This window comes from Pseudomonas orientalis (genome assembly GCF_022807995.1).
In the GTDB taxonomy this organism is placed as follows: Bacteria; Pseudomonadota; Gammaproteobacteria; order Pseudomonadales; family Pseudomonadaceae; genus Aquipseudomonas; species Aquipseudomonas orientalis_B.
This window is the reverse complement of sequence record NZ_CP094351.1, coordinates 3,922,776-4,038,118: the sequence shown is the minus strand read 5'-3', so window position 1 is coordinate 4,038,118 and position 115,343 is coordinate 3,922,776. Positions and strand designations below refer to the sequence as shown.

General features: G+C 61.8%; 103 protein-coding genes (2 of these 103 cut by a window edge). 68 read left to right on the top strand and 35 right to left on the bottom strand.

The window, feature by feature from the left end; all coding sequences use genetic code 11:
• From fliD to yegS, 39 genes are all read left to right on the top strand, one after another.
• Nucleotides 1–1,156: the 3' portion of a flagellar filament capping protein FliD gene (gene fliD, locus MRY17_RS17895; RefSeq protein ID WP_181282787.1), read on the top strand. 254 nt of this gene lie to the left of the window's left edge; the window shows 1,156 of its 1,410 coding nt (coding positions 255–1,410); the start codon falls outside the window, past its left edge; the stop codon is at nt 1,154–1,156.
• Nucleotides 1,157–1,296: 140 nt separating this feature from the next.
• On the top strand, nt 1,297–1,701 hold the full coding sequence (fliS, locus tag MRY17_RS17890; RefSeq protein WP_057721338.1) for a flagellar export chaperone FliS: 405 nt from the start codon (nt 1,297–1,299) through the stop codon (nt 1,699–1,701).
• A gap of 25 nt (nt 1,702–1,726) precedes the next feature.
• A complete protein-coding gene (locus MRY17_RS17885; RefSeq protein WP_057721890.1) occupies nt 1,727–2,023 on the top strand; it encodes a hypothetical protein in 297 nt (98 codons plus the stop codon).
• Nucleotides 2,024–2,193: 170 nt separating this feature from the next.
• Nucleotides 2,194–3,669 carry a sigma-54 dependent transcriptional regulator gene (locus tag MRY17_RS17880; RefSeq protein ID WP_124433535.1) on the top strand — a complete coding sequence of 492 codons (1,476 nt, stop codon included), beginning with the start codon at nt 2,194–2,196 and terminating at the stop codon, nt 3,667–3,669.
• Between the two features lie 110 nt (nt 3,670–3,779).
• Nucleotides 3,780–4,991 (top strand): sensor histidine kinase, encoded by a 1,212-nt coding sequence (locus MRY17_RS17875; protein WP_243352610.1) that lies wholly within the window; start codon nt 3,780–3,782, stop codon nt 4,989–4,991.
• A gap of 6 nt (nt 4,992–4,997) precedes the next feature.
• On the top strand, nt 4,998–6,374 hold the full coding sequence (locus MRY17_RS17870; protein WP_191952130.1) for a sigma-54-dependent transcriptional regulator: 1,377 nt from the start codon (nt 4,998–5,000) through the stop codon (nt 6,372–6,374).
• 257 nt (nt 6,375–6,631) lie between these two features.
• Nucleotides 6,632–6,961, top strand: a complete 330-nt coding sequence (gene fliE, locus MRY17_RS17865; protein WP_017134937.1) for a flagellar hook-basal body complex protein FliE — start codon at nt 6,632–6,634, stop codon at nt 6,959–6,961.
• Between the two features lie 16 nt (nt 6,962–6,977).
• On the top strand, nt 6,978–8,750 hold the full coding sequence (gene fliF / locus MRY17_RS17860; protein ID WP_181282789.1) for a flagellar basal-body MS-ring/collar protein FliF: 1,773 nt from the start codon (nt 6,978–6,980) through the stop codon (nt 8,748–8,750).
• Nucleotides 8,743–9,759, top strand: a complete 1,017-nt coding sequence (fliG, locus tag MRY17_RS17855; protein WP_057721344.1) for a flagellar motor switch protein FliG — start codon at nt 8,743–8,745, stop codon at nt 9,757–9,759. The genes fliF and fliG overlap by 8 nt, the downstream gene beginning before the upstream one ends.
• 10 nt (nt 9,760–9,769) lie before the next feature.
• Nucleotides 9,770–10,534, top strand: a complete 765-nt coding sequence (gene fliH / locus MRY17_RS17850) for a flagellar assembly protein FliH (protein ID WP_191952129.1) — start codon at nt 9,770–9,772, stop codon at nt 10,532–10,534.
• A complete protein-coding gene (gene fliI / locus MRY17_RS17845; protein WP_057721346.1) occupies nt 10,524–11,882 on the top strand; it encodes a flagellar protein export ATPase FliI in 1,359 nt (452 codons plus the stop codon). Before fliH ends, fliI begins: the two co-directional genes overlap by 11 nt.
• A gap of 3 nt (nt 11,883–11,885) precedes the next feature.
• The gene (gene fliJ, locus MRY17_RS17840; protein WP_181282790.1) at nt 11,886–12,335 is read left to right on the top strand and encodes a flagellar export protein FliJ; all 450 of its coding nucleotides are present in this window, start codon (nt 11,886–11,888) and stop codon (nt 12,333–12,335) included.
• A gap of 186 nt (nt 12,336–12,521) precedes the next feature.
• Nucleotides 12,522–12,827, top strand: a complete 306-nt coding sequence (locus tag MRY17_RS17835; protein ID WP_181282791.1) for an STAS domain-containing protein — start codon at nt 12,522–12,524, stop codon at nt 12,825–12,827.
• Complete coding sequence (locus MRY17_RS17830; RefSeq protein ID WP_191952128.1) at nt 12,824–14,542, top strand: ATP-binding SpoIIE family protein phosphatase; 1,719 nt, start codon at nt 12,824–12,826, stop codon at nt 14,540–14,542. The genes MRY17_RS17835 and MRY17_RS17830 overlap by 4 nt, the downstream gene beginning before the upstream one ends.
• Nucleotides 14,543–14,572: 30 nt before the next feature.
• The gene (locus MRY17_RS17825; RefSeq protein WP_181282793.1) at nt 14,573–14,917 is read left to right on the top strand and encodes an Hpt domain-containing protein; all 345 of its coding nucleotides are present in this window, start codon (nt 14,573–14,575) and stop codon (nt 14,915–14,917) included.
• 82 nt (nt 14,918–14,999) lie between these two features.
• Nucleotides 15,000–16,289, top strand: a complete 1,290-nt coding sequence (locus MRY17_RS17820) for a flagellar hook-length control protein FliK (RefSeq protein WP_181282794.1) — start codon at nt 15,000–15,002, stop codon at nt 16,287–16,289.
• A gap of 210 nt (nt 16,290–16,499) precedes the next feature.
• Nucleotides 16,500–17,000, top strand: coding sequence for a flagellar basal body-associated protein FliL (gene fliL, locus MRY17_RS17815; protein WP_124387578.1), 501 nt, complete (start codon nt 16,500–16,502; stop codon nt 16,998–17,000).
• Nucleotides 17,001–17,009: 9 nt separating this feature from the next.
• The gene (fliM, locus tag MRY17_RS17810) at nt 17,010–17,978 is read left to right on the top strand and encodes a flagellar motor switch protein FliM (protein WP_010166091.1); all 969 of its coding nucleotides are present in this window, start codon (nt 17,010–17,012) and stop codon (nt 17,976–17,978) included.
• Between the two features lie 34 nt (nt 17,979–18,012).
• Nucleotides 18,013–18,480 (top strand): flagellar motor switch protein FliN, encoded by a 468-nt coding sequence (fliN, locus tag MRY17_RS17805; protein ID WP_104504130.1) that lies wholly within the window; start codon nt 18,013–18,015, stop codon nt 18,478–18,480.
• A 1-nt stretch (nt 18,481) separates the two neighbouring features.
• Entirely contained in the window at nt 18,482–18,916 is a 435-nt protein-coding gene (gene fliO / locus MRY17_RS17800) for a flagellar biosynthetic protein FliO (RefSeq protein WP_181282795.1), read from the top strand.
• Nucleotides 18,916–19,659 carry a flagellar type III secretion system pore protein FliP gene (gene fliP / locus MRY17_RS17795; RefSeq protein ID WP_003192937.1) on the top strand — a complete coding sequence of 248 codons (744 nt, stop codon included), beginning with the start codon at nt 18,916–18,918 and terminating at the stop codon, nt 19,657–19,659. The genes fliO and fliP overlap by 1 nt, the downstream gene beginning before the upstream one ends.
• 4 nt (nt 19,660–19,663) lie before the next feature.
• Nucleotides 19,664–19,933 (top strand): flagellar biosynthesis protein FliQ, encoded by a 270-nt coding sequence (fliQ, locus tag MRY17_RS17790; RefSeq protein ID WP_003192936.1) that lies wholly within the window; start codon nt 19,664–19,666, stop codon nt 19,931–19,933.
• 4 nt (nt 19,934–19,937) lie between these two features.
• Entirely contained in the window at nt 19,938–20,723 is a 786-nt protein-coding gene (gene fliR, locus MRY17_RS17785; protein ID WP_181282797.1) for a flagellar biosynthetic protein FliR, read from the top strand.
• A 3-nt stretch (nt 20,724–20,726) separates the two neighbouring features.
• The gene (flhB, locus tag MRY17_RS17780; protein ID WP_243352609.1) at nt 20,727–21,863 is read left to right on the top strand and encodes a flagellar biosynthesis protein FlhB; all 1,137 of its coding nucleotides are present in this window, start codon (nt 20,727–20,729) and stop codon (nt 21,861–21,863) included.
• 1,336 nt (nt 21,864–23,199) lie between these two features.
• Nucleotides 23,200–25,314, top strand: a complete 2,115-nt coding sequence (gene flhA, locus MRY17_RS17775) for a flagellar biosynthesis protein FlhA (protein WP_191952262.1) — start codon at nt 23,200–23,202, stop codon at nt 25,312–25,314.
• A 12-nt stretch (nt 25,315–25,326) separates the two neighbouring features.
• Nucleotides 25,327–26,643: a flagellar biosynthesis protein FlhF gene (gene flhF / locus MRY17_RS17770; protein WP_243352608.1), complete on the top strand. Its 1,317-nt coding sequence runs from the start codon at nt 25,327–25,329 to the stop codon at nt 26,641–26,643.
• 105 nt (nt 26,644–26,748) lie between these two features.
• The gene (gene fleN / locus MRY17_RS17765; RefSeq protein ID WP_003192912.1) at nt 26,749–27,582 is read left to right on the top strand and encodes a flagellar synthesis regulator FleN; all 834 of its coding nucleotides are present in this window, start codon (nt 26,749–26,751) and stop codon (nt 27,580–27,582) included.
• Nucleotides 27,579–28,319, top strand: coding sequence for an RNA polymerase sigma factor FliA (fliA, locus tag MRY17_RS17760; RefSeq protein ID WP_124359259.1), 741 nt, complete (start codon nt 27,579–27,581; stop codon nt 28,317–28,319). The genes fleN and fliA overlap by 4 nt, the downstream gene beginning before the upstream one ends.
• Before the next feature lie 167 nt (nt 28,320–28,486).
• On the top strand, nt 28,487–28,861 hold the full coding sequence (locus MRY17_RS17755) for a chemotaxis response regulator CheY (protein WP_015885173.1): 375 nt from the start codon (nt 28,487–28,489) through the stop codon (nt 28,859–28,861).
• A gap of 18 nt (nt 28,862–28,879) precedes the next feature.
• Nucleotides 28,880–29,668, top strand: a complete 789-nt coding sequence (locus MRY17_RS17750; protein WP_124424470.1) for a protein phosphatase CheZ — start codon at nt 28,880–28,882, stop codon at nt 29,666–29,668.
• A gap of 11 nt (nt 29,669–29,679) precedes the next feature.
• Nucleotides 29,680–31,902 carry a chemotaxis protein CheA gene (locus MRY17_RS17745; RefSeq protein WP_243352607.1) on the top strand — a complete coding sequence of 741 codons (2,223 nt, stop codon included), beginning with the start codon at nt 29,680–29,682 and terminating at the stop codon, nt 31,900–31,902.
• 48 nt (nt 31,903–31,950) lie between these two features.
• Nucleotides 31,951–33,090 (top strand): protein-glutamate methylesterase/protein-glutamine glutaminase, encoded by a 1,140-nt coding sequence (locus MRY17_RS17740; RefSeq protein WP_191952123.1) that lies wholly within the window; start codon nt 31,951–31,953, stop codon nt 33,088–33,090.
• Entirely contained in the window at nt 33,090–33,830 is a 741-nt protein-coding gene (locus tag MRY17_RS17735; RefSeq protein ID WP_057721364.1) for a flagellar motor protein, read from the top strand. Before MRY17_RS17740 ends, MRY17_RS17735 begins: the two co-directional genes overlap by 1 nt.
• Nucleotides 33,831–33,981: 151 nt before the next feature.
• Nucleotides 33,982–34,869 (top strand): flagellar motor protein MotD, encoded by an 888-nt coding sequence (motD, locus tag MRY17_RS17730; RefSeq protein ID WP_243352606.1) that lies wholly within the window; start codon nt 33,982–33,984, stop codon nt 34,867–34,869.
• Nucleotides 34,870–34,919: 50 nt separating this feature from the next.
• Nucleotides 34,920–35,708: a ParA family protein gene (locus tag MRY17_RS17725; RefSeq protein WP_057721366.1), complete on the top strand. Its 789-nt coding sequence runs from the start codon at nt 34,920–34,922 to the stop codon at nt 35,706–35,708.
• Nucleotides 35,708–36,499: a CheW domain-containing protein gene (locus MRY17_RS17720; RefSeq protein ID WP_181282804.1), complete on the top strand. Its 792-nt coding sequence runs from the start codon at nt 35,708–35,710 to the stop codon at nt 36,497–36,499. Before MRY17_RS17725 ends, MRY17_RS17720 begins: the two co-directional genes overlap by 1 nt.
• Before the next feature lie 78 nt (nt 36,500–36,577).
• Nucleotides 36,578–37,060: a chemotaxis protein CheW gene (locus tag MRY17_RS17715; RefSeq protein ID WP_057721368.1), complete on the top strand. Its 483-nt coding sequence runs from the start codon at nt 36,578–36,580 to the stop codon at nt 37,058–37,060.
• Nucleotides 37,061–37,453, top strand: a complete 393-nt coding sequence (locus MRY17_RS17710) for a DUF2802 domain-containing protein (protein WP_057721369.1) — start codon at nt 37,061–37,063, stop codon at nt 37,451–37,453. It begins immediately after the preceding gene.
• A gap of 309 nt (nt 37,454–37,762) precedes the next feature.
• Entirely contained in the window at nt 37,763–38,683 is a 921-nt protein-coding gene (yegS, locus tag MRY17_RS17705) for a lipid kinase YegS (protein ID WP_191952121.1), read from the top strand.
• Here yegS and MRY17_RS17700 read toward each other — a convergent pair.
• The 3 genes from MRY17_RS17700 to MRY17_RS17690 all read right to left on the bottom strand — a co-directional run bounded on the left by MRY17_RS17700 (nt 38,642) and on the right by MRY17_RS17690 (nt 40,966).
• Complete coding sequence (locus MRY17_RS17700; RefSeq protein WP_243352605.1) at nt 38,642–39,301, bottom strand: response regulator transcription factor; 660 nt, start codon at nt 39,299–39,301, stop codon at nt 38,642–38,644. The two genes, yegS and MRY17_RS17700, sit on opposite strands and share 42 nt — an antisense overlap.
• Nucleotides 39,298–40,191: a sensor histidine kinase gene (locus tag MRY17_RS17695; protein ID WP_181282750.1), complete on the bottom strand. Its 894-nt coding sequence runs from the start codon at nt 40,189–40,191 to the stop codon at nt 39,298–39,300. Before MRY17_RS17695 ends, MRY17_RS17700 begins: the two co-directional genes overlap by 4 nt.
• Nucleotides 40,192–40,516: 325 nt before the next feature.
• Nucleotides 40,517–40,966: a hypothetical protein gene (locus MRY17_RS17690; RefSeq protein WP_181282744.1), complete on the bottom strand. Its 450-nt coding sequence runs from the start codon at nt 40,964–40,966 to the stop codon at nt 40,517–40,519.
• 575 nt (nt 40,967–41,541) lie between these two features.
• On the opposite strand from MRY17_RS17690, the gene MRY17_RS17685 reads away from it, so the two are divergent.
• Both MRY17_RS17685 and MRY17_RS17680 read left to right on the top strand, forming a co-directional pair.
• Complete coding sequence (locus MRY17_RS17685) at nt 41,542–42,477, top strand: chemotaxis protein CheV (RefSeq protein WP_065888359.1); 936 nt, start codon at nt 41,542–41,544, stop codon at nt 42,475–42,477.
• A 39-nt stretch (nt 42,478–42,516) separates the two neighbouring features.
• A complete protein-coding gene (locus MRY17_RS17680) occupies nt 42,517–43,320 on the top strand; it encodes an MOSC domain-containing protein (RefSeq protein WP_243352604.1) in 804 nt (267 codons plus the stop codon).
• Nucleotides 43,321–43,368: 48 nt separating this feature from the next.
• On the opposite strand, the gene MRY17_RS17675 is transcribed toward MRY17_RS17680, so the two are convergent.
• Together MRY17_RS17675 and MRY17_RS17670 are read right to left on the bottom strand one after the other, a co-directional pair.
• Nucleotides 43,369–43,650 carry a pyrimidine/purine nucleoside phosphorylase gene (locus MRY17_RS17675; RefSeq protein WP_181282746.1) on the bottom strand — a complete coding sequence of 94 codons (282 nt, stop codon included), beginning with the start codon at nt 43,648–43,650 and terminating at the stop codon, nt 43,369–43,371.
• 198 nt (nt 43,651–43,848) lie between these two features.
• Nucleotides 43,849–44,391, bottom strand: a complete 543-nt coding sequence (locus MRY17_RS17670; protein WP_243352603.1) for an exonuclease domain-containing protein — start codon at nt 44,389–44,391, stop codon at nt 43,849–43,851.
• Nucleotides 44,392–44,613: 222 nt separating this feature from the next.
• Here MRY17_RS17670 and MRY17_RS17665 point away from each other — a divergent pair, with 222 nt between their 5' ends.
• Both MRY17_RS17665 and MRY17_RS17660 read left to right on the top strand, forming a co-directional pair.
• Entirely contained in the window at nt 44,614–45,237 is a 624-nt protein-coding gene (locus MRY17_RS17665; protein ID WP_243352602.1) for a TetR/AcrR family transcriptional regulator, read from the top strand.
• A 92-nt stretch (nt 45,238–45,329) separates the two neighbouring features.
• Nucleotides 45,330–46,118, top strand: coding sequence for a substrate-binding periplasmic protein (locus MRY17_RS17660; RefSeq protein ID WP_181282749.1), 789 nt, complete (start codon nt 45,330–45,332; stop codon nt 46,116–46,118).
• A gap of 560 nt (nt 46,119–46,678) precedes the next feature.
• On the opposite strand, the gene MRY17_RS17655 is transcribed toward MRY17_RS17660, so the two are convergent.
• The gene (locus MRY17_RS17655) at nt 46,679–47,230 is read right to left on the bottom strand and encodes an RNA polymerase factor sigma-70 (RefSeq protein WP_005789991.1); all 552 of its coding nucleotides are present in this window, start codon (nt 47,228–47,230) and stop codon (nt 46,679–46,681) included.
• A gap of 300 nt (nt 47,231–47,530) precedes the next feature.
• On the opposite strand from MRY17_RS17655, the gene MRY17_RS17650 reads away from it, so the two are divergent.
• The 3 genes from MRY17_RS17650 to MRY17_RS17640 all read left to right on the top strand — a co-directional run bounded on the left by MRY17_RS17650 (nt 47,531) and on the right by MRY17_RS17640 (nt 64,123).
• Complete coding sequence (locus MRY17_RS17650; RefSeq protein ID WP_243352601.1) at nt 47,531–48,283, top strand: thioesterase II family protein; 753 nt, start codon at nt 47,531–47,533, stop codon at nt 48,281–48,283.
• Nucleotides 48,284–48,342: 59 nt separating this feature from the next.
• On the top strand, nt 48,343–61,254 hold the full coding sequence (locus tag MRY17_RS17645; RefSeq protein ID WP_243352600.1) for a non-ribosomal peptide synthetase: 12,912 nt from the start codon (nt 48,343–48,345) through the stop codon (nt 61,252–61,254).
• A gap of 148 nt (nt 61,255–61,402) precedes the next feature.
• Complete coding sequence (locus MRY17_RS17640) at nt 61,403–64,123, top strand: hypothetical protein (RefSeq protein WP_243352599.1); 2,721 nt, start codon at nt 61,403–61,405, stop codon at nt 64,121–64,123.
• 69 nt (nt 64,124–64,192) lie between these two features.
• Here the strand turns inward: MRY17_RS17640 and dsbG are convergent, their stop codons facing one another.
• From dsbG to dsbD, 3 genes are read right to left on the bottom strand one after another with little or no spacing between them, the layout of a single operon-like run.
• A complete protein-coding gene (gene dsbG, locus MRY17_RS17635; RefSeq protein WP_243352598.1) occupies nt 64,193–64,954 on the bottom strand; it encodes a thiol:disulfide interchange protein DsbG in 762 nt (253 codons plus the stop codon).
• Nucleotides 64,930–65,775 (bottom strand): TlpA disulfide reductase family protein, encoded by an 846-nt coding sequence (locus MRY17_RS17630; protein ID WP_181284419.1) that lies wholly within the window; start codon nt 65,773–65,775, stop codon nt 64,930–64,932. The genes dsbG and MRY17_RS17630 overlap by 25 nt, the downstream gene beginning before the upstream one ends.
• A complete protein-coding gene (dsbD, locus tag MRY17_RS17625; RefSeq protein ID WP_243352597.1) occupies nt 65,775–67,502 on the bottom strand; it encodes a protein-disulfide reductase DsbD in 1,728 nt (575 codons plus the stop codon). The genes MRY17_RS17630 and dsbD overlap by 1 nt, the downstream gene beginning before the upstream one ends.
• 176 nt (nt 67,503–67,678) lie before the next feature.
• Between dsbD and MRY17_RS17620 the strand changes: the two genes are divergently transcribed.
• From MRY17_RS17620 to MRY17_RS17600, 5 genes are all read left to right on the top strand, one after another.
• Nucleotides 67,679–68,359 (top strand): response regulator, encoded by a 681-nt coding sequence (locus MRY17_RS17620; RefSeq protein ID WP_181284421.1) that lies wholly within the window; start codon nt 67,679–67,681, stop codon nt 68,357–68,359.
• On the top strand, nt 68,359–69,678 hold the full coding sequence (locus MRY17_RS17615) for an ATP-binding protein (protein ID WP_181284422.1): 1,320 nt from the start codon (nt 68,359–68,361) through the stop codon (nt 69,676–69,678). The genes MRY17_RS17620 and MRY17_RS17615 overlap by 1 nt, the downstream gene beginning before the upstream one ends.
• Before the next feature lie 123 nt (nt 69,679–69,801).
• Complete coding sequence (locus MRY17_RS17610; RefSeq protein ID WP_243352596.1) at nt 69,802–70,569, top strand: N-acetylmuramoyl-L-alanine amidase; 768 nt, start codon at nt 69,802–69,804, stop codon at nt 70,567–70,569.
• Between the two features lie 233 nt (nt 70,570–70,802).
• Nucleotides 70,803–72,203, top strand: coding sequence for an aspartate aminotransferase family protein (locus MRY17_RS17605; RefSeq protein WP_243352595.1), 1,401 nt, complete (start codon nt 70,803–70,805; stop codon nt 72,201–72,203).
• 82 nt (nt 72,204–72,285) lie between these two features.
• Nucleotides 72,286–72,507 carry an MbtH family protein gene (locus MRY17_RS17600; RefSeq protein ID WP_057721389.1) on the top strand — a complete coding sequence of 74 codons (222 nt, stop codon included), beginning with the start codon at nt 72,286–72,288 and terminating at the stop codon, nt 72,505–72,507.
• Between the two features lie 107 nt (nt 72,508–72,614).
• Here the strand turns inward: MRY17_RS17600 and MRY17_RS17595 are convergent, their stop codons facing one another.
• The 7 genes from MRY17_RS17595 to minC form a co-directional block, all read right to left on the bottom strand.
• The gene (locus MRY17_RS17595) at nt 72,615–74,786 is read right to left on the bottom strand and encodes a mechanosensitive ion channel family protein (protein ID WP_191952107.1); all 2,172 of its coding nucleotides are present in this window, start codon (nt 74,784–74,786) and stop codon (nt 72,615–72,617) included.
• 66 nt (nt 74,787–74,852) lie between these two features.
• Nucleotides 74,853–75,029, bottom strand: coding sequence for a hypothetical protein (locus MRY17_RS17590; protein WP_243352594.1), 177 nt, complete (start codon nt 75,027–75,029; stop codon nt 74,853–74,855).
• A gap of 597 nt (nt 75,030–75,626) precedes the next feature.
• A complete protein-coding gene (locus MRY17_RS17585; protein WP_243352593.1) occupies nt 75,627–76,916 on the bottom strand; it encodes a M18 family aminopeptidase in 1,290 nt (429 codons plus the stop codon).
• Between the two features lie 169 nt (nt 76,917–77,085).
• Nucleotides 77,086–77,721, bottom strand: coding sequence for an RluA family pseudouridine synthase (locus tag MRY17_RS17580; RefSeq protein ID WP_057721392.1), 636 nt, complete (start codon nt 77,719–77,721; stop codon nt 77,086–77,088).
• Between the two features lie 201 nt (nt 77,722–77,922).
• Nucleotides 77,923–78,177, bottom strand: coding sequence for a cell division topological specificity factor MinE (gene minE / locus MRY17_RS17575; RefSeq protein ID WP_003175252.1), 255 nt, complete (start codon nt 78,175–78,177; stop codon nt 77,923–77,925).
• Between the two features lie 3 nt (nt 78,178–78,180).
• The gene (gene minD, locus MRY17_RS17570; RefSeq protein WP_017737535.1) at nt 78,181–78,993 is read right to left on the bottom strand and encodes a septum site-determining protein MinD; all 813 of its coding nucleotides are present in this window, start codon (nt 78,991–78,993) and stop codon (nt 78,181–78,183) included.
• Nucleotides 78,994–79,193: 200 nt separating this feature from the next.
• On the bottom strand, nt 79,194–79,931 hold the full coding sequence (minC, locus tag MRY17_RS17565) for a septum site-determining protein MinC (RefSeq protein ID WP_181282311.1): 738 nt from the start codon (nt 79,929–79,931) through the stop codon (nt 79,194–79,196).
• Between the two features lie 119 nt (nt 79,932–80,050).
• Here minC and MRY17_RS17560 point away from each other — a divergent pair, with 119 nt between their 5' ends.
• Both MRY17_RS17560 and MRY17_RS17550 read left to right on the top strand, forming a co-directional pair.
• Nucleotides 80,051–80,986 carry a lipid A biosynthesis lauroyl acyltransferase gene (locus tag MRY17_RS17560; RefSeq protein WP_181282310.1) on the top strand — a complete coding sequence of 312 codons (936 nt, stop codon included), beginning with the start codon at nt 80,051–80,053 and terminating at the stop codon, nt 80,984–80,986.
• A 160-nt stretch (nt 80,987–81,146) separates the two neighbouring features.
• Nucleotides 81,147–82,277, top strand: coding sequence for a patatin-like phospholipase family protein (locus MRY17_RS17550; RefSeq protein ID WP_243352592.1), 1,131 nt, complete (start codon nt 81,147–81,149; stop codon nt 82,275–82,277).
• A 124-nt stretch (nt 82,278–82,401) separates the two neighbouring features.
• Here the strand turns inward: MRY17_RS17550 and MRY17_RS17545 are convergent, their stop codons facing one another.
• The 8 genes from MRY17_RS17545 to MRY17_RS17510 all read right to left on the bottom strand — a co-directional run bounded on the left by MRY17_RS17545 (nt 82,402) and on the right by MRY17_RS17510 (nt 89,689).
• Nucleotides 82,402–83,187, bottom strand: a complete 786-nt coding sequence (locus MRY17_RS17545) for an outer membrane protein OmpK (RefSeq protein ID WP_243352591.1) — start codon at nt 83,185–83,187, stop codon at nt 82,402–82,404.
• 227 nt (nt 83,188–83,414) lie between these two features.
• Complete coding sequence (locus tag MRY17_RS17540) at nt 83,415–84,761, bottom strand: nucleobase:cation symporter-2 family protein (RefSeq protein ID WP_243352590.1); 1,347 nt, start codon at nt 84,759–84,761, stop codon at nt 83,415–83,417.
• Between the two features lie 186 nt (nt 84,762–84,947).
• On the bottom strand, nt 84,948–86,231 hold the full coding sequence (locus tag MRY17_RS17535) for a urate hydroxylase PuuD (RefSeq protein ID WP_243352589.1): 1,284 nt from the start codon (nt 86,229–86,231) through the stop codon (nt 84,948–84,950).
• A 51-nt stretch (nt 86,232–86,282) separates the two neighbouring features.
• Nucleotides 86,283–86,786 (bottom strand): ureidoglycolate lyase, encoded by a 504-nt coding sequence (locus MRY17_RS17530; protein ID WP_065950263.1) that lies wholly within the window; start codon nt 86,784–86,786, stop codon nt 86,283–86,285.
• 145 nt (nt 86,787–86,931) lie between these two features.
• On the bottom strand, nt 86,932–87,927 hold the full coding sequence (alc, locus tag MRY17_RS17525) for an allantoicase (protein ID WP_181282306.1): 996 nt from the start codon (nt 87,925–87,927) through the stop codon (nt 86,932–86,934).
• Between the two features lie 41 nt (nt 87,928–87,968).
• Nucleotides 87,969–88,484, bottom strand: a complete 516-nt coding sequence (gene uraD / locus MRY17_RS17520) for a 2-oxo-4-hydroxy-4-carboxy-5-ureidoimidazoline decarboxylase (RefSeq protein ID WP_191952102.1) — start codon at nt 88,482–88,484, stop codon at nt 87,969–87,971.
• Entirely contained in the window at nt 88,481–89,407 is a 927-nt protein-coding gene (puuE, locus tag MRY17_RS17515; RefSeq protein WP_181282304.1) for an allantoinase PuuE, read from the bottom strand. The genes uraD and puuE overlap by 4 nt, the downstream gene beginning before the upstream one ends.
• A 120-nt stretch (nt 89,408–89,527) precedes the next feature.
• Entirely contained in the window at nt 89,528–89,689 is a 162-nt protein-coding gene (locus MRY17_RS17510; protein WP_243352588.1) for a hypothetical protein, read from the bottom strand.
• Between the two features lie 147 nt (nt 89,690–89,836).
• Between MRY17_RS17510 and uraH the strand changes: the two genes are divergently transcribed.
• Nucleotides 89,837–90,190 (top strand): hydroxyisourate hydrolase, encoded by a 354-nt coding sequence (gene uraH / locus MRY17_RS17505; RefSeq protein WP_181282303.1) that lies wholly within the window; start codon nt 89,837–89,839, stop codon nt 90,188–90,190.
• 143 nt (nt 90,191–90,333) lie between these two features.
• Complete coding sequence (locus tag MRY17_RS17500) at nt 90,334–95,478, top strand: dermonecrotic toxin domain-containing protein (RefSeq protein ID WP_243352587.1); 5,145 nt, start codon at nt 90,334–90,336, stop codon at nt 95,476–95,478.
• Here MRY17_RS17500 and MRY17_RS17495 read toward each other — a convergent pair.
• Together MRY17_RS17495 and MRY17_RS17490 are read right to left on the bottom strand one after the other, a co-directional pair.
• Entirely contained in the window at nt 95,459–96,094 is a 636-nt protein-coding gene (locus tag MRY17_RS17495) for a LysE family translocator (protein ID WP_181282302.1), read from the bottom strand. The genes MRY17_RS17500 and MRY17_RS17495 overlap by 20 nt on opposite strands.
• 89 nt (nt 96,095–96,183) lie before the next feature.
• Nucleotides 96,184–97,530 (bottom strand): NCS2 family permease, encoded by a 1,347-nt coding sequence (locus tag MRY17_RS17490; protein ID WP_181282301.1) that lies wholly within the window; start codon nt 97,528–97,530, stop codon nt 96,184–96,186.
• A 310-nt stretch (nt 97,531–97,840) separates the two neighbouring features.
• On the opposite strand from MRY17_RS17490, the gene MRY17_RS17485 reads away from it, so the two are divergent.
• Nucleotides 97,841–98,443, top strand: a complete 603-nt coding sequence (locus tag MRY17_RS17485) for a glutathione S-transferase family protein (RefSeq protein WP_243352586.1) — start codon at nt 97,841–97,843, stop codon at nt 98,441–98,443.
• Nucleotides 98,444–98,607: 164 nt separating this feature from the next.
• Here the strand turns inward: MRY17_RS17485 and MRY17_RS17480 are convergent, their stop codons facing one another.
• Nucleotides 98,608–99,504, bottom strand: a complete 897-nt coding sequence (locus MRY17_RS17480; RefSeq protein ID WP_243352585.1) for a LysR family transcriptional regulator — start codon at nt 99,502–99,504, stop codon at nt 98,608–98,610.
• Nucleotides 99,505–99,629: 125 nt separating this feature from the next.
• Here MRY17_RS17480 and MRY17_RS17475 point away from each other — a divergent pair, with 125 nt between their 5' ends.
• From MRY17_RS17475 to MRY17_RS17465, 3 genes are read left to right on the top strand one after another with little or no spacing between them, the layout of a single operon-like run.
• Nucleotides 99,630–100,922 (top strand): CitMHS family transporter, encoded by a 1,293-nt coding sequence (locus MRY17_RS17475; protein ID WP_243352584.1) that lies wholly within the window; start codon nt 99,630–99,632, stop codon nt 100,920–100,922.
• Nucleotides 100,923–100,937: 15 nt separating this feature from the next.
• Nucleotides 100,938–102,263 carry an acyclic terpene utilization AtuA family protein gene (locus MRY17_RS17470; RefSeq protein ID WP_191952100.1) on the top strand — a complete coding sequence of 442 codons (1,326 nt, stop codon included), beginning with the start codon at nt 100,938–100,940 and terminating at the stop codon, nt 102,261–102,263.
• A complete protein-coding gene (locus MRY17_RS17465) occupies nt 102,260–102,580 on the top strand; it encodes an AtuA-related protein (protein ID WP_191952099.1) in 321 nt (106 codons plus the stop codon). The genes MRY17_RS17470 and MRY17_RS17465 overlap by 4 nt, the downstream gene beginning before the upstream one ends.
• A 542-nt stretch (nt 102,581–103,122) precedes the next feature.
• On the opposite strand, the gene MRY17_RS17460 is transcribed toward MRY17_RS17465, so the two are convergent.
• From MRY17_RS17460 to MRY17_RS17440, 5 genes are all read right to left on the bottom strand, one after another.
• Complete coding sequence (locus MRY17_RS17460; RefSeq protein ID WP_181285127.1) at nt 103,123–103,494, bottom strand: glutathione S-transferase N-terminal domain-containing protein; 372 nt, start codon at nt 103,492–103,494, stop codon at nt 103,123–103,125.
• 101 nt (nt 103,495–103,595) lie between these two features.
• Nucleotides 103,596–104,141, bottom strand: coding sequence for a GTP cyclohydrolase I FolE (gene folE / locus MRY17_RS17455; protein ID WP_057700852.1), 546 nt, complete (start codon nt 104,139–104,141; stop codon nt 103,596–103,598).
• A 76-nt stretch (nt 104,142–104,217) separates the two neighbouring features.
• Nucleotides 104,218–104,775 (bottom strand): Smr/MutS family protein, encoded by a 558-nt coding sequence (locus tag MRY17_RS17450; protein WP_191952098.1) that lies wholly within the window; start codon nt 104,773–104,775, stop codon nt 104,218–104,220.
• Between the two features lie 75 nt (nt 104,776–104,850).
• On the bottom strand, nt 104,851–105,171 hold the full coding sequence (locus tag MRY17_RS17445; protein ID WP_065887960.1) for a hypothetical protein: 321 nt from the start codon (nt 105,169–105,171) through the stop codon (nt 104,851–104,853).
• Between the two features lie 142 nt (nt 105,172–105,313).
• The gene (locus tag MRY17_RS17440; protein ID WP_191952097.1) at nt 105,314–105,904 is read right to left on the bottom strand and encodes a cysteine hydrolase family protein; all 591 of its coding nucleotides are present in this window, start codon (nt 105,902–105,904) and stop codon (nt 105,314–105,316) included.
• Nucleotides 105,905–106,143: 239 nt separating this feature from the next.
• On the opposite strand from MRY17_RS17440, the gene prmB reads away from it, so the two are divergent.
• Nucleotides 106,144–107,052, top strand: coding sequence for a 50S ribosomal protein L3 N(5)-glutamine methyltransferase (gene prmB, locus MRY17_RS17435; RefSeq protein WP_181285131.1), 909 nt, complete (start codon nt 106,144–106,146; stop codon nt 107,050–107,052).
• Between the two features lie 117 nt (nt 107,053–107,169).
• On the opposite strand, the gene MRY17_RS17430 is transcribed toward prmB, so the two are convergent.
• Complete coding sequence (locus tag MRY17_RS17430; protein ID WP_191952095.1) at nt 107,170–107,973, bottom strand: hypothetical protein; 804 nt, start codon at nt 107,971–107,973, stop codon at nt 107,170–107,172.
• A gap of 99 nt (nt 107,974–108,072) precedes the next feature.
• Complete coding sequence (locus MRY17_RS17425; RefSeq protein ID WP_243352583.1) at nt 108,073–109,035, bottom strand: alpha/beta hydrolase; 963 nt, start codon at nt 109,033–109,035, stop codon at nt 108,073–108,075.
• A 143-nt stretch (nt 109,036–109,178) separates the two neighbouring features.
• On the opposite strand from MRY17_RS17425, the gene aroC reads away from it, so the two are divergent.
• The 4 genes from aroC (at nt 109,179) to MRY17_RS17405 (ending at nt 112,443) form a co-directional block, all read left to right on the top strand.
• On the top strand, nt 109,179–110,270 hold the full coding sequence (gene aroC, locus MRY17_RS17420; RefSeq protein WP_243352582.1) for a chorismate synthase: 1,092 nt from the start codon (nt 109,179–109,181) through the stop codon (nt 110,268–110,270).
• Nucleotides 110,271–110,280: 10 nt separating this feature from the next.
• The gene (locus MRY17_RS17415) at nt 110,281–111,441 is read left to right on the top strand and encodes an MFS transporter (protein WP_243352581.1); all 1,161 of its coding nucleotides are present in this window, start codon (nt 110,281–110,283) and stop codon (nt 111,439–111,441) included.
• Nucleotides 111,438–111,965, top strand: a complete 528-nt coding sequence (locus tag MRY17_RS17410) for an acireductone dioxygenase (RefSeq protein WP_243352580.1) — start codon at nt 111,438–111,440, stop codon at nt 111,963–111,965. The genes MRY17_RS17415 and MRY17_RS17410 overlap by 4 nt, the downstream gene beginning before the upstream one ends.
• A 208-nt stretch (nt 111,966–112,173) precedes the next feature.
• Nucleotides 112,174–112,443: a response regulator transcription factor gene (locus MRY17_RS17405; RefSeq protein ID WP_181285066.1), complete on the top strand. Its 270-nt coding sequence runs from the start codon at nt 112,174–112,176 to the stop codon at nt 112,441–112,443.
• A 60-nt stretch (nt 112,444–112,503) separates the two neighbouring features.
• Here MRY17_RS17405 and MRY17_RS17400 read toward each other — a convergent pair whose 3' ends face one another.
• A complete protein-coding gene (locus MRY17_RS17400) occupies nt 112,504–112,782 on the bottom strand; it encodes a DUF3509 domain-containing protein (RefSeq protein ID WP_003172952.1) in 279 nt (92 codons plus the stop codon).
• 381 nt (nt 112,783–113,163) lie between these two features.
• Between MRY17_RS17400 and MRY17_RS17395 the strand changes: the two genes are divergently transcribed.
• From MRY17_RS17395 to MRY17_RS17380, 4 genes are all read left to right on the top strand, one after another.
• Complete coding sequence (locus MRY17_RS17395; RefSeq protein ID WP_191955713.1) at nt 113,164–113,679, top strand: ankyrin repeat domain-containing protein; 516 nt, start codon at nt 113,164–113,166, stop codon at nt 113,677–113,679.
• Nucleotides 113,680–113,720: 41 nt separating this feature from the next.
• Nucleotides 113,721–114,251, top strand: coding sequence for a hypothetical protein (locus tag MRY17_RS17390; RefSeq protein WP_181285067.1), 531 nt, complete (start codon nt 113,721–113,723; stop codon nt 114,249–114,251).
• 66 nt (nt 114,252–114,317) lie between these two features.
• A complete protein-coding gene (locus tag MRY17_RS17385) occupies nt 114,318–114,509 on the top strand; it encodes a PLDc N-terminal domain-containing protein (protein ID WP_003172956.1) in 192 nt (63 codons plus the stop codon).
• Nucleotides 114,510–114,917: 408 nt separating this feature from the next.
• A protein-coding gene (locus MRY17_RS17380; protein ID WP_191952088.1) for an LTA synthase family protein crosses the window boundary here: on the top strand, nt 114,918–115,343 show its 5' end (the start). The gene runs 1,662 nt beyond the window's last position; only the first 426 of its 2,088 coding nucleotides appear in the window; it begins with the start codon at nt 114,918–114,920; its stop codon lies beyond the right edge, outside the window.

The following is a 115,343-nucleotide window of genomic DNA, read 5'->3' as shown; positions in this document are numbered from 1 at the left end:
CATGACGGCCAACCCGGGCGCCGCCAACGGCAGCTTCTCGCTGGTGGTCAATCAGTTGGCAACGCCTTCGAAGCTGTCGACCAAAAGTTTTGCCGGTGGCGCCTCGACCGTGGTGAATAACACCACCAGCGCAACGAAGCTGACGATCAGCCAGTCGGGCAAGAACTTCGATTTGAGCGTGCCGGCAGGTGCGACCCTGCAACAGGTGCGTGACTCGATCAACTCGCAGTTCGGCACCGCCGGCCTTAGCGCGAACATCCTGACGGACTCCAACGGCTCGCGCCTGATCCTGACGTCCACCAACGGCGGCGTCGGTTCGGACTTGACCATGTCGGGTAACTCGGGGGTGGATACCGGCTATACCGTGGTGACTCCTCCGCAGAATGCCAAGTACACCATTGATGGTATTGCTGCCGAATCCAAGACCAACAGCATTACTGATGCGGTGAGTGGTGTGAGCATCAAGCTGCTCACCGTCTCGCCGACCGTTCTTGCCAACGATCCGAATAAAGACAATCCGCTTCGTTCGGCGGTGACGATTTCCGTGTCCACCAGCGCCACCTCCCTGAAGTCCGGGGTCAAGGGTTTCGTCGACACCTATAACGCTTTGCTCAAGGCCATGAACGCCGAGACCAAGGTAACCAAGGATGCCGCCGGTAACTCCATCGCGGCGACCCTGACCGGCGACTCGACCATGCGCACCTTGCAGGGGGCGATTCGCAACGAGTTCAACGCGCTGTCCGGTAACGGCACCTTGAAGTCCCTGGCGCAGTTTGGCGTCACGACCGACCAGGACACCGGTGCACTGAGCATCGACAGCAAGCAGTGGGACAAGGCGGTACTGAGCAATCCTGCGGATATCAACAGTATCTTCAGCGGCAAGACTGGTCTGCTGGCGCGTCTGACGGCAGCGACCGACGCCTATGCCAAGCCCAGCACCGGCATCCTGGCAACGCGCACCACGTCACTGGCCGACAGCCTGAAGGACCTGACCAAGCAACAGACCTCGCTGGATGAGCGCCTGACCACCTTGCAGGATTCGCTGACGCGCAAATACACCGCCATGGACACCCTGGTCGCGCAGCTGCGCCAACAGAGCAACAGCATCCTCGGTACGCTCAATGCGATCAGTAAATCGCAAAGCAGCGACAGCTGATTGAATGCGCATGAAAAAGCCCGGGTCGGTTGACCTGGGCTTTGTTTTTTCCAAGGCCGGCGGGTTAAAGTTTTTTGCGATTACGTCGACATAATGGTTACTGCAACCCTTCTCGCTGTTGCCTGTCACGAGGTAGAAACATGAATCCCATGAGAGCCCTTCGCCAATACCAGAAGGTCAATTCCCACGCGCAAATCTCTGAAGCCAGCCCGCATCGCCTGGTGCAGATGCTGATGGAGGGCGGGCTTGACCGTATGGCCCAGGCCAAAGGCGCGCTGGCGCGCGGCGACATCGCCCAGAAGGGGCTGATGCTGGGCAAGGCCACCGACATCCTGATTGGCCTGCGTGATGGCCTGGATGCCGAAAAGGGCGGCAATAAGGAATATGTGCAGCAGTTGGAAGGGCTGTACGTCTACATGACCAACCGCCTGATGGAAGCCAATCTGCACAATGACGCCGACATGATCGACGAAGTCGCCAAGCTGCTGATTACCGTCAAGGAAGGCTGGGATGCCATCGCTGCACCCCAAGGCGCCGCACAATAAGGCCATCGGCCTTGAGGAACACGTCATGAGCCACGCACTGCAACGCATTGATCAAACCCGCGAAGCCCTGGTCGACGCACTCGCTGCGCGCAACTGGGATGCCATCGGCGAACTGGACCTGGGCTGTCGCAACGTGATCGATGACGTGCTCAGCCAGGCGCCGGTGGACGAGGATGCGCTGCGGGAAAAGCTGGAGAGTCTGTTGGCGGTTTACCAGCAGTTACTTGAGGTGACGACCGGCGAGCGCCAGGCGATTTTCGAAGAGATGGCGCAGATCAACCAAGCTAAAAATGCGTCAAAGGTCTACCATCTGTTCGGCTGATAGAAGCTCAGTTGGTCCGAACGGTGCGTCATATATTTGACTGTGCCAGCATTTTTGACTTAACTAGTGTTGTTTTCAGATTTCAGACGTCTAGTAGGTAATAAGTCTTACAGACGTCTTGATTGCCCTCATTCCAGGGCAGGAAGTTTTACTAGGGAAGTTGCTATTGCATGTGGCGTGAAACCAAAATTCTGCTGATCGATGACGATAGCGTCCGCCGCCGCGATTTAGCGGTGATTTTGAATTTTCTCGGTGAAGAAAATTTGCCCTGCGCCAGCCACGATTGGCAGCAGGTTGTCAGCTCGCTGGCGTCGAGCCGTGAAGTCATTTGTGTGCTGATCGGGACGGTAAACGCTCCTGGCGCTGTTTTGGGCTTGTTAAAGACACTGTCAACCTGGGATGAGTTCCTTCCCGTGTTGCTGATGGGCGAAATTTCTTCCGTCGACCTGCCGGAAGACCAGCGTCGCCGCGTGCTGTCCACCCTGGAAATGCCGCCCAGCTACAGCAAACTGCTCGATTCCCTGCACCGCGCCCAGGTCTATCGCGAGATGTACGACCAGGCCCGCGAGCGCGGCCGTCACCGTGAACCCAACCTGTTCCGCAGCCTTGTGGGCACCAGCCGGGCCATCCAGCATGTGCGCCAGATGATGCAGCAAGTGGCCGATACCGACGCCAGTGTGCTGATCCTCGGCGAGTCGGGCACCGGCAAGGAAGTGGTCGCGCGCAATCTGCACTATCACTCCAAGCGACGCGACGGACCGTTCGTGCCGGTCAACTGCGGGGCCATCCCGGCAGAGCTGCTGGAAAGCGAATTGTTCGGCCACGAAAAGGGCGCCTTTACCGGGGCGATCACCAGCCGTGCCGGACGTTTCGAGCTGGCCAATGGCGGCACGCTGTTTCTCGACGAAATCGGCGACATGCCGCTGCCGATGCAGGTCAAGTTGCTGCGTGTGTTGCAGGAACGCACCTTCGAGCGCGTGGGCAGCAACAAGACCCAGAGCGTGGACGTGCGCATCATCGCTGCCACCCACAAGAATCTTGAAAGCATGATCGAGGTCGGCAGCTTCCGCGAAGACCTGTACTACCGCCTTAACGTATTCCCCATCGAAATGGCGCCGCTGCGTGAGCGTGTGGAAGACATTCCGCTGTTGATGAACGAACTGATTTCGCGCATGGAGCACGAAAAACGCGGTTCCATCCGTTTCAATTCCGCTGCCATCATGTCGCTGTGCCGCCACGGCTGGCCGGGCAACGTGCGCGAGCTGGCCAATCTGGTGGAGCGCATGGCGATCATGCACCCCTACGGTGTGATCGGCGTGGTGGAGTTGCCGAAGAAATTTCGCTACGTCGACGATGAAGACGAGCAGATGGTCGACAGCCTGCGCAGTGACATGGAAGAGCGCGTGGCGATCAACGGCCATACGCCGGACTTCGGCGCCACGGCCATGCTGCCGCCCGAAGGTCTTGACTTGAAGGACTACCTCGGCAACCTGGAACAAGGCCTGATCCAACAGGCTTTGGACGACGCCAACGGCATCGTCGCCCGCGCCGCCGAGCGCCTGCGTATTCGTCGCACCACACTGGTGGAGAAGATGCGCAAGTACGGTATGAGCCGCAAAGAAGGTGATGAACAGGCGGATGATTGACGCCTGTTTTTCAGCGTCTTGATTTATAAGTAGATTTTTTTCGGCACGGGTATTGCTACAGCCCTCGCAACGTTCCGTTTAACTGACGGTCAGCCAAGCGAGAGAGCACCATGCCCCACGCCGCCCAACTATCTGCAGCCCCTGCCATCCAGGGGCTGATTTCGCCTGTAGAGCCGCCGACCCGCCAGGGTCTTGAGCAGGCGTTCTCGCAATTCAACCAGATGTCGAGCCAGCTGACCGATTCCTACAGTCTGCTTGAGGCCCGGGTGTCCGAGCTCAAGGGCGAACTGGCGGTGGTCAGCGCCCAGCGCATGCAGGAATTGGCCGAGAAAGAACGCCTGGCCAACCGCCTGCAGAATCTGCTGTCGCTGTTGCCCGGTGGTGTGATCGTCATCGACGATCAGGGTCGCGTGCGCGAAGCCAACCCGGCGGCCTGCGACCTGCTCGGCCTGCCGCTTGAAGGCGAGCTGTGGCGCCACGTGATCACCCGCTGCTTCGCGCCGCGCGAGGATGACGGCCACGAAGTCTCCCTCAAGGACGGGCGTCGCCTGTCCATCGCCACCCGGTCCCTGGACGCCGAACCGGGCCAGTTGGTGCTGCTCAATGACCTGACGGAAACCCGTCACCTGCAGGATCAGCTCGCGCGTCATGAACGTTTGTCGTCGTTGGGACGAATGGTCGCTTCCCTGGCGCATCAGATCCGTACGCCGCTGTCGGCGGCGCTGATCTACGCCAGTCATTTGACTGATGAGCAATTGCCTGCAGCCACCCACCAGCGCTTTGCCGGGCGTCTCAAGGAGCGCCTGCATGAGCTGGAACATCAGGTGCGCGACATGCTGGTGTTTGCTCGGGGCGAATTGCCGTTGACCGACCGTGTGACCCCGGCCGGGTTGATGCAAGCCCTGCAAGCTGCGGCGGCCACCCATACCGAGGGCGCCAGCCTGCGTTGGCAATGCGACAGCCATCAGGGCGAATTGCTGTGCAATCGCGACACTCTGGTCGGCGCGCTGCTCAACCTGATCGAAAACGCCACCCAGGCCAGCGGCCCGGGTGCGCGTCTCAAGGTGCACCTGTACCGTCGCGAGCAAACCCTGCGCCTGTGCATCAGCGACAGTGGCAGCGGTATAGCCCCGGCCGTGCTGCAACGCCTGGGCGAGCCCTTTTTCACCACCAAGACCAACGGCACCGGCCTGGGCCTGACCGTGGTCAAGGCAGTGGCACGTGCCCATCAGGGACAATTGCAGCTGCGTTCCCGCCTGGGGCGCGGCACCTGTGCATTGATGACCTTGCCGCTGTTTTCCAGCGTGGCAAGCGCGGAGTAAAGGATCATGACTATCAAGGTTTTACTGGTTGAAGACGATCGCGCCCTGCGTGAAGCATTGGCTGACACGCTGCTGTTGGCGGGCCATGACTACCGCGCGGTCGGCTCTGCCGAGGAAGCCTTGGAAGCGGTGGAGCGGGAAACCTTCAGCCTGGTGGTCAGCGATGTGAACATGCCCGGCATGGATGGCCATCAGTTGCTCGGCCTGCTGCGCGCACGCCAGCCGCAATTGCCGGTGCTGCTGATGACCGCCCATGGCGCCGTGGAGCGGGCCGTGGACGCCATGCGCCAGGGCGCGGCGGATTATCTGGTCAAGCCGTTCGAACCCAAGGCGTTGATCGAGCTGGTGGCGCGGCATGCGCTTGGGGTCATTTCGACGGTGGAGGGCGACGGTCCGATAGCCTTCGAGCCGGCCAGCGCGCAATTGCTCGAGCTGGCGGCCCGTGTGGCGCGCAGCGATTCCACCGTGTTGATCTCGGGTGAGTCCGGCACCGGCAAGGAAGTGTTGGCGCGCTATATCCATCAGCAATCCAGTCGGGCCCTGCAACCCTTTATCGCGATCAACTGCGCGGCGATCCCGGACAACATGCTCGAAGCCACCCTGTTCGGCCATGAAAAGGGTTCGTTCACCGGCGCCATCGCGGCCCAGGCCGGCAAGTTCGAACAGGCCGACGGCGGCACCATTCTGCTCGACGAAATCTCGGAAATGCCTCTGGGCCTGCAAGCCAAGTTGCTGCGGGTGTTGCAGGAGCGCGAAGTGGAGCGGGTGGGCGCGCGCAAGCCGATCCAGCTGGATATCCGCGTGGTCGCCACCACCAACCGCGACCTGGCCGCAGAAGTGGCGGCGGGGCGCTTTCGCGAAGACTTGTTCTACCGCCTGTCGGTGTTCCCGCTGGCCTGGCGCCCGTTGCGCGAACGCCCGGCGGATATCATTCCCCTGGCCGAGCGCCTGCTGAACAACCACGTCAAAAAAATGAAGCACGCCCAGGCGCGGCTCTCGGCTGAGGCCCAGGCCTGCCTGGTCGCTTATCCATGGCCCGGCAATGTGCGCGAGCTGGACAATGCCATCCAGCGTGCGCTGATCCTGCAACAGGGCGGCTTGATCCAGCCCCAGGATTTCTGCCTGGCCATGGGCAATGGCGTGGTGCCGTTGCCAAGTCTTGCGCCGGCACCGGTGGTCGCCGAAGCGGAATCGGCCGGTGCCCTGGGCGATGACCTGCGCCGCCGCGAATTCCAGATGATCATCGACACCCTGCGCGCCGAGCGCGGCCGCCGCAAGGAAGCGGCCGAACGTCTCGGCATCAGCCCGCGCACCCTGCGCTACAAGCTGGCGCAGATGCGCGATGCCGGGATGGACGTGGAAGCGTATCTGTTCGCCACCTGACTTCGCGCGAATGCCTTTGTAGGAGCGAGCTTGCTCGCGAAGCACTCATGGACGCCGCGAACATCCAGGGAGCACGCGTTATCGTTGAGGTTTTTCGCGAGCAAGCTCGCTCCTACAAAAAAATGTGCGGTAACAAGGTCGACAAGCTTTGTCGCCTTTTCTTACGAGTTGCTACAGAGCTGGCACCCTTGTTGCACCTTCCCCTGGTAACCGCTGCGTAGTGTCAAAAAATTGCGGGTCGTCGGAGAGAGAAGTTCATGAGCCAGGGTATTGAGTTCAATCGGTTGATGTTGGATATGCGCTCCATGCAAATGGATGCCATGGCTCAACCGAAATCCGTCGCGCCAGCGCCGGAATTGGGCCAAAGCAGTTTTGCCGACATGCTCGGTCAGGCAATCAATAAAGTCAGTGATACCCAGCAGGCTTCCAGCCAGTTGGCGACGGCGTTCGAGATCGGTAAAAGCGGCGTGGACCTCACCGATGTGATGGTCGCCTCGCAAAAAGCCAGTGTGTCCTTTCAGGCCTTGACCCAAGTGCGTAACAAGCTGGTCCAGGCTTATCAAGACATCATGCAGATGCCGGTTTAAGGGCGAGAGTTAACTCATGGCAGAAGCAATCGACAACGTACCCGCCAAGGTAGACGGCAAACCGCCGCTGTTTGGCCTGTCGTTCCTGGAAAATCTATCCGAAATGACCATGTTGCGTCAGGTGGGCCTGATGGTCGGCCTGGCTGCCAGCGTGGCGATTGGTTTCGCCGTGGTGTTGTGGTCGCAGCAACCTGATTACCGGCCGCTGTACGGCAGCCTGGCGGGCATGGATTCCAAGCAGATCATGGAAACCCTCGCCGCCGCCGACATCGCCTACACCGTGGAGCCCAACTCCGGCGCCTTGTTGGTCAAGGCCGATGATGTGGCGCGTGCGCGCATGAAGCTGGCAGCCGCCGGCGTGACGCCGTCCGACAGCAATATCGGCTTTGAAATCCTCGACAAGGACCAGGGCCTGGGTACCAGCCAATTCATGGAAGCCACCCGCTACCGTCGTGGCCTGGAAGGCGAACTGGCGCGCACCATCTCCAGCTTGAACAACGTCAAGGGTGCCCGTGTGCACCTGGCAATTCCGAAAAGCTCGGTGTTCGTGCGTGACGAACGCAAGCCCAGCGCCTCGGTGCTGGTCGAGCTGTTTTCCGGCCGCTCCCTTGAGCCTGGCCAGGTGATGGCGATCATCAACCTGGTGGCCACCAGCGTTCCCGAGCTGAGCAAGTCGCAGATCACCGTGGTCGACCAGAAGGGCAACCTGCTCTCCGACATGGCCGAAAACTCCGCGCTGACCCAGGCCGGCAAGCAGTTCGATTACAGCCGCCGCATGGAAAGCATGCTCACCCAGCGCGTGCACAACATCCTGCAGCCGGTGCTGGGCAACGACCGCTACAAGGCTGAAGTGTCCGCCGACGTGGATTTCAGCGCCGTCGAATCGACGTCCGAGCAATTCAACCCGGACCAGCCCGCCCTGCGCAGCGAGCAGTCCACCAGCGAACAACGCACCGCCAGCAATGGCCCGCAAGGCGTGCCGGGTGCTCTGAGCAACCAGCCGCCGGCACCGGCTTCGGCACCGCAAACCACCGGCGGCGCCGCTGCCACCGCTGGCGCGATCGCCGCTGGCCAACCGCTGCTGGACGCCAACGGCCAGCAGATCATGGACCCGGCCACCGGCCAGCCGATGCTCGCGCCATACCCGGCGGACAAACGTAACCAGTCCACCAAGAACTTCGAGCTCGACCGTTCCATCAGCCACACCAAGCAGCAGCAGGGCAAGATCAATCGCCTGTCGGTGTCGGTGGTGGTCGATGACCAGGTCAAGCTCAACGCCGCTGACGGCGCCGTTACCCGCGCGCCGTGGAGCGCCGACGAATTGGCGCGCTTCACCCGCCTGGTGCAGGACGCCGTCGGTTTCGACGCCAGCCGTGGCGACAGCGTCAGCGTGATCAACATGCCGTTCTCCGCCGAGCGCGGCGAAGTGATCGCGGACCCGGCGTTCTACACCCAGCCGTGGTTCTGGGACATCGTCAAGCAAGTGCTGGGGGTGTTGTTCATTCTGGTACTGGTGTTCGGCGTGCTGCGCCCGGTGCTCAACAACATCACCGGCGGCAACAAGAAACAACTGGCCCTGGCCGGCGGCGACGTCGAATTGGGCGGCATGGGTGGCCTGGACGGCGAGTTGGCCAACGACCGCGTCAGCCTGGGCGGCCCGCAAAGCATCCTGTTGCCAAGCCCGAGCGAAGGCTATGACGCTCAGCTGAACGCAATCAAGAGTCTGGTGGCAGAAGACCCGGGCCGTGTGGCCCAGGTCGTGAAAGAGTGGATTAACGCTGATGAATGATCGAGTCGCTGTGGCCAAGCTTTCCCGGGTCGACAAAGCCGCCGTGCTGCTGCTGTCGCTGGGCGAAACCGATGCTGCCCAAGTGCTGCGCCACATGGGGCCCAAAGAGGTCCAGCGCGTGGGCGTGGCCATGGCGCAGATGCGCAATGTGCACCGCGAGCAAGTCGAGCAGGTGATGAGCGAGTTCGTCGAGATCGTCGGCGACCAGACCAGCCTGGGCGTCGGCTCCGACAGCTACATTCGCAAAATGCTCACCTCGGCCCTGGGCGAAGACAAGGCCAACGGCCTGATCGACCGCATCCTGCTCGGTGGCAACACCAGCGGCCTCGACAGCCTCAAGTGGATGGAGCCGCGCGCGGTCGCCGACGTGATCCGCTACGAGCACCCGCAGATCCAGGCGATCGTGGTGGCCTACCTGGACCCGGACCAGGCCGGTGAAGTGCTCGGCCACTTCGATCATAAAGTGCGCCTGGACATCATCCTGCGCGTGTCGTCGCTGAACACCGTGCAGCCGGCGGCGCTCAAGGAACTCAACACGATTCTGGAGAAACAGTTCTCCGGCAACTCGAACGCCTCGCGCACCACCCTGGGTGGCATCAAGCGGGCGGCCGACATCATGAACTTCCTCGACAGCTCGGTCGAAGGCCAGTTGATGGACTCGATCCGCGAGATCGACGACACCCTGTCCGGCCAGATCGAAGACCTGATGTTTGTGTTCAACAACCTGGCCGATGTCGACGACCGTGGCATCCAGGCGTTGCTGCGCGAAGTGTCCTCTGACGTACTGGTGCTGGCGCTCAAGGGCTCGGACGAGGGCGTCAAGGAAAAGATCTTCAAGAACATGTCCAAGCGCGCCTCGGAACTGTTGCGCGACGACCTCGAAGCCAAGGGTCCGGTGCGCGTCAGCGACGTGGAAACCGCGCAGAAAGAAATCCTCACCATTGCCCGCCGTATGGCCGAAGCCGGAGAAATCGTTCTCGGCGGGAAGGGCGGCGAAGAAATGATCTAAGGCGCCCTGCATGTCGAACAAAGATGAGACGCCCAGCGATCTGATTCGCGCCCGGGATGTCGGCGGGTTCGACATCTGGTCGTTGCCCAGCTTCGACCCCCACGTGCCGGAACCGGAGCCTGAGCCGGTGGAGGAACCGCCGGCACAGATGGAAGAAGTGCCGCTGGACGAAGTCCAGCCACTGACCCTCGAAGAATTGGAAGCCATCCGTCAGGAGGCTTACAACGAAGGCTTCGCGGCGGGTGAAAAAGATGGCTTTCGCAGCACCACCCTCAAGGTCCGCCAGGAAGCCGAAGAGGCGCTCAGCGTCAAGCTGAGCAGCCTGGAGCGCTTGATGGGTAACCTGTTCGACCCCATCGCCGAGCAGGACTCGCAGCTGGAAAAATCCATGGTCGGCCTGGTGCAGCACATCACGCGCCAGGTGATCCAGCGCGAATTGGTGCTTGATTCGAGCCAGATCGAAAGCGTGATGCGTGAAGCCCTCAAGCTGCTGCCCCTGGGCGTGGGCAACGTGCGGCTGTACATCAATCCGCAGGATTTCGAGCAGGTCAAAGCCTTGCGCGAGCGCCATGAAGAAACCTGGCGCATCGTCGAAGACGCCGCGCTGCAGCCCGGCGGTTGCCGTGTCGAGACCGAGCACAGCCGCATCGATGCCACGGTGGAAACCCGCATCAGCCAGATCATGGCCAAGCTGCTCGACCAGTTGCATGAACAGGCGCTGCACCCGGCCGAGCCTGACCTGAGCGTTGACCTGGACGCCACCGATGCGCCTTGATCGCACCAGCTTCGCCAAGCGTCTGGACAGCTATGCCGAGGCCACGCAGTTGCCCGGCCAGCCGATCCTCGAAGGGCGCCTGTTGCGCATGGTCGGCCTGACCCTCGAAGCCGAGGGCCTGCGCGCCGCCATGGGCAGCCGCTGCATGGTGATCAACGACGACAGCTACCACCCGGTGCAGGTCGAAGCCGAAGTGATGGGCTTTTCCGGCAACAAGATTTTCCTGATGCCGGTGGGCAGCCTCGCCGGCATCGCCCCGGGTGCCCGCGTGGTGCCATTGGCCGATACCGGGCGCTTGCCGATGGGCATCAGCATGCTTGGACGCGTACTCGACGGCGCCGGTCGCCCGCTGGATGGCAAGGGCGGCATGAAGGCCGAGGACTGGGTGCCGATGGACGGCCCCACCATCAACCCGCTCAACCGCAACCCCATCAGCGTGCCGCTGGACGTGGGCATTCGCAGCATCAACGGTTTATTGACGGTCGGTCGCGGCCAGCGCCTGGGCCTGTTCGCAGGTACCGGTGTGGGTAAGTCGGTGTTGCTGGGCATGATGACGCGCTTTACCGAAGCCGACATCATTGTGGTGGGGCTGATCGGCGAGCGGGGCCGTGAGGTGAAGGAGTTCATCGAGCACAGCCTTGGCGAAGAAGGCCTCAAGCGCTCGGTCGTGGTCGCCTCGCCGGCGGACGATGCACCGCTGATGCGCCTGCGCGCCGCCATGTACTGCACGCGCATCGCCGAATATTTTCGCGACAAGGGCAAGAACGTCCTGTTGCTGATGGACTCGCTCACGCGTTTCGCCCAGGCCCAGCGCGAGATCGCCCTGGCCATCGGCGAGCCGCCCGCGACCAAAGGTTATCCGCCGTCGGTGTTCGCCAAGCTGCCCAAGCTGGTGGAGCGTGCCGGTAACGCCGAGGCGGGCGGGGGCTCGATCACCGCGTTCTACACCGTATTGTCCGAAGGCGATGACCAGCAGGACCCGATTGCCGACTCGGCGCGGGGCGTGCTCGATGGGCACATCGTGCTGTCGCGGCGCCTGGCCGAAGAGGGGCACTACCCGGCCATCGATATCGAAGCGTCGATCAGCCGGGTGATGCCGGCGGTGGTCACGCCGGAACACATGGCCCGCGCGCAATACTTCAAGCAGCTGTGGTCGCGCTATCAGCAGAGCCGCGACCTGATCAGCGTCGGCGCCTACGTGGCCGGTGGCGATCGCGAGACCGACCTGGCCATTGCCCTGCAACCGCAATTGGTGACCTACCTGCGCCAGGGCCTCAACGACAAGATCAGCATGGGCGAAAGCGAAGCGCATCTGCAGTCCATCTTCGCCCCCGCGCCAGGCGGCTAAGCCATGGCCAACAGCCGCGCCGCGCGCCTGGCCCCGGTGGTGGAGATGGCCGAAAAGGCCGAAAAAGCCGCCGTGCAACGCCTGGGGTATTTCCAGGGCCAGGTGCGTCTGGCGGAAAGCAAGCTGGGTGACCTGGAACGCTTTCGCCTTGAATATCAGCAGCAGTGGATCGAGCGTGGCAGCAAGGGCGTGTCCGGCCAGTGGCTGATGGGGTACCAGGGCTTTCTCAATCAGCTGGAAACCGCCGTCGGCCAGCAGCGCCAGAGCCTGGTCTGGCACCAGAACAACCTCGACAAGGCCCGTGAAAGCTGGCAGGCGGCATTTGCCCGCGTCGAAGGGTTGCGCAAGCTGGTGCAGCGCTATATCGATGAAGCGCGGGCCATCGAAGACAAGCGCGAGCAGAAACTGCTGGATGAACTGTCCCAGCGCCTTCCGCGCCAGGAACAGTTTTAACCAACGCAGCAGGAAAAAAATGTGGGAGGGGGCTTGCCCCCGATGGCAGTGTGACAGTCAAGAAATTCTTAGCTGACACACCGCAATCGGGGGCAAGCCCCCTCCCACATTTGATTTGCTGTGTTGCTCAGATCGGGTTCGCCTGCTAAACCTTGTTGCACAGACCAATGACAAGGAAGCAGTCACATGTCAATCGAGTCAGAAGTATCCCTGGACGGGAAGAAATTGACGATTTCAATCAAGGGCCGGTTCGATTTCGGCAGCCACCAGGCATTTCGCGAGGCTTACGAGCGTTACTACAAGGTGCCCGAGTTGTATGTGGTCGATCTTAAGGAAACCACCTACATGGACAGTTCGGCCCTGGGCATGCTCCTGCTTCTCCGGGACCATGCCGGTGGCGATGAGTCGCAAGTGCGCGTCAGCAACAGCAGCCCCGACGTGCGCAAGATCCTCGCCATTTCCAATTTCGACAAGCTGTTCGATATCTCGTGAGAGTCCTGGCCCCCTTGTCCGAGCCGCTGACGATCCTGATTGCCGAAGACAGTGCCGCCGACTTGCTGTTGTTGTCGACCATCGTACGGCGTCAGGGTCACCATGTGCTCACCGCCACCAATGGCGAGCAGGCCGTTGAAGTGTTTGCGCGCGAGCGCCCGCAACTGGTGTTGATGGACGCGATGATGCCGGTGATGGATGGTTTTCTCGCTGCGCGCTGGATCAAGCAGTTGGCGGGTGAGCAGTTGGTCCCCATCATCTTCCTGACCTCGCTGCGCGAAAACGCCGCACTGGCCGAGTGCCTGGATGCCGGCGGCGACGATTTCCTGCCCAAGCCCTACAACCAGCTGATTCTGGCCGCCAAGATCAACGCCATGGACCGCCTGCGGCGGTTACAGGCCATGGTGCTGCAGCAACGTGACCAGATCGCCCGGCACAACGACTACTTGCTGCATGAGCAGCGCGCCGCCAAGGCCGTGTTCGACAAGGTCGCGCATTCGGGTTGCATCAACGCGGCGCCGAATATCCGCTACTTGCAATCGCCCTATGCGCTGTTCAACGGGGACCTGTTGCTGGCCGCTTATACGCCATCCGGTGACATGCACGTGTTGCTCGGCGATTTCACCGGCCACGGCCTGCCGGCCGCCATCGGGGCCATGCCCCTGGCCGAAGTGTTCTACGGCATGACCGCCAAGGGCTATGGGCTGGCGCAGATCCTGCGCGAGATGAACGCCAAGCTCAAACGCATCCTGCCGGTGGATATGTTCTGCTGCGCCACCCTGTTGTGCCTGAGCACCGAGCGGCGCGTGGTGGAAGTGTGGAACGGCGGCATGCCCGAGGGCTATGTGCATGAGGTCGTCACCGGCAAGCGCACGCCGTTGATGTCGCGGCATCTGCCGTTGGGCGTGCTGTCGGCCCAGGCATTCGATGACAGCACCGAAGTCTGGCCCATGGCCCTGGGCGACCGGGTGTTCCTGCTCTCTGACGGAGTGCTGGACACCGCCGACGCCAATGACCAGTTATTCGGCGCCGAGCGTTTGCAGCAGGTGTTTGCCGCCAACCGCGAGCCCGACCGCTTGTTCGAGGAGATCGAGCAGGCGCTGGCGGCCTTTCGCGGTGAGGCCCGCGACGACGTCAGCATGGTTGAAATCTCCTTGCTCTCCGGCCAGCCGCTGCGCGTGGCGGAACCTATGTATTCCGACAGTGGCCAGTCGTGCCCGCTGAATTGGTCGGTGAGTTTCGAATTTCGCGCGCAGACCCTCAGGCGCTACAACCCGTTGCCGTACCTGCTGCAATTGCTGCTGGAGGTGCACGGCCTGCGTGAACAGAGCGGTGCGCTCTACACGGTGATGGCCGAGTTGTATGCCAATGCCCTCGAGCATGGCGTGCTGGGCCTGGATTCGCAGCTCAAACGGGATGCCGAAGGGTTTGCGCAGTATTACCGCCTGCGCAATGAGCGGCTGGCGCAATTGAACAGCGGTCATATCCGGGTGCATGTGCAGGTGACCCCGACTGCGCAGGGCGGCAAGATGGCCTTGCGTGTCGAGGACAGCGGGCCTGGATTCGATGTTGACGCGGTGCTGGCCCGGCCGCTGGAGGCTGACCGTCTGTCCGGCCGCGGCTTGAACCTGGTGCGTCAACTGAGCGGCGACGTACGCTGGTCCGATGGCGGGCGCTGCGTCTGCGTGGAGTTTTGCTGGAAGGCTCTGGCATAATCCGTCAATTCTTGATCAAGGAGCGAGCAAGTGGTGGATCTACATCTGGACCCGGACGTGCTGTCGGGTTTGCAAGAGGTCATGGAAGGTGAGTACCCCAAGCTGCTCGATACCTTTCTCGATGACTCCCAAAAGCGCATCGATGCGCTGCGCAAGGCGCGCGACGATGCCAAGGCGCTGGGGCGCATAGCGCATAGCTTCAAGGGCAGCAGTGGCAACCTCGGCGCGGTGCGCCTGGCGCAGTTGTGTCAGCGGTTGGAACTTGAGTCCGTCAAGCCCGCCTCCAATCTGGGCGCATTGGTTGATCAGATTGATCATGAGTTCGCGCTGGTCAAGCCCATGTACGAATCCGAGCGCCAGCGTTTCAGCGCATGAGCCTTCGCTGCAAACCTGGCCCGACTCTTGCTCTATCTCCAGGTACTGCATCCCCGACCCCATGCAGTGGAGACCTTTACCTATGCCAGTCGCTCCCAATTCGCTCCTTCAGGCTGCCCCTGCGGCCAAGCCTCAAGCGCCTGTCGCCACCCCTGCGGCAGCGGCTGCGGACCCACGGGACAAGGGCCCTGGCTTCGCTCAAGTGTTCGCCAACCAGGGTGCCAAACCAGCCCTGAAAACCGACAGCGCCCCGGCCAAATCGGCGCCGACAGCGGCCGACGACACCGCTGCCGCCAGTACGCCGGCGCTTGCCGATAGCGGCAATCCCTTGCCTGCCAAGCCGTCCGATGCCGACGATGCGGCCGAGGATACGCCCGCCGACCCGTCCCTGACGCAACAGCCCCCGACCGATGCGCCGGTGGATCCAGCCTTGATGGCCACGGTCACACCCGTCGCCGTCCCGCTGCAAACGCCGGCACCTGCGGTGGCTGTGGAGAATGACACGCCTCAACCGGTGGCTGCCGCGGTCGCCGTCGCCGTGGTCGATGAGGCCAAGCCGCCGGCCTTCGACCCGGCAGCCGATCCTCTGGACGCCATGCCCGCCGTGCGCCTGGCGATGGAGCAGGGCGGTCATGTGTCCGCCAGCAGCCAGGCGTCGCAGAAAGCTGCGCCAACCATTCCCCAGGATCAACCGACCGCCGCGCAGAATTTCGCGGCCGGCCTGGCCACGATGGTCGATCAACAAGCCACCAAGGACAGCACCGAGCAGGGCGGCGACAAAGCCTTCGGCGCGCTGATCGATGACGGCCTCAAGGACCTCAAGGACGCCGGCAGCGACACCCGCGTGGATGACTTCGCCAACCGCCTGGCCGCGCTGACCCAGGCCGCCACGCCGAAAACCGCCAACGCCTTGCCACCCGTAGTCAACGCCCCGCTGGCCATGCACCAGAGCGGCTGGACCGAAGAAGTGGTCAACCGCGTGATGTACCTCTCCAGCGCCAGCCTCAAGTCGGCCGAAATCCAATTGCAGCCGGCCGAACTGGGGCGTCTGGATATCAAGGTCAACATGACGCCCGACCAGCAGGCCCAGGTCACGTTCATGAGCGGCCATGCGGTGGTGCGTGAAGCGCTGGAAAACCAGTCCGGCCGCTTGCGCGAGATGTTCGCCCAGCAGGGCATGGGGCAGGTGGATGTGAACGTGTCCGACCAATCCAGGGGGCAGGAACAGCAGCAACAGCAGGGCCAGGCGCGGGGTGTGAGCGCCAGCGCAGGACGCGGTGGCGACAGCGGCGGCCAAGTGGAGGTGGCTGAGGCCGTCGCGCCGGTGACTCAGACGGTGATCGGCTCCAGCGCCGTCGACTACTACGCCTGACCCAAGTCAAATAGATATCCAGGTGTGGGAGGGGGCTTGCCCCCGATTGCGGTGTATCAGCGGCAGATTTGTTGACTGACACACTGCTATCGGGGGCAAGCCCTCTCCCACATTGGTTTGTGTTGCTGGCTTCTCAGACAACTCTGGCATAACACTTGCTCTTGCCTATCCGTAGATCTATGAATCCCAGAATAGTGACGGATTATTGGCATGGCGAAGAGCGACGACGCAGCAACTCCCCCCGCAGGCAAAGGCAAGCTCAAGCTGATCCTGCTGATTGTGCTGGGCCTGCTCCTGGCCATCGGCGCCTCGGTTGGCGGCACCTGGTACATCATGCACAGCAGTGCAAGCAAACCGGCACCCGCCGCCGAAACCGCCACTAACGTCAAGCAACCGGCAATCTTCGAACCGATGCTGCCGGCCTTTGTCGCCAACTACAACCAGAACGGTCGCCAACGCTACTTGCAGGTGAGCATCACCTTGCTGGCGCGCAACCAGGCGGACCTGGACGCGCTCAAGGTGCACATGCCGGTGATCCGCAACAACCTGGTGATGCTGTTCTCGGGCCAGAGCTTCGACAGTCTGGCCACGCCGGTGGGCCAGGAAATGCTGCGCCAGAAGGTCACTGCCAGCGTGCAGGAAGTGGCCCAGAAAGAGCTCGGCAAAGTCGTGGTCGAGCAGGCGCTCTTCACTAACTTCGTATTGCAGTAGGATCACGACATGGCCGTGCAAGACCTGCTGTCCCAGGATGAAATCGACGCGCTGTTGCATGGCGTCGACGATGGTCTGGTACAGACCGAAATGGCTGCCGAGCCCGGCAGCGTCAAAAGTTATGACCTGACCAGCCAGGATCGCATCGTCCGTGGACGCATGCCGACCCTTGAAATGATCAACGAACGTTTCGCCCGTTACACCCGCATCAGCATGTTCAACATGCTGCGCCGCTCGGCGGACGTGGCGGTGGGCGGTGTGCAGGTGATGAAGTTCGGTGAATACGTACACTCGCTGTACGTACCCACCAGCCTTAATCTGGTCAAGATCAAGCCGTTGCGCGGCACCGCGCTGTTCATTCTGGATGCCAAGCTGGTGTTCAAACTGGTGGACAACTTCTTCGGTGGCGACGGTCGTCACGCCAAGATCGAGGGCCGTGAATTCACCCCCACCGAACTGCGCGTGGTGCGCATGGTGCTGGAGCAGGCCTTTATCGATCTGAAGGAAGCCTGGCAGGCGATCATGGAAGTCAATTTCGAGTACATCAACTCGGAAGTGAACCCGGCCATGGCCAACATCGTCGGGCCCAGCGAAGCCATTGTGGTGTCCACGTTCCACATCGAGCTCGATGGCGGCGGCGGCGACCTGCACGTGACTATGCCGTACTCGATGATCGAGCCGGTGCGCGAAATGCTCGACGCCGGTTTCCAGTCCGATCTCGACGACCAGGACGAACGCTGGGTCAAGGCCCTGCGCGAAGACCTGCTCGACGTCGATGTGCCCCTGAGCGCCACCGTGGCCCGTCGCCAACTGCGCTTGCGTGACATTCTGCACATGCAGCCGGGGGACGTGATCCCCGTGGAATTGCCGGAAGAACTGATCATGCGCGCCAACGGCGTGCCGTCGTTCAAGGTCAAGCTCGGCTCTCACAAAGGCAACCTGGCGTTGCAAGTGATCGAACCGATCAACCGCCGCTGATCAACATTCATTTTTGCTACGCCGAGGACATGTAATGGCTACCGAACACGAAAACACTTCCGCCGAAGACCAGGCCCTGGCTGACGAGTGGGCTGCGGCCCTGGAAGAAACCGGCGATGTCGGCCAGGACGACATCGACGCGCTGCTGGCCGCCGACGCCGCCTCTGCGCCGGCAGGCAAGCGCCTGCAGATGGAAGAATTCGGCGGCGTGCCGAAAAACAACGACCCGGTGAGCCTCGATGGCCCGAACCTGGATGTGATCCTGGATATTCCGGTGTCGATTTCCATGGAGGTCGGCAGCACCGAGATCAACATCCGCAACCTGCTGCAGCTCAACCAGGGTTCGGTGATCGAGCTGGACCGCCTGGCCGGCGAGCCGCTGGACGTGCTGGTCAACGGCACGCTGATCGCCCATGGCGAGGTGGTGGTGGTCAACGAAAAGTTCGGCATCCGCCTGACCGACGTGATCAGCCCGAGCGAACGCATCAAGAAGTTGCGCTGAAATGAAGTACTCGATGGCGGGACTGTGGCTGGCGCTGCCGTTGAGCGCGCTGGCGGCCGAGCCGGTCGCGCAAGCGGCGGCGGCCCCTGCGGTCGGCAGCGTCGGCGGGCAATTGACGCAATTGCTGCTCGGCCTGTTGCTGGTGATCGGCTTGATCTTTGTGCTGGCCTGGCTGATGCGCCGCGTGCAGCGTATCGGCCCGGGCAATGCCCAGGTGATCGAGCTGGTCGGCTCGCGTGCCCTCGGCCCGCGGGACCGGCTGGTGCTGGTGCAGGTGGGCGAGGAGCAGATCCTGCTCGGCATCACCCCCGGCCGCATTACCCCGTTGCATGTACTCAAGACCCCGGTGGACGCGGCCAGGACCGAGGCCGCCCCGCCAGAATTCGCCCAGCGCCTGATGGAATTGCTGGGCAAGGATCAGAAGGATAAGAAGTAATGCGCGTTTTATTGACGCTCATGCTGTTGCTGGCCGCGCCGATGGCACTGGGCGCCGACCCGTTGTCGATCCCGGCGATTACCCTGGGCACCAATGCGGCCGGTGCGCAGGAGTACTCGGTCAGCCTGCAGATCCTGCTGATCATGACCGCGCTGAGTTTTATCCCGGCGTTCGTCATGCTGATGACCAGCTTTACGCGGATCATCATCGTATTCTCGATCCTGCGCCAGGCCCTGGGCCTGCAGCAGACGCCGTCGAACCAGATCCTCACCGGCATGGCGCTGTTTTTGACGCTGTTCATCATGGCGCCGGTATTCGACAAGGTGAACCAGCAAGCCCTGCAACCTTATCTGGCGGAAAAGCTCACGGCCCAGGACGCGATCGACAAGGCCCAGGGCCCGATCAAGGACTTCATGCTGTCGCAGACCCGCTCCAGCGACCTCGAGCTGTTCATGCGCCTGTCCAAGCGCACCGACATCGCCACCCCGGACCAGGCTCCGCTGACGATTCTGGTGCCGGCCTTCGTCACCTCGGAATTGAAGACCGCGTTCCAGATCGGCTTCATGATCTTCATCCCGTTCCTGATCATCGACCTGGTGGTGGCGAGCGTGCTGATGGCGATGGGGATGATGATGCTGTCGCCGCTGATCATCTCGCTGCCGTTCAAGATCATGCTGTTTGTGCTGGTGGACGGCTGGGCGCTGATTATCGGCACCCTGGCCGGCAGTTTCGGGGGGGTATAGCGCTATGACGCCTGAAGTCGCCGTTGACCTGTTCCGTGAAGCGCTGTGGCTGACCACCCTGATGGTCGCCGTGCTGGTGGTGCCGAGCCTGCTCGTCGGGCTGCTGGTGGCGATGTTCCAGGCCGCCACCCAGATCAACGAACAGACCCTGAGCTTCCTGCCGCGCCTGCTGGTGATGTTGGTGACCCTGATTGTCGCCGGCCCTTGGCTGGTGCAAACCTTCATGGAATACATCCTGCAGCTGTACGGCAGTATTCCGCAGTTGATCGGCTGAGCCGATGCAATCCTTGTTGGCCTTGACCGACACCCAGATCAGCACCTGGGTGGCCTCGTTCATCCTGCCGCTGTTTCGCGTCACGGCCATGTTGATGGCCATGCCGGTGTTCGGCACCACCCTGGTACCACGGCGTGTGCGGCTGTATTTCGCGGTGGCCATCACTGTCGTGATCGTACCTGGGCTGCCGCCGATGCCGCCGGTCAACGCCCTTGACCTCAGTGCCTTGCTGCTGATTGCCGAACAGATCCTGATCGGCGCCATGCTGGGCTTTTCCCTGAGCCTGTTCTTCCAGGCGTTTGTGGTGGCCGGGCAAATCATCTCGATCCAGATGGGCATGGGTTTCGCGTCGATGGTCGACCCCACCAACGGTGTGTCGGCGGCGGTGATCGGGCAATTTCTGACCATGTTGGTGACCTTGCTGTTCCTGGCCATGAACGGCCATCTGGTGGCATTCGAGGTGATGACCGAAAGCTTCACCACCTTGCCGGTGGGTTCGGGGCTGGTGGTCAACCATTTCTGGGAACTGGTGGGGCGCCTCGGCTGGGTGCTGGGCGCGTCGTTGCTGCTGGTGCTGCCGGCGATCACCGCGCTGTTGGTGGTCAACATCGCGTTTGGCGTGATGACCCGTGCAGCGCCACAGCTGAACATTTTTTCGATTGGCTTCCCTTTGACGCTGGTGATGGGCATGGGGATTTTCTGGGTCGGCCTGGCTGACATTCTCAATCAGTATCAACCGCTGGCGACCGAAGCCCTGCAGTTCTTACGTGACCTGGCACGGGCGCGCTGAGCCATGGCCGAGAGCGAGAGTGGTCAGGACAAGACAGAAGACCCCACGGAGAAACGTAAAAAGGACTCCAGGGAAAAGGGCGAGATTGCACGCTCCAAAGAACTCAATACCGTTGCGACCATGATGGCCGGCGCCGGCGCCTTGCTGATCTATGGCGGTGGTTTGGCGCTGGACTTGCTGGAGTTGATGAAGCACAACTTCACTCTGCCCCGGGAGGTGTTGCTCAATCCCGACTCCATGGGCCTGTACCTGCTGCATTCAGGCAAGATCGCGCTGCTGGCGGTGCAGCCGATCCTGATTACTTTGCTGCTGGCCGCGCTGATCGGCCCGGTCGCCCTCGGCGGCTGGCTGTTCGCCGCCGGCAGCATGGCGCCCAAGTTCAGCCGCATGAACCCGGGTGCCGGGCTCAAGCGCATGTTTTCCACCAAGGCCCTGGTGGAGCTGCTCAAGGCCCTGGCCAAATTCATTCTGATCCTGTTCGTGGCGTTGGCGGTATTGTCGGCCGACATCGACGACCTGCTGCGCATCGCCCATGAACCGCTGGAGTCGGCGATCATCCATAGCCTGCAAGTGGTGGGGTGGAGCGCGTTGTGGATGTCCGCCGGGTTGATCATCATCGCGGCGGTGGACGCGCCGATCCAGTTGTGGGAAAGCCACAAGAAACTGCTGATGACCAAGCAGGAAGTGCGCGACGAACACAAGGACCAGGAAGGGCGCCCGGAGGTCAAGCAACGCATCCGCCAACTGCAGCGCGAGATGTCCCAACGCAAGATGATGGCCTCGGTACCCGATGCCGATGTGATCATCACCAACCCGACCCACTACGCCGTGGCCCTCAAGTACGACCCGGACAAGGGTGGCGCACCGATGCTGCTGGCCAAGGGCAGCGACTTCACCGCGCTGAAAATTCGCGAAATCGCCGTGGCCAACGACATTCTGCTGCTGGAATCGCCGGCGTTGGCGCGCTCGATTTTCTATTCCACGGATCTGGACCAGGAAATTCCTGCCGGGTTGTACCTGGCGGTGGCTCAGGTGCTGGCCTACGTCTACCAGATCCGCCAATACCGGGCGGGCAAGGGCAAGCGGCCTGATCCGCTCAAGGACCTGCCGATCCCGCCGGATTTGCGTCGCGATTCCTGAAGGCTGCGGCTCACTGTAGGAGCGAGCTTGCTCGCGAAAAACTCACCGTCGCCGCGTTCGCCCTGACTCCCCGCGTTATCGTTACCCACCTTCGCGAGCAAGCTCGCTCCTACAGAGGTGTGCGGTCCGCCTGTCAACTTTGACAGTAGCCATTGCGCGGCCTTCACTGTTTGATACAGCGATGAGCCGCGCAGCCACGCGCGGCTCGGGAGGCGGCGATGGACAGGGGCACGGTCAGGTGGTGTGACGCGGTCAAAGGCATTGGCTTCAAGGCTCCGGACCGCGATGGCAATGAGGTTTCCGTTGAGTCGACAGCCATCAAAAGCGTTGAATCCCCGCAAGCGCCTCCCAACCCGCGAACCTTGCGCAAGCGCAAAAAGCCCCCGAATGCATGATCCGCTACATCGTGTGCGTACCACCCATCGTCGACGTGCGTCTACCTGTCAACTTTGACAGTAGCCAAGCGTGGGTATGCCACGGTTTCATTTACCCACCAGGGGACTGCGCGCATGTAGTAAACGAGATGCAGGGAGGTCGGTATTGAAGGTGGCGACGGGGACTGTCAGATACTACGTCTGGACCAGAGGCGATTGGTTGATCAAACCCGACTGCTGGGAAGAGGACGTGTTTATCAATTGGGAAGACTGGTGCTGCACCGCGCTTTGGTTTGGTAAGCGCATGGAGTTTCAAATGGTCCATCGACCCGAGGGGATCTATGCGTTGCCCGTCGAGCCGTGCAGCCAGGATGAGTCGGATCTCAAAAAGGCCTGAATGCTGAGAATGTGCGGCCTGATTAACGCTCACCCAAGCATTCCCAGACAGAACACAGACCAAATGTGGGAGGGGGCTTGCCCCCGATAGCAGTGGCCCACTCAATGAATTTATTGCCTGATACACCGCCATCGGGAGCAAGCCCCCTCCCACAGGTGGACCGTGTCACCCGCTGCTTGCGGTGCTCGTCAGCCCTGCGCCCGTCCGCTGCGTTTGCAGCGGTGTACGGAGACTAGAGAGCGGGTTTCCCAGGGGCAACCCCAAATCCTTGTCGGAAATTTCCTTGGTATACCTGGCTGCACACAAAAATCAAATGTGGGAGGGGGCTTGCCCCCGATTGCAGTGTGTCAGTCAACAAATCCATAGCTGATACCCCGCTATCGGGGGCAAAGCCCCCCTCCCTCATTTGAATGGATTCAGGCCCGATGGCCTGGGGCGCTTGGCAGGTTGTCAGAGCCCGAAACCAAAGTTGGAAGGCTTCTTGCAATACCGCTTCCAGGACGCCTCCCGGCGTCAAAACTTTGCTTCAAGGACACGAGGAATACCGGTGGTAGATCGCTCTCAAATGCTCAGCACGGCCCGTGGCACCCTGACAGACCTGTCGCGGGGCAATCTGGGTGTGCCGTTGTTGCTGCTGGTGATGCTGGCAATGATGATGTTGCCGATGCCGCCGTTCCTGCTGGACGTGTTCTTTACCTTCAACATTGCTTTGTCCGTCGTGGTCCTGCTGGTGTGCGTGTACGCCCTGCGGCCGTTGGATTTCGCGGTATTCCCCACCATCCTGCTGGTGGCGACCCTGCTGCGCCTGGCGCTGAACGTGGCGTCCACCCGTGTGGTAATGCTCCATGGCCAGGACGGTCACGCCGCCGCCGGTAAGGTGATCCAGGCCTTCGGTGAAGTGGTGATCGGCGGCAACTACGTGGTCGGTATCGTGGTGTTCGCGATTCTGATGATCATCAACTTCGTGGTGGTGACCAAGGGCGCCGGGCGGATTTCCGAGGTGAGCGCGCGGTTTACCCTGGATGCGATGCCCGGCAAGCAGATGGCTATCGACGCCGACCTCAACGCTGGCCTGATCGACCAAGGCCAGGCCAAGGCCCGCCGGGCGGAAGTCGCCCAGGAGGCCGAGTTCTACGGCTCCATGGACGGCGCCAGCAAATTCGTGCGCGGTGACGCCATCGCCGGCCTGTTGATCCTGTTCATCAACCTGATCGGCGGCGTGGCCGTGGGTATGTTCCAGCACGGCATGACCTTTGGCGATGCGGGCAAGGTGTACGCCTTGCTGACCATCGGTGACGGTTTAGTGGCGCAATTGCCATCACTGTTGTTATCCACAGCCGCAGCGATCATGGTGACCCGTGCCTCGGGCTCCGAAGACATGGGCAAGCAGATCAGCCGCCAGATGTTCGCCTCGCCCAAGGCGCTGGCCGTGGCCGCCGGCATCATGGCCGTCATGGGCATCGTGCCGGGCATGCCCCACGTTTCGTTCCTGAGCATGGCGGCCATGGCCGGCGGCGCGGCCTACCTGTTCTGGAAAAAGCAGAATGCGGTCAAGGTCCAGGCCCAGCAGGAAATCGCACGCCAGCAGGAACTGCTGCCATCCCCGGCCCGCGCCCAGGAAACCAAGGAGCTGGGTTGGGACGACGTGACCCCGATCGACATGATCGGCCTGGAAGTCGGCTACCGCCTGATTCCGCTGGTGGACCGCAATCAGGGCGGCCAATTGCTGGCGCGGATCAAGGGCGTGCGCAAAAAGCTGTCCCAGGACCTGGGCTTTTTGATGCCTACCGTGCACATCCGCGACAACCTCGACCTGGCCCCCAGCGCCTACCGCCTGACCTTGATGGGCGTGATCCTGGCCGAAGCCGAGATCTACCCGGACCGCGAACTTGCGATCAACCCAGGGCAGGTGTTCGGCACGCTCAACGGCATTACCGCCAAAGATCCGGCTTTCGGTCTGGAAGCGGTGTGGATCGAAGTCAGCCAGCGCAGCCAGGCGCAGTCGCTGGGTTACACCGTAGTGGATGCCAGCACCGTAGTCGCCACCCACCTCAACCAGATTCTCTACAAGCACTCCCACGAGCTGATCGGCCACGAGGAAGTCCAGCAATTGATGGGCTTGCTGGCCAAGGCCTCGCCAAAGCTGGCCGAAGAGCTGGTGCCGGGCGTGCTGTCACTGTCGCAGTTGCTCAAGGTGCTGCAGGCTTTGCTCGCCGAACAAGTGCCGGTGCGGGACATTCGCAGCATTGCCGAGGCCATCGCCAACAACGCCGCCAAGAGTCAAGATACTGCCGCGCTGGTGGCCGCGGTGCGCGTCGGTTTGTCCCGCGCAATCGTGCAAAGCATTGTAGGCGTTGAGTCTGAGCTGCCTGTTATCACCTTGGAGCCAAGGTTGGAACAGATATTGCTCAATAGTATTCAGAAGGCAGGGCAAGGCCAGGAAGAAGGGGTTTTGCTGGAGCCGAGCATGGCCGAGAAGCTGCAACGTTCGTTGATCGAAGCTGCGCAGCGTCAGGAAATGCAGGGCCAGCCGGTGATTCTGCTGGTGGCCGGTCCGGTTCGCGCAATGTTGTCGCGCTTTGGACGCCTGGCAGTACCGAATTTGCACGTGTTGGCTTACCAGGAAATTCCTGACAATAAGCAAGTGACTATCGTCGCGACAGTAGGGCCCAACGGCTGAGGGTAGTGGGTTATGCAAGTGAAGCGTTTTTTCGCCGCCGATATGCGTCAGGCCATGAAGTTGGTCCGCGATGAGCTGGGCGCCGATGCCGCGATTATCGGTAACCGTCGTATTGCCGGCGGTGTCGAGCTGACGGCTGCCCTGGATTACACGCCCCAGGCCCTGGCCCCGCGCGTGCCGAACATGGAACTCGAAGACGAGCTGCGCAAGACCGCTTCGCGCATTGTCTCGGCCCAGGCCGAACTGAGCATGCGCGGCGACAGCGACGCCACCACCAATCGCCAGTTGTTCGCCGGCCTGCCGCTGACTGCCGCCGAGCCGCTGGTGGAACCCACTTTTGTCGAACCGCCACGTCCTGCCGCGCCAGCCCCGGCCGCTGCGGTCGATCAGCGCGTGTTCGATTCGATGCGCTTTGAACTCAATGGCCTGCGCGAATTGCTCGAAGTGCAGCTCGGTTCTCTGGCCTGGACCCAACTGCAAGGCAGCAAGCCGCAGCAAGCCAATCTGTGGCGTCGCCTGCAACGCATCGGTCTGTCCGGCCCGTTGTCCCGTGACCTGCTGGCGTTGACGGCCGAAGTCGAGGAGCCGCGCCAGGCCTGGCGCATGCTGTTGGCGCACCTGGCGCGCATGATCGCCACGCCGGAAATCGAACCCCTGGAAGAGGGCGGTGTGATCGCCATGGTCGGCCCTGCCGGCATGGGCAAGACCACCACCCTGGCCAAGCTGGCGGCGCGTTATGTGCTCAAGTACGGCGCGCAGAACATCGCGCTGGTGAGCATGGACAGCTACCGCATCGGTGCCCAGGAGCAGCTCAAGACCCTGGGCCGCATCCTCAATGTGCCGGTGACCCATGTCGACCCGGGTCAATCCCTGGCCAACGCCCTCGACCCGCTGCTGCGCAAGCGTGTGGTGCTGATCGATACCGCCGGCCTGCAAGCCAGCGACCCGGCCCTGCGCATGCAGCTCGAAAGCCTGGCCGGGCGTGGCATCAAGTCAAAGAATTACCTGGTGCTTGCAACCACCAGCCAGAAACAGGTTCTTACCGCTGCCCACCACAGCTATAAACGCTGCGGCCTGTCCGGTTGTATCCTGACCAAACTGGATGAAACCGCCAGCCTGGGCGAAGTGTTGAGCCTGGCAATCAGTCATGAACTACCGGTCGCCTACCTGACCGACGGGCCGCGGATCCCGGATGATTTGCATCTGCCGCGCCGTCATCAGTTGGTCAGCCGTGCTGTCAGCGTGCAAATGCAAGACGAGCCTAGCGAGGAAGCGATGGCTGATATGTTCGCCGACCTTTATCACAACCCGGCAAAACGGGTGGGATGAGGCAGGATGAACACCGTGAAATGTACCTACATCGATGGCCTGCAAGCGATACACGCGGCCAAGCCATGTAGCCTGCGTCTAAGCAAGACAAGGTAAAGAAATAAAATGGGCAGCATGCATCCCGTACAGGTGATCGCGGTGACCGGCGGCAAAGGTGGCGTCGGCAAAACTAACGTGTCAGTGAATTTGTCCCTGGCCCTGGCAGAGCTTGGCCGTCGCGTCATGCTGCTGGATGCTGACCTGGGCCTGGCGAACGTGGACGTTCTGCTGGGGCTGACACCCAAACACACGCTGGCCGATGTGATCGAAGGCCGCTGTGAGCTGCGCGATGTGCTGCTGCAGGGCCCTGGGGGGATCCGCATCGTGCCGGCCGCCTCGGGCACCCAGAGCATGGTGCACCTGAGCCCGGCGCAGCATGCCGGCCTGATCCAGGCCTTCAGCGATATCGGCGACAACCTCGACGTGCTTGTGATCGACACCGCCGCCGGGATCGGTGAGTCGGTGGTCAGCTTTGTACGTGCAGCGCAAGAAGTGCTGCTGGTGGTGTGCGATGAACCCACCTCGATCACCGACGCCTACGCGCTGATCAAACTGCTTAACCGTGACTACGGCATGAACCGCTTCCGCGTGCTGGCCAATATGGCCCAGAGCCCGCAGGAAGGGCGCAACCTGTTCGCCAAGTTGACCAAGGTCACGGATCGTTTCCTCGATGTGGCTTTACAATACGTCGGTGCAGTTCCTTACGACGAGTGTGTGCGCAAGGCCGTGCAAAAGCAGCGTGCGGTCTACGAAGCGTTCCCTCGTTCGAAGTGCGCACTGGCGTTCAAGGCCATTGCCCAGAAGGTCGATACCTGGCCGCTGCCCGCCAATCCTCGGGGGCATCTGGAGTTTTTCGTCGAGCGACTGGTGCATCAGACGAGCGCGGGACCTGTGCTATGACATCAAGCGGCTACAACCTTTACAAAAAGTCGGCACGTGACAGCCAGGGCGAGTTGATCGAGCGCTACGCGCCGCTGGTCAAGCGTATCGCCTACCACTTGCTGGCGCGCCTGCCCGCCAGCGTGCAGGTGGAAGACCTGATCCAGGCCGGCATGATCGGCCTGCTCGAAGTGTCGACCAAATATGACGCGAGCAAGGGGGCGAGTTTCGAGACGTATGCGGGTATCCGTATCCGTGGCGCGATGCTCGACGAAGTGCGTAAAGGTGACTGGGCACCGCGTTCGGTACACCGCAATACGCGCATGGTCAGTGACGCAATTCGCGCAATTGAAGCAAAAACCGGTCGTGACGCTAAAGATCACGAAGTTGCGGCCGAACTCCAATTGAGTCTCGACGATTATTACGGGATTTTGAACGATACCTTGGGCAGCCGCCTGTTCAGTTTCGACGACCTGTTGCAGGACGGCGAGCATGAAGGGCTGCACGAGGACGGCGCGAGCGCGCATATGGAGCCGTCGCGCGATCTGGAAGATGAGCGTTTCCAGGGCGCGTTGGCGGAGGCCATTGCCAATTTGCCGGAGCGCGAGCGCCTGGTGTTGGCGCTGTACTACGACGAAGAGCTGAACCTCAAGGAAATCGGTGAGGTCCTGGGGGTCAGCGAATCGCGTGTCAGCCAGTTGCATAGCCAGTGCGCGGCCCGCTTGCGGGGGCGGTTGGGAGAGTGGCGCGCGCGCTGACAGGCAGTGTGGGGACACTGCAGACGCTACCGCGAAGGTTTCGGCCTTTGCGGATTCGCTCCGTGGTGCCCTGGGCAGTCCTTTTTGTGTAACGCCTGTTGATTGAAGTGGCGCGTCCAGGTGCTGGGCGCGTTTAAGACTGCTTGGAGGTCGAATTGGACAAGAACATGAAAATCCTCATCGTTGATGACTTCTCAACGATGCGGCGGATCATAAAAAACCTGTTGCGTGACCTTGGGTTCACTAACACGGTCGAGGCGGATGACGGCATCACGGCGATTCCAATCCTCAACAGCGGCAGCATCGACTTTCTGGTAACCGACTGGAACATGCCTGGCATGACCGGTATCGACTTGCTGCGCCATGTGCGCGCCGATGAAAAACTGCGCAGCCTGCCGGTGTTGATGGTGACCGCCGAAGCCAAGCGTGAGCAGATCATCGAAGCCGCCCAGGCCGGGGTCAACGGTTACGTGGTCAAGCCATTCACAGCATTGGCCTTGAAAGAGAAGATCGAAAAGATCTTCGAACGCATCCACGGCTAATGCCATCGCGGGGGAGCTATGGAGCATAAAGAAACGTCACAGGGCGACTTTGAGTCGACCCTGAAAAAGCATGCTCACCAGTTGGTCGACAGCCTGGAAAAAGGCCAGTTCGCCGACGCGGTGCAGTTGATCCATGAGCTTAACCAGACCCGTGACCGCGGCCTGTATCAGGAAGTGGGCAAGCTCACACGCGAGCTGCACAGTGCGATCGTCAATTTCCAGATTGACCCGCGCATGCCCCAGGCCGAAGAAATTTCGCAGATCACCGATGCCACTGAACGCCTGTCCTATGTGGTCAGGCTGACCGAGGCGGCGGCCAACCGCACCATGGACCTGGTGGAAAACGCCACGCCGCTGGTCAACGGCATGGCCAGCGAAGCCCAGGCCCTGAGCCTGGACTGGGGCCGCTTCATGCGCCGCGAAGTGGGGGCTGAAGAATTCCGTGAGCTGGCCCGTCGCGTCGACGGTTTTCTGTCGCGCAGCGAACAGGAAAACCGCACGGTGGCCAGCAACCTCAACGATATTCTGCTGGCCCAGGATTACCAGGACCTTACAGGCCAGGTGATCAAGCGGGTGACCCAACTGGTCACCGAAGTGGAAAGCAACCTGCTCAAACTGGTGCTCATGGCCGGCCAGGTCGACCGTTTTGCCGGCATCGAACATGACCGCGAAGCGATCCTCTCGGAAAAAGATCCACAAAAACATCTCGCCAAGGGTGAAGGTCCGCAGATTCATGCCGATAAACGTGAAGACGTCGTATCCGGTCAAGATGACGTAGACGATTTGCTGTCCAGTTTAGGCTTCTAAGGAGCACCCACATGAGCTTCGGCGCCGATGAAGAAATCCTTCAGGATTTCCTTGTAGAGGCCGGCGAAATTTTAGAGCAACTGTCCGAACAACTGGTCGAGCTGGAAAGCCGCCCGGATGATGCGAACCTGCTCAATGCAATTTTTCGCGGTTTTCACACTGTAAAAGGGGGCGCCGGCTTCCTCCAGCTCCATGAGCTGGTGGAGTGCTGCCACATCGCCGAGAACGTGTTCGACATCCTGCGCAAGGGTGAGCGTCAGGTTGACTCGGAATTGATGGACGTGATTCTCGAAGCACTGGATGCCGTCAACGGCATGTTCAGCGAAGTGCGCGAACGTGCACCGATCACTGCCGCCACTCCGGAACTGCTGGCCGCCCTGGCGCGCCTGGCTGAACCGGCTGCCGAAGCGCCTGCGGTGCAAGCAGCGCCTGAGCCGGTGGTGGAGGCCGAGGCGGATGTGACCGACAGCGAGTTCGAGCAGCTGCTCGACTCGCTCAATGCGGTCAAGGCCGAGGCCGAAGCACCGGCTGCAACGGCGCCGGCCGCCACGCCGACCAGCGAAGACATTACCGACGCGGAATTCGAATCCCTGCTCGACCAGTTGCATGGCAAAGGCCAGTTTGCGGCCGATGCCGTGGCGCCGGCGGCACCGCCTGCGGCGCCGGCCGCCAGTGCCGGTACCGATATTACCGACGACGAATTCGAGGCATTGCTCGACCAATTGCATGGCAAAGGCACGTTTGTCGCCGAAGCCTTGCCGCAAGTCGCGGCCACCGCCACTGCGCCAGCCGCTCCGGCCGCCAAGGCTGAACCGGCTGAACCGGCCGGCGACGGGCTGATCTCCGACAACGAATTCGAAGCGTTGCTCGACGAGCTGCACGGCAAAGGCAAGTTCACCGAAGTGGCCCCGGCCGCCGCTCCCGCGGCTGCAGCGGTCGCTACGCCCGCACCGGTTGCCGCCAAAGCTGCGGCGCCGGCCGCCAAACCCGCGCCTGCAGCGGCTGCGGCGCCAGCCCCGGCGCGTGCTGCACCAGCGCCGGTCGCCGACAAACCTGCCAGTGAAGCCGAAACCACCGTGCGCGTGGACACCGCGCGCCTGGACGACATCATGAACATGGTCGGCGAACTGGTACTGGTGCGTAACCGCCTGGTACGCCTGGGCCTGAACAGTGGCGACGAAGCCATGCAGAAGGCCGTGTCGAACCTGGACGTGGTCACCGCCGATCTGCAGACCGCCGTGATGAAAACGCGGATGCAGCCGATCAAGAAAGTCTTCGGCCGCTTCCCCCGCCTGGTTCGCGACCTGGCGCGCCAGCTCAAGAAAGAAATCACCCTGGAACTGGTGGGCGAAGAAACCGACCTCGACAAAAACCTCGTCGAGGCCCTGGCCGACCCGCTGGTCCACTTGGTGCGCAACGCCGTCGACCACGGCGTGGAAACCCCGGAAGAACGCGAAGCCTCGGGCAAGCCGCGCAATGGCAAGGTGATCCTGGCGGCGGAGCAGGAGGGCGACCACATCCTGCTGTCGATCACCGATGACGGCAAAGGCATGGACCCGACCATCTTGCGCAATATCGCGGTCAAGCGCGGCGTGATGGACAAGGACGCCGCCGACCGCCTGACCGACACCGAGTGCTACAACCTGATCTTCGCGCCGGGTTTCTCGACCAAGACCGAGATCTCCGACGTGTCCGGCCGTGGCGTCGGCATGGACGTGGTGAAGACCAAGATCAGCCAGCTCAACGGCTCGATCAATATCTACTCGACCAAGGGCCAGGGCTCCAAGATCGTCATCAAGGTGCCGTTGACCCTGGCGATCATGCCGACCCTGATGGTGATGCTGGGCAACCAGGCGTTCGCCTTCCCGCTGGTCAACGTCAACGAAATCTTCCACCTCGACCTGTCGCGCACCAATGTGGTGGACGGCCAGGAAGTGGTGATCGTGCGTGACAAGGCCTTGCCGCTGTTCTACCTCAAGCGCTGGCTGGTGGCGTCGGCCAAGCATGAAGAGCAGCGCGAAGGCCATGTGGTGATTCTCTCGGTGGGCACCCAGCGCATCGGTTTTGTGGTCGATCAACTGGTGGGCCAGGAAGAAGTGGTGATCAAGCCTTTGGGCAAGATGCTGCAGGGCACCCCGGGCATGTCGGGTGCCACCATCACCGGTGACGGCCGCATTGCGCTGATTCTCGATGTTCCGAGCATGCTCAAGCGTTACGCCGCACGGCGTATTTGATTCTGGCGGGGCAGGGCACCAGTGCCCGCCCCGTCTAACGGAGTGTTTATGGCAGTCAAGGTCCTGGTGGTGGACGATTCGGGTTTCTTCCGCCGCCGCGTCTCGGAGATTCTTTCCGCCGATCCAACGATCCAGGTAGTCGGCACGGCCACCAACGGCAAAGAGGCGATCGATCAAGCCATTGCGTTGAAGCCGGACGTGATCACCATGGACTATGAAATGCCGATGATGGATGGCATCACGGCCGTGCGTCATATCATGCAACGTTGCCCGACACCGGTGTTGATGTTCTCCTCGCTGACTCATGAAGGCGCCCGGGTGACCCTGGATGCGCTGGATGCCGGCGCGGTGGACTTCCTGCCGAAGAATTTCGAAGACATCTCGCGCAATCCCGAGAAGGTCAAGCAGATGCTGTGCGAGAAAGTGCACAGCATTTCGCGCAGTAACCGGCGCAGTCTGTTCAGCGCGCCTGCTGCTGCGCCGGCGCCTGCTCCCGTCCCCGCAGCGGCACCGGCGTCGTCGTTCAGCCGCCCTGCGCCTGCGCCCGTACCGCCAGCGCGTCACGCGCCGCCAGCGCCCAGTCGTGCTGCGGCACCGAGCGCCCATTCGCCCGCGCCCAAGCGCAAGGCCTACAAGCTGGTCGCCATCGGCACATCCACTGGCGGCCCGGTGGCCCTGCAGCGCGTTTTGACCCAACTGCCGGCCAACTTCCCGGCGCCGATCGTGTTGATCCAGCACATGCCCGCCGCGTTCACCAAGGCCTTCGCCGAGCGCCTGGACAAGCTGTGCCGCATCAGCGTCAAGGAAGCCGAGGACGGTGACATCCTGCGCCCTGGCCTGGCGCTGCTGGCGCCGGGTGGCAAGCAGATGATGGTGGACGGCCGTGGCGCGATCAAAATCCTGCCGGGCGATGAACGCCTCAACTACAAGCCGTGCGTGGACATCACCTTCGGTTCGGCGGCCAAGTCCTACGGCGACAAAGTTCTGGCGGTGGTGCTCACCGGCATGGGCGCCGATGGTCGTGAAGGCGCGCGCCTGCTCAAGCAAGGCGGCAGCGCCATCTGGGCCCAGGACGAAGCCAGCTGCGTGATCTATGGCATGCCCATGGCCATCGTCAAGGCCGACCTGGCCGATGCGGTCTACAGCCTGGACGACATCGGCAAGCATCTGGTGGAGGCCTGCCTCTGATGGATGTCTTGAGTCTGATCGGCATCACCCTGGCGTTTGTCGCCATCATCGGCGGCAACTACCTGGAAGGCGGCCACCTCGGCGCCCTGGCCAACGGCCCGGCGGCGCTGATCGTGATCGGCGGCACCGTGGGCGCAGCGTTGCTGCAGTCGCCGCTGAGCTCGTTCAAGCGCGCCATGCAGATCCTGGTCTGGATCATTTTTCCGCCGCGGGTCGACATGCCAGGCGGCATCGACCGCGTGGTCAACTGGAGCCTTACCGCCCGCAAGGAAGGCTTGCTGGGCCTGGAAGGCGTGGCCGATGCCGAGCCTGACAGCTACGCGCGCAAAGGCCTGCAGCTGCTGGTGGACGGCGCCGAACCGGAGGCGATCCGCAGCATCCTCGAGGTGGATTTCTACACCCAGGAAAGCCGTGACATCAATGCGGCCAAGGTGTTTGAAAGCATGGGCGGCTACGCGCCGACCATCGGCATCATCGGTGCGGTGATGGGCCTGATCCACGTGATGGGCAACCTGGCCGACCCTTCGCAACTGGGCAGCGGTATTGCCGTGGCATTCGTTGCGACGATTTATGGCGTGGCCAGTGCCAACCTGGTGCTGCTGCCGGTGGCGAGCAAGCTCAAGTCGATTGCCATGCGCCAGTCCCGCTACCGCGAAATGCTGCTCGAAGGCATTCTGTCGATCGCCGAGGGCGAAAACCCGCGCTCCATCGAACTGAAGCTCCAGGGCTTCTCGGATTGATGGGTATGAACCTCTGCTTCCCTGTAGGAGCGAGCTTGCTCGCGAAAATCGTCAACGATAACGCGGGTATCCTGGATAAACGCGTTGCTCTCGGGTTTTTCGCGAGCAAGCTCGCTCCTACAGTTGGGTCGGTTGGTGGGGAGGAGTGCCTGTGAGCCGTCGCCGTCGCGAGCCTGAAGAACACGTCAACCATGAACGCTGGCTGGTGTCCTACGCGGACTTCATCACCCTGCTGTTTGCATTTTTCGTGGTGATGTACTCGATCTCGTCGATCAACGAAGGCAAGTACAAGATCATTTCCCAGGCGCTGGTCGGGGTGTTCAACGATTCCGAGCGCGCGCTCAAGCCGATTCCCATTGGTGAGGAGCGGCCCAGGACGGTGACCCCGGCCAAGCCACTGGTCAACGACAGCGATGAAACCGCCGCCGGTATCGGCGGTACCAGCGACCCGCTCAAAAGCATCGCCGACGATATCAGCGCCGCGTTCGGTGACCTGATCAAGTCCAACCAGATGACCGTGCGCGGCAATGAGCTGTGGGTGGAGATCGAGCTGAATTCCAGCCTGTTGTTTGCCAGCGCCGATGCGCTGCCAAGCGACCAGGCTTTCACCATCATCGACAAGGTGGCGGCGATCCTCAGGCCGTTTGAAAACCCGATCCACGTCGAAGGCTTCACCGACAACCTGCCGATCAGTACCGCGCAGTACCCGACCAACTGGGAACTGTCCTCGGCGCGCGCGGCGAGTATCGTGCGTATGCTCGCCATGCAGGGAGTCAATCCCCAGCGCCTGGCGTCGGTGGGCTACGGTGAATTCCAGCCAGTGGCCAATAACGCCACGGTCGAAGGCCGCGGGCGCAACCGGCGCGTGGTGCTGGTGGTGTCACGTAACCTGGATGTACGCCGCAGCCTGACCGGCACCGGCACGGCGAATGCAACACCGGATGCGGCATTGAGGCGTGCTGGCACACAAACTGCACCGGCCCCTGCAAAGTCGCCGGTGCGGACAAGCTCCGTCAATTCTCCGTCACCGGCTCAATAACCCATGCAATGTCTCGGTCGCGCCTGTGCCCGCCGGGAGGAATCAACCGAATGAGAGTCTGGGCAGTTGCCAATCAAAAGGGTGGAGTCGGCAAGACCACCACTTCCATCGCTTTAGCCGGGTTGCTGGCCGAGGCGGGCAAGCGTGTGGTCGTGGTCGACCTCGACCCCCACGGCTCCATGACCAGCTATTTCGGCTACGATCCCGATGCGCTGGAACACAGTTGCTACGACCTGTTCCTGCACAAGGGCAGCGTGCCAAGCGACTTGCCTGGGCAACTGCTGCTGCCCACCAGCAATGACAGTATTTCGCTGTTGCCGTCCAGCACCGCCCTGGCCACCCTTGAGCGCCAGTCGCCGGGCCAGAGCGGCCTGGGCCTGGTGATCGCCAAGACCCTGGCGCAACTGTGGCAGGACTTCGACTACGCGATCATCGACAGCCCGCCGTTGCTTGGCGTGCTGATGGTCAATGCCCTGGCGGCCAGCCAGCAACTGGTGATCCCGGTACAGACCGAGCACCTGGCCGTCAAAGGCCTGGAGCGCATGGTCAGCACCCTGGCGATGATCAACCGTTCGCGCAAACAGGCGCTGCCGTACAGCATCGTGCCGACCTTGTTCGACCGGCGTACCCAGGCGTCCCTCGGTACCCTGCGCGTGCTGCGCGATGGCTACCCGGACAGCATCTGGAATGGCTACATCCCGGTGGACACGCGCCTGCGCGACGCCAGCCGCGCGGGGCTTACGCCGTCGCAGTTCGACGGCAAGAGCCGTGGCGTACTGGCGTACCGGGCGTTGCTCAAGCACCTGCTGTCCCAGCAGCTTGTAGCGCAGGTGGCGTGATGAACCGTCCCGTTCAATTCAAGACACGGCCGCAACTGGCACTGGAATCCTACCTGGATGCCTTGCTGCAAGACGCGACCGCCGAGGAACTGCCGGAACCGATCCTGGTACCGGAGCCGGTCGTCGAGGCTGAAGCTGCGCTGGATGAGTTCCAGTTGGCGGTACTCGAGGAGCAGGCCCGTGACGCCCTGGTCGAGGCGGTGCCCGTGGTGGTGCCGATCACGCCTGAGGTGCTAGCGCCGGTGGTGGTCGAACCGATCGTGCAAGTGCACCTGCCGCCGAGCATCACGCCACCCCCGGTGACCGGTGATGGTCGACCGTCGTGGGCCGCGGAGCCGTTCGAGTGCCTGCTGTTCGATGTCGCCGGCTTGACCCTGGCGGTGCCGCTGGTGTGCCTGGGCTCGATCTACTCCCTGGAAGGCCAGGAGCTGACGCCACTGTTCGGGCAGCCGGAGTGGTTTCTCGGCATCCTGCCCAGCCAGGCCGGCAACCTCAAGGTGCTGGACACAGCGCGCTGGGTGATGCCCGACCGTTACCGTGACGACTTTCAACAGGGCCTGCAGTACGTGATCTCCGTGCAGGGTTACGAGTGGGGGCTGGCGGTGCATCAAGTCAGCCGCTCGTTGCGCCTGGACCCGAACGAAATCAAATGGCGCAGCCACCGTGGCCAACGGCCGTGGTTGGCGGGCACCGTGATTGAACACATGTGCGCATTGCTCGACGTCGCCGAACTGGCCGAGTTGATCGCCAGTGGCGCGGTCAAGACGATGGCGCAGAACAAACGCAGTTGATGGGACAATAAAGGTCGTGCGGTTGCGCGGCCCATTAGCACACACGCCGTCGATAACGGCATTTGAGGGGTCAGAAAGATGAACAAGTCAGCGTCCGCACAAGGTTTGGATGATCCGATCCTGCAATGGGTGACCTTCAAACTGGACAACGAGTCCTACGGCATTAACGTGATGCGCGTGCAGGAAGTGCTGCGCTACACAGAGATCGCCCCGGTACCGGGTGCGCCGAGCTACGTGCTGGGCATCATCAACCTGCGCGGCAACGTGGTGACGGTGATCGACACCCGTCAGCGCTTCGGCCTGGCGCCGACCGACGTCAACGACAACACGCGCATCGTCATCATCGAAGCCGACAAGCAAGTGGTCGGGATCATGGTCGACAGCGTCGCCGAAGTGGTCTACCTGCGCCAGTCGGAAGTGGAAACCGCGCCGAACGTGGGCAACGAAGAATCCGCCAAGTTCATCCAGGGCGTGTGCAACAAGAACAACGAGCTGTTGATTCTGGTTGAGCTGGACAAAATGATGAGCGAAGAAGAATGGTCGGAACTGGAGAGCATTTGATTGTTCCTTGAGGCGGCGGTGATTGTCCTGGCCCTGTTATGGGCCGGGACCTTGGCATTCCTGCTGCGCTACATGCGCCAGCAACGCGAGTTGGCCCTGCAACAGGCCGAGCGCGATGTGGTGCGTGACCGGCGCATTCTGGAGCTGGTCAAACGCGTCGACCATTTCCAGCAGACAGTGGTGCGGGTCGGCGATGAGGTGCATGAACTGCGCGCGATTCTCGGGCCATTGCCGGACAAGTTGGTGCAGTTGGAACAGCGCGATCCTTCGAACCTGTCGTTCGCCCAGGCCGCCAAGCTGGTAGGCATGGGCGCGACGGTGGACGAGCTGACCCAGTCCTGCGGCCTGACCCAGGCCGAGGCGCAGTTGATGAGCAAGTTGCACAAGAGCTGATTCGGCTTGCTGGATTCAATGTGGGAGGGGGCCAGCCCTGATGCTATTCAGTTAAGCGTACAACGTCCTCTGTAGGAGCGAGCTTGCTCGCGAAAAACGTCAACGATAACGCGTGCTTCCTGAATGAACGCGGCGCCTGTGAGTTTTTCGCGAGCAAGCTCGCTCCTACAAAAAGCCTAACTGACAGGCACCAGGGCCCCTCCCACATGTCGATTGCCGTACATCAATCAATTTTCTTGAGCCACAGACTTTTCCCCGTCCCCAAGGGTCAACATCCTTCAAGCACCTTGACCCCGGAGATACCCTCAAATGACCACCCCCAAAGCCCTGTTGATCCTCCACGGCAAGCAAGCCCTCAACGAGGACGTGCGTGCGGCCGTGCTGGCCCGTCGTGAGCAGGGTTGGGAGTTGGCGGTGCGGGTGACGTGGGAAGGGGGTGATGCTCAGCGCCTGGTCAACGAAGCACTGGCCGACGGCTGCACCCATATCATCGCCGGCGGCGGCGACGGCACCTTGCGCGATGTGGCCGAAGCCATGGCTCAGGCCGGCACCGACGCCAGCCTGGTGTTGATGCCCCTGGGCACCGCCAACGACTTCGCCAAGGCCGCCGGCGTGCCGTTGGAGCCGGCCGGCGCCCTGGCGTTGCTGGATGTCGAGCCAAGGGCAATCGACCTCGGCCAGGTCGGCGGGCAGATCTTCCTGAACATGGCCACCGGCGGTTTCGGCAGCCAGGTCACCGCCAACACCTCCGAAGACCTGAAGAAAGTCCTCGGCGGTGCCGCCTACCTGTTCACCGGATTGTCGCGCTTCAGTGAATTGAAGGCCGCCTACGGTGAGCTGGAGGGCCCGGATTTTCACTGGAAGGGCGAGCTGCTCGCGCTGGGCATCGGCAATGGACGCCAGGCCGGCGGCGGGCACGTACTGTGCCCCGGTGCGCTGGCCGATGACGGGTTGCTGGACATCAGTATCCTGCCGGCGCCCCAGGAAGTGGTGGGCACCCTGCGCGAATTGATGAGCAACGGCTGGGGCCTGGACACCATGTTCGTGCGCGCCCGCCTGCCGTGGGTCAATATCAAGGGCGCGCAAGGCTTGTACATCAACCTCGATGGCGAGCCGCTGGAAGGCGATGACCTGCATTTCGAGGCCTTGCCCAAGGCCCTGCGCGTGCACTTGCCGCTGGGTTCGCCCCTAGTCGTCCAGGCTGATGATCTGCTCGCGCACCGCGAATAACACCAGGCCCGCCACGTCGAAAATCTGCAGGCGCTTCATGATCTGTGAGCGATGCGCCTCCACCGTCTTGATGCTCAACCCCAGCCCGTGGGCGATTTCCCGGGTGGATTTGCCGCGCACGATCAACCGCAGGATTTCCAACTGCCGCGCCGTCAGGTTGTGGCTATGGGGAGGGGGGCAGCTTGCGCCGTGGCTGCGGATCAGCGCCTGGTTGATCACCGTGTGGGCGATGGCCGGGCTCAGGTAGCGCTCGTTGTTGCGCAAGGCCCGCAGGGCGTGTTCCAACTCGTTGCCGGTCATGTCTTTGAGCAGGTAACCGTGAGCGCCCGACTCCAGCGCGCGCATGATCAAATCGGGCTCGGTGTGCATCGACAGGACCAGCACTTTGCTCTTGGGGTAGGCGCCCTTGAGTTGCTGCAAGGCGTCAAGGCCGCCGGTGTGCTTCATCGACAGGTCCAGCAGCACGATATCCGGCTGCAGGGCGCGAAACTGCTCAAGCAATTGCGCGCCATCGCTGGCTTCGCCGATCACGTTGTAGCCGGGAATATCCAGGATCAGCGCACGCACGCCGGCGCGGATCAGCGCGTGGTCATCCACCAGGAGCAGGTTGCAGGTCACCGGGCAACCTCAGGCGCGCAGGCCCTTTCGAGGGAGCGCGGCGCCCAGGGGAACAATGCGTCGATCCGCGTGCCTTTGCCTGGCCGGCTGCTGACGGACAAGGTGCCGCCCAGTTGCTCCAGCCGCTCGTACATGCCGGCCATGCCGCGCTGGCCTTCGAGGCCTGGGTCGCTGGCCGGGGAAAAACCCAGGCCGTCATCGCAGATCATCAGCGACAGGCCTTCGGGCAGGCGTTGCAGGCGCACCAGCAGGTTGTGCGCCTGGGCGTGACGGAGCATGTTGGTCACCGCTTCCTGGGTGATACGAAACGCTGCCACGGCCATTTCTTCAGGGATCCCGGCCAGGCGCTGCTGGCATTCCAGGCTCCAGCAGACCTGGGTGTTTTCCAGGGTCTTGAGCAGGTGCGCGCGCAAGCTCGCTTCCAGGCCCAGGCTGGCCAACTGGCGCGGGTTGAGGATGGCGGACACGTCGCGCACCTTGGCCAGGGTTTCGTTGAGGGTATTGCACAACGCCGTGCATTGATCCTGCAGCTCTGGTGGCAGGCGCCGCTGCAACCATTCGCTTTGCAGCTTGGCGGCGGTCAGCAGTTGGCCGATGTCGTCGTGCAGCTCGCGGCTGAGGCGATGGCGTTCGTTTTCCTGGACCTGCAACAGGCGGTCGGCCAATTCCTGCGGCTGGAACTTGATGGACTTGCGCGAACGCCATTGGTGCAGGCCCACCACCGCCAGCGTGGCCAGGTTGAGCAGCAGGATCAACAGTGACAAGGGTGATGCATGTACGTACGCCCACGCGCTGGCGGACAACGAGCACAGGCACAGTGCGAGGATGATGCGACGTGCAGTGCCGCGCGACACAGACCTTGGGAAAAGTGGCTTGAAATTGGCGTACATAACGGATGAAGCCACTGAGGGTTCGCTGCGGGGAGACCGGTTGGCCGGGCTCTGTTTGGAATACGCTGCCGGTTCGTTCTTACACATGATGAAGTTGAATCGTTGACCGGGGCATAGTACCACCCCTGTTACCGTTGGTCGCCTGCTTGGTTTATGGCCCGCGCAAATACTCCGGGAGTTATGCCCAGAGTTGGAAAGTAGAAGTTGTATTATTGAAGTTGGTTTGTATCGATATTGCGTTGATGGCTCATGGGTATTAACGCCTGTTTCGCCATCGTCGTCGTTTTTGGACAAGTCGGTATATCAAATACGACCTGCATAAGGCTCAGGTGCTGTGATGCAAGTGTTGCTGCGGTTCATGACTGAAATCCTTTTGCGGAATCTGCAAGGTCACGGTCGCGATCAGTGCTGCCTGCTCACTTTCGTCCAGGGGCAGTTCACCGGTGCGCGTGTCGATCAGCTCCAGTTGCCAGGCCAGCAGCGTCAGGCAGTCATGCAACGCATCCAATGCCTGGTCATGCAATTGCATGGGGCTCCGGGCGTTGGCAATGAGCGCTTGAAGGCGCCCCGAGAAATCACTGATCGCCTGCAGCGCCAGCTTGTCGGCCTTTTCAGCCAGCTTGGCCAGGCTGGTTTTCATGCAGTCGATGGCGTCGCTGTCATCGCGGATCAAATGCAGATGGTTCAGGCACTCTTGCGACTTGACCAGCAGCTTTTCGGCCTCCAGCAGAAACTCGGGAAGTGCCGTTTGCCATTCGTTCGCGCTATTCATCATGCATGTCTCCGCAACTCAAGCTCGGGTGATGAGATATCGCACCGGGTGAATGGCTTAAAGCTAGCGCTGAAAAGGGATTTAGGTTTGTAGGCAGCTTCCGATATTCCCGTAGGACGTTTATCGAAATGCCCACGAAAGTCGTGCGTTACCCCAGTTGAGCGGGATGACACGACTTCAGTTGCCGATACGTGAGTGCCGGGAAGGCCCGCTGGCCTATGGCTTGGGATGGCAAACAAAAGCCTGACTCCATTCATGCAATGAGAATGGCGTCACATTAATGGCTATTAGATATTGCGAATATCAGGTCGGGCCTGATTGCACATAGGGGAATCCCCTATGCAGTGGAACCGCATGCGGATTCGGGTGTCGCGCAAGACCGTGACACGGCCTTATTAGGCGTTGTGCAGTAAACCATGATGTCAGTGTGACATCAATGTATTTACGTGGCATTTTAGCGGGGTCAAGGTCTGGCGTTTGGCGCCGATAACTTGCCTATATGAACTGCACTCTCTCAGAACAACACTCTCAGAATTGCACCCACAGCGCGAAACCCACGTGCACACCAGGAGCTCTCAATGGCCGGCATTCTCGACACGGTAGATCAACGCACGCAATTGGTGGGTGAGAATCGCCTGGAAATTCTCATGTTCCGCTTGTTCGGGCGGCAATTGTTCGCGATCAACGTGTTCAAAGTGCAGGAAGTGCTGCAACTGCCCAAATTGACCCTGATGCCCCAGCGTCATCCCTTTGTGTGTGGCGTGGTCAACCTGCGAGGCCAGACCCTGCCGGTGATCGACCTGTCCCAGGCCATCGGCATGCGCCCGTTGGTGCCAGGGCCCAACAGCACCATCATCGTCACTGAGTACAACCGCTCGGTGCAGGCGTTCCTGGTGGGTGGCGTCGATCGCATCGTCAACATGAACTGGGAAGCCATCCTGCCGCCGCCGGCCAGCGCCGGGCGCCAGCACTACCTGACCGCCATCAGCAAGGTCGATGACCAGTTGGTGGAAATCATCGACGTGGAAAAAGTCCTCGCGGAAATCGTGCCCTACAACGCCAAGGTCTCCCGCGAAAAGCTCGAAGATCCGGTGCTGGAACGCGCCCGTGGCCGCGAAGTGCTGCTGGTGGACGACTCCAACGTGGCGCTCTCGCAATTGCGTGACACCCTCGGCCAGTTGGGCGTGAAGATGCACATCGCCAGCGACGGCCTCAAAGCGCTGAATATGCTCAAGGCCTGGGCCGACAGCGGCCAGGTGATGACCGACAAGCTGCTGATGATCTTCACCGACGCTGAAATGCCCGAGATGGATGGCTACCGCCTCACCACCGAAATCCGCAATGACCCGCGCCTGCGTGGCCTGTACGTGGTGCTGCACACTTCGCTGTCGGGCAGCTTCAACGAGTCAATGGTGAAGAAGGTTGGCTGCGACAATTTCCTCTCCAAGTTCCAGCCCGACAAGCTGGTGGATGTGGTGCGTGAACGACTGATGCTGGACGAAGTGCCCGCCTGACTTTAGGGTATGCCCCTTTGTTTCCCAGGAAAGCAGGCCATGCTTCGTCTCAGCGCGTTGTACCGTTACCCCTTGAAATCCGGCAAGGCCGAGGTCTTGCAGCACATCGGCCTGGACAAGCTCGGGCTGCAAGGGGATCGACGCTGGATGCTGGTGGACGAAGCCAGCGGGCGATTCCTCACACAACGCGCCGTGGCGAAGATGAGTCAGTTGACTGCGCTGTGGAACACGGCGGGCGGCCTGACCCTCAGTTCGCCGGGCCATGGGACGTTGGAGGTGGCACTGCCCGGCGCCGACGCGTTGCGTGGTGTGACCATCTGGCACGACACCCTGCGCGTGCCGGACGCAGGCAATGCCGCGGCGGCCTGGGTCAGCGGCTTCATCGGTAAACCCACACGCCTGGTGCATATGCCCGTGGACCGCGCACGCTTCACCCAGCATGGTTTCGGCGAGGATGACGATCAGGTGGGCTTCGCCGACGGTTACCCTTTGCTGCTGATCGGCCAGGCCTCCCTGGACGATTTGTGCACCCATATCGGCCGGCCGATGGAAATGCTGCGCTTTCGTCCCAACCTGGTCATCGAAGGCGCCGCGGCCTTCGCCGAGGATGGCTGGAAACGCTTGCGCATCGGCGAGGTGGAGTTTCGCGTGGTCAAGCCCTGTTCACGTTGCATCCTCACCACCATCGACCCGCAGACCGGCGAGCGCAGCACGGACCGCGAGCCATTTGCGACGCTTCAGGCCTATCGCGGCACCGAGCAGGGTGCGATGTTCGGCCAGAACCTGGTCAATGATGGGGTCGGGCAATTGGAAGTCGGCATGCCGGTGACGGTGCTGGAATGAAAAAAGCCCGTCTCGCAGGAGACGGGGTTTTTTTGCGCCGGTTGGCGTTCAGCCACGGTATTCGCACAGGTAAGCGGTGTCCACCGCGACCTTCAACTGAAACTTGCTGTTGGCCGGTACGTTGAACTGGCTGCCGGCGGCGAAGGTTTCCCACTCCGCATCAGGCAGTTTGACGACCAGGGCGCCGGAAACCACGTGCATGATTTCACGCTGGTCAGTGCCGAATTCGTATTCACCCGGGGCCATGACGCCGATGGTGGCCGGACCTTCCGCGGTGCCGAAAGCGATCGACTTGACGGTGCCGTCGAAGTATTCGTTGACTTTGAACATGGGTGAATCCTCGGAAAAAGGGTCAAAGCTTACGCCAACCACTGTAGGAGCGAGCTTGCTCGCGAAAAACCTGAGAGCACCCCGTTAAACCAGATGCGCTGCGTTATCGTCAGCGATCTTCGCGAGCAAGCTCGCTCCTACAGGTGGGCAGCATTAAGGCAAAAGGTTGATCAGTATGCCCAAGCCTTTCAGAACTGCCTAGACCGGCAAAATCAACGGCAGCAGGCGCGCCGTGTTGCGCGCATCTTCCAGGGCTCGATGCTGCTGGCCATTGAACTGCATCCCCGCCAATTGCAGCGCGCCATTGAGCCCGAGCGGCTTGTCCAGGCGCCGGGCCTTGGCGAAGCGCTGCTTGAGGTTGACATGGGGCGTCTGGCCGAGCGCACTGGCCAGGCCATGGCGTTGCCATTCCAGCTCAAGTTGCACGCGATCGTAATCTCCCCAGCTGGCCCAGCCTTCCAGACGCGGCTGATGCTGGCCCAGCCAGCGTTCGAACAGCGGCCACACCTCGGTGATGGGCGCTGCCGCGTCGATGTTGGCTTGGGTAATATGGGTCAATTTTCGGCAAAAGGGCGTCAGCAGTGGCCGCCGCAGCGGCCGCACGAAGCGCTGGAAGTGATCCAGCTCACGGCCCTGGCGATTGACCAGGCTCGCGCCGATTTCGATGACTTCCATCTCCGTCACGGGCCAGCCGCCATCATCCGTTGTGGCTTCAAGGTCAATAATCAGCCAATGAGGCATGCGCAGGTTCCCGTACTGTTCCTGTCCTGATGGGGATAGAGCGTAGCCGGGCCGTGTAGTTCCGCCCAGGTGCCTATTCACTTGTGCAATGGCTGGTTGCGAGGCTGCCAAGCAAGCGTTTGGTTTGTACCCTGCACTCAAGTTTTGTCCAAGCGCTTGCTTGGTTCGCGACCACGGCCTAAATTGCCCGCCAAGACGATAGTAGACATAAGGGAAAGCAGCATGGACGACCACCAAGCCCAGCGGGTGATGCGCACCATGATTGACGGTGGTCAATTGACCGACCCCGACAGTGCCCGGGGCAAGTTGCTGCAGACTGCGGCTCACCTGTTTCGCAACAAGGGTTTTGAGCGCACCACTGTGCGCGACCTCGCCGGCGCGGTGGGCATCCAGTCGGGCAGCATCTTTCACCACTTCAAGAGCAAGGACGAGATCCTGCGCGCGGTGATGGAAGAAACCATCCTCTACAACACCGCGATGATGCGCGCTGCGCTGGAGCAGGCGGGCACCTTGCGCGAGCGCGTGCGCGCGCTGATCCGCTGCGAATTGCAGTCGATCATGGGCGGCAGCGGTGAGGCGATGGCGGTGCTGGTGTACGAATGGCGTTCGTTGTCTGCCGAAGGTCAGGCCCGGGTATTGGCCTTGCGCGACGTGTATGAGGATATCTGGCTGCAGGTACTGGGCGAAGCCAAGGCTGCCGGCTATATCAAGGGCGACGTGTATATCACCCGGCGTTTCCTGACCGGCGCGTTGTCCTGGACCACCACCTGGGTCCGCACCCAGGGCAGCCTGACACTCGAAGAACTGGCCGAAGAAGCCCTGCTGATGGTACTCAAGGCGGATTGAGGCGCAAGCCATCAATTTACTGGCAACCGTTGTCTCTCTCGGGAAAAACGCCTAGCTTATCGCCATTATCGAATTCAACGGTGTGTGCCTAGATGTTTTCGCCATGGCGACTGGCTGCAGGACTTACATTTTTGGCACTGGGTACCGCAGGGTGGACGCAAGCCGGCGCCGCGCAGTTGGTGAGGGTCGGCGCGGCGCATTTTCCGCCGTATACCGTGCGCCCTGAACAAGGCGCCGATACCGGTTTGCTGCCGCAATTGGTCGAAGCGTTGAACGCTGTGCAGAGCGACTATCAGTTCGTGCTGGTGCCCACCTCGATTCCCAGGCGTTTTCGCGATTTCGAACAGGGCCGGGTCGACATGGCGATCTTTGAAAACCCCTCATGGGGTTGGACAAACGTTGCCCATACCAGCGTCGATATGGGGCTGGAGGACGCCGAGATTTTCGTCGCCGAGCGTGAGCCCGGTCGCGACCAGAGCTTTTTCACGGACCTTGCCGGCAAGCGCCTGGCGGTGTTCAGCGGTTATCACTACGCCTTTGCCCAGTTCAACGCCGACCCCAAGTACCTGGCCGAGCACTTCAACGCCACCTTGACGTATTCCCATGACAGCAACTTGCTGATGGTCGCGCGCGGGCGTGCCGATATCGCGTTGGTCACCCGCTCGTACCTGAGTGATTTCATGGTGCGCAACGCCGACATGGCGGACAAGTTCCTGGTGTCGGAGCGCATTGATCAGGTCTATCACCATTACGCGTTGCTACGGCCCAAGGCGCCGATCACCGGGCCGGTCTTTGCCGAGCTGCTCAAGCGCCTGCGCGACAACGGCCAGATGCTCAGGATTTTCGAACCGTATCGCATCGATATAACGCCATTGCCCTGAAATCGCAGCCGATCAAATGTGGGAGGGGGTTTGCTCCCGATGGCGGCCTCTGGGCCGACCAGGATGCTGGATCAGACCGAGTACATATCCGTTTCTGCGGTAACGGCTGCTATGGGTTCCGCTTTTACAGCGGCTCACTTTTGAAAAGCGCAAAAGTAAGCAAAACGCTCTTGCCCCACCACTCGGCACCTCGCCCAGGCTCGGTGTGCCCGAACGCAGGCTTGAATCCGTGGGCCGCCGCAATGGGCCATCCATGGCCCAGTGCGGCTAACCCGGCGTCCTGCCGGGTTACCCACGGATTCAAGCCTGCGTTCGGCCAGCGTGGTTAACGGGGCGCCTAAGATCAAGATCAAAAGCCAGATCAAGAGCAAGAGCGGCTCGCTTCGCATCGTGGTTACGCGTCCTCATGCCAGTCAGTTAAGCGAACGAAATGCTCGAAGCGGCGAAGATCAAATGTGGGAGGGGGCTTGCCCCCGATGGCGATGGATCAGTAACGGATGGGTTTACTGACACTCCCCTCATCGCGGGCAAGCCCCCTCCCACAGTGGTTTCTGTTTTGTTCAAACCCTGCGCGCAAACGTATCGCTGTGGCTGCCCGAGACTTTGCGGCAGTGCACCAGTGCATCGCGAATCATGAAGTTCACCAGTGTCGGCGAGACCCCGAGTTCCTTGGCGATATCCTTCTGCGGCACGCCGTGCAGTCGGTACATTTCGAAGGCGTAGCGTGTGCGCTGTGGCAGCTCGGTCAGGGCGTCGGCGATGTTTTCCAGGGTGTTGAAGTTGATGTGGGAGGTTTCCGGTGAAGCGCCGTGGATAACCACATTCAAGCCTTCCTCTTCGGTCCCGGAATATTTGAGTTCCAGGGCCTGCTTGCGGTAGTGATCGATCGCCAGGTTGCGCACGATCTGGAACAGATAGCTCAGTTGAGCCTTGAACGAGGAGGTGATGGTCGGCGCCGATTGCAGCCGAAAGTAGGCGTCCTGCACCACATCCTCGGCACGGGAACGACAGCCGGTAATACGCGCCGCGATCTTCACCAAAATCAGTCGATTGTCGACGAATGCCTGGAGAAGGGGTGAGTCGCACCTGCCTGTGGATACTTGTTCCGTCATGGAAATCACCTTGTTGCAAAGAGGTTAGGGGAGGGCTTCCTTGCTGAGGCCTCCTACACATCGGGCAACAAATTATGCTGAATGATAATGATTGTCAAATGAGAAGGCGAACTAATCTTATGCCTTTGAGTAAGGTGTGAACCGCGTCTCGCTCGACCCCTGCGACTAATTATTTGCCGGGGCCGTCCGTTCTTCTGGGTGAAAGGTCCGTTAGCAAACGGCCAGGGATCAGCACCCGCAGGAGGGCGAAATGGGTTTTTATCGTGCACACAGCGTGTTTCAGCTTGGAGTCCTCGGGTGATGAGTACGCCAACGCCGCTGCGCCTGTTCTGCCTGCCCCATTCAGGCGCCAGCGCCTCGGTCTATGCACGTTGGCGCCGCGTGCTGCCGGACTGGTTGCAGGTGTGCCCGCTGGAACTGCCGGGGCGGGGCATGCGCATGGGCGAACCGTTGCAGCGCGATATCAAGGCCCTGGCTGCCCAGCTCGCCGTTGAAATCAGCCGCGATCTGAACGGCCCCTATGCATTGTTCGGCCACAGCCTCGGCGGCCTGCTGGCGTTCGAACTGGCGCATGCCCTGAACGCGCGCAAGGTGCCGGCCCCGCTGGCATTGTTCGTCTCCGGTACTGCCGGCCCGGCGCGGCGCGATGTCAGCGAATACGCCATCGAAAAAACCGACGCCCAGTTGATCGCCCGCTTGCGCGAACTGCAGGGGACCTGCGACGCCGTGTTGGCCAATCCCGAGTTGATGCAACTGATGCTGCCGATCCTGCGCGCCGATTTCCTGCTGTGCGGCAGTTTCACCTATGGCGAACGCGAGCCGCTGGGCCTGCCGATCCATGTGCTGGGCGGCAAGCAGGACAGCGTACGCGCCGACCAATTGCTCGACTGGCAGCTCGAAGCCGCCAGCGGCTTTTCCCTCGACATGTTCGACGGGCATCACTTCTTTCTCGTGCAGCACGAAAGCGCCGTGCTGCGCTGCGTGCGCCGCTATGCCGAGGCGCACCTGGCCCGCTGGCGCAGTGGCGCGGCGCGCCAACGCGTCGCCGGCTGAACCTCACCGACTTTCCGACTTTCCGAATTTCCCGTAAGCCGATTTCAGGCAGGAACCCCATGATGGACGCCTTCGAACTTCCCCGCACTCTGGTCCAGTCCCTCCAACGCCGTGCCGCGCAGACGCCGGACCAAATCGCCCTGCGCTTTCTGGCCGAATCCGCCGAGCACAGCGTGGTGCTCAGCTACCGTGAACTGGACCAGCGCGCGCGCACCATCGCCGCCGCCTTGCAAGCCGATGTCGCGATGGGCGAGCGTGCGGTGCTGTTGTTTCCCAGCGGCCCGGACTATGTCGCGGCGTTCTTTGGTTGCCTGTACGCCGGGGTGATCGCGGTGCCGGCTTACCCGCCGGAATCGAGCAAGCGCCATCACCAGGAGCGCTTGCTGTCGATCATCAGCGATGCCGAGCCGCGCCTGTTGCTGACCATCGCCAGCCTCGCCGACGGCCTGGCGCAGATCGAAAACGCCCCCCCGCTGTTGAGCGTGGACACCCTCGATCCACAGCTGGCCGACCGGTGGGTCGCCCCCGAGTTGCAGCCCGACGACATCGCCTTCCTGCAATACACCTCCGGCTCCACTGCGCTGCCCAAGGGCGTGCAAGTCAGCCACGCCAACCTGGTGGCCAACGAAGTGCTGATCCGCCGCGGCTTTGGCATCGACCTCAACCCGGACGATGTGATCGTCAGCTGGCTGCCGCTGTACCATGACATGGGCCTGATCGGCGGCTTGCTGCAACCGATCTTCAGCGGCGTGCCGTGCGTGTTGATGTCGCCGGCCTACTTCCTGGCGCGGCCGCTGCGCTGGCTCGAAGCGATCAGCGAATACGGCGGCACCATCAGCGGTGGCCCGGACTTCGCCTACCGTCTGTGCAGCGAACGGGTCAGCGAGTCGGCCCTGGAACGCCTGGACCTGAGCACCTGGCGCGTGGCCTATTCCGGCTCCGAGCCGATCCGCCTGGATACCTTGGAACGCTTCGCCGAAAAGTTCGCCGTGTGTGGTTTCAGCTCGAATCATTTCTTCGCCTCCTATGGCCTGGCCGAAGCGACCTTGTTTGTCGCCGGTGGCCGCCGTGGCCATGGCATCCCTGCGCTGCACCTGGATGCGCAGGCGCTGGCCGCCAACCGCGCCGAGCCGGGGCAGGGCAGTGCCGTAATGAGCAGTGCGGTCATGAGTTGCGGCACCCACCAGCCGGACCACGCCGTGCTGATCGCCGACCCTCACACGCTCAGCGAGCTGGCCGACAATTGCGTGGGCGAACTCTGGGCCAGCGGCCCGAGCATTGCCCAGGGTTACTGGCGCAATCCTGAAGCCAGCGCCCGCACTTTCGTCCAGCACGCCGGCCGGACCTGGCTGCGCACCGGCGACCTGGGATTTATCCGTGACGGTGAGGTGTACATCACCGGGCGCTTGAAAGACCTGTTGATCGTGCGCGGGCACAATCTGTACCCGCAGGACATCGAACAAACCATCGAGCGTGAGGTGGAGGTGGTGCGCAAGGGCCGGGTGGCCGCCTTTGCGGTGAACGATCAGGGCGTGGAGGGCATCGGCATTGCTGCAGAAATCAGCCGCAGCGTGCAGAAAATCCTGCCGCCCGAAGCGCTGATCAAAGCGATTCGCCAAGCGGTGGCCGAGGCCTGCCAGGAAGCGCCGTGCGTGGTGGTGCTGCTCAATCCGGGGGCGCTGCCGAAGACCTCCAGCGGCAAGGTGCAACGGGCAGCATGTGCGTTGCGCCATGCCGAGGGCAGCCTCGACAGCTATGCGCAGTTCCCCGACCTGCAAGCGCAGGCCAGTGAAGCCGCGCTGGAATCGGTTCTGCAACGCCAGATCGCCGCGATCTGGTGCGAGCACCTGAAGGTGCCGACGGTCGTCGCCGATGATCACTTTTTCCTGCTCGGCGGCAACTCCATCAGCGCCACCCAAGTGGTCGCGCGCCTGCGCGAAACCCTGGGCCTGGAACTGAACCTGCGGCTGCTGTTCGAAGCGCCCACCCTGCAAGACTTCGCCGCCAGCGTCGCGCAGTTGCAACAGGACGGCGGCGTTGCCCAAGGCGCGATTCATGTGCTGTCGCGTCAGCAAGACCTGCCGCAATCCCTGGCCCAGAACCGCCTGTGGATCACCTGGCAACTGGACCCGAACAGCAGCGCCTACACCATCCCCGGCGCGCTGCGCCTGCGCGGCGAGTTGGACGAAGACGCGGTGCGCTCAAGCTTCCAGCAGTTGATCCTGCGCCACGAAGCCTTGCGTACACGCTTTTACGAGCGCGATGGCCAGGGCTTTCAGCGTGTCGCGGCCGCAGCGGATTTCGCGTTGCACGTCATCGACCTCAGCGACGTGCGCCATGCCGAGCGCGAAGCCTGCGCGCAGCAGATCCGCGAAGACCAGGCACATACCTCGTTCGACCTGGAAAACGGCCCGCTGCTGCAGGTGACCCTGGTGCGCCTGGACGATGAGGACCATCAACTGCTGGTGACGTTGCACCACATCATCGCCGACGGCTGGTCGCTCAATATCCTGATTGACGAGTTCTCGCGCCTGTACGCCGCTGCCGTTCAGGGCCAGCCCCTTGAGTTGCCGCCGCTGCCCCTGCAATACGCCGACTACGGCAGTTGGCAGCGCCAATGGCTGGCCGCCGGCGAAGGCCAGCGGCAGTTGGCGTACTGGAAGGCGACGCTGGGGGACGAGCATCCGCCCCTCGACCTGGCCACCGACCACCCACGCTCGGCGCAGGCGCGCAACAGCGCCGCGCGGCATACCGTACGCCTGGACGCTTCCCTCAGCGCCGAGATTGGCCGGACCGCGCGCGCTCATGAATCCACCCCGTTCATGCTGCTGCTGGCGGCGTTCCAGACCCTGTTGTATCGCTACAGCGGCCAGCGCGATATCCGCATCGGCGTGCCCAATGCCAATCGCCCGCGCCAGGAAACCCAAGGCCTGGTCGGCTTTTTCATCAACACCCTGGTACTGCGTGCCGAGCTCGACGGGCGCCTGCCGTTCAGCCAGCTGTTGGCCGCGACACGCCAGGCTGCACTGGACGCCCAGGCCCATCAGGACCTGCCGTTCGAGCAACTGTTGGAGGCCTTCCCCCAGGCGCGTGAACAGGGCCTGTTCCAGGTGATGTTCAACCACCAGCAACGTGACCTTGGCGCCCTGCGCCGCCTGCCGGGCCTGCTCGCCGATGAGCTGCCATGGCACAGCCGCGAAGCCAAGTTCGAGCTGCAACTGCACAGTGAAGAAGATCGCAGTGGGCGCTTGAGCCTGTCGTTCGACTACGCCGATGAACTGTTCGACAGCACCACCATCGAGCGCTTGGCCGAGCATTACATCCACCTGCTGCAAGCGGTCTGCGCGCAACCGCAGCAAGCCGTGGGCGAGCTGAAACTCACCGCAGAGGACGGGCAACACGCGTGGAGCCAGGCGCCGTGCGCACCGGCTCAACAATGGCTGCCCGAGCTGCTCAACCTGCACACCTCGCACGCCACCGCGCTGGTCTGGCAGGACGCCAGCCTGAGCTTCGCCCAACTGCACACCCAGGCCAACCGCCTGGCCCATTACCTGCGCGACAAGGGGGTGGGCCCGGACGTCTGCGTGGGCATCGCCGCCGAGCGTTCGCCGCAGTTGCTGATCGGTCTGCTGGCGATCATCAAGGCCGGCGGCGCCTATGTGCCGCTGGACCCGGATTATCCCGCCGAGCGCCTGGCCTTCATGCTCGAGGACAGCGGCGTGCACCTGCTGTTGACCCAGACCGCGCTGCTGGAACAGTTGCCGACGGCCCAAGGCGTGTGCGTGATTGCCATGGACAGCCTGCATCTGGACAGCTGGCCAAGCCAGCCGCCGGGCCTGCACCTGCACGGCGACAACCTCGCCTACGTGATCTACACCTCCGGCTCCACCGGCCAGCCCAAGGGCGTGGGCAACACCCACGCGGCGCTGGCCGAGCGCTTGCAGTGGATGCAGGCCACTTACCCGTTGGACGCCAGCGACGTGCTGATGCAAAAGGCGCCGATCAGCTTCGACGTGTCGGTGTGGGAGTGCTTCTGGCCGCTGATCACCGGTTGCCGTCTGGTACTGGCGGGGCCGGGTGAGCATCGCGACCCGCACCGCATCGCGCAGTTGGTGCAGGAGCATGGCGTGACCACGCTGCACTTCGTGCCGCCGTTGCTGCAGTTGTTTATCGACGAACCGCTGGCGGCCGAATGCACCAGTCTGCGACGTCTGTTCTCCGGCGGCGAAGCCTTGCCCGCCGAGCTGCGCAACCGCGTACTGGCACGCCTGCCGGCGGTGCAATTGCACAACCGTTATGGCCCGACCGAGACCGCGATCAACGTCACCCACTGGCATTGTACTGTGGAGGATGGCGAGCGCTCGCCGATTGGCCGGCCGCTGGGCAATGTGATCTGCCGTGTGCTGGATGAAGAGCTCAACCCGCTGCCAGTCGGCGTACCGGGTGAGTTGTGCATCGGCGGCATTGGCCTGGCGCGCGGTTATCTTGGCCGTGCGGGGCTCACCGCCGAACGCTTTGTCGCCGACCCGCTGGGCGAGGCCGGGGCGCGCCTGTATCGCACCGGCGACCGTGCGCGCTGGAGCCTTGAGGGTGTGCTTGAATACCTGGGGCGTCTCGATCAGCAGGTCAAGCTGCGCGGCTTGCGGGTGGAACCGCAGGAAATCGAAGCGCGCATGCTGGCGGTGGAGGGCATCGCCCAGGCCGTGGTGCTGGTGCGTGACGATCAACTGATCGGTTACTACGCCGGCCCTGTCGAACTGGATGCACAGGCGGTAAAAACCGCACTGGCCGCCCAGTTGCCCGAGTACATGGTGCCCGCCCACCTGATGTACCTGGACGCCATGCCCTTGAGCCCCAGTGGCAAGCTCGACCGCCGCGCATTGCCGCAACCCGTGCGGCAAACCCGCGAACATGTCGAACCCGAGACGCCGTTGCAGCAGCAGATCGCGGCAATCTGGCGCGAAGTGCTCGGCCTGCCGCGTATCGGCCTGCGCGACGACTTTTTCGCCCTGGGCGGCCACTCGTTGCTGGCCACGCAAATCATCTCCCGCACTCGCCAGGCCTGTGACGTCGAGCTGCCATTGCGCACTTTGTTCGACGCCAGCGAGCTGGGCGATTTCACCGCACAAGTGGGCCTGATCCAGGCGTCGGGCCAGCGCAACCAACAGACGCCGATCGCCAAGGTCGACCGCAGCGCACCCGTGCCGTTGTCCTATTCCCAGCAGCGCATGTGGTTCCTCTGGCAGATGGAACCGGACAGCCCGGCCTACAACGTCGGTGGCATGGCGCGCTTGCGCGGGGTGCTGGATGTGGGGCGTTTCGAGGCAGCGTTGCAGGCCTTGATCATGCGTCACGAAACCTTGCGCACCACCTTTCCGAGCGTCGATGGCGTGGCCTGTCAGCATGTATCGCCACAGACCGGCGTGCGCATGGACTGGCAGGACTTCTCGGCACTCAACGAGACCGAGCGCCAGCAGCGTTTGCAGCGCCTGGCCGATCAGGAAGCGCATACGCCTTTCAACCTGGAACGCGGGCCTTTGCTGCGCGCCTGTCTGGTCAAGGCCGGCGAGCAGGAACATTACCTGGTGCTGACCCTGCACCATATCGTCACCGAAGGCTGGGCCATGGACATCTTTGCCCGTGAACTCAGTGCGCTGTACGAAGCCTTTATCGACGAGCGCGACTCACCGCTGGCGCCGCTGCCGGTGCAGTACCTGGACTACAGCGTGTGGCAACGCCAATGGCTGGAATCGGGCGAGCGTCAACGCCAGCTGGATTACTGGACCGCGCAACTGGGCAGCGAACATCCGCTGCTCGAACTGCCTGGCGACCGTCCGCGCCCGGCGGTGCAAAGTCATCGCGGTGAGCTGTACCGCTTCGACCTGAGCGATGCGCTGGCCGCTCGCGTTCGCGCCTTCAACGCCGAACAGGGCCTGACCCTGTTCATGACCATGACCGCCACCCTCGCCGTGCTGCTCTACCGCTACAGCGGCCAGACCGACCTGCGCATCGGCGCGCCGGTGGCCAACCGTATCCGCCCGGAAAGCGAAGGGCTGATCGGCGCGTTCCTCAACACCCAGGTGTTGCGTTGCCAACTCAATGGGCAGATGAGTGTGGCGCAGTTGTTAGAGCAGGTGCGTCACACCGTGATCGAAGGCCAGTCCCATCAGGACCTGCCGTTCGATCATCTGGTGGAGGCGCTGCAACCGCCGCGCAGCGCCGCGTACAACCCGCTGTTCCAGGTGATGTGCAACGTGCAGCGCTGGGAGTTCCAGCAGAGCCGCCAACTGGCCGGCATGACCGTCGAGTACCTGGCCAACGATGCCCGCGCCACCAAGTTCGACCTCAACCTGGAAGTCACCGACCTCGACCATCGCCTGGGCTGCTGCCTGACCTACAGCACCGACCTGTTCGACGAACCGCGCATCGCCCGCATGGCCGCGCATTGGCGCAACCTGCTGGAAGCACTGATCGCCAATCCGCACCAACGCCTCAGCGAACTGCCGTTGCTCAGCGCCGCCGAGCAGCACGCCCTGCAGGAGAGCCTCGGGGTTGAAGCCGGCGAGCATCGTCTGGACCAGTGCATCCAAACCCTGTTCAGCCGGCAGGCGCGCAAGCGTGCGGATGCGCCGGCGCTGACCTTTGCCGGTGTGACCCTCACTTACGGCGAACTCGACGCCCGCGCCAATCGCCTGGCGTGGATGCTGCGTGAACGCGGTGTCGGCCCGCAGGTGCGCGTCGGCCTGGCGCTGCCGCGCTCGCTGGAGATGGTCATCGGCCTGCTGGCGATCCTCAAGGCCGGCGGCGCCTACGTGCCGCTGGACCCGGAATACCCGTTGGACCGCCTGCATTACATGATCGAAGACAGCGGCATCGGCCTGCTGCTCAGCGATGCGGCGATGTTCCAGGCCCTTGGCGAGCTGCCGCAGACGCTGGCGTGCTGGTGCCTGGAAGATGACTCACCGGCACTGGAAAATTATCCGGCCGATGAGTTGCCCTTTATCAGCCTGGCGCAGCACCAGGCGTACTTGATCTACACCTCCGGTTCCACCGGCCAGCCCAAAGGCGTGGTGGTGACCCAGGGTGAAATCGCCATGCATTGCCAGGCTGTTATCGAGCGTTTCGGCATGCGCCCGGACGACTGCGAACTGCATTTTTATTCGATCAACTTCGACGCCGCCACCGAGCGTCTGCTGGTGCCGTTGCTCAGCGGTGCCCAGGTGGTAATGCGTGCACAGGGCCAATGGGACGCCGAAGAAATCTGCGCGCTGATTCGCAGCCACCGCGTGACTATTCTCGGGTTCACGCCCAGCTACGGCAGCCAGCTGGCGCAGTGGCTGGCCACGCAAAACCAGACCTTGCCGGTGCGTATGTGCATCACCGGCGGTGAAGCACTCACCGGCGAGCATCTGCAGCGTATTCGCGGGGCGTTCCAGCCTGAGATGTTTTTCAACGCCTACGGGCCGACCGAAACCGTGGTGATGCCGCTGGCCAGCCTGGCGCCGGGATACCTGGAGGAGGGCGTTGCCAGCGTGCCGATCGGCAGCATCGTCGGCGCGCGCGTGGCTTACATTCTCGACGCCGACCTGGCCCTGGTGCCGCAAGGCGCGAGCGGCGAGTTGTACATCGGCGGCGCGGGCCTGGCTCAGGGCTATCACCAGCGTCCGGCGATGACGGCGGAGCGCTTTGTCGCCGATCCGTTCACTGGCAATGGCGGGCGCCTGTACCGCACCGGTGACCTGGTGCGCCAATGCGCCGATGGGCAGGTGGAGTACCTGGGGCGTATCGACCATCAGGTGAAGATTCGCGGTTTCCGCATCGAATTGGGCGAGATCGAAACGCGCCTGCTGGAGCATGCAGCCGTGCGTGAAGCGGTGGTGCTGGCGCTGGATTCGCCGAGCGGCAAACAGCTGGTCGCGTACCTGGTCAGCGACGCCGAGCACGGCGCGTTACGTGACGCGCTGAAGCGGCATCTCAAAGCACATCTGCCGGACTACATGGTGCCCGCACACCTGATCGTACTGGACAGCATGCCGCTGACCGCCAACGGCAAACTTGACCGCCGCGCCTTGCCGCAGCCCGATCCTGAAGCGAACCGCCAAACGTACGTGGCCCCGCGCAATGAGCTGGAAAGCACATTGGCACAAATCTGGTGCGCGGTGCTGAACCTGCAGCAAGTCGGTTTGGACGATAACTTCTTCGAGCTGGGCGGCGATTCAATCCTGTCGATCCAGGTGGTCAGCCGTGCGCGGCAGGCGGGCATTCATTTCAGCCCGCGTGACCTGTTCCAGCACCAGACCGTACAAAGCCTGGCGGCTGTCGCCACGCGCGTCGACACGCTCAGCGCCGAGCAAGGTGTGCTCACCGGCCGCTCGGGCCTTACGCCGATCCAGCATTGGTTCTTCGACACCGAAATCCCGGCGCGTCAGCACTGGAACCAGGCCCTGGTGCTCAAGCCGCTGCAACTGCTCGACCCGCATCGCCTGGAACAGGCCCTGCTGGCGGTGCTGGAACATCACGACGCGTTGCGCCTGGGCTTCACCCGGCGCGATGCCCAGTGGCACGCCGAACACCTGGGCGTGCCGCACGGCGGCGTATTGATGCAGGCGCAGGTGCGCGACATGGACCACTGCACCGCGCTGTTCAGCGATACCCAACGCAGCCTCGACCTCGCACGTGGCCCGCTGCTGCGCGCCTTGCTGGTGGACGGCCCGCAGGGTCAACAGCGCCTGCTGATCGCCATCCATCACCTGGTGGTGGATGGCGTGTCCTGGCGCGTGTTGCTCGAAGACCTGCAAACGGTTTATCGCCAACTGAGCGCAGGCCAGTCCGTCAGCCTGCCGGCCAAGACCAGCGCGTTGCGCGATTGGGCCGCGCGTTTGCAGGCCTATGCCCATAGCGAATCCCTGCGCGAAGAACTGGACCTGTGGCAAGCGCAGTTGGCGGGCCCGGCGCTGGCGTTGCCGGTGGATCGCGCGCACGGCGCACTGCGCCAGCGTGACGCCGAGACCGTCAGCGTGCGCCTGGATGTCGAGCGCACCCGGCAGCTGCTGCAACAGGCGCCGAGCGCCTACCGCACCCAGGTCAACGACTTGCTGCTGACCGCCCTGGCTCGCGTGCTGTGCCGCTGGAGCGGTCACGACGCGGCGTTGATTCAACTGGAAGGTCACGGCCGCGAAAGCCTGTTCGATGACATCGACCTGACCCGCAGCGTCGGCTGGTTCACCAGCGCCTATCCGTTGCGCCTGACCCCGCAGGCGGAGCCGGGTGACTCCATCAAGGCAATCAAGGAGCAACTGCGCGGCGTGCCGCACAAAGGCCTGGGCTACGGCGTACTGCGCTACCTGGCGGACGACCAGTGCCAACGCAGCCTGGCCGCGCTGCCGAGCGCCGACATCACCTTCAACTACCTCGGCCAGTTCGACCAGAGCTTCGGTGCCGACGCGCTGTTTCATCCGCTGGAGGAATCCGCCGGCCTTGCACACGATCCCGATGCACCGCTGCCCAACGCGCTGAGTGTCGACAGCCAGGTGTACGGCGGTGAACTGGTGCTGCGCTGGACCTTCAGCCGCGAGCGCCACGATCAGCAGACCATCCGCGAACTGGCCGAGGCGTACCTGGCCGAACTGCACAGCCTGATCGCCCATTGCCTCAACGACGATGCCGGTGGCCTCACGCCGTCTGATTTTCCGCTGGCACGGTTGACCCAGGCGCAACTGGACAGCTTGCCGGTAGCGGCGGGTGTTATCGAAGATGTCTACCCGCTGACCCCGATGCAAGAGGGCCTGCTGCTGCACACCCTGCTGGAACCGGGCACCGGCCTGTATTACATGCAGGACCGCTACCGCATCGACAGTGCCCTCGATCCCGAGCGTTTCGCCCAGGCGTGGCAGGCGGTGATAGCCCGCCACGAAGCCTTGCGTGCCTCGTTCTGCTGGAACGTCGGCGAAGACATGCTGCAAGTGATCCACAAGCCCGGCAGCACGCCGATTGACTACCTGGACTGGAGCGCCGACCCCGAGCGTGAGCACGAGCCGCGTCTGCAAGCCTTGCTCAAGGCCGAGCGCGAAGCCGGTTTCGATCTGCTCAACCAGGCGCCGTTCCACCTGCGCCTGATCCGCGTGGGCGAGGCGCGCTACTGGTTCATGATGAGCAACCACCATATCCTGATCGATGCCTGGTGCCGTTCGCTGTTGATGAACGACTTTTTCGAGATCTACCGGGCCCTGGGCGAAGGCCGCGACGCGCAACTGGCCACGCCGCCGCGCTACCGCGACTACATCGCCTGGCTGCAACGCCAGGACCTGGACGAAGCGCGCCAGTGGTGGCAGCACAACCTTCAAGGTTTCGAGCGCACCACGCCGATCCCCAGCGACCGGCCGTTCCTGCGCGAACATGCCGGCCACAGCGGCGGCATGGTGGTGGGCGACTGCTATACCCGGCTGGATGCCCGAGACGGCGCGCAACTGCGCGAGCTGGCCCAGGCTCATCAGCTTACCGTCAACACCTTCGCCCAGGCGGCCTGGGCCTTGGTGCTGCGGCGCGTGAGCGGTGATCGCGACGTGCTGTTCGGCGTCACCGTGGCCGGGCGTCCGGTGGACATGCCCGAGATGCAACGCACCGTGGGCCTGTTTATCAACAGCATCGCGCTGCGGGTGAAGCTGCCCGAGGATGACCAGCGCTGCAGCGTGCGCCAGTGGTTGAGCGGTCTGCTCGACAGCAATATGCAACTGCGCGAATACGAATACCTGCCGCTGGTGACTATTCAGGAACACAGCGAACTGCCCAAGGGCCAACCGCTGTTCGACAGCCTGTTCGTGTTTGAAAACGCTCCGGTGGAAACCTCGGTGCTCAGCCATGCGCAAAGCCTGAATGCCACCTCCGATTCCGGGCGTACCCACACCAACTTCCCGCTGACCGCCGTGTGCTATCCGGGCGATGACCTGGGCTTGCACCTGTCCTACGACCAGCGCTACTTCGATGAAACCACCGTGCAAGGCATGCTCGCCGAGTTCAAGCGCCTGTTGCTGGCGCTGGTGCAGGGCTTCCATGGCGACATGGCCGACCTGCCGCTGATCGGCGAGGCGGAGCGCGCGTTCCTGGTGGACGGCTGCAACCAAAGCCAACACGACTACCCGCTGGCGCGCAGCTACGTCGAGTTGTTCGAGGAACAGGTGGTGCGGCATCCGCAGCGTATCGCCGCCCGTTGCCTTGACCGGCAATGGAGCTATGACGAATTGAACCGACGCAGCAACGGCCTGGGGCATGCGCTGATTGCCGCCGGTGTCGGCCCGGACCAACCGGTGGCGTTGCTGGCCGAGCGTGACCTGGAACTGCTCGGCATGATCATCGGCAGCTTCAAGGCCGGCGCCGGCTACCTGCCGCTGGACCCGGGTCTGCCGGGCCCGCGCCTGAGCCGCATCATCGAGCTGAGCCGCACGCCCTTGCTGGTCTGCACCGAAGCGTGCCGGGAACAGGCCATCGAACTGCTCGACGGCGTCGATTGCCAGTTGCTGGTGTGGGAGGAAATCCCCGCCCGTGGCGAGAATCCGGGCGTCTACAGCGGCCCGGACAACCTCGCTTACGTGATCTACACCTCGGGTTCCACCGGCCTGCCCAAGGGCGTGATGGTCGAACAGCGCGGCATGCTCAATAACCAGTTGAGCAAGGTGCCGTACCTGCAACTGAGCGACGCCGATGTCATCGCGCAGACCGCTTCGCAAAGCTTCGATATTTCCGTGTGGCAGTTCCTCGCCGCGCCGCTGTTCGGCGCGCGGGTGGATATTGTGCCGAACGCCCTGGCCCATGATCCGCAGGGGTTGCTCGAGCATGTTCAGGCACACGGCATCACCGTGCTGGAGAGTGTGCCGTCGCTGATTCAGGGCATGCTCGCCCAGGATCATATTCGTCTCGACGGCCTGCGCTGGATGCTGCCCACCGGTGAAGCCATGCCGCCGGAACTGGCGCACCAGTGGTTGCTGCGCTATCCGCAGATCGGCCTGGTCAACGCCTACGGCCCGGCGGAATGCTCGGACGATGTGGCGTTCTACCGCGTCGACCTGGCCTCAACTCGTGGCACCTATCTGCCGATTGGCACGCCCACCGACAACAACCGTTTGTACCTGCTGGACGGCGCGCTGGAGCTGGTGCCTCAAGGCGCCGTCGGTGAACTCTGCGTGGCCGGCACCGGCGTCGGTCGCGGTTACGTCAGCGACCCGCTGCGCACCGCACCGGTGTTTGTGCCCAACCCGTTCGGCGCACCGGGCGAGCGCCTGTACCGCACCGGCGACCTGGCGCGCCGACGCAGCGATGGCGTGCTGGAGTACGTCGGGCGCATTGACCATCAGGTGAAGATTCGCGGCTACCGCATCGAACTGGGCGAAATCGAAGCGCGCCTGCACGAACAACCCGAGGTGCGCGATGCGGCGGTCGGCGTGCAGGAGGGCGTCAACGGCAAGCACCTGGTGGGCTACCTGGTGGCGGCTGATCAAACCCTCAACCCAAGCGAGCGCCTGGACCGCATCAAGCAACGCTTGCGCGCCGAACTGCCGGAATACATGGTGCCGCTGCACTGGCTGTGGCTCGAGCGCCTGCCGCTCAACGCCAATGGCAAACTCGACCGCAAGGCCCTGCCGGCCCTGGAAATCGGCCAGTTGCACAGCCAGGACTACCTGGCACCGCGCAATGAACTGGAAACCACCCTGGCCGCGATCTGGGCCGAAGTGCTGAAAGTCGAGCGGGTAGGGGTGCAGGACAACTTCTTCGAACTGGGCGGGCATTCATTGCTGGCGACACAGATTGCTTCGCGGGTGCAGAAGACGCTGCAGCGGGATGTGCCGCTGCGGGCCATGTTCGAATGCAGCACGGTGGCGGAGCTGGCCGAGTATATCGAGGGGTTGGCGGGCAATGAGATCAGTGCCGAGAAGGTGGATCGGTTGAGTGATTTGATGGCAGAGCTGGAGGGGTTGTGAGGCGGTAGCTGGTCGGGATACCTTTGGTTTTCGTGTAGAACTGTCAGATTTGACAGTAGGCAGGAGATGACAAAAAGGGCTCACTCAAGGGAGACCTCGACCTGAATCAGGTCGAGGATACCAACCCTTGAAACATGGAGTTCTTGGCATGGCCAGAAAAATATCTGCGTCTGAAACCTCCTCGCCACTTGAAGCCGTGGAGGTTGCGGCTCCGGTAATTTCCAGCGAACAAAACAGTACGATTGATCCCTCCCGAATGAAAGATTCATACCTCAGCGTCGATCCACGGATGGACCCCACGGATATCGTATTCAAGTTCCGCGCGAAGCATACGCTCACCAATGAAATCGAGGACAGGCTGGTACTTGAAGACGTTGTGGATTCAAGCGGCAATCTGGAGGTCAGAAAAACTCCTTTGCCCCTGACGTACCTGACAAAGACGATGGGGTACACACTGGTTGTCTGGTATGAGGGCACAGTTAACGGAAAGCCCGCTGTTTCATTGGACACGGAAGTGGGTGTGAATTTTTATTCAGCTGAAGAAGCTATAAAGTTCGCGCCCAAGTTCCACAAAGAAAAATTGTTTAATGGCACGCCAACCTACGACATGAAGGATGACCAAGGCGGCGTCACATTGATTGACATACTGCTGCCTTACCTCGCCCAAGTAGGCGATAAATTGTACTGTACGGTCGTCACCAAGCAGTTCAGTGGGCATCCCGCTTTCTATAACGTTGCTGACGGTTATGCGTTGACGCCTGATGACATCCGCAAGGGTGCACTCAGCCTGCCCGTTGAGCGTGGTTGGCTGTCACGTCAACCGCCGCTTTATGAATCGATGACCAATCAATGTGCCTATATCACCAGTGGGTTGCCCGCTGAACCGCCCGCCCCGGTTGACAGACCTGATGAAGAAACGCGTCTTCCGAGCAATGCGCTTCAAATCCAGTACCGTCGCACTGTTGCTTTTATTGGCGTTCAGGATCTGGGGCTGCAGGCACCGCACTTGCGCCAGTCGGTGGAGTTAGATGACCAGTGGTGGCTTAACCCGACCAACACTGAAGACGGAGGTGATGTTTACGCGTGCATGACCACCTTTAAGGATGACCAGGTGTGTTTCTATGTGAATAGTCCCGGCTCCGGAAAGAAGCCGCTGGGCTGCGTGACGATTGAGGCTGACGGACAATTGGCGTGTGTCAAACTGCCGGCGTGTACGGTGGCATGCTTCTTCGATAAACAAATGACGCTCAGCTACACCGTCGCCTTTGGGGAGGGCGTGCAGCCCTCGCCATCAAAAGTGATCAACGTTCTAAAACCCGAATTTGGAAGCGCGCTGATTGAGGAGGCGAACCAGGATCGAATGCTTTGCCTCGATAACTTCCCAGGGGATGCAAATGTGATAGCGCCGTTGGGCGCCTACAGTGAATGCGCGAGTCGTTGCTGGATGTGGATCGATGCTAAACATGCAGACGGCAGCGATTACCGCTTTGATATTCTGGTTGGCGCGGTTGTAACGGACGCTTGGAAAAAGGACGGCGTCAGGGCCGATATTCCAAGGGCCGCTCTGGAAAAAATCGGCGACTGCTCCAAGTTCGAATTACAGGTTAAAACAAGCTTTTGCAAGGCGAGCGAACTGAAGGACGCCTTCGAATTTCCACCTGCAATATTCACAATTTACCAGCAGCCCCTGACGCCACGGGCACCCACAGTCAGAGAAGCACAAGGTGGCGTTTTGGTGCCCTGGAACGGTCGCGAAGGGGGGCATGTCGAGGCGGTTTACGATGGCTTCCTACCCAGCCATCAGCACACTGCCCAATGGTGCCTGGAAGGAGAGGACAACTGCTGGTCACTGCCCTTGCAGAACAATACGTCCGCTCCGGTCACTTTTTTTGCATCCCGCGAACAGGTGATCACCAGCTTCCGCAAGACGGCATTGATCACTTATACCGTGATCAATGCCTGCAAGCAGATGGTGTCCGAGACACTGGAGTTGCAGGTCGGTGAGCCACTCATGCAGAGGCGTCCTCGTCCAGTGGTGAAACAGGCCACTAACGGCGTCCTGGATCTGCGTACTTTTTCTGGGAAGGATGCAGAGGTTATCGTCAAAAGTACCGATGCCGACGTCGATTTGGCGTGGTGGTTTTTCATGGTAGGGCATTTCGGGATTATGACACTTGAGGGAACTGCAGAAGATGGCTCTTCGATCACACTGCCGATTATGGCGAGGCTCCTCGAAAGCGGTGATAGGGACGGATTGTCGTGTCTGATTCCACGTGCGGATTTAGAGAAGTTAAAACGTAATACGTCGATCACCATTAACTTTTCGCATTTCATAGGCTCAGATCCGGCAGCAAGCGTAGAGATCGACTTTCAGCCGTTGACGTTGAACTTTATTAAAGCACTCTATGATCTCACTGACTTTGACCCATCCGGCAAAGGCTGGAATGGTTGGCAGAGAGGCTTAGGCGCAGCAAATCCCGCCGACCTCGAACCGAGAAACGACTCTTGGGGCGGCCGGACGGGTTACTGGTTGCGTGATTACAGCTACACGAATACGTCCGACCCTGTTACTGAAAGCGAGAAAATGTTTAAGATTTTCACCGATCTGGAACCGGGGCGCTTCTATCGTTTCTCGGCCTTGGTCTGTAATAGTAGTGGTAAAGGCGCCAACCCCCGTATTGCATTAGCGGTTGACCGAAAAAACATAACTGATGTAGTAGAGCCTCCTACAACTTGGCAACCACTTGCAAAGGAATTTCAAGCTACCTCAAACACCGCCAGGCTCAGTGTCAATAATCACAAAATGGGCGCGATTCATGGTAACGATTTCGGCGTCACAATGCTCGAGCTGCACGAAGTCCAACAATAGTTAACCGAGGTTGATCAAGCATAAGGCCTCCGATGTTTGGAGGCCTTATCAATAAAACATGCGCGTTGCTTATTTCGGTCCCAAAATCTTCACCAACTTATCCGGCGACGGCGCTCCCTGTTGTTGCTGCAGTGCGCCCTTGTCATCCAGATAGAAAATCGCCGGCGTCGCCGACAACTCCAGTTCCTCCATCAACTTCATATTCCCATCAAGCTTTGCTTCGATATCCGCCGGGATCTTGGCCAGCGCCTGCAACTTGCTGCCCTTGCCGGCCGCTTCGTGTTCTTCCAGGGCCTTTTGCGGGTCCTTGGCGGCAAACAATGCGGCGGATTTGCCTGGGCTGTCTTCGCGGATGATGCCGACCATGATGTGGCGCAACTGCACCTTGCCGGCCTTCACCCACGGGCGCGCCTGTTCCCAGAACATGTTGCAGTAGGGGCAGTTGGGGTCGCTGAACAGGTAGACGATGCGTGGCGCATTCTTGTCGCCGTCCTGGATCCAGCTGCTGTTTTCCATCTTGGCCCAGACTTCCTTGGACATCGGTGCGTACACCAGTTTTTCCAGGGGGGCGCTGCTCAGGTCGTTGCCTTGGGCGTCGTACAGGTTGCCGGCGATCACGCTGTTGCCGTCGGCAGTCAGGTACAGCGCCATGCCACGGTTCTGGTACTGCGCGGCGTAGCCGGTGAGGCCGCTGGGGGCGTCGAACTTGCCGAGGATCTTGGCGCCCTTGGCTTCGATTTGCTTGATCGGGGCCGGCCAGTCTTCGGCCTGGGCCAGGGTGGCGGCAAGCGTCAGTGGCAGCAAGGTCAGCAGGTGGCGGAGGCGAGGCATGTGGGTTTCCTTTGTGGGACGGTGTCGAAGGGTTCCATGGCGCGGGCCAGGCTGGCTTGGGACAGCTCACCCAGGTGACTGTTGATCAGGCGGCCGTCGGCTGTGTAGAACAGGGTGGTGGGCAAGGCCATGGAGCCGACCGCCTGGCCGAGGCGGCCGCTGGCGTCGAACAGCACGTTGTCCAGGTTCAGGCCCTGGGTGGCCAGGTACGTGCTGACGCTTTGCATGCTCTCGGCCTGGTTGACGAACAGGAAGGTGACATCCGGGCGCTGGTGTTGCGCGCGTTCCAGCACCGGCATTTCCCGGCGGCACGGCGGGCACCAGGTGGCCCAGAGGTTGATCACCAGCGGCCCGCCTTTGTAGTCAGCCAGTTGCACCACATTACCGTTGGCATCGCGCAGGGTGATGTCCGGCAACTGCGAGCCCTTGTCATAGAGATTCAGGGACAGGCTGGCCATGCCCCAGAACACCAGGCCGCTGATCACCCCGGCACCGAGGGGCTTGCGCAGGGCCGGGCGTCGCCAGCCGTAGGCCAGCGCACCGAGTACCAGCGCGATCACGCCGGGCCAGGCGAGGAAACCGCCGTCGCGCAGGTCGACCATTTGCAGCCAGTCGTTGCGGTAATCGCTCCAGTACATCAGCACAAAGCTGACACGGGCGGTCAGCATGCCCAGCAGAAACAGGCTGAACAGCACCGATTCAGGGTTTTCCCCGCCACGCCTGGCCACACGCCAGCCCACCAGCGTGGCCAGAATCAGCGCGCTGATCAGCAGAATGTGATTCAGGGCGATGGCGAAGGTGCCGATGGTGAGGGTCAGCATCAGCGCGCGTCTCGGGTGTGCGTCCAGCGTTGCAGGAAGGCGGCGGCATCCACCTCGCCGGTGATACGCTGGGCCCGGCGTTCTTCACCGTCCGGACCGATCCACACGAAGCTCGGTGGCCCCGGCACCTTGTAGCGGCCGAGCAGTTCGCGGCTGGCGGCAGTGTCAGCGGTGACGTCCAGGCGCAGCAGGCGTACGTCTTTCAAGGCATCCATGACTTCCGGTTTGCCGAACACCTGTTTTTCCATGATCTTGCACGACACGCACCAGTCGGCGTAATAGTCCACCAGCACCCATTGGCCCTGGGCCCTGGCGCTGTCGAGCTGGCTTTGCAGGGCGGCCGGGTCGTTGATGGTTGTGAACGCATCGTGAGCGCCTGTTGTGGCGGCTACCCGCGCGCCGCTGTAGACCTTCAGCGGTTGCCACAGCTCCTCGCTGCCACCGGCCGCGCCCACCACCAGCACCGCGCCCCACAGGCCCAGCACCAGGGAGCCTGCGCCAAGCACTTTGGCGGCCAGGCCGTATTCACGCGCCAGCGGCCAACCGCAATAGGCCATGACCAGCGCCAGTGCGCCCCACAGGCCGATCCACAGGTTTTCGCCGACCACCGGGCGAATCATCAGCACGGCGGTACCGAGGAACAGGAAGCCGAAGATGCCCTTGAGCACGTTCATCCAGGTGCCCGGCTTGGGCAGGAAGCGGTTGCCCACGGTGACCAGCAGCAACAACGGGATGCCGATGCCGATGCCCATGGCGAACAGGATCAGTCCACCGTGCAGCGCATTGCCGCTCTGGGCGATATAGAGCAAGGCGCCGGCCAGGGGCGCGGTCATGCACGGGCCCACCAGCAGGCCGGACAACGCGCCGAGAATGCCGGCACCGACCAGGCTGCCGCCGCTCTGCCTGCGACTGACGGTGTCGAGGCGGTCGCGCAGGAAGGCCGGCAGTTGCAGTTCAAAGAAACCGAACATCGGCAGGGCGAGGATCACGAATAGTGCGGCGAAACTGCCGAGGATCCACGGGGTTTGCAGCAGCGCGGCCAGATTGCCGCCCAGCAACGCGGCCATCACGCCCAGCGCGGCATACACCAGTGCCATGCACACCACGTAGCTGCTGGCCAGGGCAAAGCCGCGACGCGGGCTGGCACCGCTGCCCACCACCAGGCCGGCAAGGATCGGCAGCATCGGCAATGAACACGGGGCAAATGCCAGCAGCAGGCCCAGGCCGAAAAAGATCAGCAGGCTCCAGCCCAGGCTGCGTTGTTGCAGGCCGCTGGCCAGGCTTTGGTCCTGGGCCTGAGCGGTATCGGCGACGGCCGGATTGCCGCCCAGGTCCACAGTGATCGACTGCGGCGGATAGCACAGGCCCGCATCGGCACACCCCTGCCAGCCCAGCTTGACCTGGCCGGTGGCGCCGGCCGGGAGCTTCACCTCCAGACCCTGGCGATACACCTGCTGTTCGCCGAAGAACTCATCGCTATGGGCTTCACCCTGAGGCAGCACGGGCTTTTCGGCCAGTCCGTCGAATTTCATGCGCTGCTGGTACAGGTAATAACCGTCGGCAATCTGCCAATACAACTGGGTCTCGCCACTTTCGAGACGCTCGGAAGTAAAGGTGAAGGCCTTGCCCACCGGCAGAAAATCGGGTTTGGTCTCGAAAGGGTTGCCCGGCGCGGCCTGGGTAAAACCCGCGAACAGCACCAGCAGAAAAATAAATAGATGCCGCATGGTCCAGCCTTTGTTCGATGCAAGTGAGGCACACAATGTGTGGTGTTGATTAACCGATGATTAACCGGGCGCTATTCTAGAGTGTAGGGATTGTCTGGTGTTGCAAAGTCAGCGGCATAATGCGCGCTTAATCCGTGCCTTTTCTAATCTCCCGCATCTTTCATGAAGGGTTCAGCATGCACGTACTGGTCTGTGAAGACGACGAACTGATCGCCAGCGGCATCGTGGCCGGCCTCACCGCCCAGGGCTTCACGGTCGAACGCGTGGGCACGGCTGCGGCGGCCAGGGCGATGCTCAGGGCGGCGACCTTCGACATCATGGTGCTCGACCTCGGCCTGCCCGACGAAGACGGGCTCAAACTGTTGCAGCAGCAGCGCAGCCAGGGCCTGGAAATCCCGGTATTGATCCTCACCGCGCGTGACTCGGTGACCAACCGCGTCGACGGCCTCCAGGCCGGGGCCGATGACTACCTGCTCAAGCCCTTCGACCTGCGCGAACTTGCCGCCCGCCTGCAAACCCTGCTGCGTCGCGTGGCGGGGCGCAGTGTCAACCTGATCGAACATGGCCGCCTGGCGTATGACCCCAGCAGCCGCGAGACCTTCCTGGGTGGCCTGCCGGTCGACCTGTCTCGCCGTGAACAAGCGCTGTTGCAGGCCTTGCTGCACAACAAGGGCCGCGTGTTGTCCAGCGAGCAGCTCAAGGACAGCGTCTACGGGTTCAACGACGAATTGGAAAGCAACGCGCTGAACGTGCACATCCACCACCTGCGGCGCAAGTTGGGCAATGGCATCGTTGAGACTGTACGAGGTCTGGGCTATCGCCTGGGCCCGGTCGATGCGGGAGAAGAGGCCTCGTGATGAGCCTGCGCCTGCGCCTGACGTTCAAGCTCGGCGCCGCGTTTGTAGTGATCTGGGCCCTGGCGGCGGCCTGGATGCTCAATGACCTGCGCAACCAGATGATGTTTTCCCTCGACCAGCGGCTGGTCGCCTCGGCGCGCATGGTGGCCGGGCTGACCGAACAGATGCCGGGCCTGGCCAGTGTCGGCGCCGGCACCCATTTGCGCACCGAACAACTCAACGTCCCGGGGGGCATGGCCTGCCAGGTCAGTTCCCTGCACGGTGAAATCCTGGCGCGCAGCCACACCACGCCGGATGAAGGGCTGGAGTCGCGCAAGAGTGGTTTTCGCGACCAGATCATCGATGGGGTGGGCTGGCGCAGTTTCACCCTGTCCCGCGGCGACTTGCTGATTACTACGGCCGACCGTCAAGTGGAGCGTGAGGCGCTGAACCTGTCGATCCTGCTCGCGGCCTCGGTGCCGGTCGGCGTGGCCTTGCTGGGGTGCCTGTGCCTGCTGTGGCTGGGCATCGGCCAGAGTCTGGTGCCGCTCAATCGCATGCGCGACGCCTTGATGCGCCGCAGCGCCGACTCCCTTGAACCGTTGCAGATCCACCCGCTGCCCAGCGAACTCAAGCCATTGCTCGACACCCAGAATCAGCTGTTGCAACGCATCGCCAAAACCATCGAGCGCGAGCGCCGCCTGACCGGCGACGCCGCCCATGAGCTGCGCAGCCCCTTGACGGCGATCAAGACGCACCTGCAGGTGGCCCGCATGACCGAGGGCGCGGCCCGTGACCAGTCCCTGGCCCACGCCGAGGAAGGTGCGGACCGCTTGCACCGCACCCTGGAGCAACTGTTGCTGCTGGCAAGGGTGGAGGGCAGCCTGTCGTTTGACGATGGCTTGCAGTCCAGCGCCGAGGAAGTCGCCCGGCTGGCGATCCAGGATGCCAATGCCGGGGACAATTCGCGCATCGACCTGGTCCTGGCGCACGGCCTTGCCGACACGCCGGTGGACATGCCCGTGGGCCTGGCCGTCGCGGCCTTGCGCAACCTGCTGGACAACGCCTTGCGTCATACTCCGGCCGATACCCGGGTGGAGCTGAGGGTTTTCTCCAGCGCTGACAACGTGGTGTTCCGCGTGCGCGACCATGGCCCGCAGATTTCCAGCGAGGACCTGCAATACCTCACCCAACGCTTCTGGCGCAATGGCAGCAGCGAAGGCTGCGGCCTGGGCCTGGCGATCGTTCAGGCGATCGTCCAGCGCTGCGCGTGCTCGCTGGCATTCGACAGCCAGGCCGATGGCCTGCGCGTTGACCTGGGCATGCCGTTGCGACACTGATCGCTTTTCTGCAAGTGCCAAATAATTACCGCCCGCCTGATCTTCAAGTCTTCAGGATGGCGGTAATTTTTTTGCGCTTGAAAGGGCCGAATGATTCGGCCCGTATTGAAAAGGACGGATCTTATGTTGGTCATCGATACCAGTTTCTCCGCCAGGGATTTCAACGAACGTAACGGCGAGCCCGTGGGACAGGTGCTCCTGCACTACACGGCGGCGCCCTTTGAATCATCCTTGCGCACCCTGACCCGAAACGGGGTCAGCGCGCACTATCTGCTGCCCGATCCCGATGAGCCCGGCTACCGCGCCGCCGGCTATGACGAACTGCGCGTGTTCCGCCTGGTGGGTGAGGACAAGCGGGCCTGGCATGCCGGGGCCAGCCATTGGGGCGGGCGGGATAACCTCAACAGCCGTGCGATCGGCATTGAAATCGTCAACCTGGCGCGTGACGACAAAGGCGTGTTCACCTTTCCGGCGTATCGCGAGGAACAGGTGCAGGTGTTGACTGCGTTGGTGCGCGACATTCTCGAGCGTTATCCGCACATCGGCCCGATCGATGTTCTCGGGCATTCGGATGTGGCGTACTGGCGCAAAAGCGACCCAGGCCCTCGGCTACCCTGGCGGTGCCTGTACGAAGCCGGAATAGGCGCCTGGTTTGACGAGGCGACCCGAGCGATGTACCAGCGCCGGTTTTGCATGGGGCTGCCGCCGGAAGTGGAAGTGGAGCGGGCGTTCCAGCGCTATGGATACAAACCGGCGTGGAATCGCCAGGCTTTTGAACAGCGCACTCGGGCGTTTCAGATGCACTTTCGGCCGCGTGATTATGCCGGGCATCTGGATGCCGAGACTTGCGCGATCCTGTATGCGCTCAACGACAAATACCGCGGGCTCTGAAGCCAAACACCATTCAAATGTGGGAGGGGGCTTTCCCCCGATGGCAGTGTGTCAGCCAGCCAGTGTTCAACTGACACACCGCCATCGGGGGCAAGCCCCCTCCCACATTTGGATCTTCATTCATCAGTTAGCCACCACCGGTCTCTAAATCCTTGCGCACCTGATGCGTCTTCAGAACATGAAGTCCGTGCGTATTCCCCACCCCCACGGATCACCACCTGAGGGATCGAGAGATGTCAGTCGCCACCAGCGCCATCGAAGCCGCGCCTGTGCACGCCAGCGAAACGCTTTACCAGTTCGACGAAACCCCGCTGCTGGCCCGTCAGCGCCAGCAGGAGTCCAACGCTCGCAGCTACCCGCGGCGCATTCCGCTGGCGCTCAAGCGTGCCAAGGGTATCTATGTGGAAGACGTGGAAGGCCGCAGTTTCATTGACTGCCTGGCCGGTGCCGGCACGCTGGCGCTCGGGCATAACCACCCGGTGGTGATCCAGGCCATTCAACAGGTATTGAGCGACGAGTTGCCGTTGCACACCCTGGACCTGACCACGCCGGTCAAGGATCAGTTCGTGCAGGACCTGTTCGGTCTGTTGCCGCCGGAGTTGGCGCGGGAGGCGAAGATCCAGTTCTGCGGACCTACCGGCACCGATGCGGTGGAAGCGGCCTTGAAGCTGGTACGCACCGCCACCGGGCGCAGTACGGTGTTGTCGTTCCAGGGCGGTTATCACGGCATGAGCCAGGGCGCGTTGAGCCTGATGGGCAGCCTCGGGCCGAAGAAACCCCTGGGCGCGTTGCTCGGCAATGGCGTGCAATTCTTGCCATTTCCCTATGACTACCGCTGTCCGTTCGGCTTGGGGGGCGCGGAAGGGGTGCGGGTCAACCTGCATTATCTGGAAAACCTGCTCAACGATCCCGAAGCCGGCGTGTTGCCGCCGGCGGCGGTGATCGTCGAAGTGGTGCAGGGCGAGGGCGGCGTGGTGCCGGCGGATCTCGATTGGTTGCGCGGCTTGCGACGCATCACCGAACAGGCGGGTGTCGCGCTGATCGTCGATGAGATCCAGAGTGGGTTTGGCCGCACCGGCAAAATGTTTGCCTTTGAACACGCGGGGATCATCCCCGACGTGGTGGTAATGTCCAAGGCCATTGGTGGCAGTTTGCCGCTGGCGGTGGTGGTCTACCGCGACTGGCTCGACACCTGGCTGCCGGGTGCGCATGCCGGCACTTTCCGTGGCAATCAGATGGCGATGGCGGCGGGGTCTGCGGTGATGCGCTATCTCAAGGAGCATGACCTGCCTGCGCATGCGGCGGCGATGGGCAAGCGCCTGGGCGAACATCTGCGCATTCTGCAGCGCGACTTCCCGCACCTGGGGGATATTCGCGGACGTGGGCTGATGCTCGGCGTGGAGCTGGTAGACCCCGATGGCACGCGTGACATCCAGGGCCATCCGCCAGTGCATCGCCAGCTCGCGCCGCAATTGCAACGTGAATGCCTCAAGCGCGGCCTGATTCTCGAGTTGGGTGGGCGCCATGGCAGTGTGGTGCGCTTCCTGCCACCGCTGGTGATTACCGCTGCCGAGATCGATCACGTCGCCGAGATCTTCGGGCGCGCCCTGGCGGCGGCGGTCGCCGGCGTCTAATTTTCCCGGGCCTTGATACGTTTCTACAGATATCAGTGCTGCGCATGGTGCGCAGCCGGCCTTTGAGCGACGGAGAACCGCAATGACCTCAGTATTTGACCGCGACGACATCCTGTTTCAGGTAGTGGTCAACCACGAAGAGCAATATTCGATCTGGCCCGACTACAAGGCCGTGCCGGAGGGCTGGCGCACCGTGGGCAAGAGCGGCATGAAGAAAGAGTGCCTGGCCTATATCGAAGAAAACTGGACGGATATGCGTCCGCTGAGCCTGCGTCAGAAGATGGATGGCGCTGCACTCGCGTAACCACCGCCGATCAAAAATATGGAAGGGGGCTTGCCCCCGATGGCAGTGGATCAGTTACAGATGCATCAACTGACACACCGCCATCGGGGGCAAGCCCCCTCCCACAATTAATTCGCGTTGACTTCAGGCCTTTCTTTTTCCTGTCCCCCCGTCACCACCTGCACACTCAAGCGCGGCGTCGCCAGGTCAAGCCCGGCTTCATCCAGGTGTCGCTTGAGCGACAGGTTGAACGCCCGCGACACTTCCCACTGCTTGATCGGCGCGGTCTTGAACCGCGCGCGCAGGATGGCGCTGCCTGATTCAAAACTCTCCACACCCTGGATCTCCAGCGGCGACCAGATATTGCGGCGTTGCAGCGGGTCATTGCGCATGGCCTGGCCGACATCGCGCATCAGCTTGATCGCGTCGTCGATCTCCATGTTGTAGGGGATCGCGACGCGGAAGATCGCGTAGCCGAATTCGCGGGAATAGTTCTTGATGCTCTTGATTTCGCTGAACGGAATGGTGTGCACGATGCCATCGATATCGCGCAGGCGCACGGTACGAATGGTCAGGCCTTCGACGGTGCCCAGGTGACCGCCGACGTCCACGTAGTCATCGATGGCCAGTGAGTCTTCGATAATGATGAACAGGCCGGTGATCAGGTCCGCCACCAGCGACTGCGCGCCAAAACCGATGGCGATACCGATGACACCCGCACCGGCCAGCAGCGGCGTGACATTCATGCCCATGTTCGCCAGGGCGACGATGGCGGCGATGATAAAGATGGTCACGAACAGCACGTTGCGGATCAGCGGCATCATGGTCTGCGCCCGTGCATTGGCCAGGCCTTTGCGCGAGCGGGTCAGGGCGTGGTGGATCGCGGTGTCGCTGAGGATCCAGATCAGCCAGGCGAACAGCAAGGTCCCGCCCAGACCGAACAGCTTGACGCTGACTTCATGGCCGTCGCCTTCGGTAAAGCGAATCATCGACAGGCCCCAGACCCGCAGCCCCAACTCGATAAACACCAGCCACACCACCAGATGCACCAGGGTGTAGACGAAGCTTTTCAAACGGTCGGAATACAGCGCATGGCGCTTGTGCCCGCGTTGCGGTTTGAGCGCGTGGCGTCGCACCAGCCCGTTGATCACCATGCACAACACCAGCAGCACCGTGCACAGCAGCGACTGGCGCAGGGCGGTGCTGGTGTCGCCGGCGGAGAGGAAAGTGGCGAAGAGCGAAATGCCCACCAGCAACAACGCCGGCAAGTACCAGAAGGTGCCGATGATCGAGAGAGTGTCGGTAAGGGCGCGGCGGGTCAGACGGCGCGACAGCGGCTGGTTGCGGATCAGGTGGGCGATCGGCCGACGGAAGCGCAGGATGAAGACACCGGTGGACAGCGCGGCCATGACATTGGCAACCGTCGCGGCCGTATGCGCCAGGTGCTGGCCGAGCGCTGCGACCAGGCGCGGGTCGCTCAGGGCCTCGCCAAAGGCGGCAAAACTGCCGATCCACCACAATGGGCGGAAGGCCTGGTGGCGCAGGATATACAGGGCGCGGTGGCGGTGCGGGCCGTCGAGCACGGAGAAGGCAATCACGCAGATCGCCGAGAAACAGGTGCCGACCACCAGCGCGTAAGCCAGCACCATCGCCAGGGATTTGCCCAGGGACGAAGGTAGGGCGTAGCTCAGGTAAACCGTGATCACCAAGGCGATCAACCACGGCCCCAGCTTGCGCAGGGCGAAGCGCAGCATGTCCCAGGTGCGCGGGTGTTGCGGCAGTTCCTCGGGCAGGCCGAAGCGCTCGCGCACGCGGTGGCTGAGCCAGATCAGCGCGGCGGCCAACAGGCTCCACACCGCCAGGATCACCGCGAAGCCAAAAATGATCGGCAGCCATTCGTTGGCCGGCAGCATCAGTGCGCTGAGTTCATCCTTGGCCAGGTCGACTTCATTGGACCAGCGCCCCAGCGGGCTGTCGGCACCGGAGAACTGCTGTTCAAAGCCCGACAACGTGCTGCCGATCAGGCCGAGCACACCGAGTTCGGCGGCCGGTTGGGCTTTTTGCGTGGCGGCGCGCAGCTTCTTCAGGTCGCTGAGCAGTTGGGTGCGCTGCTGGTCGTTCTCTAGGGTCTTGATCACCTCGTCCAGCGACTGCCCCAGGGGCACCTCGGCCTGGGGTTGGGCCTTGGTGGAGCCGCCCAGCATTCCGGGCAGGCCCACGGCCTGGGCGGACGTCAGCGGCAGCAACATGAGCAGGGTGATCAGCAGGTAGCGGGGCAGGGCAAACAGACGGGAAAGCACGAGGCGGTCAACCTTGAAAACGACGAATTGACCGAGTGTACGAGGCCGCTATGCCAGATGCGAGTGTCATTGCGCCAATTTGGCGAGGATCTTGTACACCACGGTTCCCAAAATCAGCAGCATGCCGACCCACATGCCGAATACGCCAAGGGGTTTGTCACGGAAGTTGAAGCCGACGGCGAGCATGATCATGCCGATCAGGATGGGGATCAGCAGGGTGTGGAACGAGGACATGGAGATCATGGGGGTGACGGCCTTGTCGCAGTGGAAGTTCTGACAAGTCTAGGCCCGATTGCGGAAAGTGCAGGTGATGCAGATCATTGTGGGAGGGGGCTTGCCCCCGATGGCGGCCTCTGGGCCGACCAGGGTGTTGGATCAGACCGAGTACATATCCGTTTCTGCGGTAACGGCTGCTTAGGGTTCCGCCCTGACGGCGGCTCACTTTTGAAAAGCGCAAAAGTAAGCAAAACGCTCTTGCCCCACCACTCGGCACCTCGCTTAGGCTCGGTGTGCCCGAACGAAGGCTTGAATCCGTGGGCCGCCGCAATGGGCCATCCCTGGCCCAGTGCGGCTAACCCGGCGTCCTGCCGGGTTACCCACGGATTCAAGCCTGCGTTCGGCCAGCGTGGTTTAACGGGGCGCCTAAGATCAAGATCAAAAGCGCGGCGGCCTTAGAGCCGACCGGTATTTTGTGTCGAGCCCGGTGCAAATGTGGGAGGGGGCTTGCCCCCGATGGCGGAGTGTCAGTCACTGCATCTGGTGACTTATCCACTGCCATCGGGGGCTAGTCGAATCGTCGCACCGCCCTTCCCACATTTTTGACCGAGTCAGCCTGGCAGGTCAGGGCAGGTCGCGACTCGCATAGAACGCACCCAACACCTTCACCAGATGCGCCAGGTCATGGCTGCCGCACAGCTCCCGAATGGAATGCATGGCAAACGTCGGCAGGCCGATGTCCACGGTGCGCACTCCCAGGTGGCTGGCGGTGATCGGTCCGATCGTCGAGCCGCAGCCCATATCGCTGCGCACTACGAAGCTCTGCACGGGTACTTCCTGGGCCATGCACAGGTGGCGGAAGAACCCGGCGGTTTCGCTGTTGGTGGCGTAGCGCTGATTGCTGTTGACCTTGATCACCGGGCCGGCGTTGAGTTTCGGGCCGTGGTTGGCATCGTGTTTCTCGGCGTAGTTCGGGTGCACGCCGTGGGCGTTGTCCGCCGACACCAACAGGGATTTCTGAATGGTGCGTACGAATTCTTCACCCTCGGGCAGCAGGCGGCGCAGGGTCTGTTCCAGCATCGGGCCATCGGCACCGCACGCCGAACAGGAGCCGACTTCTTCGTGATCGTTGCATACCAGCACGCAGGTTTCTTCGGTGTCGCTGGTGAGCAGGGCCTGCAGCCCGGCATAGCACGACAGCAGGTTGTCCAGGCGCGCGCCGGCGATGAAGTCGCCGTTCAGGCCGATCACCGCTGCGCTTTGGGTGTCGTAGAAGCTCAGCTCGTAGTCGAGCACCACGTCGGCATTGAGCCCATGCTCGCGCGCCAGTTGCTCGGTGAGCACGGCACGAAAGTCCACGCGCTCGTCACCGGCAAATTGCGCGAGGATCGGCGGCAGTTCGGTCTGGGCATAGATCGCCCACCCCTGGTTGGCCTCACGGTTCAGGTGAATGGCCAGGTTGGGAATGATCGCGATCGGCAGCTTGAAGTCGATCAATTGGCTTTCGACCTTGCCATCGCGACGGAACGTCACGCGGCCGGCCAGGGACAGGTCGCGGTCGAACCACGGGGCCAGCAGGGCGCCGCCATAGACTTCCACGCCCAACTGCCAGAAACCCTGGCGTTGCAGCTCGGGCTGCGGCTTGACCCGCAGGCATGGACTGTCGGTGTGGGCGCCGACCATGCGAATACCGTCCTGCAGCGGCGAGTGGCGGCCCAGTTTGAAGGCGATGATCGAGGAGTCGTTACGGGTCACGTAATAGCGACCGTTGGCTTCGGTGGTCCAGGTGTCGCGCTCGTCGAGACGCTGGTAACCGGCCGCTTCCAGGCGCTGGGCGAGGGCGGCAGTGGCATGAAAAGGAGTAGGGGAGGCCTTGAGGAAGTCGATCAGGCCTTGATTCAACGCTTCGCGCATAAATAGCTCCAGACAGCAATGCGCGGAGTTTACCGTTCGATGGCCAGAAGTGCACAGAACAAATGTGGGAGGGGGCTTGCCCCCGATAGCGGAGTGTCAGGCGAATATTTATAACTGACACACCGCCATCGGGGGCAAGCCCCCTCCCACATTTGACCGTGTTCACACCTTAGAAAGGGGCAGGGCACTCGAAGCGCAGCCGTTCGCCGCTTTGCGGGTGGGTGAAGCTGAGCATGCTCGCGTGCAGGCACAGGCGCGGCCAGGCCGCCAGCGCCTGCTCGTGGGCGTACAGGCCGTCACCCAGCAGCGGGTGGCCGATGGACAGCATGTGCACGCGCAACTGGTGCGAGCGCCCGGTGATCGGCGTCAGTTCCACGCGGCACCAGTCGCCGCAACGCTCCAGCACTTTCCAGAAGGTCAGTGCGTGCTTGCCGAATTCGTGATCGACCACATGGCGTGGCTTGGTCGGTGGGTCATAGCGCAAGGGCAGGTCGATGCTGCCGCTGTCCAGTTCCGGCTGGCCCCACGCCAAGGCGGTGTAGGCCTTTTCTGTTTCGCGATCGTGAAACTGGCGGGACAGTTCGCGGTGGCTGTCGGCGTCTCGCGCCAGCAGGATAATGCCGGACGTTTCCCAGTCCAGTCGATGGACGATACGGGCTTCGGGGTAGCCGTTTTCCTGCAGGCGGGTGATCAGACAGTCCTTGTTGTCGTCGGCGCGACCGGGCACCGAGAGCAGCAGGGTCGGCTTGTTCACCACCAGGACAGCGTCGTCCTGATGCAGGATATGGATGTTGGACAGCGGCATTAAACAGCCTCGTAACAAACGCCAACGGCGGCTCCACTGACTGTCCCCTCACGCTGTAGGAGCGAGCTTGCTCGCGAAGAACCTGAGGCCACCGCGTTTCGCCTGAATGAACGCGGTGTCGTCGAGTTTTTCGCGAGCAAGCTCGCTCCTACAGCAGTGCAGGGCCAGGTCGCAGAGCCGCCGTGGCGGCCGCCTGTTCGATCAACGATCAGGCAGGGTGATATTGAGTTCCAGAATCGAGCAGCTGCCGTCATTTTCCAGGGCGACATGCACGTCATCGTTACCGATATTGACGTACTTGCGGATCACCTCGACCAGTTCCTTCTGCAAGGCTGGCAGGTAGTCCGGGGTACTGCGTTGGCCGCGTTCGTGCGCCACGATGATCTGTAGACGCTCTTTCGCGACCGATGCGGTACTGGGTTTTTTGTTGGCGCGAAAGAAGTCGAGAAATTTCATTGTTTAGTTGCCTCCAAAGATACGCTCGAAGAATCCCTTCTTCTTTACATCGAGGAAGCGGTGTTCCACGGTCTTGCCCAGCAGACGGTCGACGGCATCGCTGTATGCCTGGCCGGCGTCGCTCTGGTCGTCGAGAATCACTGGCACGCCCTGGTTGGAAGCCTTCAGCACGGCCTGGGATTCCGGAATCACACCCAGCAGGGTCACGGCGAGGATGTCCTTGACGTCTTCAACGCCGAGCATTTCGCCATTGCTGACGCGCTCAGGGTTATAACGGGTGAGCAGCAGGTGTTCCTTGATCGGGTCTTCGCCTTTCTCGGCGCGCTGGGACTTGCTGGCCAGCAGGCCAAGCATACGGTCCGAGTCACGGACCGAGGACACTTCCGGGTTGGTCACGACGATCGCTTCATCGGCGAAGTACATCGCCAGGTGAGCACCGGTTTCGATACCGGCCGGTGAATCGCATACCACGTATTCGAAGGTTTCTTTCAGCTCGGCGAGGACTTTGCCTACGCCTTCCTTGGTCAGCGCATCCTTGTCACGGGTCTGGCTGGCGGCCAGCACGTACAGGTTCTCAAGGCGCTTGTCCTTGATCAGGGCCTGTTGCAGGTTGGCTTCGCCGTTCACCACGTTGACGAAGTCGTACACCACGCGGCGTTCGCAGCCCATGATCAGGTCGAGGTTACGCAAACCGACGTCGAAGTCGACGATGACTGTCTTGTGGCCGCGCAGAGCGAGGCCGGTACCGATAGCGGCGCTGGTGGTGGTCTTACCCACACCACCCTTGCCGGATGTAACCACGAGAATCTTGGCCAAGGTGTTTCACCCCTAAGGAAAAAGGACGTTCAGTCCCTGAAAAACATCTCTTGAAACTCGCTGCAGGCGGACAGCCTTTGTAGGGAAAAGCCAGGGTTTGCCCAAGGGAAACGCCAACTTCCAAATAGTCCTACGCAAGTATTGCCAGTTTCGCTTTGCTATCAGAGTCTAGAGATGCTTGGAAAATGCGGCAGTATCCGTTAAAGACGAATGATGTTCAACACATCGCCCGACAGGTTTACCTGTACCGAAGCGCCCCATAGTGGATCACGGCGCAGATCTTCGGAAACCTTGTACTGACCCGCGATGGAAACCAGCTCAGCGGTCAACTGCTGGCAGAAAATACGCGCTTTGGTATCGCCCTTGATGCCGGCCAGGGCGCGGCCGCGCATCGGGCCGTATACATGGATGTTGCCGTCGGCGAGAAGTTCCGCGCCGGGGCTGACCGAGGACACCACCACAAGGTCGCCGCCCTGGGCGTAAATCTGCTGCCCGCCGCGTACGGGCGAGGTGATGATCTTGGTCGGCCTGATCACTGGCTCAGGTGGTTTTTCCGGTTTTTTCTTCTCTTCACCGACCGATGGTTCGAGCGGACGCTCGCGGGCACCGGACGGCGGCAATACTGGCAGTTCAATGGCGATGGCTGCGGCAATGTCTTCGATACGGCTGGCGCGAATGGCCAGGGTCCGCAGGCCGTGGGAGCGGCATACGCGCATCAGCCCGGGCAAGTCGATGACGCCCTGGCCTGCTGGCAGTTTGTCCAGGGCCAGCACCAGCGGCGCATTGTTGAAAAAGTTCGGCGCCAGGGCGACCTTGGCGGCCAGTTGGCGGTCGAGGGCGTCGAGGTCATTGCGGGCCAGTTCCAGCACGGTAATGGCGAGCATGCTGCCTTTCAGCTGGAACACGGGATCTTGGTCTAGCGGTTCGGTTTGGCTCATGGTCGGCGAAAGCGGCTTGTCACGAAAAGTGTCGAGACTTATAACGAGAACACTCACCCGCCGCAAGCCGAGTCGAACCGTTGTAGAATGCGCGGCCCTTGTCTTTACCGGAATCTGTAATGGATCGCCCGCGTTTTCGAGCTGTATTTCTTCACCCGCGTTTTTGGCCATTATGGCTGGGGCTGGGCCTGTTGTGGCTGGTCACCCAACTGCCGTACCGCGTGCTGCTGACCATTGGTCGCCTGCTGGGCGCCGGCATGTATCGGGTGGCCGGTGAACGCCGCCGCATCGCCGCACGCAACCTGCAATTGTGTTTCCCGGAAAAATCCGCCAAAGAGCGCAAGCGCCTGCTCAAGGAAAATTTCGCCTCCACCGGTATCGCCTTTTTCGAGATGGCGATGAGCTGGTGGTGGCCCAAACCGCGTCTGGCGCGCCTGGCCCATGTCGAGGGCCTGGAGCATCTGAGGCAGGCGCATCTGGAAGGCAAGGGCGTCATTCTGATGGCCCTGCATTTCACCACGCTTGAAATCGGCGCTGCCCTGCTCGGGCAGAAGCACACTATCGATGGCATGTACCGCGAGCACGGCAACCCGCTGTTCGACTTTATCCAGCGCCGTGGCCGCGAGCGCCACAACCTCGATTCCCTGGCGGTGGAGCGCGACGACGTGCGCGGCATGCTCAAGCTGCTGCGCGCCGGCCGTGCGATCTGGTACGCACCGGACCAGGACTACGGCGCCAAGCAAAGTATCTTCGTGCCGCTGTTCGGCATCCAGGCCGCTACCGTCACCGCCACCAGCAAGTTCGCGCGTCTGGGCAAGGCCCTGGTGGTGCCGTTCACCCAGGAACGCCTGGCCGATGGCAGCGGTTACCGCCTGGTGATTCATGCGCCGTTGAGCGATTTTCCCGGCGAAACGGACGAGATAGACTGCTTGCGCATCAACCAGTGGGTCGAAGCGTCGGTGCGCGCGTGTCCCGAGCAATACCTGTGGACCCACCGCCGCTTCAAGAGCCGGCCACCGGGCGAACCCAAGCTGTACGAAAAACGCCGTCGATAATCCTGCTGTCACTGTAGGAGCGAGCTTGCTCGCGAAAAACCCAATAGCACCGCGTTCACCTAGGATGTACGCGTAATCGTTGGCGATCTTCGCGAGCAAGCTCGCTCCTACAATGATGTGACGTTGTTAAGCCCAATTTTTCGCCACATGGAGTGACGCAATGCGCTCAGCTGAACCGGTCACAGGCTTGATTCTTTCCGGCGGCGGGGCACGTGCGGCGTATCAGGTAGGGGTGTTGGCGGCGATTGCCGAGTTGCTGCCGCCGGGGGCGCCCAATCCTTTCCCGGTGATCGTCGGCACTTCGGCCGGGGCGATCAATGCGGTCACTCTGGCCAGTGGCGCGACGGACTTCACCGCCGCTATCGAACGCCTCACCGCATTCTGGCAGGGCTTTCGCAGCCATCTGGTGCTGCGCAGCGATTGGCCGGGCGTGATTCGCCAGGCCAGTCGCTTCCTCTTTCATAGCCTGTTGGGCCTGGGCAGGCAGTTCCCGGTGGCGTTGCTCGACAGTTCACCGCTGCGCGATTTGCTGCAGGACAAACTGCATCTGGCGGGCATCGACGAAGCCATCCAGCGCAAACACCTGCACGCCGTGGCGGTCACCGCATTCGGCTATGAATCCGGGCAAGCGGTGACCTTCTATCAAGGCGGCGGGACCATCGACCCCTGGCTGCGCCATCGGCGCATCGGTGTGCCGACCCCACTCACGGTTGAGCACTTGCTGGCCAGCTCAGCGATTCCCCTGCTGTTCGCCCCGGTGAAACTCGACCAGGAATACTTCGGTGACGGCGCCGTGCGCCAGTCGGCCCCGATCAGCCCGGCCTTGCACCTGGGCGCCAGCCGCGTGCTGGTGGTGGGCGTCAGCGGTAACCCGCGCGGCAACGAACCCTCGATGCCGCGCACCTATACCGGCCAGCAGCCGAGCCTGGCTCAGATCGGCGGCCACATGCTCAACAGCACCTTCATTGACAGCCTGGAAAGCGATATCGAATTGCTGGAACGCTTGAATCAATTCAGCGATGTCTCGCCCGGGCTGGCGGCTGTGGAAGTGCTGGTGATTGCGCCCAGTCAGCCGATCGACGAAATCGCGGCACGCCATCGCCAGGAACTGCCGGCGGCGTTGCGCATGTTCCTGCGTGGGCCTGGGGCGACCAAAACCAGCGGGGCGGGGGTGTTGAGTTACTTGCTGTTCGAGGCGGGGTATTGCAGCGAACTGATCGAATTGGGGCGCAAGGATGCGCTGGCCAAGCGTGAGGAAATAACCCGGTTCCTCGGCCTGACGCAGAGCTGAATGTGTAGAGCTGAATGTGGGAGGGGGCTTGCCCCCGATAGCGGTGTGTCAGTCACTGGATTTGTTGACTTGCACACTGCCATCGGGGGCAAGCCCCCTCCCACATTCGAACTGCGGTGTTTGATCAGAAGTGGTATTTCACCAGGAAGCTTGCGGTGTCCTGGGTCGACTTGAAGGCGCCGCTGTCCTCGATCCCGTACTTGTTCTTCCAATAGTCGTATTCAAAACCTACATACAACTGCTTGTCACCCCAATGCAGCGCTTTACCGAGGTCGTATTTGACCTGCGGGTTGAAGTGCAGGTTGGCGTGATAGGTGCCACGGGCGTTTTTGTCGTTATCTACCACCCAGTCCATGAAACCGTCGATCAATACGTCTGAGCTGCCGACGGGAATTGTGTATGACCACACCGGGGTGATCTGCCACACGCCGTCGCCCGGGCGGTTGCCTTCGGTCTGGCGCTGGTAGAAGTTCAGCTGGAAATAGTCGAAACCCGGAATATTCAAGTCAAACGCGGGGCCCAGCAGGTACGACTCGTTATCCCCTTCGCCGAACTCGTAGGTGAAGGCCAGCAAGACATCTTTGATCGGGCCGAATGACAGGTCCTTGTCGAGGATTTTGCCGAACGACAAACGCGGGCTGAACTCGCCGTAGTAGGTGTTCGGACCGACGTTGCCGTCTTCCTTGCCATTGTAGAAGATGCGGTCGAGGAAGAAGAAGTTGTCGCCGTACTTCCACGCGTCGGCATGTTCGAAGGTGACGGTTTGCTGGATCTGCGGGTTGACGGTAAAGCTCTTGCCCCACAGATACGTCAGGCTGTTGTTCTGCCACTGCAACACATCACCGGCCACGGCTTGGCCGCCGGCCAGCAGGGATCCCGCCAGCATCAGGCCTTTGAACATAGGTTTCATTCGGTGCTCCCGAGTTAAAGTTTTATGGTTTTTCTAATCTGGCGCTCTGATGTGGCGTCTTTGGATTTGCTGAAAACTCGTCTGATTGGTCAGCTTTATGGCTACAGCAAAAGCCGCGCCAAGGCGGTAAAAAACCGTCGATTCAAGCGGGCGCGGAGAATACTGGCTCCCACGTCGGGGCTCAAGTGCGCCGTTACAGCGCGCACCGGGCGACAATGGGGCATGGGTCAGGTGTGGGCGTGCTCAACGGCAGGGCGCTCGGCACCGCCGAGAATGTTGAACAGGATATTCAGGGACAACGCGCTGAGGGTGGCCATGGCGATGCCACTGTGGGTGATCGGGCTCAGCCACGACGGCAATTGCGCGAAGAATTCCGGGCGCACCACCGGGATCAGGCCCATGCCGATGCTTACCGCCACCAGCAACTGGTTGCGCCGGTCAGCGATGTCGGCCTCCTGCAGGATCTTGATGCCGGTCGCCGCCACCATGCCGAACATGGCAATGGCCGCGCCGCCCAGTACCGCCGGCGGAATCGAGGCGACCAGATAGGCGGCCTTGGGCAACAGGCTCAGCACCATCAAAAACACCCCGGCCATGATCGTGACCGAGCGGCAGCGCACGCCGGTCATCTGCACCAGGCCGATATTCTGCGCGAACGAGGAGTGGGTGAAGGTGTTGAAGAAACCGGCGAAGAATGACGCGCCGGCATCACACAGCAGGCCGCGGCGCAGCATCCTTGGCGTGACCTCCTGGCCGGTGATCTTGCCCAGGGCAAGGAACATGCCGGTGGATTCGACAAAGATGATCACCACCACCAGGCACATCGACAGGATCGGCGCCAACTCGAACTTCGGCATGCCGAAGTGCAGCGGCGTCACCACCTGCACCCACGGCGCCTGGGCGAGGCCGCTGAGGTCGACCATGCCGATAACGCCGCACAATGCGTAGCCCAGGCCCATGCCGATCAGTACCGAGATATTCACCCAGAAGCCGCGCATGAAGCGGTTGATCAGCAGGATGGTGGCCAGCACCAGCGCGGCCACGGCCAGGTACACCGGTGAGCCGAACGTTGCGGCGGCGCTGCCGCCCCCGGCCCAGTTCACGGCGACGGGAAACAGCGACAGGCCAATTGCGGTGATCACGGTGCCGGTCACCAGTGGCGGGAAAAAGCGCACCACCTTGGACATGAATGGCGCGATGAGCATGCCGAAGAACCCGGCGGCGATGGTCGCGCCGAAGATGCCCTGCAAACCGATCCCCGGCATGCCGGCCATGGCGACCATGCTGCCGACGGCGGCGAAACTGGCACCCATCATCACTGGCATGCGGATGCCCAGCGGACCGATGCCGAACGACTGCACCAGGGTGGCGATGCCGGCGACCAACAGGTCAGCGTTGATCAGGAAGGCGATTTCTTCACGGCCGAGGCCCGCGGCCTGGCCAATGATCAAGGGCACGGCCACGGCGCCGCCGTACATCAGCAAGACGTGTTGCAGGCCAACCAGAATCAGTTGCAAGAGGGGCAGCCGCACCATGGCGGGCGCGGCAGGAGTCTGGGTTTCTAACTGGGACATGCAACACCTCGAATCTTTTTATTTTTGTGTTGTTTGGCATTCAATTGCCATTAGCGCTGTTCTCAATTCTGTAGGAGCGAGCTTGCTCGCGAAGAACCCAAGAGCGCCGCGTTCATTCAGCATGTGCGCGTTATCGTTGACGTCCTTCGCGAGCAAGCTCGCTCCTACAGTGGGTGAGGCACATAGTTAATTGGTGCGGGCTCCCTGGTTGATCCAAGTGCCGATCAGGTCTCTTTCCTGCTGGGTCATCTGGGTAATGTTGCCCAACGGCATGATCTGGCTGGCCACGGCCTGCGCTTGAATGCGCGCGGCTTGCTGCTGGATCTGTGCCGGTGTATCGAACATCACACCGGCCGGTGCGGTACTGAACAACGGGCTGGTGGGTTTGGCCGAGTGGCACACCGTGCAGCGTTGCTCGATCACGTGGTGCACCTGGCCGAAGTCGGTGCCGGCCTGGGCCGGTGCCGGTTCAGCCGCCGGTGTGGCAGGCGCAGCCGGTTTCAGGCCACCACCCAGGGCGGTTTCCGGCAATGGCTGGTACTCGATGGCCGCAGGCGCCTTGGCCACTTCCGGCGCCGGCTTGGGCCCGGTCACATAGGCCAGGCTGATCATCGCCAGCGCGCCCACCGGCAAGGTCCAGGCATACTTCTGGCTGTTATGCCGGGTGTTGAAGTAGTGCCGCACCAGCACCGCCGCCACGGCGATCCCGGCCAGGATCAGCCAGTTGTATTGGCTGCCGTAGGTGCTCGGGAAGTGGTTGCTGATCATGATGAACAGCACCGGCAGGGTGAAGTAGTTGTTGTGGCGCGAACGCAGCAGGCCTTTGGCCGGCAGTGCCGGGTCCGGCGTGCGGTTCTCGGCAATGGCCGCCACCAGTGCGCGCTGGGCGGGCATGATGATACGGAACACGTTGCCGACCATGATCGTACCGATCACCGCACCCACATGCAGGTAGGCGCCACGGCCGCTGAACACCTTGCTGAAACAGTAGGCCGCTGCAATCAGCAGCACGAACAGAATCAGGCCGAGCAGGGCAGGGCGCTTGCCCAGGGCCGAGTCGCAGAGAAAGGAGTAGATGAACCAGCCGGCGAACAGCGAGCCGATGCCCAGCAACACGCCTTCGGTGCCGCTCAGGGTGCTGCCGGGGGCCAGCAGGTACAGTGTCGGGTTCCAATAGAACACCACGCACAGCAGCGCGACGCCCGACATCCAGGTGAAATAGGCTTCCCATTTGAACCAGTGCAGGTTGTCCGGCATGGTCGGCGGGGCCAGTTTGTATTTTTCCAGGTGGTAGATACCGCCACCGTGGATCGCCCACAAGTCACCGGCCAGGCCGCTTTTGGGGTTGACGCGGTTGAGGTTGTTTTCCAGCCAGACGAAGTAGAACGAAGCGCCGATCCAGGCGACGCCAGTGATCATGTGAACCCAGCGCACGCTCAGGTTCAGCCATTCCAACAGATGTGCTTCCACAGTCTTTACCTCTCGCCTGTCACCCTTGTTGTCGGGTGATCCGGCCTTCTCTTATTGGTGGGGGGCGAGGATCAAACGCTCATCCTCTTGGAAAAAATGCTCATCGCAGTTATTGCCTGTGCCACTGCGATCAACCACCAGGAAGTCATCCCGCTTTTCGATCGTCAGCACCGGGTGGTGCCAGACGCCGCGATGGTAATTGATGCCCTGCCTGCCGTTGGTGACGAAGGCGCGGACCAAGCCTGATACAGGTGCATCGCCAAGGGGCGCGACCACGATCAGAAAGGGGTTGCCGAGCAGCGGAATGAAGGCCTGGCTGCCCAGCGGGTGTCGTTCCAGCATGCACACGGTCAACGGCATGTCCTGCGCGTCGGCGCGGAAGATGCTGATGATGGCGTGGTCTTCGGGCTGCGCCGTTTCGACCGTCGCCAGTTTGTGAAAGCGCATGGTCGACCCGTTGTTGATCATGAAGTGATCGCTGCCATCGGTTTCGATAACGTCTCCAAAAGGGGCGAAGGCTTCTTTGGTCAGGGGTTCGATCATCAGTGTGCGCATGGCTGTCTTCTTAATCTGGAGTTGTTATTGAATCTTTGTAGGAGCGAGCTTGCTCGCGAAAAGCTCAAGGACACCGCGTTTATCCAGGATGGGCGCGTTATCGTTGACAATCTTCGCGAGCAAGCTCGCTCCTACAGTCTCAGCATTACTTCGATACTTTGCCCAGGACGCGCAGACGGCTCACACCGCCATCCGGGAACACGTTCAGGCGGATATGGGTAATCGGCCCCAGCGCCTTGATCTGCTCGGCGAAGGTGTGTTCGGCGTGCATTTCCAGCTTCTGCGCCGGCAGCAGTTCGCGCCAGAACAGCGACTGGGTCTCGATCTGGCTGTCGGTGCCGCCCTTGACGAACGCGCCCTGGATCGAGCAGGTGTCCGGGTAGTTGCCCTTGAAGTGCAGGGTGTCGACGATGATTTTCTCGATCTCGCCCGGGTGGCCCAGCGCGACGATCACCCAGTCATTGCCCGGTGTGCGCCGACGCGCGGTTTCCCAGCCATCGCCCATGTTGATGCCACGGCCCGGGTTGAGGATGTTGCTCATGCGCCCGAAGTGTTCATCGGAGCAGGCCAGGGCACGACCGCCATTGAGCGCAGCGGCGAGGTCGACCTGTTCGTTGTCGCCCACGGCGGACCAGTCGCGGAACGGCACGCCGTACACACGCAGACGGGCCACGCCGCCATCCGGGTAGATGTTGAAGCGCAGGTGGCTGAACGCCTGCGCGTTGTTGATCTCGTGGTAGTGGTGGCTGTTGCCCTGCAGCTCGACGGCCGACAGCACTTCCACCCACTGGGTGTGCTCGTCAGGCTCGCCCGAGGCCAGGAAGCAGGCCTCCAGCGATGCCGACGGCGGGTAGTTGCCGGTGAAGAATGAAGTGTCGATGTCCACGCCTTTGATCGAACCCGGCACGCCGAGGCGGATCACTGCGCTGTCGTAGCCTTCGAAGCGCTTGCGGCGCGACTCCCAGCCGTCCATCCACTTGCCGTTGTCATCGAAAACGCCCTCCTTCCACACGGCCGGGGTCGGCTGGAACAGGCGGTTGGCGTCGGCGAACCAGTCATCGGTCACCGAGATGATCCTGGTGCCCAGGCGGGCGTCGGCGAGGTTGACGAACTTCTCGAAAGGTACGGCGTAAGCTTTCATTCTTCTTGTCTGCCTTGGATAGAGTGGCTGGGGATGGTCGTTTAGAGGGTCAGTAATCGGAACAACGCGATCTTGTTGATCTCTGCCAGTGCGCACTTGAACTCGGCGTCTGCCGAGTGGTGGATGCGCGTTTCGAACGCGGCCAGGATCTGATGTCGGTTGCTGCCTTTTACCGCCATGATGAAGGGAAACTTGAACTTGGCCTTGTAGGCCTCGTTCAGCTCGGTGAAGCGAGAAAACTCTTCGGCCGTGCATTGGTGAATACCCGCGCCGGCTTGTTCATCGGTGCTGGCTTGGGTCAGTTGGCCCTGGACGGCAGCTCTGCCTGCCAGGTCCGGGTGAGCGTTGATCAGGGCCAGTTGACTGGCATGATCGGCGCTCAACAGGATATCGCTCATGCGCTGGTGCAGGGTTTCGATCTGGTCGATCGACGCGTCCTGGCCCAGGTCGAAGGCCTTTTCAGCCACCCATGGCGAGTGTTCGTAGATATCGGCGAAGGCGGCGACGAATTCATCGCGGCTCAGGCTCGACGGTTTCAAGTTCTGGAATGCAGTCATTTCGCGGCTCCCGTGAACGGGTGGGTTTCGTGCCAGTGACGGGCAATGTCGACGCGGCGGGTGAACCACACCTGTTCATGGCTTTTGGCGTACTCGATAAAGCGCTTGAGCGAAGCCAGGCGCGCCGGGCGGCCGATCAGGCGGCAATGCAGGCCGATGGACAACATCTTCGGCGCCTCAGCGCCCTCGGCATACAGCACGTCGAAGGCGTCCTTTAGGTACTCGTAGAAGTCATCGCCCTTGTTGAAACCCTGCACCTGGGTGAAGCGCATATCGTTGGTGTCCAGGGTATAAGGGATCACCAGGTGCGGCTTGCCGGTGGGAGTGTTGGGTTCCCAGTAGGGCAGGTCGTCATCGTAGGTGTCGCAGTCATAGAGGAAGCCGCCTTCCTCCATCACCAGTCGCCGGGTGTTGGGGCCGGTGCGGCCGGTGTACCAGCCCAGCGGGCGTTCGCCGGTCAGTTCGGTAAGGATGCGGATCGCTTCGAGCATATGCTCGCGCTCCTGGGCCTCGTCCATGTACTGGTAGTCGATCCAGCGGTAGCCGTGGCTGCAGATCTCGTGGCCGGCGGCAACCATGGCGCGGATCACGTCCGGATGACGCTGGGCGGCCATGGCCACGGCGAAGATGGTCAGCGGGATATCGAACTCTTTAAACAATTTGAGGATGCGCCACACCCCGGCACGGCTGCCGTACTCGTACAGCGATTCCATGCTCATGTTGCGCTGGCCTTGCAGCGGCTGGGCCGAGACCATTTCCGAGAGGAAGGCTTCGGATTCCTTGTCGCCATGCAGGATATTGCGCTCGCCGCCTTCTTCGTAATTGAGTACGAACGACAGCGCAATACGTGCCTTGCCCGGCCAGTGGGGATGAGGAGGGTTACTGCCGTAACCGATCAGGTCGCGTGGATAGTCAGCGCTCACTGCAGTCTTCCTTCTTGTTCGTGGTAGCAGATAGTGTGGCGGCCGGGCAGTGGAAAGACTGGGGGGCGTCACAGCGATGAGTGATTGTATACAACTTATCGCAAATTTTGTAAGCCTGCATTACTGCATTTTTTCTGAAAGTTCTGCCTGCAAGAAACTTGCCTGAGTGGTCAGGTTAAGATGAAAAAGCCCACTGTAGGAGCGAGCTTGCTCGCGAAAAACCTGAGGCCGCCACTTTTCATCCCGCGAGCCCGCGTTATCGTTGGCGTTTTTCGCGAGCAAGCTCGCTCCTGCAGGGGATTGGAAGCTCGTTGAATTTATTGTGTACAATTTTTTATAAAAGTGTCTTAATCAGCCATCGCCGGCTTTTTCACTGCCCTGAAAAAGTGCGGGTTTCACTATTACTGACTTCGGGAGGCGCATAAAGCCATGGGACGTTTGACCACACACGTTTTGGACGCCGCGCACGGCTGCCCTGGCAGCGCAATCAAGGTTGAGCTGTACCGAGTCGATGGCGCGCAGCTTGAACTGGTCGCCACCGCGTTGACCAACAGCGACGGTCGCTGCGACGCACCGCTGCTGCAAGGCGACGATTACCGCAGCGGCGTGTACCAGTTGCAGTTCAGCGCCGGTGATTACTACCGCGCCCGGGGTGTGCAGTTGCCTGAACCCGCCTTTCTCGATGTGGTGGTGTTGCGCTTCGGCATCAGTGCCGAGCAGGACCACTACCATGTGCCCTTGCTGATTTCGCCCTATAGCTACTCCACCTACCGGGGTAGCTGAGTCGTCACCTCGCTTCACACCCCACATGCTCTTCGTTGGTTTCGCCCGCACACTGCGGGCTTTTTTTCGACGTTCAATTATGTAGCGCCAACCGGTCGCTGCCGCTGCCTAGTCTTTTTTTTTCAGAAAAAATGGACGTGGACATGGGACCCGAACCCCTTCTGCTCGACCGCCTCGACGCTACCGTCAAATCCAGTCGCCAGCTCAATGAGCTTTACCTCGCCCATGCACGATGTGCTTACCGGTCGCGCCTGCTGCAACAGATGCAGCTGCGCGCGCCGCGTATCAGTCGCCTGATCCGCCAGACCTTGCGCGACACCTTTGAAATGGACCCTGACTCCTTGCTGCTCGACGTGCCCCTGATCCCTGGCGAGCCGCCCTGGCGCCGCAGCCTGACCGATACGGTGATGCGCTTGCTGGCCGAGCGCGCGTGCGTTCGCGAGGGCAAGCTGAGTCAACGGGCCTGTGCATCCAGACAACTGGCCGACGCGGCCTTGAGCCGGGTGCTCAAGGTGGATCTATTGGCGCGCATCGAATCTGCGGCGCCAGCGTTCTGGCAAGTGCTGGCTGAAGATGGATTGGCGACGCGCGAGGCGTACTGGTGTGAGGTGTACCACGCACTGATCGGCGATCAGGCCCTGCTGGCTCACGGATTCAACCAGTTATCCGATGATGGATTGGCCATGGTCATGATGACGGTCGAGGCACCTACCGCCGAGCAACGTGCACGGGCAGGAGGCCTGCACGCCGGTTTGCGGGTGGCGCAAGTGGTATGTCCAGGCAAGTCCGGCGCGCTTGTTCCCTTCAGTGGTGCGCTGCATCTCTACTACGACGCGCAACCTGCCCAGACCCGACAGGTGCTGTTCCTGCCGGGCCTGGCCCCGCTGTTTTACGAGTTCGACACGCAACAGGCCTGGCAGCATCGCTTCCCTGAACTGGTGACGGCGCAGGCACATTCACTCTGGCCGTCGCTGGCATTGCGCAGGCGTCATGAGTTGCCCGACATCACCGCCTCCTCCGCACTGCCCATGTCGGTGGGGCAGTTGGGCCCGCTGATCGACAGTCATGCCCTCGACCATAGCGCCAAGGCGCTGTTGCACGTGCAGTGGGACAACGAACTGGCGACCCTGCTGGATATCAATATCGCTTATCTGTTTCCCGGCGATGCGATCAAAGGCGACTATATGCAACCGGTCGAGCGTCTATTGCAGGTGGAACAGGGGCGCAGGCTGTTGTGCATGCCGGCGGGTTTGAGTTCGACGCTGGCGCAGATGTTGAGCCGCGACCAGCACGAGCGTTCTTCGCAAATCAGCTTCGCCAGCCTGTCTCAGAACCTGCCATTGCGTCTGCGCGAGCAGAAACAGCAGCAGTATGAGAAGGCGCTGACACGTTTGCTTGATGATGACAAACCAAGCGAGGAAACGGCCGACTTCAAGGCTGTCGCTGCTTTGCACCAGCAATGGCTGGAGCAGCGTCAGCATTGCTCGTCCTTGCTTGAGGGCTATGAACATCGATTGGATGACGAGGCGTTCTGGGTGGGGCCTGTCAACGGTGTGCCGAGCCGCCAGGAGCGCTTGCTGGCGGCACGTGGCGCGGCCTTGATCAACGAGGCGCGGTTGATGCACCGGCTTGAGTTCATTGACGAACACTTGCTGGCGCGGGTCAGGGCAGTGGTCGAGGAACCGTCTCAAAAGCGCGGCATCGGTGCAGGTAGAGTGTTGTCTGTGACCCTGGGCGGGGGCACGCAGCCAGCCTTCCGATTGCTGGGCGTGTTAGTGGTGACCGGTGCCTCGGGCCATGCCCATCAGGCGATGCTGTTGTACATGCCGGGGCTGGAGGGCGGTTTGCAACGCTTCAAATCCCTGACGGCGCTGACGCAGGGTTTGCAGGCCAGTTTCATGGCGCGCGAACCGAACCCGCTGTGGCAGTGCATCGGGCGTGCCGAGCGCAATGTCGCGCGCAGTTGGGCCCGGTGCCTGCCACGCAACGAGCCCGTCACAGTGTGCTTTGCAGACATCAGTGGCGATGCGCTGTTGGTCGGTCTCAAGGAGCAGGTCAAGGGATTCGCGGACGCGCGACAGAAAATCGTGGCGGGCGAACGGGTGTTCAGCGAGGTCAGCGATGCTGCATTGGCAATGACCCTGCTGGCGGCCGAGGTTGCCCAAAGCCTGCAAGTGCCCGCTCACGATGTCAGGGAAGTGGCCCTGAACAACGTGCACATAGTCATGGCGGGCGCCGCACGGGCAAGCAAAATGCCGACTTGGTATGCCCAGGCGCCGGTCTCGATCAGCAGGCGGCACGCGCGCCTGGTCAAACGTCAGAAGCGCAGTGCACTGAACCTGCAGCGCCAGTGGGTGGAGGCATTGGGAAGTGTCGAGGATTTTGCCCGCCCGCTGTTGATTCGGCAGTTGACCCTGGATGGGCTCTATCCGGAGTTTGATATCGATCTGCCGCTGTTCGACATCCCCGACGATGTGAGCAAAGTCTGGGTTGGTCGTCCGGAGCGTCTTCCCGGTGAGGCAGGGCCGAAAACCGTGGTCAGCAAGGAACGCACGACCTACAGCTTTCTGCACCTCGCGCTGGCCAACCTCGACCCCGAAGCGCCCTGGACCGCCTGGCGGCTCACACGCACGCGGTACCTGGTGCCCGCCTGGAAGGCGCGGTTGAGCGTGGATTATTTGATCAGGACCATCGCGGCGCTGGATATCGGCGGTCAATACGACCAAAAAATCCTCAGCGTTGGCTATGGCGAGGGCGATAGGGCGCAGGCCTCCGCCCACTCGCCGCTGCGCCATGAGTTATTGCGCAGGCCCGTGCGACGCCAGACGACCGTCGATTTGATCGGTGCCCAGCAGCTCCAGCTGAGCGAGCAGGCACAACAGTTGTTCAAGCGCGCAATCGCGGTTGAGCCTGGGCCACCCTCATCGTTGCGCCTGTATTTCCTCAGGGTCGAGGCGGTGACGGTGGCCTGGGCCCGTCATATTGCCGGCATGGTGGTGATCCAGGATCCCCGGATGCCGCGTTGTGTTTTTTATTGGCCCGCTGCAAGTAATTACCCGGCGCTCTCGGAGCACGCCAGCCTCGATGCTCTACGTGAGACGCTGATCAAGCATTGGCAGGCGCAAGAAAACATTGCCGAGCTCGCGACATACATTGCCCCCGGCTCAGAGACGCAAGCGCTCGCCGGTTATCCAGGGGCAATCACCCCCGTGATCACCCCCAAAACGCTCTGGCGCAGCATGCTGGAGCAACTGCGGATGTTTACGTTGGTGGATGTTGCCGAGCCCCGGGCGTTATTCATTGGCCGGCATCTGTATCGCTGGTTTAAAAGCAAACGGGTATTCCCGGCCATGGCACTCAGCGAGATTGAGCTGGAGATCCGAGAACAACAGGAGGTCATGCCTGCGCAGTGGTTGGGTATCACCGAAACGGACGCAAGCGATATGGTTGCAGCGCTGGCCCACGCCCAGGTATTGGCGGTGCAGCGCAAGGGGCGGGCCGAGTCCAATTCCCAGGCTTCACTGCAGGTTTATCGTCTGTGGCGACTGGGTGAGCAAAAGGCTCAAACGATCAGGGGGCTGCTGTCGATGATCCCCGTGGTGTCCATAGGCGTGTTGCTGCATGACCTGCTGTTGGCGGCGCGCCGTCTCTATCACAGCGGCGAGGCTGGGGAGGGCGTCGACCTGGCGATTGCCGTCCATCAGTTGGTGCTGGATGCGGCGCTGACATTCGCTCCGTTCAAGATCGGCGCTGTCGCCAAACCGCTCAAGCAAATGCCCGTAAGGCCGATGACATTGGCCTTCAAGCAGCTGCATCGACGTCAGCAGGTTCACCGTCAACTGTCGTTGCGGCCGCCTTCTTCACCCATGACTTTCAAGGGCCTGGAGCCCTACAAACTATCGGGACCGGCCAGTGATGCGATTGAGTTGAAAGGACCGATCGGTAAAGGCTCCCGGTTTAAAAACGGCGAACAATTCGTCACCGACGCCGAGGGCGGACGTTATGGCGTGTATCGGCGCGATGGCGAACGGCAACTGCGCTTCAAGAACGTGCGCACACCTGGGGACAACGAGCTGATCCTGAACATCGAGGAACCGCGCCAGTGGCTCCTGGGAGCCGATGCACCCGAGCCTCAGCCGGGGCCCAGTTCAATGGTCACGCCATTTTGGCAGCAAACCCTGCCACCCTCGAAGGTTCCGGTCAGTTGGGCGCCGCCCCCCGTCGCGTCGGCGGAGCAACTGGGCAGGCGCCCGCACAACCTGACGAGCGCCTGGCGCGACTGGGGGCAACCGCTGGGCTCGCGCAAGGCGGTGGAAATTGCGCCGTACCGCAAAATATTCACGATCGAGGAGGTCAGCGGGCCGAGCCTCAAGGTGGGCGAGCGGTATTATGAAACCCTGCCCGGTGGCTCGCTGGCCAATCCCGATGTGGTTTTTCTCAAGCCGCCTGGGTCGCTGATCGACAGTATCGACAGCATCACCATGCGGCTGGGAGACGGCACTACGCCGCAGCCTGTGCTGTTCACCTATGGCGAGGACCTGCGCTGGACCGCCAGGGAGTCGCTGTTCAGCCAGCCGTTGGCGGCCTCGATCAGCGCCAGGTTTGCTGACCTGACACCGTCCAGTGCGAGGTATGCGGCGCGCAGGCTGGTCGAATTGGCTGATCCGGGCGAGTCCGCCCTGACAAGCACGCGCTTGTTGAGAATCCGCGCGGCACTGGATGACTGGATGCCTCACGTACCAGGGCAAACCGCGCAAACCGATGACTTGATGAGAATGTTGCAGCCCATGCGACCGCGCAAGCTGTTCAGTCTGTATGTGGGTGTAGACGGGCAGGTCGGAAGTTTTGAGCGCATGGATTTCAATCTGCCGTCCACGTTTGATCGTTCGTTGTTCGTCAAAGCCAAAGGCCAGAGTGCGATCACCCAAAAACGAGTGATGGCCAGTGTCGAGGAGGTCACCCGGATTCTGCAGCAACATGGGTTTGTCGTAGAACGTTTGAAACTGATCTATGCGCCCCGTTATCCCCATCTTTCAGCGACGCATCCAGCCTCCGACAAGCTCTATTACATCGTGCCCCGCTGGTTGGACGGTAAAAGCATGCCGATGAAACTGGGCAGTGATCGACTCCTCTCCAATGACTGGTTCCTGAATAAAAGCCGGGTGTATCCGGCGTTGTATCGGCAGGTCATGGTGGCGTCGAATGAAGGGAGGTTGGTCAAGCTGATCGCAGGCGTTCAGAACGCGCCAAGGCCCACGATCTATTTCATCAGGCCAGGGGAGCTTTGATCAAGGACGCAATCCCGGCGCCGCCGAACAGCGCGGCGCTGAGGCGGTTGAACCAGCTCTGGCCCGAACCGCTGCGCAGATACCGTGCGGCGCCATGGGCACCCGAGCCGTAGGCCAGCTTGCACAGCAGGTCGAGCACCGTCCACGTGGCGATCATAGTCAGCAATTGCGGCAGGAACGGTTGCTGGCTGTTGAGAAATTGCGGCAGGAAGGCGGCGAAAAACAGGATGTCCTTGGGGTTGCTCGCACCCAGCACAAAGGCCCGTCCAAACAAGGCGCGAAAACGCGGCACGGCGGGCGTCTGCGGCACGTGTGCACCCTGGGCCGGCAGGCGCGATTGCTGCCAGCTCTGCCAGGCAAGATAGAACAGGTACAGCGCACCCACGATCTTCAGTGCACTGAACAGTTGTTCGGACGCCAGCAGCAGCGCGCCCAGACCCAGGGCCGAGGCGCTCAGCAGGCAGATCGAAGCAAACACGCCGCCCAGGAACGCCGGGTACGAGCGGCGCAGGCCGTAGTTGAGGCTGTTGCTGATCATCAACAGGGACAACGGGCCGGGGATCAGGATCACCACCAGCGCAGCGCCGCTGAACAGCAGCCAGGTTTCGATTGTCATGTCGTTTGCTCCGGTTATCAGCGGCAAGCTTCAAGCTTCAAGCGGCAAGTTATAGCTTGTAGCTTGTAGCTGAAAACTTGCCGCTGCTTTTACAAAAATACAAACTTGGCGATAAAGATCGCGCACAGCACCCATAGGCTGACGGAAATCTCGCGGTACTTGCCGGTGCCGGCCTTGAGTGCCACATACGTGATGAAGCCCAGGGCGATACCGTCGGCGACCGAAAACGTCAGCGGCATCATGATCGCGGTGACGATCGCCGGAATGCTGTCGGTGGCTTCGTCCCAGTTGATATGCGCCATGCTGGCCATCATCAACATCGCCACATAGATCAACGCACCGGCGGTGGCGTAGGCGGGAATCATGCTGGCCAGCGGCGCGAAGAACATCGCCGCCACGAACAGCACGCCCACCGTTACCGCGGTCAGCCCGGTACGACCACCAGCTGCCACACCGGCGGCGCTTTCCACGTAGCTGGTCACGGGCGGCACGCCGACCATGGCACCGAATACACTGGAAGCACTGTCGGCCTTCAGCGCGCGGGACAGATTGTCGATCTTGCCGTCGGCGTTGACCAGGCCCGCCCGTTGCGCAACGCCCATCAGTGTACCCGCCGTGTCGAACATGTGTACAAAAAGAAAGGCGAATACCACGCTTATCATGCTCACATTGAACACACCCATCACGTCCATGGCCATCCAGGTCGGCGCCAGGCTCGGTGGGGTGGAGAGAATGCCGTTGTAATGCACCAGGCCCAGGCCCCAGCCAGCCAGAGTGACGGCGATGATGCTGATCAGGATCGCACCGAACACGCGGTGATAGCTGAGAATGGCGATCAGCAGGAAACACACCGCCGCCAGCAATGGCGCGGGTTCGTGCAGCGAGCCAAGCCTGATCAGTGTGGCCGGGCTGTCGACGATGATCCCGGCGGTTTTCAGACCAATCACGCCGAGGAACAGGCCCACCCCGGCGCCCATGGCATGACGCAGGCTGACGGGAATGCTGTTGAGCAGCCATTCGCGGATACGCGACAGGGTCAGGATCATGAACAGCACGCCCGAGATAAACACCGCGCCGAGGGCGGTCTCCCAGTGGTAGCCCATGGTGCCGACCACGGTGTAGGTGAAAAACGCGTTCAGGCCCATGCCTGGCGCCAGGCCCACCGGCCAGTTGGCGTACAGGCCCATCAACAGGCAGCCCAGCGCGGCGGCGATGCAGGTGGCGACAAACGCCGCGCCGTGATCGATACCCGCATCGGCCATGATGTTGGGGTTGACGAAGATGATGTAGGCCATGGTGATGAAGGTGGTGAGGCCGGCGATCAGTTCGGTCTTCACTGTGGTGCCATGCAAGCGCAGTTTGAACAGGCGTTCGAGCCAGCCGTGCTGCGGCGGGCTGAGGTCCAGAATAGGGGCTTCGGTTTTGCGGCTATCCACAGCGAGTACTCCTCAATCGTTTTATTGTTATTTCCAGCGCCGGTCACATGCGTGGGCAACAGCGCTTTGAGGTACTGGCGGGTTTTGTTGACTGATAGGTCAGGAACTCGCACGAAGCGAATTATGCTTTTGTATACAAATAAAGCAAATAATGTTTTCGATTATCTGCGCAGAAAGGGACGAAAGGCCGGCCACCACAGCAGTTGGCTCGGATTTATTCTGCGCGGTGTCTTGAAACAAACCGTCGATAGCCGCACTTTGTGGGCGCAAGCGTTCGTTCCGGGCGCGTCAAGCGGCATAAGGGGAGCCCATGTACAAGGTTTATGGCGATTACAAATCGGGCAACTGCTACAAGGTGAAATTGATGCTCAACCTGTTGGGCATTGCGTATCAATGGATTGATATCGATATTCTCAAGGGCGACACCCAGACCCCTGAGTTCCTGGCCAAGAACCCCAACGGCAAGATCCCGGTGCTGGAACTTGAAGATGGCACCTGCCTGTGGGAGTCTAATGCGATCCTCAACTTTCTCGCCGATGGCAGCGACTTCTTGCCGAGCGAGCCGCGTTTGCGCACACAAGTGTTGCAGTGGCAGTTTTTCGAGCAATACAGCCACGAGCCTTATATTGCCGTGGCGCGGTTCATTCAGTTCTACCTGAACCTGCCGCAGGATCGCCTGGAGGAATACAAGACGACCCACAAGGGCGGCTACAAGGCGTTGAGGGTGATGGAGCGCCAGCTGCAAGCCACGCCGTATCTGGTGGGCGAGCGCTATTCGATTGCCGATATCGCATTGTATGCCTACACCCATGTGGCCCATGAAGGCGGCTTTGATCTGGCGCCGTATCCGGCGGTGCAGGCGTGGCTGCAGCGGGTAGCCAGTCATCCTCGGCATGTCCCGATGCTGGCCTGATATGCAATCAAAAGGTGAGGGCAAGTCCTGATGTAGGAGCGAGCTTGCTCGCGAAAAACTCACAGGCACCGCGTTCATTCAGGAGGTACGCGTTATCGTTGAGGTTTTTCGCGAGCAAGCTCGCTCCTGCAGAGGGTGGTGATCGCCAAGCGCTCTGCGACCATTTAGCTCAATGGTGAGTCAGATAACTCGTTATTTAGCAGGTCAAAGCAGCGCTGTGCTGCCGGGCTTAACGCTATCCCACTGCGAGTGATCAACCCGATCTCCCGGTTCACGCCGGGATGATCGATCGTGATCCGCTGCAACCCCTCCAGGCTGTCCGCCGCCGACTCCGGCAGCACACTGATCCCTAAGCCCTGGCGCACCAACGCCAATACCGTGGACATGTAGTTGGCCTCCATGCCCGCGTTCAGCGTCAGCCGTGTCTGGTCGAACAGCGCGTCCACTTGCTCGCGCACGCTGCTGTCGCGTCCAGTCAGGATGATCGGTTGGTCTGCCAGTTGCTCCAAGGTCAGTGACCGATAGCGCGTCAGCCCATGGTTCAATGGCACAAACGCGCACAGTCGATCATTCAACACCGGTACGAAGTCCAGGCCGTGACTGAGGCGTGCACGCACGCCGATGCCGAAATCCACCTCGCCGGAACGCACCTGGGCATGAATGCGATGGGCCACCAGGTCATGCAGGCGTACTTCAATGCCGGCGAATCGCTCGCGAAACAGGCGCAACACCGGCGGCAGGCTGCCGGCGCACACCGAGGGCAGGGCGGCGATACTGACCACGCCCCGGCGCAGGGCGGCGAGGTCGCGCGAGCCGGTGACAATGTTGTCCAGGTCCAGCAGCAGTTTTTCCATGGGGCCACGCGCCGCCTGGCCGGCGGCGGTGATGCTCACATGGCGCGGGCTGCGGTCGAGCAGGGCGACACCCAGCCAGTCCTCCAGCTGTTGCACTTGCACGGTGAGAGCTGAGGGAGACAGGTGCAGCTCATTGGCGGCCTTGGTGAAACTGCCGGTACGCGCAACGGCAAGGAAGGCCTGGATATGCTGGATGCTGTTTTTCATAAGGGCCGCTTCATTTTGTTTTTACGAACGTGCTATGCCGAATATTCCAATTTACAAAGACTAACCCGCTTCCAATACTCCAGGGAAAACAATAACCGGCCACCAAGGCCGTCCTGGAGTACCCCATGCTCGCAACCCTGGGTGTCATCACCATCCTCTGCCTGCTTGCCGCCGTCATGAGCAAGCGCCTCTCGCCCCTGGTGGCTCTGATTGCCTTGCCGATCATCGCCGCGCTGATCGGTGGCTTCGGCCTGCAAACCAGCGGGTTCATCATCACCGGTATCAAGAACGTCGCCCCGGTGGTGGGCATGTTTGTGTTCGCGATCCTGTTCTTCGGGATCATGACCGACGCCGGCATGCTCGACCCGATCATCGATCGCATCCTGCGCACGGTGGGCACGCGTCCTACACGGATTGTCGTCGGCACCGCGACCCTGGCGCTGCTGGTGCACCTGGACGGCTCCGGCGCGGTGACCTTTCTGGTGACGGTGCCGGCTATGTTGCCGTTGTACACCCGGCTGGGCATCGACAAGCGCATCCTGGCCTGTGTCTGTGCGATGGCCGCCGGGGTCAACTTCCTGCCGTGGACCGGCCCGGTGCTGCGCTCGTCCGCGGCGTTGCATGTGCCGGTGGCGGACCTGTTCCAGCCGCTGATCCCGGTGCAGATCGTCGGGCTGATCTTTGTGTTCGCCTGCGCCTGGTGGCTTGGCCGTCGGGAAGAGAAGCGCCTGGGCCTGGGCGCCGGTTCCAACGTGGACGCGGTGCCGCAACGGGTGCTCAGTGATGACGACATCAGGTTGCGCCGTCCGCGGCTGTTCTGGGTCAACCTGCTGCTCACCGTGCTGGTGATGGTGGTGATGATCGCCGGCTGGGTCGACCCGGTGGTGATGTTCATGCTCGGCACCGTGGTGGCGCTGTGCGTCAACTACCCCAACGTCGACGCCCAGCGCGCGCGTATCGACGCCCATGCCAAAACCGCCCTGACCATGGCCAGTATCCTGCTCGCCGCGGGCGTGTTCACCGGCATCATGCAAGGCACCGGCATGCTCAAGGCGATTGCCGAAGTGGCGGTGGCGCAGATTCCGGCCGGCCATGGCAAGTTGATTCCAGCGGTGGTGGGTTTTATTTCCATGCCGCTGAGCATGTTGTTCGATCCCGATTCCTACTATTTCGGCGTGATGCCGGTGATCGCCGAAGTCGGCAAGGCGCTGGGCGTCGACCCGTTGCAAGTGGCCCAGGCCTCGTTGCTGGGCGTGCACACCACCGGTTTCCCGGTCAGCCCGCTGACCCCCGCGACCTTCCTGCTGGTGGGCCTGTGCAAGATTGAACTGGCCGATCACCAGCGCTTCACCATTCCTTTTCTGTTTGCCGCGTCGGTGTTGATGACCCTGACCGCGCTGCTCCTGGGCGTTATATAAGAGGAGTTATCTGAGATGAAAACCTTGCGCATCGGCGCCGGCGCCGGCTACTCCGGTGACCGTATCGAACCCGCCGTGGAACTGGCCGAACGGGGCGACCTGGATTACCTGGTATTCGAATGCCTGGCCGAACGCACGATTGCCCTGGCGCAACAGGCGCGTATCAGTGATCCGGCAGGCGGCTACGACCCCTTGTTGAGCGAGCGCATGCACCGTGTGCTGCCCTTTGTCGGGCGGCAACCGGGTCGCCGCCGTCTGCGCGTGATCACCAATATGGGCGCGGCCAACCCGGTGGCGGCCGCCGTTGAAGTGCGGCGCATTGCCGGTGAGCTGGGCGTGAACCTCAAAGTGGTGGCCGTGCTGGGCGACGACGTGCTATCGGCGTTGCGGCCGGAGCAGAGGCTGGACAACGGCCAGACCCTGGGCGCACTGGGTGACCGGCTGATTTCGGCGAATGCCTACCTGGGCGTGGAGGGCATTACCGAGGCCCTGCGCGCCGACGCCGATGTAGTGATTACGGGGCGCGTGGCCGATCCATCATTGTTTCTCGCGCCGCAGATGTTTGAGTTCGACTGGGCTGCCGACGATTGGCAGCGCCTGGGCAGGGGCACGCTGGTCGGGCATTTGCTTGAATGTGCGGGGCAGGTCAGCGGTGGTTATTTCGCCGACCCAGGCTTAAAGGATGTGGATGACCTGGCGCGCCTGGGCTTTCCGTTGGCCGAGGTCGACGCCGATGGCCACGCGTTGATCACCAAGGTGGCGGGCTCCGGGGGGCAGGTCAGCCGCGCCACCTGCAGCGAACAACTGATCTACGAAGTGCATGACCCGCAAGCGTATTTGACCCCGGATGTCACGGCCGATTTTTCACAGGTGGGCTTTGCCGAGGAGGGCGTTGATCGGGTGCGTGTTCAGGGAGCCGACGGCCGTGCCCGGCCTGAACAGCTGAAGGTCAGCGTCGGTTATCTGGATGGCTGGATTGGTGAAGGGCAGATGTCCTACGGCGGTCCGGGCGCTGTCGCGCGGGCGCAGTTGGCACGGGATGTAGTGCTCAAGCGTCTGGAACTGATCGGCGTGACGATGCAGGACGTACGCGCGGAGTTGATCGGCATGGACGCTTTGCATGGGCCGCGCAGTGACGTCGAGCCCTGGGAAGTGCGCCTGCGCGTCGCTGCCCGTTGTGAGGATCGCGGCGACGCCGTGCGCGTCGGCAATGAAGTGGAAACCCTTTATACCAACGGCCCCGCCGGCGGCGGTGGCGCGAGCAAGAGCGTGCGCCAGGTGGTGGCGGTGGCATCGTTGCTGCTGTCCCGTGATCAAGTCAAACCGAGGATTGAAGGATGAAACTGCACACGCTGGCCCATTCCCGCACCGGGGACAAGGGCGACACGTCGAACGTCTCGATCATTGCCTATCGCGCCGAAGACTATCCATTGCTGTGCGAACAGCTTACGGCGGAGCGGGTGGCCGAGTGCTTTGCCGATTTGCTGGAACCCGGCGCTGCGCCGGTCCGGCGTTATGAGTTGCCCAATGTGCAGGCGCTGAATTTTGTGTTGCCGGGCATCTTGCGTGGTGGCGTGACCCGCTCGCTGGCGCTGGATGCCCATGGCAAGTGCCTGGGTTCGGCACTGCTGGACCTGGATTTGCCGACACCGAACTGAATGTGGGAGGGGCGGTGCGACGATTCGACTTGCCCCGATAGCGGCCCCAGAACCGATCAGGATGTTGGATCAGCCCGAGTACATATCCGTTTCTGCGGTAACGGCTACTAAGGGTTCCGCTTTTACAGCGGCTCACTTTTGAAAAGCCGGAATGCCGGCCCAGTCAAAAGTAAGCAAAACGCTCTTGCCCCACCACTCGGCACCTCGCTTGGGCTCGGTGTGCCCGAACGCAGGCTTGAATCCGTGGGCCGCCGCAATGGGCCATCCCTGGCCCAGTGCGGCTAACCCGGCGTCCTGCCGGGTTACCCACGAATTCAAGCCTGCGTTCGGCCAGCGTGGTTTAACGGGGCGCCTAAGATCAAAATCAAAAGCGCGGCGGCCTTGGAGCCGACCGGTTTTTTTTGTCGATCCCGGTCCAAATGTGGGAAGGGGCTTGCCCCCGATGCGGTGTGTCAGCCAGCTCTGTTGTCGCTGACCCACCGTCATCGGGGGCAAGTCGAATCGTCGCACCGCCCCTCCCACAGTGGATCCGCGCAGGTCTGTCAGATCGCGGCGAAGCGCTTGTCCAGGTAATCGATGATCACCTTGGAGTCATACATCCAGGTGGTCTGGCCGTTTTCTTCGATACGCAGGCACGGCACCTTGATCTTGCCGCCTTGTTCCAACAGGGTCTGGCGATCCTGTGCGTTGTTCTTCGCGTCCTTGAGCGCTACCGGCACATTCAGGCGGTGCAGGGTACGACGTGTCTTCACGCAGAACGGGCAGGCGTGGAACTGATACAGGGTCAGGTCCCTGGCCGCTGCGTTCACCTGCGCCTGTTGTTCGGCAGGGCGCTGCTTTTTGCGCGGACGGGTCAGGAAGTCGCCGGCGATGATGATCTGGCCGAGGCCGACTCGAAGTGCTTTGACGAACATGGCTGAAAGCCTCTTGCCCATGGAGAAGGGGCCGCAGCTTACCTGAATTTTGCGGGCGAAAAAAAACCGGCGATGAACGCCGGTTTTTCCTGCACAGCCACTTACTTGATCAGGCTGAGAAATTCGCTGCGGGTGGCCGCGTTGTCGCGGAACTCACCGAGCATCACCGACGTGATCATCGACGAATTCTGTTTTTCCACACCGCGCATCATCATGCACATGTGCTTGGCCTCGATCACCACCGCCACGCCGAGGGCGCCGGTCACTTCCAGCACCGCATCGGCGATCTGGCGGCTGAGGTTTTCCTGGATCTGCAGGCGACGCGCATACATGTCGACGATCCGCGCAACCTTCGACAAACCCAGCACTTTGCCGCTCGGGATGTACGCCACGTGGGCCTTGCCGATAAACGGCAGCAGGTGGTGCTCGCACAGCGAGTACAACTCGATGTCCTTGACCAGCACCATTTCGCTGTTGTCGGAGCTGAACAAGGCGCCATTGGTGACTTCTTCGAGCGTCTGTTCATAACCGCGGCAGAGGTACTGCATTGCTTTGGCGGCACGCTTTGGCGTGTCGAGCAGGCCCTCGCGGGAGACGTCCTCGCCGAGTTGGCCGAGGATCTCGGTGTAATTCTGTTCCAGGGACATGAAACTACCTGTGGGATTTTCGCAAAGCGCAAGGTTACGGTGGCGGACCCATCGCTGCAAGCCTGACGATGGCACTTTACTCGTCGCGGCCTTCCATCATGGTGCGCTTGAGCATCACATACACCGCGCCGGCCCCGCCGTGGCGGGCCTGGCAGGAGGTAAAGCCGAGTACTTGGGTGTGTTGGCGCAGCCAGGTGTTGACGTGGCTCTTGATCATCGGCCGCTTGCCGTCCAGCCGCACGGCCTTGCCGTGGGTGACCCGCACGCAGCGGATTTCGAACCTGGTGGCTTCGGCGAGGAAGGCCCACAGGGTTTCCCGCGCCTTCTCCACGGTCATGCCGTGCAGGTCGAGGCTGCCCTCGAACGGGATCTGGCCGGCCTTGAGCTTGCGCATCTGGCTTTCCTGCACCCCGTCGCGGGCCCACATCAACTCATCTTCGGGGCCGACGTCGATCACGAACTGATCCGACAAACCATCCACGGTGGTGGCATCGGTGCGCACGGTCGCGGCCTGGCGCAGCTTGGCGATTTGCGCCCGGTCAGTCTTGGGTTTGCCGGTGTCGGCACGGTCGTGCTTGATCGGCTTGACGCCGCGCAGCTCGTTCTTGAACAGGGAAAAATCGTCGTCTTGCATGTCAGCCTCCGCGAAGGGCGGGCAGTTTACCTAAATCGCGGCGGCTGGGGCGCGGCAAATACTATCCAAGCGCCATTAGTCGTGCTTTTTCATCAGGTGCGAGGCGATATTCAATGACAGCGGCTGGCGCATTTTTCGACGGCTGCGACGCCATAGCCATACACCCAACCACAGCACCAACAGGCCGATCCCCAGCAGGATCGCCGAGCCGCCAGGGCTGGCGTTCAGTTCGCCGAGTGCCGGTGAATGCCCAAACAGACCGGCGCCACCAGCGCCCGCCAACAGCAGACCTACAATCGCCAGCAGCGCGGCAATGCCCGCCACCAGGCGCAGACGCCAATTGCTCGGGCCCTTGGGGCGCAAGCGACGAGCATCAAAACCATCGGATATCTTCATTCCGACCTTTCCTCCAGGGTATCGGCCCTTCGACCGGAAGATACACAGGTTGTTCCTGTGCCCGAGGCAAATGCGCGAAATGAGCAGGCGTTGTGGCTGAGCGGGGCAATGAACATGGGCACACCGCTCATCAGAGAGACGATCAGATCAGATCTTTGGTCAACGCCAGGGTCGCGAAGTTGTCGGCCATGATGGCCATTTCGGTTTGCTGCACCTGCTCGGCACTGAGCACGCCACCTTTGCAGGGCAAGTCGCGTGTGGCACAGGCATCTTCCACCAGGGTGCAGCGAAAACCGAGGTTCTTGGCGGCGCGTACCGTGGTGCTGACGCTGGAGTGGCTCATGAATCCGCAAACGATCAGGTCCAGAGAACCCAGGTCCTGCAGGTGTTTTTCCAGGCCGGTGCCGTGAAAGGCGCTGGGCAGCAGCTTGCCGATAATGGTTTCGTCGCCTTCAGGTTCCAGGCCGGGGATGAATTCGCCGCGCTCGCCTTGCGGATCGAACAGGCCGCCGACGGTACCCAGGTGGCGCACATGCACGATCGGCCGTCCGGCGCTGCGCGCAGCGGCCACCAGTTGCTTGATGTTACCGACCGCTGCGTCCATGCCAGAGAGGGCGAGTGGGCCGCTGAGGTATTCCTTCTGGGCGTCGATGATCACGAGGGTCGCATGGGCCAGGTTGGCAGCTGCGTAACCACGACCGCTGAGTTGAAACATCGTCTTTGGAACGGACATTCTGGGGCTCCTGTGAGGGGGGCTTTTGCGACATTGTCCACTGGCTGAGCGGTTCTGTGAATCGCTACCATCGTAAGGTACGCCGTTGCTGGCGTGCAGCCATGTCAAGGGGGGGACTTGTTTAAGCCATTCGTGATGATTTGGATGAAATCCGACATACGGCAACGGCATTTCGCACATCGTCGGTAGAGGTGAACGCTGTTAGAATCGCCAGTCGTTTTTTCCAGGAGTCTGCCCCCGTGATCACTTCCCGCCTGCGCACCTTGCGCGACCATATCCGTTGGGCTGTCAGCCGTTTCCATGGGGAAGACCTGTTTTTTGGCCACGGCACCGACAACGCCTGGGATGAAGCCCGGCAACTGGTACTCGGCGCCCTGCATCTGCCGTGGGAAATTGCCGACAGCTATCTGGACTGCAATCTGGAAGAAGAGGAAATCTCCCACGTGCAGCGCTTGTTGCATCGCCGTATCCATGAACGGGTGCCCACCGCTTATTTGCTCAAGGAGGCCTGGTTCTGCGGCATGTCGTTTATCGTTGATGAGCGCGTGCTGATTCCGCGCTCACCGATCGGCGAGCTGATCGAAAACCGCTTCGAACCCTGGCTGGCTCAGCCGCCGGCACGTATTCTGGACTTGTGCGCCGGCTCCGGCTGCATCGGCATCGCCTGTGCCTACGAATTTCCGCAGGCTGAGGTGGTGCTGGGCGACCTGTCCTTCGAAGCCCTGGAAGTAGCCAACCAGAACATCGAGCGCCACGGCGTCGATGAGCGTGTATACACCGTACAGGGCGACGGCTTTGACGGGCTGCCGGGTCAGCGCTTCGATCTGATTGTGTCGAACCCGCCCTACGTGGATGCCGAAGATTTCGCCGATATGCCGGATGAATACCAGCATGAACCGGAATTGGGCCTGGCGTGTGGCGACGACGGTTTGAACCTGGTACGCCGGATGCTGGCCGAAGCGGCGGACCACCTGACCGAGAAGGGTTTGCTGATCGTGGAAGTGGGCAACAGCCAGGTACACGTCGAAGCGCTGTACCCGGAAGTGGATTTCGCCTGGCTGGACTTCCAGCGGGGGGGGCATGGGGTGTTCATGTTGACGGCGGAGCAGTGCCGGACGCATCAGGCCGTCTTCGCCGCTCGAGTTTAACTCGGTCATGTGGGAGGGGGCTTGCCCCCGATGAGGCAGTGTCAGTAGATGCATTGCTAACTGACACACCGCTATCGGGGGCAAGCCCCCTCCCACATTTAATTGCATTCCAGGCTGTTACCGGTGTGTGGCAATCCAGATCAACAGTCCCGCCTGAAACACGGTAAACGCCACCAGGCAGGTAATGGTAAAGCGCAACCCGCTGTCCTCGCGCTTGAACTTGAGGACCTTTTCCTCTTCCTTGCGCAATTTCACTTCCTGCTCGGCCAGTTTCTGCTCGGCCTGTTGCAGCATCTGCGCGGCTTCGAGGATTTCCACGAATTGCACCTTCTCGGTGTTCCAGCTGTCCAGCACATCGCTGACCTTGCCCGGCTGCACATTGCCCTTGAGGTGTTGCACGTCCGCGTAGGCCACGTCAAAGCCCTGAATGCGCAGGAAGTGATCGCGGCGCAGGCGCGTGGCTTCGTTGAGCGCGTCCTTGTTGGCCAGGTCCACGCCATCGACGCGGTAATGTGACCACTTCTTCTTGGCCCAGGCCGCGGCCTGGGCCACCAGGAAGCGACCAAGGCCGCGGTTCGCCGGTTCGATTTCCAGGCTGTTGCCCGGGCCGAAGTGCACGCGATGTTTATCGTGATCCACCCAGATATCCAGCTGGTTCTGCTCGCGACGTACGCGCTGCCCGGGCAACTGGATCACCATGCGCAACAAACTGTGATGGGAGTCATGGCGCTCGGCGTAACCGAACTGCACAAAGCGCAAGGGTCGCGCGCCGGTCGCACGGTCGATGGCCAGCGGGGCGAGGCGCAGCATCTTGAAATGTTCGGCGTGTACGTCCGCCCACGGCAGCGCCGCTGCGGCGACGGCCTCGGTTTCAGCCGGAATATCGGCGTTGGATTCTGGTGTTGCTTCAGTGGTTGTCATGCGGCGCGATCCTGTCCAAGCCCTGCGAGCCGACAGTCTTTTTACTGTCGACCCTGGGCTTATCGGCCGTTTTCCCCAGGACTGGAGGCCAATTGCCGCTTAACGAGGTTCAAGTTCGTTGATAAAGCGCACTATCCGCTCGCCCAGCTCGGCGGCGAGGGGCAATTTGGGGTCGTTGTAGGACGCCAGTTGCTGCTTGACGTTGTTGGGCACGATACGCATCACATGGTTCATGCCTTCGATCACGGTCAACTGCGCGTCGGGCTTGGCCTGTTTCAGTTGCCGGGCATCGCCTACGCCGACCTGTATGTCGTTGGTGCCCTGGATGATCAACGCCGGCATGCTCAAGCGGGCAAAGGCCGCCGACGGATCGGCGCGGAACAGGCTGATCAGGTAGGGCTGCACGCTGGGTCGGAAAATACCTTCCAGCGGGCGTGGCACATCGTCATCCACCTGGCCGGCCTTGAGGTGATCGAGAATTTCATTGCTGCGCAGCAGCAGGGCCGGGGGCAGGTGATCGGCCAGTTGCTGGCGAATCACCTGATCGACCGGGCGCGCGCTGCCGGACAAGGAAATCACCCCGGCCGGGTTCAACTGCGGCGCGGCGAGGGCGGCAACCAGTGCGCCTTCGCTGTGGCCCAGCACAATCAGCGGGCCCATGCGCTTGTCGGCCTTGAGCAACTTGCCCCAGGCCACGGCGTCGGCCACGTAGGCGTCAAGGCTCAGGTTGCGTTCATCCGGGGTCGCAGCCAGGCTGGCGGCCACGCCGCGTTTGTCATAGCGCACGCTGGCGATATTGTGTCGGGCCAGCACCCAGGCCAGGCGCTTGAGGCTGTCGTTGCGCGCGCCGTCGGCGCTGTTGCCGTTGCGGTCGGTGGGGCCTGAACCGGCGATGATCAGCACCACCGGCACGGGGTGGTCGGACTGCGGCAACAGCAGCGAGCCAAACAGCTCACCGCTGCCGGTGTCGAGGCTGATGGGCCGTTGCAGCACGACAGGGGAGGCGGCCTGGGCCGCGACGGTAAACAGGGTGAGGGTGAACAGCAGAACTCGCAGCATCATCGCGCCATCATTGGAGAGGTGCCGGTTGGACCAACGTCTACCGGTAAGGTTTCGAGGATGAACTAGTCGGTTAGCCTGCGTATACTGGCCGCCTTAAGTTATTACGGTTGACTTGATTCAACTGATATCACGGAGCGCTCCGCATGTCCGGCAATACCTTCGGCAAGCTGTTCACTGTCACCACCGCGGGCGAAAGCCATGGCCCGGCGTTGGTCGCCATTGTCGACGGCTGCCCGCCCGGCCTCGAGCTGTCCGTGCAGGATCTGCAGCGTGATCTGGACCGTCGCAAGCCCGGCACCAGTCGCCATACCACCCAGCGCCAGGAACCCGACGAAGTCGAAATCCTCTCCGGGGTGTTCGAAGGCCGCACCACCGGTTGCGCCATCGGCCTGCTGATCCGTAATACCGACCAGAAGTCCAAGGACTACTCGGCGATCAAGGACCTGTTCCGCCCGGCCCACGCCGACTACACCTACCATCACAAATACGGTGAACGCGACTACCGTGGCGGCGGACGCAGCTCGGCCCGTGAAACCGCGATGCGCGTGGCGGCCGGCGCCATTGCCAAGCAATACCTGGCGACCCAAGGCATTGTCATCCGTGGCTACATGAGCCAGCTCGGTCCGATCGAAATTCCGTTCAAGACCTGGGACAGCGTTGAAGACAACGCGTTCTTCTGTCCGGACCCGGACAAGGTGCCGGAACTGGAAGCCTACATGGACCAGTTGCGCCGCGACCAGGATTCGGTCGGTGCGAAGATCACCGTCGTGGCCGAGGGCGTGAAACCGGGCCTGGGCGAGCCGATCTTCGACCGTCTCGACGCCGAACTGGCCCACGCGCTGATGAGCATCAATGCGGTCAAGGGCGTGGAAATCGGCGCCGGTTTCGCCTGTGTGGCCCAGCGCGGTACCGAGCATCGCGATGAGATGACCCCGCAGGGCTTCCTCAGCAACAACGCCGGCGGCATCCTCGGTGGCATCTCCTCGGGCCAGCCGATCGTTGCGCACCTGGCGCTCAAGGCCACGTCGAGCATCACCACGCCGGGCCGTTCGATCGATGTACACGGCAACCCGGTCGACATGATCACCAAGGGCCGCCACGACCCATGTGTCGGCATCCGCGCCACCCCGATTGCCGAGGCGATGATGGCTATCGTGCTGATGGACCACCTGCTGCGCAACCGTGGACAAAATGCCGATGTGCAGGTGAGTACGCCGGTGCTGGGCCAGCTGTGACGGGCTGACAGTGACAGCCCTCCCTTATTGGCGCCTTTCCAGCTTCTACCTGTTCTACTTCGCCCTGCTCGGGGCGACGGCGCCCTTCCTGGCGTTGTACTTCGATCACCTGGGTTTCTCCAGCGCGCGTATCGGCGAGCTGGTGGCCATTCCCATGCTGATGCGTTGCGTGGCGCCCAACCTGTGGGGCTGGCTGGGCGACTACACGGGGCGCCGCCTGGCCATCGTGCGGTTCGGCGCGGTGTGCACGCTGTTGAGTTTCTCGTTGATTTTCGTCAGCAAGACCTACGCCTGGCTGGCCTTGGTCATGGCCCTGCATGCGTTCTTCTGGCACGCGGTGCTGCCGCAGTTCGAAGTGATCACCCTGGCTCATCTGCAACGCCAGACATCGCGCTACAGCCAGATCCGCTTGTGGGGTTCCATCGGCTTTATCCTCACCGTCGTGATCATGGGCCGTCTGTTTGACTGGCTGAGCGTGGATATCTACCCGGTGGTGGTCGTGGTGATCATGGCCGGTATCATCGGCGCCAGCCTGTGGGTGCCGAATGCGCAGCCCGCCAGCCACGGCCAACGCTTGGCCGGAGACGGATTTCTGCGGCAGTTACGCAACCCCGGCGTGCTGGCGTTTTATGCTTGTGTGGCGCTGATGCAGATGAGCCATGGTCCGTATTACACCTTTCTGACGCTGCACCTTGAACACCTGGGCTACAGCCGCGGCGTGATCGGCCTGCTGTGGGCGCTCGGGGTGGTGGCGGAGGTCTTGATGTTCCTGGCCATGAGTCGCATCCTGGCGCGTTTTTCGGTGCGCCGGGTGCTGCTGGCCAGTTTCCTGCTGGCGGCGCTGCGCTGGCTGCTGCTCGGCGCATTCGCCGAGTTTTTCTGGGTGCTGTTGCTGGCTCAGGTGCTGCATGCCGCCACATTCGGCAGTTTCCATGCGGCGGCCATCGCCTTCGTACAGCGCAGTTTCGGTGATCGTCAGCAAGGCCAGGGCCAGGCGCTTTACGCCGCATTGGCCGGCACCGGCGGAGCGCTGGGTGCGCTCTATGCCGGTTACAGCTGGAACCTGCTGGGGCCCACGCTCACGTTCAGTATCGCCAGCATCGCGGCCCTGGCCGCCGCCGTTATCATTGGCCTTCGATTGCAAGAGCCGAACCAAGGAGTCGTGCAATGAGCTATGTCGCTGTCTATGACCTCACTACACCGGACACCCCGAACAAGGTGCTGACCCACTTCGACGACATTCAGTCGACCCTGGCCGAACACGGCGTGCGCTTTGAGCGCTGGCAACCCGGCACACTCGAAAAAGGCGCCAGTGAGGCGCAACTGATTGCGGCGTATCAGACGCAGATCGACGCGCTTGGCTACGCGCGTGCCGAGGTGGTCAGCGTGACCGATGCTCACTCCACAGAAGCGTTCCAGGCCGAACGTCTGGGTGAGCACACCTGCGCTGAACATCAGGCGCGATTCTTTATCGCCGGCCAGGGGCTGTGCTCGCTGCGCATTGGCGGATATGTCTACGGCGTGCGGTGTGAGAAGAATGATCTGCTGATCGTGCCCGCCCACATGCCCCATTGGTTCGACATGGGGGAGAATCCTTATTGTGTAATGCTGCATTTGTTCAGCACCGTCGAGGGATCGGTACCGAAGTTGACCGGCAATGACATCGCCCGTGACGCTGCGAAATTGGACGACTAAAACAAATCTTTTAAATGTTCAACCCAGGCAAGTTGGAATTTGCTGTGGGAAGAAGCCTTATTACCTGTAGGGCTTGGCTGTTTATCCTCGGCCCTGGCCTCTCATTGCTCATGTTGTGTAACTCTCGCTTTGTTCAATGTTCATGGCGCCTGTCAATAGGAAGAATCCGAAGGGTGGCAGCGCATCGGCATATAAAAAGGAGAGAGTAATGAGTGGCCCAGAGGAGATATTTCAACCGTTGGAAATCGTACCGACGGCTATCAGACGACGCTTGAGTCTGCTCGGCAAGCCCCTTACCAGAACGGAACTGGAGATTCTGCGATGGGCCTCCGAGGGCAAGACCATTTGGGAGATGAGCAGGATTCGCTGCACCTCCGAGGCCACGGTTAAATTCCATCTGCGTAATATCTACGGCAAGCTCGATGTCAATAACCGCGTGCAGGCGATGAATGAGGCAGCGCGTCAGGGGCTGTACTGACGGCATAAAAAAGGGCCGCGACGCTCAACGGCGTCGCGGCCCTTCTTTTAACGGTGGAGCTTATGCCGAATGGTAGGTCGGCAAGGCAAAGCGGTTCTGGCTTTGCAGCATCGAAATTTGCGGCAGCTCACTGGCTTGTTCGGCCAGGTCGCGGCGGATGGCGCTGATCACCCAGGTCAGTTGGTCGGCGGTGTGCAGCTGCTGATACGAGATCGAGCGCTTGACCTGTTTGCCTTCGCTGTTACGCAGGGTCAACAGGATGCCGCCGTCCGGACGCGGTTGGGTAGTGACGTCGTAGTTGGAAAATACCGAAGCGAATTTATCTTGGATCAGGCTCATGTCTATCAGCTCCATTGGCTCAAGTTGGCAAGCATGGAGTGATAGGTGCAGTGATTGTGCCAGTATTGAATGTTAGAAAAAATCCTTATAAATCAGAGCGTTATAAATTATCTGGATTTTCGTTTTCGTGCAATTTGCATGAAAGGCCATCGTGCATCCTGCATTTTGCGTTATCCAGGCGGTTAATTCCTACGCGCAACTGCTCTTTCCTACCGATTCAGACCACGCGTTTCCCGGATAAATTCCATCCAGGCCACGGGCGGCCGGTAACGGGCTACGCTATTGATTCTGCCTATGACCGCTTTTGACAAAAAAGCCATGACAGCAGGGAACTCCATCGCGACACTGGGCGCCATATAAAGGATCAGAAAGGAGCCCTACATGTCGACCCAGCCCAAACAAATGACCGATGACGAAGCCGCCGAATTTGCCGAGCAGGTCTTCGACGTCGCCCGCAAAGGCGATGCCGCCATGCTCGCAGCGTTGTTGGCCAAAGGTTTGCCGGCCAACTTGCGCAACCACAATGGCGACACGCTGCTGATGCTCGCCGCCTATCACGGCCACGCCGAGGCAGTGAAAGTGCTGTTGGAGTTCAAGGCCGATCCGTTGATCGCCAATGACAAGAACCAACTGCCGATTGCCGGCGCGGCATTCAAGGGCCACCTGGCCGTGGTCAAGGCGCTGATCGAAGGCGGAACGCCGGTGGAAGCGGCGTCTTCGGATGGGCGCACGGCGTTGATGATGGCTGCCATGTTCAATCGTGTCGAAATGCTCGAATACTTGCTGGGCCAGGGGGCCAATCCCAAGGCCACCGATGCCCAGGGCGCGACGGCGCTGGCAGCAGCGCAGACCATGGGCGCGGTGGATACGGCGGCGGCGTTGCAAAAACTGGTGTAGGCTACGCGCCCTCCAAAACCCGCCCGCCACAGGACTCGCCCATGAAATCCGCGCTCATCGAACTCATCAGTAAAATCAGCACCGGCATTATGGGCGCGGACGAGGTGGCGCGTATCGCCGATGAGGCGGCTCAGGCTTACGCGGATCCTGCGGCTTTTCTGGCGGCCAATCCGGATATCAACTACGACGACAGCTTCCCGATCCCGCTGGGGGAGTGGGTAGTGGTCGGCAGCCTGCCGGAGACGGTGCTGTTCCAGGCCGATACCTATGCCGACCTGTTTGCCCAGATCGTTGCCTCCTTCGGCCCGGGCGTGGCGTTCAATCTTAAACCCAAGCAATTGACCAAGACCGAAGGCCTGACGGCGCTCAATCGCATCCAGATCCAGATGAGCGCCCTGAGCCCGGAAGATGGCGGCTATGTGCTGCTCGACTTCAGCCAACCGCTCGACGACGACATCCAGGCCGTCCTGGTGTTCGGCAATGACCTGCCGCGTGTGCTTGAACTGTGCGCCGAGGTCGGCATCAAGGCCGAGCCGTCGCTGGAAGCGCTGAAGATTGCCGTTCACGTTTAAATAATACGGAACCCCCGCCAGGGCTGACTATCCTACAAGGGCATGCCCTCACTTAGGAGCGACACCATGGGTTCGACTTTCAATGGCCTGATTGGCCTGATCATCCTCGCGCTGGACATCTGGGCGATCATCAATGTGTTCAAGAGCGGCGCGAGCACGGGGGCCAAGGTGCTGTGGATTCTGTTGATCCTGCTGCTCCCGGTCCTGGGCCTGATCATCTGGGCGATCGCCGGGCCACGCGGTAACGTGCGGATCTAAGCAACCTGCTCCTTCTGGAGTGGGCACCGTCAATGTGGGAGGGGGCTTGCCCCCGATAGCGCTGAGTCAGCAACAGATAAAGGGCTGACCCACCGCAAATCGGGGGCAAGCCCCCTCCCACATTGGTTTGATTACACCCGCTGAATTTGTGTGTCGAAAGTATTCGCTGTACGAAATTTTCACATCCCGTCCAAGACAATTCGCCCGCTTTGTTCCTCTGCCAAGGCTCCATCCCCTGGCGCACTGAAGGCAGGGCAGCGGCGCACGTTCAGTAATCTATAGCGTTGATGCCGTTGATCGGGCACCATTTGCCCCACCGCGTTAACCGCCCACCCCGGCCAGCCTGGGCGAGGGCGGACGCCACTGCATTATTTCGCAACTTCAACTTCCAATGGGTCCTAAAACGACATGGCAAACCCGGACGCCCTGAATCAGCAGCGAGCTTCAAATCGCCTGCTGCAACCGACCGTCAAATCCCATCTGGCGTACACGCTGCTCTGCGCACTGGTCATGATGGTGATGTTCTCCCTGCTGCGCCTGGCGTTGCTGGTCTACAACCGCGAGATGATCCTCGATACACCGGCCTCGACCTTCCTGGAAGCGTTCGCCAACGGCCTGCGCCTGGATATCCGCCTGGTGATGTACCTGCTGGTCCCGCTGCTGCTGGCCTTGTTCAGCGTACGGGCGATGGCGGCGCGCGGGTTCTTCCGGCTGTGGCTGACCGTCGCGTCCAGCATCGCGCTGTTCCTGGGCCTGATGGAGATGGACTTCTACCGCGAGTTCCACCAGCGCCTCAACGGCCTGGTCTTCCAATATGTGAAGGAAGACCCCAAA

Bases quoted from the DNA above. Each gene is read 5' to 3' on its own strand.
- MRY17_RS17400 (WP_003172952.1), bottom strand. From the start codon at position 112,782: ATGAGCCTGATCCAAGATAAATTCGCTTCGGTATTTTCCAACTACGAC.
- MRY17_RS17740 (WP_191952123.1), top strand. From the start codon at position 31,951: ATGGCAGTCAAGGTCCTGGTGGTGGACGATTCGGGTTTCTTCCGCCGC.
- fliE (WP_017134937.1), top strand. From the start codon at position 6,632: ATGAGCCAGGGTATTGAGTTCAATCGGTTGATGTTGGATATGCGCTCC.
- fliP (WP_003192937.1), top strand. From the start codon at position 18,916: ATGCGCGTTTTATTGACGCTCATGCTGTTGCTGGCCGCGCCGATGGCA.
- MRY17_RS17680 (WP_243352604.1), top strand. From the start codon at position 42,517: ATGCTTCGTCTCAGCGCGTTGTACCGTTACCCCTTGAAATCCGGCAAG.
- MRY17_RS17725 (WP_057721366.1), top strand. From the start codon at position 34,920: ATGAGAGTCTGGGCAGTTGCCAATCAAAAGGGTGGAGTCGGCAAGACC.
- folE (WP_057700852.1), bottom strand. From the start codon at position 104,141: ATGTCCCTGGAACAGAATTACACCGAGATCCTCGGCCAACTCGGCGAG.
- MRY17_RS17720 (WP_181282804.1), top strand. From the start codon at position 35,708: ATGAACCGTCCCGTTCAATTCAAGACACGGCCGCAACTGGCACTGGAA.
- MRY17_RS17475 (WP_243352584.1), top strand. From the start codon at position 99,630: ATGCTCGCAACCCTGGGTGTCATCACCATCCTCTGCCTGCTTGCCGCC.
- MRY17_RS17485 (WP_243352586.1), top strand. From the start codon at position 97,841: ATGTACAAGGTTTATGGCGATTACAAATCGGGCAACTGCTACAAGGTG.
- fleN (WP_003192912.1), top strand. From the start codon at position 26,749: ATGGGCAGCATGCATCCCGTACAGGTGATCGCGGTGACCGGCGGCAAA.
- MRY17_RS17445 (WP_065887960.1), bottom strand. From the start codon at position 105,171: ATGAAGATATCCGATGGTTTTGATGCTCGTCGCTTGCGCCCCAAGGGC.
- fliR (WP_181282797.1), top strand. From the start codon at position 19,938: ATGCAATCCTTGTTGGCCTTGACCGACACCCAGATCAGCACCTGGGTG.
- MRY17_RS17645 (WP_243352600.1), top strand. From the start codon at position 48,343: ATGATGGACGCCTTCGAACTTCCCCGCACTCTGGTCCAGTCCCTCCAA.
- MRY17_RS17820 (WP_181282794.1), top strand. From the start codon at position 15,000: ATGCCAGTCGCTCCCAATTCGCTCCTTCAGGCTGCCCCTGCGGCCAAG.
- MRY17_RS17610 (WP_243352596.1), top strand. From the start codon at position 69,802: ATGTTGGTCATCGATACCAGTTTCTCCGCCAGGGATTTCAACGAACGT.
- MRY17_RS17640 (WP_243352599.1), top strand. From the start codon at position 61,403: ATGGCCAGAAAAATATCTGCGTCTGAAACCTCCTCGCCACTTGAAGCC.
- fliL (WP_124387578.1), top strand. From the start codon at position 16,500: ATGGCGAAGAGCGACGACGCAGCAACTCCCCCCGCAGGCAAAGGCAAG.
- MRY17_RS17880 (WP_124433535.1), top strand. From the start codon at position 2,194: ATGTGGCGTGAAACCAAAATTCTGCTGATCGATGACGATAGCGTCCGC.
- MRY17_RS17650 (WP_243352601.1), top strand. From the start codon at position 47,531: ATGAGTACGCCAACGCCGCTGCGCCTGTTCTGCCTGCCCCATTCAGGC.
- minE (WP_003175252.1), bottom strand. From the start codon at position 78,177: ATGAAATTTCTCGACTTCTTTCGCGCCAACAAAAAACCCAGTACCGCA.
- MRY17_RS17460 (WP_181285127.1), bottom strand. From the start codon at position 103,494: ATGTTCGTCAAAGCACTTCGAGTCGGCCTCGGCCAGATCATCATCGCC.
- MRY17_RS17580 (WP_057721392.1), bottom strand. From the start codon at position 77,721: ATGCCGCTGTCCAACATCCATATCCTGCATCAGGACGACGCTGTCCTG.
- fliS (WP_057721338.1), top strand. From the start codon at position 1,297: ATGAATCCCATGAGAGCCCTTCGCCAATACCAGAAGGTCAATTCCCAC.
- MRY17_RS17665 (WP_243352602.1), top strand. From the start codon at position 44,614: ATGGACGACCACCAAGCCCAGCGGGTGATGCGCACCATGATTGACGGT.
- MRY17_RS17585 (WP_243352593.1), bottom strand. From the start codon at position 76,916: ATGCGCGAAGCGTTGAATCAAGGCCTGATCGACTTCCTCAAGGCCTCC.
- MRY17_RS17685 (WP_065888359.1), top strand. From the start codon at position 41,542: ATGGCCGGCATTCTCGACACGGTAGATCAACGCACGCAATTGGTGGGT.
- MRY17_RS17465 (WP_191952099.1), top strand. From the start codon at position 102,260: ATGAAACTGCACACGCTGGCCCATTCCCGCACCGGGGACAAGGGCGAC.
- MRY17_RS17660 (WP_181282749.1), top strand. From the start codon at position 45,330: ATGTTTTCGCCATGGCGACTGGCTGCAGGACTTACATTTTTGGCACTG.
- MRY17_RS17500 (WP_243352587.1), top strand. From the start codon at position 90,334: ATGGGACCCGAACCCCTTCTGCTCGACCGCCTCGACGCTACCGTCAAA.
- MRY17_RS17430 (WP_191952095.1), bottom strand. From the start codon at position 107,973: ATGACAACCACTGAAGCAACACCAGAATCCAACGCCGATATTCCGGCT.
- yegS (WP_191952121.1), top strand. From the start codon at position 37,763: ATGACCACCCCCAAAGCCCTGTTGATCCTCCACGGCAAGCAAGCCCTC.
- alc (WP_181282306.1), bottom strand. From the start codon at position 87,927: ATGAAAGCTTACGCCGTACCTTTCGAGAAGTTCGTCAACCTCGCCGAC.
- fliJ (WP_181282790.1), top strand. From the start codon at position 11,886: ATGGCCAACAGCCGCGCCGCGCGCCTGGCCCCGGTGGTGGAGATGGCC.
- MRY17_RS17390 (WP_181285067.1), top strand. From the start codon at position 113,721: ATGAAATCCGCGCTCATCGAACTCATCAGTAAAATCAGCACCGGCATT.
- MRY17_RS17885 (WP_057721890.1), top strand. From the start codon at position 1,727: ATGAGCCACGCACTGCAACGCATTGATCAAACCCGCGAAGCCCTGGTC.
- MRY17_RS17690 (WP_181282744.1), bottom strand. From the start codon at position 40,966: ATGATGAATAGCGCGAACGAATGGCAAACGGCACTTCCCGAGTTTCTG.
- MRY17_RS17480 (WP_243352585.1), bottom strand. From the start codon at position 99,504: ATGAAAAACAGCATCCAGCATATCCAGGCCTTCCTTGCCGTTGCGCGT.
- MRY17_RS17630 (WP_181284419.1), bottom strand. From the start codon at position 65,775: ATGCTGACCCTCACCATCGGCACCTTCGCCATCGCCCTGAATCACATT.
- MRY17_RS17470 (WP_191952100.1), top strand. From the start codon at position 100,938: ATGAAAACCTTGCGCATCGGCGCCGGCGCCGGCTACTCCGGTGACCGT.
- uraH (WP_181282303.1), top strand. From the start codon at position 89,837: ATGGGACGTTTGACCACACACGTTTTGGACGCCGCGCACGGCTGCCCT.
- flhB (WP_243352609.1), top strand. From the start codon at position 20,727: ATGGCCGAGAGCGAGAGTGGTCAGGACAAGACAGAAGACCCCACGGAG.
- MRY17_RS17530 (WP_065950263.1), bottom strand. From the start codon at position 86,786: ATGCGCACACTGATGATCGAACCCCTGACCAAAGAAGCCTTCGCCCCT.
- MRY17_RS17440 (WP_191952097.1), bottom strand. From the start codon at position 105,904: ATGTCCGTTCCAAAGACGATGTTTCAACTCAGCGGTCGTGGTTACGCA.
- fliN (WP_104504130.1), top strand. From the start codon at position 18,013: ATGGCTACCGAACACGAAAACACTTCCGCCGAAGACCAGGCCCTGGCT.
- flhF (WP_243352608.1), top strand. From the start codon at position 25,327: ATGCAAGTGAAGCGTTTTTTCGCCGCCGATATGCGTCAGGCCATGAAG.
- MRY17_RS17545 (WP_243352591.1), bottom strand. From the start codon at position 83,187: ATGAAACCTATGTTCAAAGGCCTGATGCTGGCGGGATCCCTGCTGGCC.
- fliH (WP_191952129.1), top strand. From the start codon at position 9,770: ATGTCGAACAAAGATGAGACGCCCAGCGATCTGATTCGCGCCCGGGAT.
- fliM (WP_010166091.1), top strand. From the start codon at position 17,010: ATGGCCGTGCAAGACCTGCTGTCCCAGGATGAAATCGACGCGCTGTTG.
- MRY17_RS17550 (WP_243352592.1), top strand. From the start codon at position 81,147: ATGCGCTCAGCTGAACCGGTCACAGGCTTGATTCTTTCCGGCGGCGGG.
- MRY17_RS17395 (WP_191955713.1), top strand. From the start codon at position 113,164: ATGTCGACCCAGCCCAAACAAATGACCGATGACGAAGCCGCCGAATTT.
- MRY17_RS17735 (WP_057721364.1), top strand. From the start codon at position 33,090: ATGGATGTCTTGAGTCTGATCGGCATCACCCTGGCGTTTGTCGCCATC.
- MRY17_RS17670 (WP_243352603.1), bottom strand. From the start codon at position 44,391: ATGCCTCATTGGCTGATTATTGACCTTGAAGCCACAACGGATGATGGC.
- fliF (WP_181282789.1), top strand. From the start codon at position 6,978: ATGGCAGAAGCAATCGACAACGTACCCGCCAAGGTAGACGGCAAACCG.
- MRY17_RS17615 (WP_181284422.1), top strand. From the start codon at position 68,359: ATGAGCCTGCGCCTGCGCCTGACGTTCAAGCTCGGCGCCGCGTTTGTA.
- MRY17_RS17755 (WP_015885173.1), top strand. From the start codon at position 28,487: ATGAAAATCCTCATCGTTGATGACTTCTCAACGATGCGGCGGATCATA.
- fliQ (WP_003192936.1), top strand. From the start codon at position 19,664: ATGACGCCTGAAGTCGCCGTTGACCTGTTCCGTGAAGCGCTGTGGCTG.
- MRY17_RS17870 (WP_191952130.1), top strand. From the start codon at position 4,998: ATGACTATCAAGGTTTTACTGGTTGAAGACGATCGCGCCCTGCGTGAA.
- MRY17_RS17425 (WP_243352583.1), bottom strand. From the start codon at position 109,035: ATGATGCTGCGAGTTCTGCTGTTCACCCTCACCCTGTTTACCGTCGCG.
- dsbG (WP_243352598.1), bottom strand. From the start codon at position 64,954: ATGCCTCGCCTCCGCCACCTGCTGACCTTGCTGCCACTGACGCTTGCC.
- flhA (WP_191952262.1), top strand. From the start codon at position 23,200: ATGCTCAGCACGGCCCGTGGCACCCTGACAGACCTGTCGCGGGGCAAT.
- MRY17_RS17450 (WP_191952098.1), bottom strand. From the start codon at position 104,775: ATGCAAGACGACGATTTTTCCCTGTTCAAGAACGAGCTGCGCGGCGTC.
- MRY17_RS17540 (WP_243352590.1), bottom strand. From the start codon at position 84,761: ATGTCCCAGTTAGAAACCCAGACTCCTGCCGCGCCCGCCATGGTGCGG.
- aroC (WP_243352582.1), top strand. From the start codon at position 109,179: ATGTCCGGCAATACCTTCGGCAAGCTGTTCACTGTCACCACCGCGGGC.
- dsbD (WP_243352597.1), bottom strand. From the start codon at position 67,502: ATGCGGCATCTATTTATTTTTCTGCTGGTGCTGTTCGCGGGTTTTACC.
- MRY17_RS17405 (WP_181285066.1), top strand. From the start codon at position 112,174: ATGAGTGGCCCAGAGGAGATATTTCAACCGTTGGAAATCGTACCGACG.
- fliA (WP_124359259.1), top strand. From the start codon at position 27,579: ATGACATCAAGCGGCTACAACCTTTACAAAAAGTCGGCACGTGACAGC.
- fliG (WP_057721344.1), top strand. From the start codon at position 8,743: ATGAATGATCGAGTCGCTGTGGCCAAGCTTTCCCGGGTCGACAAAGCC.
- MRY17_RS17410 (WP_243352580.1), top strand. From the start codon at position 111,438: ATGAGCTATGTCGCTGTCTATGACCTCACTACACCGGACACCCCGAAC.
- fliO (WP_181282795.1), top strand. From the start codon at position 18,482: ATGAAGTACTCGATGGCGGGACTGTGGCTGGCGCTGCCGTTGAGCGCG.
- MRY17_RS17385 (WP_003172956.1), top strand. From the start codon at position 114,318: ATGGGTTCGACTTTCAATGGCCTGATTGGCCTGATCATCCTCGCGCTG.
- uraD (WP_191952102.1), bottom strand. From the start codon at position 88,484: ATGACTGCATTCCAGAACTTGAAACCGTCGAGCCTGAGCCGCGATGAA.
- MRY17_RS17695 (WP_181282750.1), bottom strand. From the start codon at position 40,191: ATGTACGCCAATTTCAAGCCACTTTTCCCAAGGTCTGTGTCGCGCGGC.
- MRY17_RS17560 (WP_181282310.1), top strand. From the start codon at position 80,051: ATGGATCGCCCGCGTTTTCGAGCTGTATTTCTTCACCCGCGTTTTTGG.
- MRY17_RS17715 (WP_057721368.1), top strand. From the start codon at position 36,578: ATGAACAAGTCAGCGTCCGCACAAGGTTTGGATGATCCGATCCTGCAA.
- MRY17_RS17600 (WP_057721389.1), top strand. From the start codon at position 72,286: ATGACCTCAGTATTTGACCGCGACGACATCCTGTTTCAGGTAGTGGTC.
- MRY17_RS17605 (WP_243352595.1), top strand. From the start codon at position 70,803: ATGTCAGTCGCCACCAGCGCCATCGAAGCCGCGCCTGTGCACGCCAGC.
- MRY17_RS17675 (WP_181282746.1), bottom strand. From the start codon at position 43,650: ATGTTCAAAGTCAACGAATACTTCGACGGCACCGTCAAGTCGATCGCT.
- MRY17_RS17835 (WP_181282791.1), top strand. From the start codon at position 12,522: ATGTCAATCGAGTCAGAAGTATCCCTGGACGGGAAGAAATTGACGATT.
- MRY17_RS17495 (WP_181282302.1), bottom strand. From the start codon at position 96,094: ATGACAATCGAAACCTGGCTGCTGTTCAGCGGCGCTGCGCTGGTGGTG.
- minC (WP_181282311.1), bottom strand. From the start codon at position 79,931: ATGAGCCAAACCGAACCGCTAGACCAAGATCCCGTGTTCCAGCTGAAA.
- MRY17_RS17655 (WP_005789991.1), bottom strand. From the start codon at position 47,230: ATGACGGAACAAGTATCCACAGGCAGGTGCGACTCACCCCTTCTCCAG.
- MRY17_RS17620 (WP_181284421.1), top strand. From the start codon at position 67,679: ATGCACGTACTGGTCTGTGAAGACGACGAACTGATCGCCAGCGGCATC.
- MRY17_RS17750 (WP_124424470.1), top strand. From the start codon at position 28,880: ATGGAGCATAAAGAAACGTCACAGGGCGACTTTGAGTCGACCCTGAAA.
- MRY17_RS17745 (WP_243352607.1), top strand. From the start codon at position 29,680: ATGAGCTTCGGCGCCGATGAAGAAATCCTTCAGGATTTCCTTGTAGAG.
- MRY17_RS17875 (WP_243352610.1), top strand. From the start codon at position 3,780: ATGCCCCACGCCGCCCAACTATCTGCAGCCCCTGCCATCCAGGGGCTG.
- fliI (WP_057721346.1), top strand. From the start codon at position 10,524: ATGCGCCTTGATCGCACCAGCTTCGCCAAGCGTCTGGACAGCTATGCC.
- MRY17_RS17590 (WP_243352594.1), bottom strand. From the start codon at position 75,029: ATGATCTCCATGTCCTCGTTCCACACCCTGCTGATCCCCATCCTGATC.